This is a genomic window from Bradyrhizobium sp. LB13.1 (assembly GCF_054056815.1).
Genome location: NZ_JBSRYQ010000001.1, coordinates 7,111,013 through 7,221,330 on the forward strand (window position 1 = coordinate 7,111,013; position 110,318 = coordinate 7,221,330).

The 110,318-nt window shown below is 64.5% G+C and carries 112 protein-coding genes, 11 pseudogenes and 1 riboswitch (2 of these 124 running past the window's edge); of the genes and pseudogenes, 62 read left to right on the forward strand and 61 right to left on the reverse strand.

Annotated elements, in window-relative coordinates; all coding sequences use genetic code 11:
* The 11 genes and pseudogenes from ACVWYI_RS34420 to ACVWYI_RS34470 form a co-directional block, all read right to left on the reverse strand.
* A protein-coding gene (locus ACVWYI_RS34420) for a thiolase family protein (protein ID WP_247353081.1) crosses the window boundary here: on the reverse strand, positions 1-944 show its 5' portion. 229 nt of this gene lie to the left of the window's left edge; only the first 944 of its 1,173 coding nucleotides appear in the window; it begins with the start codon at positions 942-944; its stop codon lies beyond the left edge, outside the window.
* A gap of 159 nt (positions 945-1,103) precedes the next feature.
* Positions 1,104-2,695 (reverse strand): annotated as a pseudogene (serA, locus tag ACVWYI_RS34425) (phosphoglycerate dehydrogenase).
* 119 nt (positions 2,696-2,814) lie between these two features.
* On the reverse strand, positions 2,815-3,987 hold the full coding sequence (locus ACVWYI_RS34430) for a phosphoserine transaminase (RefSeq protein ID WP_247353078.1): 1,173 nt from the start codon (positions 3,985-3,987) through the stop codon (positions 2,815-2,817).
* Between the two features lie 79 nt (positions 3,988-4,066).
* Positions 4,067-4,273 (reverse strand): hypothetical protein, encoded by a 207-nt coding sequence (locus ACVWYI_RS34435; RefSeq protein WP_247353076.1) that lies wholly within the window; start codon positions 4,271-4,273, stop codon positions 4,067-4,069.
* Positions 4,274-4,431: 158 nt separating this feature from the next.
* Entirely contained in the window at positions 4,432-4,896 is a 465-nt protein-coding gene (locus ACVWYI_RS34440; RefSeq protein WP_456664299.1) for a GNAT family N-acetyltransferase, read from the reverse strand.
* Between the two features lie 25 nt (positions 4,897-4,921).
* Positions 4,922-5,512: a glutathione S-transferase family protein gene (locus ACVWYI_RS34445; protein ID WP_456664300.1), complete on the reverse strand. Its 591-nt coding sequence runs from the start codon at positions 5,510-5,512 to the stop codon at positions 4,922-4,924.
* Positions 5,513-5,580: 68 nt separating this feature from the next.
* Positions 5,581-6,459: an outer membrane protein gene (locus tag ACVWYI_RS34450; RefSeq protein WP_354052580.1), complete on the reverse strand. Its 879-nt coding sequence runs from the start codon at positions 6,457-6,459 to the stop codon at positions 5,581-5,583.
* Positions 6,460-6,627: 168 nt separating this feature from the next.
* Complete coding sequence (locus tag ACVWYI_RS34455) at positions 6,628-7,455, reverse strand: outer membrane protein (protein ID WP_247353070.1); 828 nt, start codon at positions 7,453-7,455, stop codon at positions 6,628-6,630.
* A gap of 226 nt (positions 7,456-7,681) precedes the next feature.
* Positions 7,682-8,932: an MFS transporter gene (locus ACVWYI_RS34460; protein WP_456664301.1), complete on the reverse strand. Its 1,251-nt coding sequence runs from the start codon at positions 8,930-8,932 to the stop codon at positions 7,682-7,684.
* A 96-nt stretch (positions 8,933-9,028) separates the two neighbouring features.
* Entirely contained in the window at positions 9,029-10,372 is a 1,344-nt protein-coding gene (gene glmM / locus ACVWYI_RS34465) for a phosphoglucosamine mutase (protein WP_456664302.1), read from the reverse strand.
* A 221-nt stretch (positions 10,373-10,593) separates the two neighbouring features.
* Positions 10,594-10,761 carry a hypothetical protein gene (locus ACVWYI_RS34470; protein WP_247353068.1) on the reverse strand — a complete coding sequence of 56 codons (168 nt, stop codon included), beginning with the start codon at positions 10,759-10,761 and terminating at the stop codon, positions 10,594-10,596.
* A gap of 132 nt (positions 10,762-10,893) precedes the next feature.
* On the opposite strand from ACVWYI_RS34470, the gene ACVWYI_RS34475 reads away from it, so the two are divergent.
* On the forward strand, positions 10,894-12,030 hold the full coding sequence (locus ACVWYI_RS34475; RefSeq protein WP_354052584.1) for an alpha-hydroxy acid oxidase: 1,137 nt from the start codon (positions 10,894-10,896) through the stop codon (positions 12,028-12,030).
* Positions 12,031-12,177: 147 nt separating this feature from the next.
* Here ACVWYI_RS34475 and ACVWYI_RS34480 read toward each other — a convergent pair whose 3' ends face one another.
* From ACVWYI_RS34480 to ACVWYI_RS34515, 8 genes are all read right to left on the reverse strand, one after another.
* Entirely contained in the window at positions 12,178-12,804 is a 627-nt protein-coding gene (locus tag ACVWYI_RS34480) for a hypothetical protein (RefSeq protein ID WP_456648290.1), read from the reverse strand.
* A gap of 73 nt (positions 12,805-12,877) precedes the next feature.
* On the reverse strand, positions 12,878-13,504 hold the full coding sequence (locus ACVWYI_RS34485) for a hypothetical protein (RefSeq protein WP_456664303.1): 627 nt from the start codon (positions 13,502-13,504) through the stop codon (positions 12,878-12,880).
* 65 nt (positions 13,505-13,569) lie between these two features.
* Complete coding sequence (locus tag ACVWYI_RS34490; protein WP_456664304.1) at positions 13,570-14,409, reverse strand: shikimate dehydrogenase; 840 nt, start codon at positions 14,407-14,409, stop codon at positions 13,570-13,572.
* Between the two features lie 86 nt (positions 14,410-14,495).
* Entirely contained in the window at positions 14,496-16,250 is a 1,755-nt protein-coding gene (locus ACVWYI_RS34495; protein ID WP_456664305.1) for a SulP family inorganic anion transporter, read from the reverse strand.
* Between the two features lie 90 nt (positions 16,251-16,340).
* Positions 16,341-16,613 carry a helix-turn-helix domain-containing protein gene (locus ACVWYI_RS34500; RefSeq protein WP_247353060.1) on the reverse strand — a complete coding sequence of 91 codons (273 nt, stop codon included), beginning with the start codon at positions 16,611-16,613 and terminating at the stop codon, positions 16,341-16,343.
* A 172-nt stretch (positions 16,614-16,785) separates the two neighbouring features.
* Positions 16,786-18,834, reverse strand: coding sequence for an elongation factor G (locus ACVWYI_RS34505; RefSeq protein ID WP_456664306.1), 2,049 nt, complete (start codon positions 18,832-18,834; stop codon positions 16,786-16,788).
* A gap of 138 nt (positions 18,835-18,972) precedes the next feature.
* Positions 18,973-19,452, reverse strand: coding sequence for a DUF992 domain-containing protein (locus ACVWYI_RS34510; protein ID WP_456664307.1), 480 nt, complete (start codon positions 19,450-19,452; stop codon positions 18,973-18,975).
* A 165-nt stretch (positions 19,453-19,617) separates the two neighbouring features.
* On the reverse strand, positions 19,618-20,820 hold the full coding sequence (locus ACVWYI_RS34515) for a pyridoxal phosphate-dependent aminotransferase (protein WP_456664308.1): 1,203 nt from the start codon (positions 20,818-20,820) through the stop codon (positions 19,618-19,620).
* 585 nt (positions 20,821-21,405) lie between these two features.
* On the opposite strand from ACVWYI_RS34515, the gene ACVWYI_RS34520 reads away from it, so the two are divergent.
* From ACVWYI_RS34520 to ACVWYI_RS34545, 6 genes are all read left to right on the forward strand, one after another.
* Complete coding sequence (locus ACVWYI_RS34520) at positions 21,406-22,056, forward strand: glutathione S-transferase family protein (protein ID WP_456664309.1); 651 nt, start codon at positions 21,406-21,408, stop codon at positions 22,054-22,056.
* Positions 22,057-22,211: 155 nt separating this feature from the next.
* Entirely contained in the window at positions 22,212-22,388 is a 177-nt protein-coding gene (locus ACVWYI_RS34525; RefSeq protein ID WP_456664310.1) for a hypothetical protein, read from the forward strand.
* Positions 22,389-22,461: 73 nt separating this feature from the next.
* Positions 22,462-22,620: a hypothetical protein gene (locus ACVWYI_RS34530; protein ID WP_247353050.1), complete on the forward strand. Its 159-nt coding sequence runs from the start codon at positions 22,462-22,464 to the stop codon at positions 22,618-22,620.
* A 129-nt stretch (positions 22,621-22,749) separates the two neighbouring features.
* On the forward strand, positions 22,750-23,562 hold the full coding sequence (locus ACVWYI_RS34535) for a PAS-domain containing protein (protein ID WP_456664311.1): 813 nt from the start codon (positions 22,750-22,752) through the stop codon (positions 23,560-23,562).
* 66 nt (positions 23,563-23,628) lie between these two features.
* A complete protein-coding gene (locus ACVWYI_RS34540) occupies positions 23,629-24,084 on the forward strand; it encodes an N-acetyltransferase family protein (RefSeq protein ID WP_456664312.1) in 456 nt (151 codons plus the stop codon).
* 273 nt (positions 24,085-24,357) lie between these two features.
* On the forward strand, positions 24,358-25,299 hold the full coding sequence (locus ACVWYI_RS34545; RefSeq protein ID WP_456664313.1) for an aldo/keto reductase: 942 nt from the start codon (positions 24,358-24,360) through the stop codon (positions 25,297-25,299).
* A gap of 16 nt (positions 25,300-25,315) precedes the next feature.
* On the opposite strand, the gene ACVWYI_RS34550 is transcribed toward ACVWYI_RS34545, so the two are convergent.
* The 3 genes and pseudogenes from ACVWYI_RS34550 to ACVWYI_RS34560 all read right to left on the reverse strand — a co-directional run bounded on the left by ACVWYI_RS34550 (position 25,316) and on the right by ACVWYI_RS34560 (position 28,502).
* Positions 25,316-25,639: an antibiotic biosynthesis monooxygenase family protein gene (locus tag ACVWYI_RS34550; RefSeq protein WP_247353042.1), complete on the reverse strand. Its 324-nt coding sequence runs from the start codon at positions 25,637-25,639 to the stop codon at positions 25,316-25,318.
* Between the two features lie 79 nt (positions 25,640-25,718).
* Entirely contained in the window at positions 25,719-26,942 is a 1,224-nt protein-coding gene (locus ACVWYI_RS34555) for a DUF1501 domain-containing protein (protein WP_247353040.1), read from the reverse strand.
* A pseudogene (locus ACVWYI_RS34560) lies at positions 26,939-28,502 on the reverse strand (DUF1800 domain-containing protein). The gene ACVWYI_RS34555 and the pseudogene ACVWYI_RS34560 overlap by 4 nt, the downstream one beginning before the upstream one ends.
* 114 nt (positions 28,503-28,616) lie before the next feature.
* On the opposite strand from ACVWYI_RS34560, the gene ACVWYI_RS34565 reads away from it, so the two are divergent.
* On the forward strand, positions 28,617-28,829 hold the full coding sequence (locus tag ACVWYI_RS34565) for a cysteine-rich CWC family protein (protein WP_247353037.1): 213 nt from the start codon (positions 28,617-28,619) through the stop codon (positions 28,827-28,829).
* Between the two features lie 15 nt (positions 28,830-28,844).
* Here the strand turns inward: ACVWYI_RS34565 and ACVWYI_RS34570 are convergent, their stop codons facing one another.
* From ACVWYI_RS34570 to ACVWYI_RS34580, 3 genes are all read right to left on the reverse strand, one after another.
* Positions 28,845-29,543, reverse strand: a complete 699-nt coding sequence (locus ACVWYI_RS34570; RefSeq protein ID WP_456664314.1) for a glutathione S-transferase family protein — start codon at positions 29,541-29,543, stop codon at positions 28,845-28,847.
* A gap of 178 nt (positions 29,544-29,721) precedes the next feature.
* Positions 29,722-29,952, reverse strand: a complete 231-nt coding sequence (locus ACVWYI_RS34575) for a hypothetical protein (RefSeq protein WP_247353035.1) — start codon at positions 29,950-29,952, stop codon at positions 29,722-29,724.
* Positions 29,949-30,728, reverse strand: a complete 780-nt coding sequence (locus tag ACVWYI_RS34580) for a TSUP family transporter (RefSeq protein ID WP_247353034.1) — start codon at positions 30,726-30,728, stop codon at positions 29,949-29,951. Before ACVWYI_RS34580 ends, ACVWYI_RS34575 begins: the two co-directional genes overlap by 4 nt.
* A 126-nt stretch (positions 30,729-30,854) precedes the next feature.
* On the opposite strand from ACVWYI_RS34580, the gene ACVWYI_RS34585 reads away from it, so the two are divergent.
* The 4 genes and pseudogenes from ACVWYI_RS34585 to uvrB all read left to right on the forward strand — a co-directional run bounded on the left by ACVWYI_RS34585 (position 30,855) and on the right by uvrB (position 35,486).
* Complete coding sequence (locus ACVWYI_RS34585) at positions 30,855-31,772, forward strand: LysR substrate-binding domain-containing protein (protein ID WP_354052657.1); 918 nt, start codon at positions 30,855-30,857, stop codon at positions 31,770-31,772.
* A gap of 113 nt (positions 31,773-31,885) precedes the next feature.
* The gene (locus ACVWYI_RS34590) at positions 31,886-32,113 is read left to right on the forward strand and encodes a hypothetical protein (protein ID WP_247320737.1); all 228 of its coding nucleotides are present in this window, start codon (positions 31,886-31,888) and stop codon (positions 32,111-32,113) included.
* Between the two features lie 57 nt (positions 32,114-32,170).
* Positions 32,171-32,398, forward strand: coding sequence for a hypothetical protein (locus tag ACVWYI_RS34595; protein ID WP_247353033.1), 228 nt, complete (start codon positions 32,171-32,173; stop codon positions 32,396-32,398).
* A gap of 94 nt (positions 32,399-32,492) precedes the next feature.
* Positions 32,493-35,486, forward strand: a pseudogene (uvrB, locus tag ACVWYI_RS34600) (excinuclease ABC subunit UvrB).
* 129 nt (positions 35,487-35,615) lie between these two features.
* Here the strand turns inward: uvrB and ACVWYI_RS34605 are convergent.
* Positions 35,616-35,921: a hypothetical protein gene (locus tag ACVWYI_RS34605; RefSeq protein WP_456664315.1), complete on the reverse strand. Its 306-nt coding sequence runs from the start codon at positions 35,919-35,921 to the stop codon at positions 35,616-35,618.
* Between the two features lie 7 nt (positions 35,922-35,928).
* The gene (locus tag ACVWYI_RS34610) at positions 35,929-36,174 is read right to left on the reverse strand and encodes a hypothetical protein (RefSeq protein WP_456664316.1); all 246 of its coding nucleotides are present in this window, start codon (positions 36,172-36,174) and stop codon (positions 35,929-35,931) included.
* On the opposite strand from ACVWYI_RS34610, the gene ACVWYI_RS34615 reads away from it, so the two are divergent.
* Positions 36,155-36,331 (forward strand): hypothetical protein, encoded by a 177-nt coding sequence (locus ACVWYI_RS34615; RefSeq protein WP_456664317.1) that lies wholly within the window; start codon positions 36,155-36,157, stop codon positions 36,329-36,331. The genes ACVWYI_RS34610 and ACVWYI_RS34615 overlap by 20 nt on opposite strands.
* A 154-nt stretch (positions 36,332-36,485) precedes the next feature.
* Here the strand turns inward: ACVWYI_RS34615 and ACVWYI_RS34620 are convergent, their stop codons facing one another.
* Positions 36,486-36,728 (reverse strand): hypothetical protein, encoded by a 243-nt coding sequence (locus tag ACVWYI_RS34620; protein WP_456664318.1) that lies wholly within the window; start codon positions 36,726-36,728, stop codon positions 36,486-36,488.
* Positions 36,729-37,014: 286 nt separating this feature from the next.
* Between ACVWYI_RS34620 and ACVWYI_RS34625 the strand changes: the two are divergent.
* From ACVWYI_RS34625 to ACVWYI_RS34645, 5 genes and pseudogenes are all read left to right on the forward strand, one after another.
* Positions 37,015-37,476, forward strand: a pseudogene (locus ACVWYI_RS34625) (nuclear transport factor 2 family protein).
* Positions 37,477-37,682: 206 nt separating this feature from the next.
* Complete coding sequence (locus ACVWYI_RS34630; RefSeq protein ID WP_354107035.1) at positions 37,683-38,123, forward strand: nuclear transport factor 2 family protein; 441 nt, start codon at positions 37,683-37,685, stop codon at positions 38,121-38,123.
* A 214-nt stretch (positions 38,124-38,337) separates the two neighbouring features.
* Entirely contained in the window at positions 38,338-39,243 is a 906-nt protein-coding gene (locus ACVWYI_RS34635) for a hypothetical protein (RefSeq protein ID WP_456664319.1), read from the forward strand.
* A gap of 193 nt (positions 39,244-39,436) precedes the next feature.
* Entirely contained in the window at positions 39,437-39,859 is a 423-nt protein-coding gene (locus ACVWYI_RS34640) for a hypothetical protein (protein WP_007596788.1), read from the forward strand.
* 151 nt (positions 39,860-40,010) lie between these two features.
* Positions 40,011-40,148 carry a hypothetical protein gene (locus ACVWYI_RS34645; protein WP_187437467.1) on the forward strand — a complete coding sequence of 46 codons (138 nt, stop codon included), beginning with the start codon at positions 40,011-40,013 and terminating at the stop codon, positions 40,146-40,148.
* Positions 40,149-40,188: 40 nt separating this feature from the next.
* Here the strand turns inward: ACVWYI_RS34645 and ACVWYI_RS34650 are convergent, their stop codons facing one another.
* The 3 genes from ACVWYI_RS34650 to ACVWYI_RS34660 form a co-directional block, all read right to left on the reverse strand.
* Complete coding sequence (locus tag ACVWYI_RS34650) at positions 40,189-40,335, reverse strand: hypothetical protein (protein ID WP_015688514.1); 147 nt, start codon at positions 40,333-40,335, stop codon at positions 40,189-40,191.
* A 199-nt stretch (positions 40,336-40,534) separates the two neighbouring features.
* Positions 40,535-41,017 carry a MaoC family dehydratase gene (locus ACVWYI_RS34655; protein WP_456664320.1) on the reverse strand — a complete coding sequence of 161 codons (483 nt, stop codon included), beginning with the start codon at positions 41,015-41,017 and terminating at the stop codon, positions 40,535-40,537.
* Positions 41,017-41,469, reverse strand: coding sequence for a MaoC family dehydratase (locus tag ACVWYI_RS34660; RefSeq protein WP_456664321.1), 453 nt, complete (start codon positions 41,467-41,469; stop codon positions 41,017-41,019). The genes ACVWYI_RS34655 and ACVWYI_RS34660 overlap by 1 nt, the downstream gene beginning before the upstream one ends.
* 157 nt (positions 41,470-41,626) lie before the next feature.
* Between ACVWYI_RS34660 and ACVWYI_RS34665 the strand changes: the two genes are divergently transcribed.
* Positions 41,627-41,923: a DUF4282 domain-containing protein gene (locus ACVWYI_RS34665; RefSeq protein ID WP_211381495.1), complete on the forward strand. Its 297-nt coding sequence runs from the start codon at positions 41,627-41,629 to the stop codon at positions 41,921-41,923.
* A 148-nt stretch (positions 41,924-42,071) separates the two neighbouring features.
* Here the strand turns inward: ACVWYI_RS34665 and ychF are convergent, their stop codons facing one another.
* The 4 genes from ychF to ACVWYI_RS34685 all read right to left on the reverse strand — a co-directional run bounded on the left by ychF (position 42,072) and on the right by ACVWYI_RS34685 (position 45,023).
* Positions 42,072-43,169, reverse strand: coding sequence for a redox-regulated ATPase YchF (gene ychF / locus ACVWYI_RS34670; protein ID WP_456664322.1), 1,098 nt, complete (start codon positions 43,167-43,169; stop codon positions 42,072-42,074).
* A gap of 5 nt (positions 43,170-43,174) precedes the next feature.
* Positions 43,175-43,780, reverse strand: coding sequence for an aminoacyl-tRNA hydrolase (gene pth / locus ACVWYI_RS34675; RefSeq protein WP_247353017.1), 606 nt, complete (start codon positions 43,778-43,780; stop codon positions 43,175-43,177).
* A 58-nt stretch (positions 43,781-43,838) separates the two neighbouring features.
* Positions 43,839-44,558, reverse strand: a complete 720-nt coding sequence (locus ACVWYI_RS34680) for a 50S ribosomal protein L25/general stress protein Ctc (RefSeq protein WP_247353015.1) — start codon at positions 44,556-44,558, stop codon at positions 43,839-43,841.
* Positions 44,559-44,771: 213 nt separating this feature from the next.
* Positions 44,772-45,023: an accessory factor UbiK family protein gene (locus ACVWYI_RS34685; RefSeq protein ID WP_247353013.1), complete on the reverse strand. Its 252-nt coding sequence runs from the start codon at positions 45,021-45,023 to the stop codon at positions 44,772-44,774.
* A gap of 168 nt (positions 45,024-45,191) precedes the next feature.
* On the opposite strand from ACVWYI_RS34685, the pseudogene ACVWYI_RS34690 reads away from it, so the two are divergent.
* The 4 genes and pseudogenes from ACVWYI_RS34690 to pgeF all read left to right on the forward strand — a co-directional run bounded on the left by ACVWYI_RS34690 (position 45,192) and on the right by pgeF (position 48,881).
* Positions 45,192-45,924: pseudogene (locus tag ACVWYI_RS34690) on the forward strand (dienelactone hydrolase family protein).
* 210 nt (positions 45,925-46,134) lie between these two features.
* A complete protein-coding gene (lgt, locus tag ACVWYI_RS34695; RefSeq protein ID WP_456664323.1) occupies positions 46,135-46,977 on the forward strand; it encodes a prolipoprotein diacylglyceryl transferase in 843 nt (280 codons plus the stop codon).
* A gap of 21 nt (positions 46,978-46,998) precedes the next feature.
* Positions 46,999-48,117, forward strand: a complete 1,119-nt coding sequence (locus ACVWYI_RS34700; protein ID WP_456664324.1) for a class I SAM-dependent methyltransferase — start codon at positions 46,999-47,001, stop codon at positions 48,115-48,117.
* Positions 48,114-48,881: a peptidoglycan editing factor PgeF gene (gene pgeF, locus ACVWYI_RS34705; RefSeq protein WP_247353005.1), complete on the forward strand. Its 768-nt coding sequence runs from the start codon at positions 48,114-48,116 to the stop codon at positions 48,879-48,881. Before ACVWYI_RS34700 ends, pgeF begins: the two co-directional genes overlap by 4 nt.
* Positions 48,882-48,884: 3 nt before the next feature.
* Here pgeF and ACVWYI_RS34710 read toward each other — a convergent pair whose 3' ends face one another.
* Positions 48,885-49,151, reverse strand: a complete 267-nt coding sequence (locus ACVWYI_RS34710) for a hypothetical protein (protein ID WP_456664325.1) — start codon at positions 49,149-49,151, stop codon at positions 48,885-48,887.
* 43 nt (positions 49,152-49,194) lie between these two features.
* On the opposite strand from ACVWYI_RS34710, the gene ACVWYI_RS34715 reads away from it, so the two are divergent.
* From ACVWYI_RS34715 to ACVWYI_RS34735, 5 genes are all read left to right on the forward strand, one after another.
* Entirely contained in the window at positions 49,195-49,320 is a 126-nt protein-coding gene (locus ACVWYI_RS34715) for a hypothetical protein (RefSeq protein ID WP_456664326.1), read from the forward strand.
* 230 nt (positions 49,321-49,550) lie between these two features.
* Entirely contained in the window at positions 49,551-50,174 is a 624-nt protein-coding gene (locus ACVWYI_RS34720; RefSeq protein ID WP_247353001.1) for a hypothetical protein, read from the forward strand.
* 192 nt (positions 50,175-50,366) lie between these two features.
* On the forward strand, positions 50,367-51,320 hold the full coding sequence (locus tag ACVWYI_RS34725; protein WP_247352999.1) for a ribose-phosphate pyrophosphokinase: 954 nt from the start codon (positions 50,367-50,369) through the stop codon (positions 51,318-51,320).
* A 191-nt stretch (positions 51,321-51,511) separates the two neighbouring features.
* Entirely contained in the window at positions 51,512-52,540 is a 1,029-nt protein-coding gene (locus ACVWYI_RS34730) for a putative zinc-binding metallopeptidase (RefSeq protein WP_247352997.1), read from the forward strand.
* A complete protein-coding gene (locus tag ACVWYI_RS34735) occupies positions 52,537-53,571 on the forward strand; it encodes a D-alanine--D-alanine ligase family protein (RefSeq protein WP_247352995.1) in 1,035 nt (344 codons plus the stop codon). Before ACVWYI_RS34730 ends, ACVWYI_RS34735 begins: the two co-directional genes overlap by 4 nt.
* An 85-nt stretch (positions 53,572-53,656) precedes the next feature.
* Here the strand turns inward: ACVWYI_RS34735 and ACVWYI_RS34740 are convergent, their stop codons facing one another.
* A complete protein-coding gene (locus tag ACVWYI_RS34740; RefSeq protein ID WP_247352994.1) occupies positions 53,657-54,220 on the reverse strand; it encodes a 6,7-dimethyl-8-ribityllumazine synthase in 564 nt (187 codons plus the stop codon).
* Between the two features lie 76 nt (positions 54,221-54,296).
* Positions 54,297-54,456: riboswitch (FMN riboswitch) on the reverse strand.
* 430 nt (positions 54,457-54,886) lie between these two features.
* Between ACVWYI_RS34740 and ACVWYI_RS34745 the strand changes: the two genes are divergently transcribed.
* Both ACVWYI_RS34745 and proC read left to right on the forward strand, forming a co-directional pair.
* Positions 54,887-55,387 carry a type III secretion system chaperone family protein gene (locus ACVWYI_RS34745; protein ID WP_247352991.1) on the forward strand — a complete coding sequence of 167 codons (501 nt, stop codon included), beginning with the start codon at positions 54,887-54,889 and terminating at the stop codon, positions 55,385-55,387.
* A gap of 196 nt (positions 55,388-55,583) precedes the next feature.
* The gene (gene proC / locus ACVWYI_RS34750) at positions 55,584-56,408 is read left to right on the forward strand and encodes a pyrroline-5-carboxylate reductase (protein WP_247352990.1); all 825 of its coding nucleotides are present in this window, start codon (positions 55,584-55,586) and stop codon (positions 56,406-56,408) included.
* Positions 56,409-56,541: 133 nt separating this feature from the next.
* Here proC and ACVWYI_RS34755 read toward each other — a convergent pair whose 3' ends face one another.
* The 5 genes from ACVWYI_RS34755 to ACVWYI_RS34775 form a co-directional block, all read right to left on the reverse strand.
* Entirely contained in the window at positions 56,542-56,937 is a 396-nt protein-coding gene (locus tag ACVWYI_RS34755; RefSeq protein WP_247352989.1) for a thioesterase family protein, read from the reverse strand.
* An 86-nt stretch (positions 56,938-57,023) separates the two neighbouring features.
* The gene (locus tag ACVWYI_RS34760) at positions 57,024-57,272 is read right to left on the reverse strand and encodes a tautomerase family protein (RefSeq protein WP_256467622.1); all 249 of its coding nucleotides are present in this window, start codon (positions 57,270-57,272) and stop codon (positions 57,024-57,026) included.
* Between the two features lie 55 nt (positions 57,273-57,327).
* On the reverse strand, positions 57,328-58,848 hold the full coding sequence (hisS, locus tag ACVWYI_RS34765) for a histidine--tRNA ligase (RefSeq protein ID WP_247352987.1): 1,521 nt from the start codon (positions 58,846-58,848) through the stop codon (positions 57,328-57,330).
* A gap of 48 nt (positions 58,849-58,896) precedes the next feature.
* Positions 58,897-59,421: a YegJ family protein gene (locus ACVWYI_RS34770; RefSeq protein ID WP_247352986.1), complete on the reverse strand. Its 525-nt coding sequence runs from the start codon at positions 59,419-59,421 to the stop codon at positions 58,897-58,899.
* Between the two features lie 214 nt (positions 59,422-59,635).
* Positions 59,636-60,718, reverse strand: a complete 1,083-nt coding sequence (locus tag ACVWYI_RS34775) for a branched-chain amino acid aminotransferase (RefSeq protein WP_247352985.1) — start codon at positions 60,716-60,718, stop codon at positions 59,636-59,638.
* A gap of 339 nt (positions 60,719-61,057) precedes the next feature.
* Between ACVWYI_RS34775 and ACVWYI_RS34780 the strand changes: the two genes are divergently transcribed.
* From ACVWYI_RS34780 to ACVWYI_RS34790, 3 genes are read left to right on the forward strand one after another with little or no spacing between them, the layout of a single operon-like run.
* Complete coding sequence (locus ACVWYI_RS34780) at positions 61,058-61,600, forward strand: MarR family winged helix-turn-helix transcriptional regulator (protein WP_247352983.1); 543 nt, start codon at positions 61,058-61,060, stop codon at positions 61,598-61,600.
* Entirely contained in the window at positions 61,597-62,328 is a 732-nt protein-coding gene (locus tag ACVWYI_RS34785) for a response regulator (protein ID WP_247352981.1), read from the forward strand. The genes ACVWYI_RS34780 and ACVWYI_RS34785 overlap by 4 nt, the downstream gene beginning before the upstream one ends.
* A gap of 24 nt (positions 62,329-62,352) precedes the next feature.
* Positions 62,353-63,741, forward strand: a complete 1,389-nt coding sequence (locus ACVWYI_RS34790) for an ATP-binding protein (RefSeq protein ID WP_247352979.1) — start codon at positions 62,353-62,355, stop codon at positions 63,739-63,741.
* 20 nt (positions 63,742-63,761) lie between these two features.
* Here the strand turns inward: ACVWYI_RS34790 and ACVWYI_RS34795 are convergent.
* Positions 63,762-64,294: pseudogene (locus tag ACVWYI_RS34795) on the reverse strand (DUF3617 domain-containing protein).
* A gap of 45 nt (positions 64,295-64,339) precedes the next feature.
* Entirely contained in the window at positions 64,340-64,633 is a 294-nt protein-coding gene (locus tag ACVWYI_RS34800; RefSeq protein WP_247352976.1) for a hypothetical protein, read from the reverse strand.
* 182 nt (positions 64,634-64,815) lie between these two features.
* On the opposite strand from ACVWYI_RS34800, the gene ACVWYI_RS34805 reads away from it, so the two are divergent.
* The 4 genes from ACVWYI_RS34805 to ACVWYI_RS34820 all read left to right on the forward strand — a co-directional run bounded on the left by ACVWYI_RS34805 (position 64,816) and on the right by ACVWYI_RS34820 (position 67,491).
* Positions 64,816-65,280 (forward strand): hypothetical protein, encoded by a 465-nt coding sequence (locus ACVWYI_RS34805; RefSeq protein WP_247352974.1) that lies wholly within the window; start codon positions 64,816-64,818, stop codon positions 65,278-65,280.
* Positions 65,281-65,418: 138 nt separating this feature from the next.
* Positions 65,419-66,111, forward strand: a complete 693-nt coding sequence (locus ACVWYI_RS34810) for a ribonuclease T2 (protein ID WP_247352972.1) — start codon at positions 65,419-65,421, stop codon at positions 66,109-66,111.
* Between the two features lie 56 nt (positions 66,112-66,167).
* A complete protein-coding gene (locus tag ACVWYI_RS34815) occupies positions 66,168-67,025 on the forward strand; it encodes a 23S rRNA (adenine(2030)-N(6))-methyltransferase RlmJ (protein ID WP_456664614.1) in 858 nt (285 codons plus the stop codon).
* A gap of 250 nt (positions 67,026-67,275) precedes the next feature.
* Complete coding sequence (locus tag ACVWYI_RS34820; protein ID WP_092029496.1) at positions 67,276-67,491, forward strand: cold-shock protein; 216 nt, start codon at positions 67,276-67,278, stop codon at positions 67,489-67,491.
* 87 nt (positions 67,492-67,578) lie between these two features.
* Here the strand turns inward: ACVWYI_RS34820 and ACVWYI_RS34825 are convergent, their stop codons facing one another.
* Complete coding sequence (locus ACVWYI_RS34825) at positions 67,579-68,202, reverse strand: outer membrane protein (protein WP_247352969.1); 624 nt, start codon at positions 68,200-68,202, stop codon at positions 67,579-67,581.
* A 251-nt stretch (positions 68,203-68,453) separates the two neighbouring features.
* On the opposite strand from ACVWYI_RS34825, the gene uvrC reads away from it, so the two are divergent.
* The 9 genes and pseudogenes from uvrC (at position 68,454) to ACVWYI_RS34870 (ending at position 77,273) form a co-directional block, all read left to right on the forward strand.
* Positions 68,454-70,535: an excinuclease ABC subunit UvrC gene (gene uvrC / locus ACVWYI_RS34830; RefSeq protein WP_247352967.1), complete on the forward strand. Its 2,082-nt coding sequence runs from the start codon at positions 68,454-68,456 to the stop codon at positions 70,533-70,535.
* A 96-nt stretch (positions 70,536-70,631) separates the two neighbouring features.
* Positions 70,632-71,250 (forward strand): annotated as a pseudogene (gene pgsA, locus ACVWYI_RS34835) (CDP-diacylglycerol--glycerol-3-phosphate 3-phosphatidyltransferase).
* Positions 71,247-71,498: a molybdopterin converting factor subunit 1 gene (moaD, locus tag ACVWYI_RS34840; protein ID WP_247352964.1), complete on the forward strand. Its 252-nt coding sequence runs from the start codon at positions 71,247-71,249 to the stop codon at positions 71,496-71,498. Before pgsA ends, moaD begins: the two are co-directional and overlap by 4 nt.
* Positions 71,499-71,501: 3 nt before the next feature.
* Positions 71,502-71,999 (forward strand): molybdenum cofactor biosynthesis protein MoaE, encoded by a 498-nt coding sequence (locus ACVWYI_RS34845; RefSeq protein WP_247352962.1) that lies wholly within the window; start codon positions 71,502-71,504, stop codon positions 71,997-71,999.
* Entirely contained in the window at positions 71,999-72,958 is a 960-nt protein-coding gene (gene prmB / locus ACVWYI_RS34850; RefSeq protein ID WP_247352960.1) for a 50S ribosomal protein L3 N(5)-glutamine methyltransferase, read from the forward strand. The genes ACVWYI_RS34845 and prmB overlap by 1 nt, the downstream gene beginning before the upstream one ends.
* Positions 72,959-73,047: 89 nt before the next feature.
* Positions 73,048-73,647, forward strand: a complete 600-nt coding sequence (locus ACVWYI_RS34855) for a phage holin family protein (RefSeq protein ID WP_247352959.1) — start codon at positions 73,048-73,050, stop codon at positions 73,645-73,647.
* A complete protein-coding gene (locus ACVWYI_RS34860; protein ID WP_456664327.1) occupies positions 73,648-74,778 on the forward strand; it encodes a YihY/virulence factor BrkB family protein in 1,131 nt (376 codons plus the stop codon).
* Between the two features lie 143 nt (positions 74,779-74,921).
* Entirely contained in the window at positions 74,922-76,403 is a 1,482-nt protein-coding gene (locus ACVWYI_RS34865; protein WP_247352957.1) for an EAL domain-containing protein, read from the forward strand.
* A 15-nt stretch (positions 76,404-76,418) separates the two neighbouring features.
* A complete protein-coding gene (locus ACVWYI_RS34870) occupies positions 76,419-77,273 on the forward strand; it encodes a TIGR01459 family HAD-type hydrolase (RefSeq protein ID WP_247352956.1) in 855 nt (284 codons plus the stop codon).
* A 117-nt stretch (positions 77,274-77,390) separates the two neighbouring features.
* Here the strand turns inward: ACVWYI_RS34870 and ACVWYI_RS34875 are convergent, their stop codons facing one another.
* Positions 77,391-77,786, reverse strand: a complete 396-nt coding sequence (locus ACVWYI_RS34875; RefSeq protein ID WP_007596883.1) for a response regulator — start codon at positions 77,784-77,786, stop codon at positions 77,391-77,393.
* Positions 77,787-78,012: 226 nt separating this feature from the next.
* Between ACVWYI_RS34875 and ACVWYI_RS34880 the strand changes: the two genes are divergently transcribed.
* The 7 genes and pseudogenes from ACVWYI_RS34880 (at position 78,013) to arfB (ending at position 87,026) form a co-directional block, all read left to right on the forward strand.
* Positions 78,013-78,984 carry a bifunctional riboflavin kinase/FAD synthetase gene (locus ACVWYI_RS34880; protein ID WP_456664328.1) on the forward strand — a complete coding sequence of 324 codons (972 nt, stop codon included), beginning with the start codon at positions 78,013-78,015 and terminating at the stop codon, positions 78,982-78,984.
* A gap of 204 nt (positions 78,985-79,188) precedes the next feature.
* On the forward strand, positions 79,189-82,203 hold the full coding sequence (gene ileS / locus ACVWYI_RS34885) for an isoleucine--tRNA ligase (protein ID WP_456664329.1): 3,015 nt from the start codon (positions 79,189-79,191) through the stop codon (positions 82,201-82,203).
* 11 nt (positions 82,204-82,214) lie between these two features.
* Positions 82,215-82,709, forward strand: coding sequence for a signal peptidase II (gene lspA / locus ACVWYI_RS34890; protein WP_354052407.1), 495 nt, complete (start codon positions 82,215-82,217; stop codon positions 82,707-82,709).
* A gap of 97 nt (positions 82,710-82,806) precedes the next feature.
* Positions 82,807-83,535: a hypothetical protein gene (locus tag ACVWYI_RS34895; protein ID WP_247353091.1), complete on the forward strand. Its 729-nt coding sequence runs from the start codon at positions 82,807-82,809 to the stop codon at positions 83,533-83,535.
* A gap of 205 nt (positions 83,536-83,740) precedes the next feature.
* Positions 83,741-85,133: pseudogene (locus tag ACVWYI_RS34900) on the forward strand (M16 family metallopeptidase).
* The gene (locus ACVWYI_RS34905; RefSeq protein ID WP_354052409.1) at positions 85,130-86,494 is read left to right on the forward strand and encodes a M16 family metallopeptidase; all 1,365 of its coding nucleotides are present in this window, start codon (positions 85,130-85,132) and stop codon (positions 86,492-86,494) included. Before ACVWYI_RS34900 ends, ACVWYI_RS34905 begins: the two are co-directional and overlap by 4 nt.
* A gap of 115 nt (positions 86,495-86,609) precedes the next feature.
* Positions 86,610-87,026, forward strand: coding sequence for an alternative ribosome rescue aminoacyl-tRNA hydrolase ArfB (gene arfB / locus ACVWYI_RS34910; protein WP_247352946.1), 417 nt, complete (start codon positions 86,610-86,612; stop codon positions 87,024-87,026).
* 59 nt (positions 87,027-87,085) lie between these two features.
* Here the strand turns inward: arfB and ACVWYI_RS34915 are convergent, their stop codons facing one another.
* Positions 87,086-87,499 (reverse strand): hypothetical protein, encoded by a 414-nt coding sequence (locus tag ACVWYI_RS34915; protein ID WP_247352944.1) that lies wholly within the window; start codon positions 87,497-87,499, stop codon positions 87,086-87,088.
* A 200-nt stretch (positions 87,500-87,699) separates the two neighbouring features.
* Between ACVWYI_RS34915 and ACVWYI_RS34920 the strand changes: the two genes are divergently transcribed.
* The 4 genes from ACVWYI_RS34920 to ACVWYI_RS34935 are packed head-to-tail and all read left to right on the forward strand — an operon-like array spanning position 87,700 to position 90,673.
* Entirely contained in the window at positions 87,700-88,086 is a 387-nt protein-coding gene (locus ACVWYI_RS34920) for a c-type cytochrome (RefSeq protein ID WP_456664330.1), read from the forward strand.
* Entirely contained in the window at positions 88,087-88,482 is a 396-nt protein-coding gene (locus ACVWYI_RS34925; protein WP_247352940.1) for a VOC family protein, read from the forward strand.
* Positions 88,483-88,527: 45 nt separating this feature from the next.
* Entirely contained in the window at positions 88,528-89,076 is a 549-nt protein-coding gene (locus ACVWYI_RS34930) for a gluconate 2-dehydrogenase subunit 3 family protein (RefSeq protein WP_354052414.1), read from the forward strand.
* A 28-nt stretch (positions 89,077-89,104) separates the two neighbouring features.
* Positions 89,105-90,673, forward strand: coding sequence for a GMC family oxidoreductase (locus ACVWYI_RS34935; RefSeq protein ID WP_456664331.1), 1,569 nt, complete (start codon positions 89,105-89,107; stop codon positions 90,671-90,673).
* Between the two features lie 119 nt (positions 90,674-90,792).
* Here the strand turns inward: ACVWYI_RS34935 and ACVWYI_RS34940 are convergent, their stop codons facing one another.
* Entirely contained in the window at positions 90,793-91,110 is a 318-nt protein-coding gene (locus tag ACVWYI_RS34940; RefSeq protein ID WP_247343537.1) for a ribbon-helix-helix domain-containing protein, read from the reverse strand.
* Positions 91,111-91,362: 252 nt separating this feature from the next.
* Here ACVWYI_RS34940 and mutL point away from each other — a divergent pair.
* Positions 91,363-93,171: pseudogene (gene mutL / locus ACVWYI_RS34945) on the forward strand (DNA mismatch repair endonuclease MutL); the annotation flags it as partial.
* Between the two features lie 14 nt (positions 93,172-93,185).
* On the opposite strand, the gene rsmD reads toward mutL, so the two are convergent.
* Both rsmD and ACVWYI_RS34955 read right to left on the reverse strand, forming a co-directional pair.
* A complete protein-coding gene (gene rsmD / locus ACVWYI_RS34950) occupies positions 93,186-93,740 on the reverse strand; it encodes a 16S rRNA (guanine(966)-N(2))-methyltransferase RsmD (protein ID WP_247343540.1) in 555 nt (184 codons plus the stop codon).
* 2 nt (positions 93,741-93,742) lie between these two features.
* Complete coding sequence (locus tag ACVWYI_RS34955) at positions 93,743-95,863, reverse strand: pseudouridine synthase (RefSeq protein ID WP_456664332.1); 2,121 nt, start codon at positions 95,861-95,863, stop codon at positions 93,743-93,745.
* A gap of 119 nt (positions 95,864-95,982) precedes the next feature.
* Here ACVWYI_RS34955 and ACVWYI_RS34960 point away from each other — a divergent pair, with 119 nt between their 5' ends.
* Positions 95,983-96,441: a nucleoside deaminase gene (locus tag ACVWYI_RS34960; RefSeq protein ID WP_247343546.1), complete on the forward strand. Its 459-nt coding sequence runs from the start codon at positions 95,983-95,985 to the stop codon at positions 96,439-96,441.
* Here ACVWYI_RS34960 and ACVWYI_RS34965 read toward each other — a convergent pair.
* Entirely contained in the window at positions 96,438-97,343 is a 906-nt protein-coding gene (locus ACVWYI_RS34965) for an alpha/beta fold hydrolase (RefSeq protein WP_456664333.1), read from the reverse strand. The two genes, ACVWYI_RS34960 and ACVWYI_RS34965, sit on opposite strands and share 4 nt — an antisense overlap.
* A 186-nt stretch (positions 97,344-97,529) precedes the next feature.
* The gene (purD, locus tag ACVWYI_RS34970; protein WP_456664334.1) at positions 97,530-98,813 is read right to left on the reverse strand and encodes a phosphoribosylamine--glycine ligase; all 1,284 of its coding nucleotides are present in this window, start codon (positions 98,811-98,813) and stop codon (positions 97,530-97,532) included.
* Between the two features lie 292 nt (positions 98,814-99,105).
* Between purD and ACVWYI_RS34975 the strand changes: the two genes are divergently transcribed.
* The gene (locus tag ACVWYI_RS34975; protein WP_456664335.1) at positions 99,106-99,963 is read left to right on the forward strand and encodes a DUF3800 domain-containing protein; all 858 of its coding nucleotides are present in this window, start codon (positions 99,106-99,108) and stop codon (positions 99,961-99,963) included.
* Between the two features lie 659 nt (positions 99,964-100,622).
* Here ACVWYI_RS34975 and ACVWYI_RS34980 read toward each other — a convergent pair.
* From ACVWYI_RS34980 to ACVWYI_RS34990, 3 genes and pseudogenes are all read right to left on the reverse strand, one after another.
* Positions 100,623-100,922 (reverse strand): winged helix-turn-helix domain-containing protein, encoded by a 300-nt coding sequence (locus ACVWYI_RS34980; RefSeq protein WP_247343560.1) that lies wholly within the window; start codon positions 100,920-100,922, stop codon positions 100,623-100,625.
* A complete protein-coding gene (locus tag ACVWYI_RS34985; RefSeq protein ID WP_247343563.1) occupies positions 100,922-101,476 on the reverse strand; it encodes a hypothetical protein in 555 nt (184 codons plus the stop codon). Before ACVWYI_RS34985 ends, ACVWYI_RS34980 begins: the two co-directional genes overlap by 1 nt.
* A gap of 284 nt (positions 101,477-101,760) precedes the next feature.
* Positions 101,761-102,772 (reverse strand): annotated as a pseudogene (locus ACVWYI_RS34990) (alpha/beta hydrolase).
* Positions 102,773-102,908: 136 nt separating this feature from the next.
* Between ACVWYI_RS34990 and xseA the strand changes: the two are divergent.
* Positions 102,909-104,532 (forward strand): annotated as a pseudogene (gene xseA / locus ACVWYI_RS34995) (exodeoxyribonuclease VII large subunit).
* Between the two features lie 248 nt (positions 104,533-104,780).
* Here xseA and ACVWYI_RS35000 read toward each other — a convergent pair.
* Entirely contained in the window at positions 104,781-104,930 is a 150-nt protein-coding gene (locus ACVWYI_RS35000; protein ID WP_247343573.1) for a hypothetical protein, read from the reverse strand.
* Between the two features lie 166 nt (positions 104,931-105,096).
* A complete protein-coding gene (locus ACVWYI_RS35005) occupies positions 105,097-105,921 on the reverse strand; it encodes a dienelactone hydrolase family protein (protein ID WP_247343576.1) in 825 nt (274 codons plus the stop codon).
* A gap of 177 nt (positions 105,922-106,098) precedes the next feature.
* Here ACVWYI_RS35005 and ACVWYI_RS35010 point away from each other — a divergent pair, with 177 nt between their 5' ends.
* Positions 106,099-106,326, forward strand: coding sequence for a DUF2093 domain-containing protein (locus ACVWYI_RS35010; protein WP_247343579.1), 228 nt, complete (start codon positions 106,099-106,101; stop codon positions 106,324-106,326).
* 16 nt (positions 106,327-106,342) lie between these two features.
* Here the strand turns inward: ACVWYI_RS35010 and ACVWYI_RS35015 are convergent, their stop codons facing one another.
* The 4 genes from ACVWYI_RS35015 to ACVWYI_RS35030 all read right to left on the reverse strand — a co-directional run.
* Positions 106,343-106,648, reverse strand: coding sequence for a hypothetical protein (locus ACVWYI_RS35015; RefSeq protein ID WP_247343581.1), 306 nt, complete (start codon positions 106,646-106,648; stop codon positions 106,343-106,345).
* Positions 106,649-107,748: 1,100 nt separating this feature from the next.
* Complete coding sequence (locus tag ACVWYI_RS35020) at positions 107,749-108,084, reverse strand: GYD domain-containing protein (protein WP_247343583.1); 336 nt, start codon at positions 108,082-108,084, stop codon at positions 107,749-107,751.
* Positions 108,085-108,506: 422 nt separating this feature from the next.
* Positions 108,507-109,523: a tetraacyldisaccharide 4'-kinase gene (lpxK, locus tag ACVWYI_RS35025; protein ID WP_247343585.1), complete on the reverse strand. Its 1,017-nt coding sequence runs from the start codon at positions 109,521-109,523 to the stop codon at positions 108,507-108,509.
* Positions 109,516-110,318: the 3' portion of a 3-deoxy-D-manno-octulosonic acid transferase gene (locus tag ACVWYI_RS35030; protein ID WP_247343587.1), read on the reverse strand. Its footprint extends 544 nt past the window's final position; 803 of the gene's 1,347 nt are visible here — the last part of the coding sequence; its start codon lies beyond the right edge, outside the window; the stop codon is at positions 109,516-109,518. The genes lpxK and ACVWYI_RS35030 overlap by 8 nt, the downstream gene beginning before the upstream one ends.

Below are 110,318 nucleotides of genomic sequence, written 5' to 3' on the forward strand. Positions count from 1 at the left end.
GCCTCGTTGAGCTCCCACAGATCAATGTCGTCGATCTTCAGGCCGGTGCGCTTGAGCAGTTTCGGAATCGCGAACACCGGGCCGATGCCCATCTCGTCGGGCTCGCAGCCGGCGGTCGCCCAGGCGACGAAGCGGCCGAGCGGCTTCAGGCCGCGCTTCTCCGCGTCCTTGGCTTCCATCAGCACCACGGCGGCGGCGCCGTCCGAGAGCTGGCTGGCATTGCCGGCGGTGACGGACTTGCCGGGGCCCTTCACCGGCTCGAGCTTGGCGAGACCTTCCAGCGTGGTCTCGGGGCGATTGCACTCGTCGCGATCGACGACGTAGTCGACGATGCTCTCCGCCTTGGTCTGCTTGTCGACGACCTTCATCCTGGTCTTCATCGGGACGATCTCGTCCTTGTATTTTCCCGCCTGCTGGGACGCCGCCATGCGGCGCTGCGATTCCAGCGAGAACTCGTCCTGGTATTCGCGGCTGAGCTTGTAGCGCTCGGCGACGATGTCGGCGGTGTCGATCATCGCCATGAAGATGTCAGGCGCGACCTTGAGCAATTCCGGATCGATCGTCTCCTTCGGCGTCCCGCCGCCCGGCATCGAGATGCTCTCGACGCCGCCGGCGACGATGCAATCGGCGCCGTCGGAGCGGATCGAGTTGGCGGCCATCGCGATGGTCTGCAGCCCCGACGAGCAGAAGCGGTTCACCGAGACGCCGGCGGTGGTCGTCGGCAGGCCGGCGAGCAGCGCGGCCTGGCGGCCGATGTTCGGCGCGCCATGGGCGCAATTGCCGAGATAGCAATCCTCGACATAGTCCTTCTCGACACCGGCGCGGTTCACCGCGTGCTGGATGGCGTGGGCCGCCAGCGACATCGGCGGCGTGATGTTGAACCCGCCGCGGCCGGATTTTGCGAGGCCCGTGCGCGCATAGGAAACGATGACGGCTTCACGCATTGTCTTCTCCCTTTTCGAACGATGGTACGGAGCGTCCTGGGCGCCATTGGTACACAAAGTTTGCAGGCGGCGGGGAAATTACTGGGGCCTACCAGCCAAACAAAACGCCGCCCTCGCGAGAGGGCGGCGTTGTTCCGCTGGTCGGAATATGTGGGCGTATCAGAACGTCAGCGCCTTGACCTGCTTGACCTGCGGCAGGGCCTGCACCTTTGCGAGCAGATCGGTGCCGGCACCGCGCCGTCGACTTCGACCAGCGCGATGGCATCGCCGCCCTGCTCGACACGGCCGAGATGGAAGGTCGCGATGTTGATCTTGGCGTCGCCGAGAAGCCCTGCGAACTTGCCGATGAAGCCCGGCTTGTCCTCGTTGGTGACGTAGATCATCGACTTGCCGAACTCGGCGTCGACGCGGATGCCCTTGATGTCGACGAGGCGCGGCTTGCCGTCGTGATAGACGGTGCCGGAGACCGAGCGCTCCTGGCGTTCGGTCGCGACCGTCACGGTGATCAGGCTCTCATAGTCGCTCTGCGCGGCGCGCACGATCTCGTCGACCACCATGCCGCGCTCCTTGGCGACGACGGGCGCGGACACGACGTTGACCTCGCCCAGCATCGGCCGCAGCAGGCCCGACAATACCGCAGAGGTGATCGCCTTGATCTTCATCTCGGCGACGTGGCCTTCATAGGTGATCTCGACCTTGAGGATGCCGGTCTCGGTGAGCTGGCCGGCAAACGAGCCGAGCTTCTCGGCGAGCGTGATGAACGGCTTCAGCTTCGGCGCCTCTTCCGCGGTGATCGAGGGGAAGTTGACGGCATTCGAGATCGCGCCGGTCAGCAGGTAATCCGACATCTGCTCGGCGACCTGGAGCGCGACGTTCTCCTGCGCTTCGGTGGTGGACGCGCCGAGATGCGGCGTGCAGATCACGTTGGGGTGACCGAACAGCACGTTCGCAGTGGCGGGCTCCTCGACGAAGACGTCGAAGGCGGCGCCCGCGATATGCTTGGAATTCAAGGCGTCGACCACGGCCTGCTCGTCGACGAGGCCGCCGCGGGCGCAGTTGATCAGGCGCACGCCCTTCTTCATCCTGGCGATCGCGGCAGCATCGATGATGTTCTTGGTCTTCTCGGTCAGCGGCGTATGCAGCGTGATGAAATCGGCGCGCTTCAGGAGATCGTCGAGATCGACCTTCTCGACCCCGATGTCCCTGGCGCGCTCCGGCGACAGGAACGGATCGAACGCGATCACCTTCATGCGCAGGCCGAGCGCGCGGTCGGCGACGATCGAGCCGATGTTGCCGCAGCCGACGACGCCGAGCACCTTGCCGGTGATCTCGACACCCATGAAGCGATTCTTTTCCCACTTGCCGGCCTGGGTCGAAGCGTCCGCCTGCGGAATCTCGCGCGCCAGCGCCAGCATCAGGGTGATGGCGTGCTCGGCGGTCGTGATCGAATTGCCGAACGGCGTGTTCATCACGATGATGCCCTTGGCCGTGGCGGCGGGAATCTCGACGTTGTCGACGCCGATCCCGGCGCGGCCGATTACCTTGAGGTTGGTGGCCTTCTCGAGGATCTTGGCGGTCGCTTTCGTCGCGGAGCGGATCGCAAGGCCGTCGTAATTGCCGATGATCTCGGCGAGCTTGTCCTTGTCCTTGCCGAGATTGGGCTGGAAATCGACCTCAACGCCGCGGTCTTTGAAAATCTGCACGGCTGCGGGAGAGAGCGCATCGGAAATGAGAACTTTGGGTTTAGTCATGGGGATAATCCTCTACCTTCCCTGAAACCAGGGCGGCCGTCGACCGGAATAAGTTGATGTCTCGGAGCGGTTTCTTCTCCCTCTCCCCGTTCGTTCGGGGAGAGGCTAAGAAAGAAAGCTCACGCCGCCTTGGCGAGCGCGGCCTTGGTCTCGGCAAAAGCCCAGTCGATCCACTGCGTCAGCAGCGCGACATCACTGGCCTCGACGGTCGCACCACACCAGATGCGCAGGCCGGCGGGCGCATCGCGGTAGTACGCGAAGTCGTAGCCCGCGCCTTCCTTCTCGACCAGCGCCACCAGCTTCTTGGAGAAGTCAGCCTGCGCGTCCTCGGAGAGCGAGGTGATCGCGTGATCGGTGAACTTCAGGCACACCGAAGTGTTGGAGCGGATCGCGGCGTCCTTGGCGAGGAAGTCGATCCACGGCGTCTTCGCCTTCCAGTCGGCGAGCACCTTGGTGTTGGCGTCGGCGCGCGCGATCAGCGCCTTCAGGCCGCCGATCGACTTGCCCCAGTTCAGCGCGTCGAGATAATCCTCGACGCAGAGCATCGACGGCGTGTTGATGGTCTCGCCGACGAAGATGCCCTCGTTGATCTTGCCGCCCTTGGTCATGCGGAAGATTTTCGGCAGCGGCCAGGCCGGCTTGTAGGTTTCGAGCCGTTCCACCGCGCGGGGCGACAGGATCAGCATGCCGTGCGCGGCCTCGCCGCCGAGCGCCTTCTGCCAGGAGAAGGTGACGACGTCGAGCTTGGCCCAGTCGAGGGCTTGCGCGAACGCGGCCGAGGTGGCGTCGCAGATGGTCAGGCCTTCGCGGGTCGCGCTGATCCAGTCAGCGTTCGGCACGCGCACGCCTGATGTGGTGCCGTTCCAAGTGAAGACGACGTCGGACTTCGGATCGACCTTGGAGAGGTCGGGGAGTTCACCGTAGCCAGCGTTGAGCTTGGTGACGTCCTTGAGCTTCAATTCCTTGACGATGTCGCTGACCCAGCCTTCGCCGAAGGATTCCCAGGCGAGCGTGGTGACGGGCCGCGCACCCAGCATCGACCACAGCGCCATCTCGACCGCGCCGGTATCGGAGGCCGGCACGATGCCGATGCGATAATCGGCGGGCACTTCAAGCACTTCGCGCGTCAAGTCGATCGCGAGCTTGAGTTTGGTCTTGCCGACCTTCGCGCGATGCGAACGGCCGAGCGCTGCGTCCTTGAGATTTTGGGCATTCCATCCGGGGCGCTTGGCGCAGGGGCCGGAGGAAAAATGCGGCACGTTCGGCCGCGAAGCGGGCTTCGCTACAGTCATAGTCTACCCTTCCAGATAGTAAGCCTCCCGTTGGGGGGAGGTGTCCCGCCGCGGCTGATACGGGAAACGGGAAGAGTCGTCAAGGAAGTTCCGGGACCTCACGCGCGAGTGATGGCGCCTCCGGTGCGATATCCGGGGATTCGACCACTGCAAGCGCGTTCAGCAAGCCCGTGGCATCGCTGATCAATTGCGCGGCACGGCGGCGGCTGCCGACTTTCAAAATGCATTTGTCATTGGCCTGCACGACGTAATCGTTGCCGACCTTGATTATCGAATAGCTTTTCATCGAAATCCCCGAACCGACCGAGCCCGGTTGCAGACGCTGCCGTAGCACCGTTCGCTCCCGGTTCCACGTGAACCACGAACGGGTAGTTTATCAGCTCTTAACATGACCGAACACGCGATCCGATTTCGCTGATCGTGCAACGCTCGCGGCGCGTTGCATCAAAAGCGAACAGTCATGCCGACGTGGCTCGATGTAAATCCGAGCCGCTTGTAGAAGCGCTGCGCATCTGTTCGCGTCCGATGAGTTAGCAATTCGACCAGATTGCAGCCGCGCGCTTTCGCTTCGGTCACCGCCCATTGCACCAATTGCTCGCCGATGCCGCGGCTGCGGCAATCGGAAGCGACGCGGACATCTTCGAGCAGACCGCGCATACCGCCCTGCGAGCTGATGCCGGGCAGGATCGCGAGTTGCAGGCAGCCGACCACCCTGCCCTCGCTCTCGGCAACCACGAGCTGGAGATTTTCATCGCGCTCGACCCGCGCGAATGCCTCGTAATAGACCGCAGGCAACGGATCTTCCACGCGCTCGCGTGCGCTCCCGAGACGATCGTCGGCGAGCATCGCGACGATCGCAGCAACATCCTCGCGGCGCGCCGGACGAATGGAGACGGATTCTGCGTTCATTGCGATACTCCTGCCTCAGCGCGCCTTAACGCACCTTGGGAAGCCTGAGAAAGGTCTCGGTTTCGGCGATCCAGCGGCGGACGGCGGCAAAGCGGCCGAGATCGAAGCCGCCTTCATGCGCAACGCGGGTATAGGCGAGCAGCGACACGTCGGCGAGCGAAACCGCGTCCCCAGCAAGGAAACGGCTGCCGGCGAGATGCTGCTCCATGCGGTCGAGCGCCGCATAGCCGCGCTTGACCTTTTCAGGATCGAGCTCGGAGGCGCCCTTGCCGAGATAGATGAGCCGGAAGCGGCACACCGCGATATAGGGCTCGTGGCTGTATTGTTCCCAGAACAGCCACTCGTCCATCTTGGCGGCCGTGAAGGCATCGCGCGGAACGAGCGCGCTGTCGCGTGCGAGATAGCGGATGATGGCATTGGATTGCGCCAGCGTGCGACCGTCGTCGAAGGCGACGGCTGGCACCTGGCCGGCGCCGTTCATCTCGAGGAATTGCGGCGTGCGCGTCTCGCCCTTGCGCGTATCTATTTCGATCCATCGGTAAGGCAACGCGAGCTTGTCGCAGACCCACTTCACCTTCAGACAATTGCCGGAATTGGTATCGCCGTAGATCCGCATCTCTGCCCCCGTGCGTTCAGCGACAGAGCATCAGGAGGAAACAAGGCTGTCAACAGGAAGCGGACGGCTCAGAACTGGTAACCAGCGCCGACGCGGAAGTTGTTCAGGCCGACCGTGATGTCCTTCACGTTCGAAAAGCCGACATGCTCCCATTCGCCGCGAAGCAGGATGTTGCCGCAGATCGCGTACTCGACACCGATACCGGCCGTCCATCCGTACATGAAGCTGTTGGTGCGCAGCTCAGTCTTGGACAGTGTGTCCGAACCGGCGGGCAGATGTCTATGAACCGTTGTGGCTATGCCGCCGTTGACTACGACGTCGTCGAAGTCATCGTACTTCTGCCAGGATACTGTCGCAAATCTCGAAACTTCGGCGCGTCCGATTGCCAAGCCGGCAAAGGCATACGGCATGAAGTCGCCCCCGTCCCAGCCGACGCGGCCGCGGAAGGTTGCGTAATCCTTGAGCTTCAGCGCAGCACCACCACCGAGCGTGGTGGCGTAGGTATAAGTATGGCCAGTCGGAGCCGTTTCGCCAGGGAGCAATCGCGCCATGGAATCGCTCGCCGAGCTCGACAGATTGTTCATGTAGCTGTAATTGGCCTCGACGCCGAACACCGCATCGTAGAGCTGCCAATTGCGGCCGACATAGGCGCCAAACCCGGTCGACTGCACGTGGTTACTCGGCAGCAGCGCCCAGCCGCCGACCGGCGCCTGGAGGATGCTGTTGCGAAGCATGAAGTCGGTCATCGTCTTTGGGGCGTGACTGAAATCGACGTCGGTCGTGGCAAAGCCGAACTGGCCGCCGACATAGAAACCGTCCCAGTTGTGGGACGTCTTCGACAGCCCGTCCGTGAAGCTGCCGCGCAGGATGGGCAGGTCAGAGAGATCGGCCGCGTGCGCGGCAGAGACCGTCCCCAATATCGCCGCCGCCAACAAAAGCCTACGCATCGAACGCTCCATCGAACTCGAACTTTCGCTCGTGATCATGGCCCGTTAACCTTAACCAATGGTTGCGCCGGGGACTTTCGTCGCGGTGAAGCCATGAAAAATGCGCAAAGCAAAACGGCGCGGGATGATCCCGCGCCGTTAAGAAGTCTAAAGCGATCAGGCTGACGATCAGCCCTTGGTGACGAGCGGCGGCATATAGGCCGGCGGGCTGTTGAGATCCCAGCGCACGCCGAGCTTGATATCGTGCGAGGTGAGCTCCTTGATCTTGATCGTGGACGGACCGGAGGCGCTGTTGTCGAACAAGCGGTAGTTGCCGGGCGCCGCGTCTCCGAGGTTCATGTAGCTGTAGGCCAGTTCGACCGTGAACCCGGGATTGACCCTGTAGGCGAGACCGGCGTGAGCCGCCCAGGCCAAATTCCACTTCCCGTTGTCGGCGAAGTAGGCGACGCTGTTGTTCAGCAACGGGCTGTATGACACGCCGTCGTCACGGAAGCCGCTGATCTTGTTGTAGGAGCCGCCGACACCGGCGCCGATGAACGGCGTGATGCACCACCAAGTGCCGAGATCGACATAGGCATTCGCCATGACGACCCACTCGGACTTGCTGCCGCTGTAATTGTTGGAGCCAACGAAGCCGGGCGCAATGACGTTGTCCGCACCGTGCAGATTGGCCTTGCCGCGGTACTGACCGATCAAGTCGGCGCGGAACCAGTTGTTGAAGCGATAGCCGACGCCGAGATCGAACAGCGGCGAGGAGTCGAAACCGAGCCCCGTCGTCGTGGTCGGGAACGCTGCTGCAGTCGCACTGTCGATGCGCTTGGCGCTCTGGTTGGTCATGCCGACGTCGCCGCGCAGATACCAGCCGCCGAAGTCCGAGGGCGGCGGCGGGGGCGCGTACATCGGAGGGGGCGCTGCGATCGGCATGTCGGCGGCGAACGCCATCGAGGACATCAGGGTTGCCGCACCCGCGGCAAGGAGAGACTTAACGCTACGCATTGGCTTCGTCCTTTTGGCCGGTGAGGCAAATACGGCGCCTCACGTTCTGGAAACTCACGGCCCGGACGATGCCAGCAAATGTTTAAGCGCCACTTAACCCTAATTTTTAAGGTTGATTTTTTCTCAACTCACACGCCGATGCGGCAAGAGCGCTGCAAAAATGCGGCGGCTGAACGTCGCAATTGCTAACGTTGTATGAAGCCGCGTTGCGGCAAGACAGGATGCGTTAACGGACGTGCCGCGGCAGCTTGGGCAGGAACACCGCGAGCAGGCCGATCGCCGGCAGATAGGCACAGACCTGGTAGACGAACTCGATCGAGGTGTGGTCGGCGAGCTTGCCGAGCACGGCCGCGCCCAGGCCCCCGATGCCGAAGGCGACGCCGAAGAACACGCCGGAGATCATGCCGAAGCGATGCGGTACCAGCTCCTGCGCGAACACGATGATCGACGACGTCGTCGAAGAGATGATCAGGCCGATGATCACCGAGAGCACCGCGCTCGCATAGAGCCCCGCATAGGGCAGCGCCAGCGTGAACGGCAGCGCGCCCAGGATCGAGATCCAGATCACGATCTTGCGGCCGTAGCGATCGCCCAGGGGACCGCCGAGAAAAGCGCCGACCGCGTTCGCTGCGAGGAAAACGAAGAGATACATCTGCGCCGCCTGGGTCGACACGCCAAAGCGGTCGATCAGATAGAAGATGTAATAGCTCGACAGGCTCGAGACGTAGAGCTGTTTCGAGAACAGCAGCGCGACCAGCACGAGGAGCGCAACGGTGACGCGACGCGAGCTCGGCGCGTCGGGATGGGTCTCGATCGCGACCGTCTTCTTCGCCTTGATCTGCGGTTCGTACCAGCGGCCGATGCGCCAGAGGATGAGGATCGCGAGGAAAGCGATCGAGGAAAACCAGGCGATGCTGCCCTGCCCGAACGGCACGACGATGAGCGCGGCCAATACCGGTCCCATCGAGGTGCCAAAACTGCCGCCGAGCTGGAACACCGATTGCGCAAAGCCGTAGCGGCCGCCGGAGGCGAGCCGCGCGATGCGCGCGGATTCGGGATGAAACACTGCCGAGCCGAGACCGACCAGCGCGGCGGCGACGAGGATGACGAGATATTGGTGGGCGGCGCTGAGCAGCAAGAGACCGAAGAAGGTCGAGGCCATGCCGATCGACAGCGAATAGGGCTGCGCCTTTTTGTCGGTGTAGTGGCCGACCACTGGCTGGAGCAGCGAGGCCGTGAACTGGAACGCCAGCGTGATCATGCCGATCTGCGCGAAGTCGAGCGCGTAGGTGTCCTTCAGGATAGGATACACCGAAGCGATCAGCGACTGCATGGTGTCGTTGAGGAAGTGCGAGAAGCTGATGCCGGCAAGCACGACATAGGCCGGCCCTGCGGCCGACTTCGCCGCCGGCGTCACGTCGCTGATGACGACGGGCTCGGTCAGCGTTTCCTCGGAGACGATGACAGGCTTGTTCAATGGAATATCCCGGCAGGCGCGGCGAACCGCCGCACGGCCTAACTACGATGACCGGGGCGGCCAAGCCACCGCCAATCGTCGATGGCTGGGATGCGCCTAGGCCGCCGCCTGTCCGAGCGCCGAGACGATGGTGTCGACGACGTCCTCGACCAGGACGCGGTCTTCGCCCTCGGCCATGACGCGGATCACCGGCTCGGTGCCGGAAGAGCGGATCAGCAGGCGGCCATGGCCGTTGAGCCGTTGCTCGCCGTCGGAGATCGCCGATTTGACGCTGGTGTCGTCGAGCGGCTTGCCGCCCTTGTGGCGGACGTTCTTGAGGATCTGCGGCAGCGGATCGAAGCGGTGGCAGACTTCCGACACCGGGCGGCGCAGCTTCTGCACCACGGCAAGCACCTGCAATGCGGCAACGAAGCCGTCGCCGGTGGTGGCATAGTCGGACAGGATGATGTGGCCGGACTGCTCGCCACCGAGATTGTAGCCGCCGTTCAGCATCTGCTCGAGCACGTAGCGGTCGCCGACCGGCGTGCGCACGAGATCGAGCCCCTGCCCCTTGAGGAAACGCTCAAGCCCCAGGTTCGACATCACGGTGGCGACGATGCCCGGCCGCGACAGCCGTCCGTCTTCCTTCCAGCTCTGCGCGATCACCGCGAGCAACTGGTCGCCGTCGACGATATGGCCGCGCTCGTCGACCAGGATGACGCGGTCGGCGTCGCCGTCGAGCGCGATGCCGATGTCGGCGCGCATTTCGCGGACCTTCTTCGACAAGGCTTCCGGCGAGGTGGAGCCGCATTCCTTGTTGATGTTGAAGCCATCGGGCTCGACGCCGATCGGAATCACGTCGGCGCCCAGCTCCCACAGCGCTTCCGGCACCACCTTGTAGGCGGCGCCATTGGCGCAATCGACCACGACGCGCAGGCCGTCGAGCGACAGATCGCGCGGCAGCGTGCGCTTGGCGAATTCGATATAGCGGTCATGCACGCCGTCGATGCGGCGGGCGCGGCCGAGACTGGCGCTCTGTGCGAGACGCTTGCCGATGGGCTCGTCGAGCAGCTGCTCGATCTGCTTCTCGACGTCGTCGGAGAGCTTGAAGCCCTGCGGGCCGAACAGCTTGATGCCGTTGTCCTCGAACAGATTGTGCGAGGCCGAGATCATCACGCCGAGATCGGCGCGCATCGACTTGGTCAGCATCGCCACCGCCGGCGTCGGCATCGGGCCGACCAGCAGCACGTCCATACCGACCGAGGTGAAGCCCGCGACCATCGCGTATTCGATCATGTAGCCGGACAGCCGGGTGTCCTTGCCGATCACGACCCGGTGGCGGTGGTCACCGCGCTGAAACGCAAGGCCTGCGGCCTGGCCGACCTTGAGCGCGAGCTCCGGCGTGATCAGTCCGTTGGCGCGGCCCCGGATCCCGTCCGTCCCGAAATATTTGCGGCTCATATCGTCCCCCACGCAACAACCAGGGGTCCCCACTACAACCTTCGGGTGCCCCAACGGGCCCCGCATCCCTGATTTGCTGAGCTCTTATAGAGCCATCACGGCTAACTTGGCTTCAAAAAATATGATCAATCATTACGGAACCCGGCGCGCCACGGCGCCGATAACGTCTTGTTAACACTATATTCCCGGCGAAAAATGCCGAAACAGCGCGGAACCCGCCCCTAGCTGGAGCGCTTCACATGGCCGTCGCCGCGGCTCGGCGCCGGCTGGGTGACGTTGACGGGATCGGAGCCCGGAAAGGTCTCTTCCAGACCTTCTTCCAGCGCTTCCTCGAGATCATGCTTCTCCTTGATCTCTTCCGGAGTCGGTCCGGCGTGCGGTCTCGTCATGGCGACCTCCTCTCCACAAAGGATGCAAACGATTTGGCTGAGCATCCAACCATGCTAGATGACCCCTCGATCTTCCGATGCAAGACTTCCGATGCAAGACTCCTGATGCAAAGACGGGCCGGGGAAAAATTCATGAAGCATATCACCTGTATCGACGATCTTCGCACACTGCATCAGCGCCGCGTGCCGAAGGCGTTCTTCGATTATTGCGACCGCGGCTCCTACGCCGAGGAAACGCTGCGCGCCAACCGCGATGACATGCAGGCGATCAAGTTCCGCCAGCGCATCCTGGTCGACGTCTCCAAACGCGACACCGCGACCACGATCCTCGGCGAGCCCTCGACCATGCCGCTGATGCTCGCGCCTGTGGGCCTGCTCGGCATGCAACATGGCGATGGTGAGATTCATGCCTGCCGCGCCGCGCAAGCCGCCGGTATCCCGTTCACGCAGTCGACGATGTCGATCTGCTCGATCGAGGACATCGCGGCCAATGTCGAGAAGCCGTTCTGGTTCCAGCTCTACGTGATGAAGGACCGCGGCTTCATCAAGGAGCTGATCCAGCGCGCGATGGCCGCCAAGTGCAGCGCCCTCGTGCTCACCGTTGACCTCCAGGTCATCGGCCAGCGTCATGCCGATATCAAGAACGGCATGACGATCCCCCCCGAGTGGACGCTGTCGAAATTTTTGGATTTCGCGACCAAGCCGGCGTGGGTCTCCGGCGTGCTGCAGGGCAAGCGCCGCACCTTCGGCAACATCGCCGGCCACGTGAAGAACACCGAGGACCTCAATCGCCTCGCGGAGTGGACCGCCTCGCAGTTCGACACCTCGCTGAACTGGAAGGACATCGAGTGGGTCCGCAGCATCTGGCCGGGCAAGCTCGTCATCAAGGGCATTCTGGACGTCGAGGACGCCGAGGAGGCCGCCAAGACCGGCGCGCAGGCGCTCGTCGTGTCGAACCATGGCGGCCGTCAGCTCGACGGCGCGCCGTCATCGATCGAGGTGCTGCCCGAGATCGCCGACGCGGTCGGTGACAGGATGGAGATCATGTTCGACGGCGGCATCCGCTCCGGCCAGGACGTGATGCGCGCGCTCGCGCTCGGCGCAAAGTCCTGCATGATCGGCCGCGCCTACGCCTATGGCCTGGGTGCCGGGGGTCAGGCCGGCGTCGCCAAGGCGATCGACATCATCCAGAAGGAGCTGCTCACCACCATGGGCCTGTGCGGCGTCAACAGGATCGACGAGATCGACGATCATATCATTGCGATGTGAGGCGGCGCAGGGTGGGCAAAGCGAAAGCGTGCCCACCATTTTTGCCGCGATCGTTGAAAGATGGTGGGCACAGCGCTTGCGCGCCTTTGCCCACCCTTGTATTAGCGCGCCGGACTAGGATGGCTACGGCTCGGCCAGTTTCACGCCTCACATCGGCGGCGTCACGCCGTCCCTGCCGACATTCACCCGGTTGGCTTCCAGCGAACCATCGTCCTTCTTCGCCGCACCAAAAATGATCAGCTTGGCGCCGGGCTTGAGCTCGGATTTGTCGCTCGCGACGAAGGTGACGATCGGCGTGTCCGGCGGAACCACGACTTTCTTCTCACCGTCCTTGTACTTGACCGTGATGTTCTGGCCGTCTGTGCCCTTCACCGTCTGTGAGACCGTGGCGTTGGTCATGGTCGAATTGGCGCGGGCGTCCCAGGGACGAAAACCTTCGGCCGCGCCGCGCTGGTTTTCGGGGAAGATGTGCACGGCGATCGCCTTCTGGGTGCCGTCGGGCTCGGGCAGGCCGGTGACGCCGATATAGGAGCCGTCCTTGATCTCCGACAGCGAGGTCTTCACCACCGCGAAGACGGCGACGTTGTCCGTCATGCGCACTTTCACGTCAGTACCTTCGCGGGTCTTGATATCGAGCATGTTGCCGTCGACGCTCTCGATGGTGCCGCGGATGCGGACCGTCGGCGCCTGCTGCGCCGAGACGGATGACGTAACGATGCAAGCGGCGAATGCGGCCACGACGAGGCGTGGCATCCAGTTGTTCACTTTCGGCATGATATCCCTCCAGGGAGTTGCGGCGATCAATACGGCAACCCCGCGTGACCACCGCTATTTCCGGCTGCAATAATCACATCGGCGGTGTCAGACCATCGCGTCCGACGCTGACGCGGTTGGTCTCGAATGAGCCGTCCGGCAGCTGCTTCATGAAGGCGATCACCTTGGCGCCGGCCTTCAGATCGGATTTGTCGCCGGGCACAAAGGTCACCACCGGCGTGCTGTCGGCGACGAACACCTTCTTCTCGCCGTCCTTGTATTTGACCAGCAGCGTATGGCCGTCATTGCCGACCACGCTCTCCGACACGGTCGCATTGGTCATGCTGGAGTTGGGCTTGAGGTCATAGGGCCGCGAGCCCTCGCCGGTGCCGCGCATGCTCTCGGGAAACACGTGGACCTCGACCGCGTTCGCACCGCCGTCCGGTCCAGGCACAGTGGTGGCGCCGACAAAGGAGCCGGTCTTGATGTCGGCGAGTGAAATTTTGGTAACGCCTGACACGTTTACGCCAGAGGCGATGTGGAGCTTGACTTCCTCACCGCTGCGCGACTTGACCTGCATTGTGTCGCCATTGACGCTTTCGATCGTGCCGCGCACGCGCGTCGGCACCGGCGCCCTTTGCGCAAGTGCCGAGAGGGTCGAGACGGCCACCATCGCGACGGCGATGAGCGGACGTGTGAAAGTTGCACGTTGAACAGACATGATGGTCTCCGATTGTCCCTATGGTCCCTACGGACATAGAACGCCGGAGATTACGCGCTATTCTCTCAAGTTTTTGTGAGATCGGCCTCGACCAGGGCGCGCAGTTCGGCCGTGACCTGCGGCCGCTGGCCGAACCACAGCTCGAAGCCGCGAACCGCCTGATGCAGCAGCATGCCGAGCCCATCGGCGGTCTTCAGCCCGCGCGCCTTTGCGGCCGCCAGCAGCGGCGTCATCAGCGGAACATAGACGAGATCGGCGACCACGGCGCCATCCGGCAGGCGGGCGACTTCAACGTCGAGTGAAGGCTGACCGTGCATGCCGAGCGAGGTCGTGTTCACGAGAAGTTTTGCGCGCGGCAGGATGTCGTTCACGCTGTCCCATGTAACAGGATGCAGGTTCGGTCCGAACTGTCTTGCAAGCGTCTCGGCCCGCGCGATGGTGCGGTTGGCGAGATGGATGCGCTTGAAGCCGCGTTCGAGCAGCCCGAACACGATCGCACGCGAGGAGCCGCCGGCGCCCAGCACCAGCGCCTCGCCGGCTGCGTCCCATCCGGGCGCGCTGGCGTCGAGATTGCCGATGAAACCCTCGACGTCGGTGTTGGTCGAGCGCAGCTCGCCGTCAGCAAACCACAGCGTGTTGGCCGCTCCGACCGCCTGCGCGCGGGCATCGGGCTTCGAGAGCTCAAGCACGCCCTCCTTGTGCGGGATGGTGACATTGGCGCCCGCGAAGCCGCGCAGCGACAGCCGCAGCACGAAGTCGCGCAAATTATCGGGTGGAACCGCCTCGATGAGATAGCCGCCCTCGATCCCGAGCGTACGCAGCCAATAGTGATGGATCAGCGGCGAGCGCGAATGCGCGGCCGGCCATCCGATCAGACAGGCTGCGGGAGCCTTGGTCACGGTCATCCTTCCCTGGGGAGCGTCGGAGGCGATCCATTTCGCGTCCCGCGGGCCCTGTCAAGCGCGCGGACGCCTCGTGGATGGGCGCGGCGCTAGGTCGTGCCCGCGTCATCGCCCGCGAGCTGGGCCGCGCGGCCCTTGATGTCGGCGACGGCACGCGCGATGGTCTCGCGATAACGCGCGCGCGGCGGCGTGACGCCATGGGTGAGCAGCGCGCGGCGAACCGCAGGCGATGCCCCGGTGATGAACAGCCGGATGCCCTGGCGGTGGGCCTTGGCGGCAACGCGTCCCAGCACGTTGGCCGCCGTCGAATCCAGGAACGGCACCGCGGCGAAATCGACCACGAATCCCTTGCGCTTGTCGGCAATGCCGTCGAGCACGCTGCCGATCGCCGAGGCGGCGCCGAAGAAGAACGCGCCGGTGATGCGATAGACCAGCACGTCGCGATCGACCGCGAGCGCGGGGTCGTAAGGCACGCGCTCGCCATTACCGTCATCGGGACGATCGGCGGCCACCAGCGGCGAACGTTCCTCGATGCCCGTCATTTCCGCCATGCGATGGATGAACAGCACCGCGCCAAGCGCGAAGCCGACCAAAATGCCTTCGGTCAGATCGCGGAAGATGGTGAGCAGGAAGGTTGCGAGCAGCACGACGGCATCGCCCCACGACGAGCGCAGGAGCGTCGCGAATTCGTGCTTCTCTGCCATGGTCCAGGCCACCACGACGAGCACGGCGGCGAGCGCGGCCAGCGGGATGTAGCTCGCGAGCGGCGCCGCGATCAGCATGAACAGCAGCAGGAAGACCGAATGCAGCATGCCCGCGAGCGGCCCCCGCGCGCCGGCGCGGATGTTGGTCGCGGTGCGCGCGATCAGACCCGTGACGCAGATGCCGCCGAACAGCGCCGCGCCGACATTGGCGGCGCCTTGCGCCACCAGCTCGCAATTGGAGCGGTGACGGCGTCCGGTCATGCCGTCGGCCACCACCGCCGACAGCAGCGATTCGATGGCGGCGAGCAGCGCGAAGGCGATCGCATCCGGCAGCACGGCGGTCGCCTTCGCGAGCGAGAACGCAGGCAAGGCCGGCGAGGGCAGTTCGCGCGGAATGCCGCCGAAGCGCGATCCGACGGTCTCGACCGGCAGCGACAGCACGGCACATGCGGCCGCCGCGAGCACGACCGCGATCAGGATGCCCGGCCAGGACGGCCGCCAGCGTCGCAGGCCGGCGATGATGGCAATGCTGACGATCGCGACCGCGACCGCGGACGGATTGACGGTGTGCAGGCCCCCGGCGAGCGCGACGAGTTTTGGGACGAATTCGCTCGGCTCCTTCGCGACCAGCGTGATCCCGCCGAGATCGCGCAGCTGGCTCGCTAAGATGATAACGGCGATGCCGGCCGTGAAGCCGACCGTCACCGGATACGGAATGAACTTGATATAGGTGCCGATCCGCAGGAAGCCCGCGGCGATCAGGAACAGGCCCGCCATCAGCGTGGCGAGGACCACGCCGTCAACCCCGTGACGGTCGGCAGTCGCTGCAACCAGCACAATGAAGGCGCCGGCCGGGCCGCCGATCTGGAACCGGCTGCCGCCGAGCAGTGACGCAATGAAGCCGCCGACAACAGCGGTGTAGAGTCCGCGATCCGGCGTCACGCCCGAGGCGATCGCGATCGCCATCGACAGCGGCAGCGCGACGATTGCGACCGTGAGGCCCGCGAACACATCGGCGCGGAAATCCGACAAGCCATAGCCCTCGCGCCACACGGTGACGAGCTTCGGCAGATAGAGTTCGGTAAAGGTCGGCCGACGAAGCTGGTGCAGCTTGCCTGCGTGTTCGCCTGTGATGCTCATGCCCACACCGCTCCGATGCATCGTGCGGCCGCGTATCGGGGCGCGACGGTGCGTTAGTTAAGTCTGCTCCCGAACATGATCATTGCGGGATCACGCTCCAACCCGACGCGGCGGCCCCGGCTGTTTCAGCCGAACGCCACGTCCGCCGCCTTCGCTGCGCGCCTGTTCGCCGATCAGCTCGACGCCGGCCCGATCAAAGGCTTCGACCACCTTCATCAAGGTCTCGACCACGCCGCGAACGTTGCCGGTGCTCGCCTCCATCCGCTGAATGGTCGGCAGCGAAACGCCTGCGAGCTCCGCCAAGGCCCTCTGGTCAATGCCGAGCAGCGCGCGCGCTGCCCGCATCTGGAACGACGTGATCACCTCGGCCTCACGTATGAGAGATTATAAGTGATGTCTGGAGCATGCACAATGATGTAAAATACATCAATTCGGGCCGAGCGCAAGAGGGCGCTCGCCACGGGCTGTGCGTCGCCCTCTCCCCGTAAGAATGGGAAGAGGGAGAGAGCGTACGTCTGTTACTGCGAAAGGCGGCTCACGCCGCGTGCTGATGCGCGGCGATGATCTGGTCGGCGGCGCGGCCGGTCACTTCGGCCATGTGGTCGAACTGGCGGGTGAAGCTGCCGGCGCCTGCCGTGGCCGAGCGCAGCTCGACGATCAACTCGCCGATCTCGGCTTCCGGCATCATGGCGCGGACGCAGTCCCATCCGCTCCAGCCGTCGCGGGTGTCGAAGCCGAGGATCTGGCCGCGCCGCGCCGACAGGATCGCGTTGATCTTGGCGGTGGCGTCGGTCGGACAGACGATCTCGACCACGTGGATCGGCTCCAGCAGCACCGACTGGCATAGCGGTAGGCCTTCGTTCAGCCCGACCCGCGCCGCCGTGCGGAAGGCGAGGTCGGAGGAATCGACGCTGTGATAGGAGCCGTCGGTCAGCGTTACCTGCAAATCGGTGACGGGGAAACCGAGCGGGCCGCGTGTGAGCCCGTCGACGACGCCCTCCTCCACCGCGCCGATGTAGTTGCGCGGCACCGCGCCGCCGACGACTTTCTCGGTGAACTTGAAGCCGTCGCCGCGCGGCAGCGGCTTGATGTCGAGCACGACATCGCCGAACTGGCCGTGGCCGCCGGACTGCTTCTTGTGGCGGCCGCGCTGGACGATCGGCTTGCGGATGGTCTCCTGATAGCCGATCGCGGGGGGATGCGAGGCAACTTTGACGCCAAAGCGGTCGCGCAGCCGCTCGCTCGCGACGCGCAGGTGCATCTCGCCCTGTCCCCACAGCACGGTGTCGTGGGTCTGGGCGTTCATCACGAAGACGAGCGAGGGATCCTCCTCGTGCAGCCGCGTCAGCGCCTGGCCGAGCTTGACGTCGTCCTTGCGGTCGGTGGCCGCAACCGAGATCGCGAGCACCGGCGGCGTCGGCTCGCTGGCTGCGAGCGCAGCCGGCTGGGTCTTGCCGTTCGAGACCGTGTCGCCGGTGCTTACGGGATCGAGCTTGGCGAGCGCCACCGTGTCGCCGGCTTCCGCCGCGCCACGCTTGGTGTCGTAGGCGCCGGTGACGGCGAGGATCCCGGAGATGCGGCTGGCCCCGCCGGAGGAGGATTGCAGCGTGGCACCGTCGTCGAGATGGCCGGCGAGCAGCCGCGTCAGCGACAGCTTGCCGCCGTGCTGCGAATGCAGCGTCTTGAACACGAAGCCGAGCGCATCCCTGGTCTCGGGAACGCCGAGACGTTTTACGGTCTCCGCGACACCGGGCGCCTCATGGCGCAGCGCTTTCATCAGGCGCAGCACGCCGTTTTCGCGTGCGGCGGCGCCTATCAGCACCGGACATATCTGCCCCTCGCGCAATTCGCGGGCGAGATCGTCGAACACCGCATCGCGCGGCGGCTGGATGTCCTCGAGCAGCTGCTCCATCAGCGCATCGTCATGATCTGCGAGCTTCTCCAGCATCGAGAAGCGGGCTTCCTTTTCGCGATCGAGATCGCCGCCTTCGAGCGCGACCACTTCGGAGGCCTTGTGCTCGCGGTAGACGAACGCGCGTTCCAGCGCGAGATCGACGAAGCCCTCGATCAGCTCGTTCTTCCAGATCGGGATCTGGCGCAGCACCAGCGGCACGCGCGAGGCGGGCTGGAGTATCTCGAGCGTTTCGCGGATGCGCTTGTTGGCGCGGTCGATCTTGTTGAGGAACAGGAAACGCGGGATCTTCAGCTCCTCCAGCTCGCGCAGGATGATCTGAAGCTGCGGCAGCTTCTTCTCGTCGGCTTCGCAGACCACGATTGCGGCGTCGATCGCAGGCAGCGCGGCGCGCATGTCGTGGGCGAACTCGACGGAACCGGGACAATCGAGGAAGGTGTAGCTGTCGCCCATAAAACTCGTGGTGGCGGCAGTGAGCCCGACGGTCATCTTATGATGACGGGCTTCGGCACTGGCGTCGCCGACGGAGGTTCCGGCATCGACGCTGCCGGCGCGCGGGATCGCGCCCGTTCGCGCCAGTATTGCTTCGAGGAGTGTGGTTTTACCGCTTTGGAAAGGGCCCACCAGCGCGATGCACCGTGGACCTCGGGGACTTCTGACGTCTTGTCCCATTCGCCGCCTCCTTGATGTGGAGCTCGGCCCATGATTGGGTCGGCAAGCGCAGATGCTCTGCCCGTCCCCGAGATTTGGCAAGCATCAAAAATCGCTGCGGTGCGTCGTCAGTGAGATCAGGTTATTGACGGCCAGCTCTTAACGGCCGGGGCGAAGTTCCAGGCTCTCAAGCCCGGCCGCGACGTTGAGGCCGACCTGGCCCTGCACGCTGAGCGGCTGGAGCGCGATCGAATTGTTGGAGCCGCCGACCAGCACGTTGCCGCCGAGACCGACGCCGACCGAGGCACTGCCCTGCGCGCCCGCATAGGTGCCCGAGAGGTCGCCCGGTCCGAGCCGGTCGACCGGCGCGAACACGCCCCAGGCCAGTGCGGTCTCCTGGGTGATGCCGATATCGAGGCCGACTTTGCGAATGGTCGCGACGTAGCGATCCTCCGGCAAACCCTCGGCGCGCAGCACGCAGCCGAGATTGGTCACCGATCCCACGATGAAGCCGACGCTGGCGCCGCCGCGGCATTCGAGCACGCCGACCCGCACCATCCGCTGCTGCGCGTCGGCGACCACGACCGAGGCAACGAGGCTGGCGGCGGCGATCCCGGCGAGAAGGAGTGAACGGTGCATGAATTATCTCCGGCGATGAATGTGATGCGAGCAGAGAGGCACGCCTACCCGTGACGCGCGATGGTCTATGGCACAACATTCCCTGCGGTGCCAGATTGCGTGCACGAATAAAAAGGCCCGCGCGAAGCGGGCCTTTTCATTCCAGTTCGTTTCGTCGTGACAGGCTTAGCGCAGATTGCCGCAGAAGCGCTGGATGCGATTGCAGGCGTCTTCGAGGTCCGAGGTCTTGGTCGCGTAGGAGATGCGGAACGCAGGTCCAAGGCCGAACGCCGAACCCTGCACGACGGCAACGCCTTCGGTCTCGAGCAGCTCGGTCACGAACGTCTCGTCATTGTCGATCACCTTGCCCGACGGCGCGGTCTTGCCGATCGTGCCGGCGCAGGACGGATAGACGTAGAAGGCGCCTTCGGGACGCGGGCACTCGATGCCCTTGGCCTGGTTGAGCATGGAGACGACGAGGTCGCGGCGCTCCTTGAACACCTTGTTGTTGGCGGGGATGAAGTCCTGCGGACCGTTCAGCGCCTCAACCGCGGCCCATTGCGCGATCGACGACGGGTTCGACGTCGACTGCGACTGGATCGTCGACATCGCCTTGACGAGCTGCGCCGGACCACCGGCATAGCCGATGCGCCAGCCGGTCATGCAATAGGCCTTCGACACGCCGTTCACGGTCAGCGTGCGGTCGTAGAGTTTCGGCTCGACCTGCGCGACCGTGGTGAACTGGAAGTCGTCATAGACGAGGTGCTCGTACATGTCGTCGGTCATCACCCAGACATGCGGATGCTTGACCAGCACGTCGGTGAGCGCCTTCAGCTCAGTCCTGGTGTAGGCAGCTCCCGTCGGATTCGACGGCGAGCACAGGATCACCCATTTGGTCTTTGGCGTGATCGCGCGCTCGAGCGCATCGGCTTGGAGCTTGAAGCCGGCCGCGGCGGTGCAGACCACCGGCACCGGCTCGCCGCCGGCGAGCGCCACCATCTCGGGATAGCTGACCCAGTACGGCGCGGGGATGATCACCTCGTCGCCCGGATTGATGGTCGCCATCAGCGCGTTGTAGAGCACCTGCTTGCCGCCGGTGCCGACGATGATCTGGTTTGCCTTGTAGACGACGCCGTTCTCGCGCTGAAACTTGGCGATGATGGCTTCCTTCAACTCGGGAATGCCGTCGACCGCAGTGTACTTGGTCTTGCCGGCTTCGATGGCGCGGATCGCCGCCAGCTTGATGTTGGCGGGCGTGTCGAAGTCGGGCTCGCCGGCGCCGAGGCCGATGACGTTGCGGCCCGCCGCTTTCAGCGCACGTGCTTTATCCGTGACCGCGATGGTGGCGGACGGCTTCACACGGTCGAGCGCAGCGGCAAGGAAGGGCATCGTCATCTCCTGACAAGCGTCGTGAACCCTTTGGCCTCACGACTCCGATTGTGGGAATGAACCACCCTAAAACGAGCGCCGTTGCACCGCAAGAAACTTCGGTCCGATCTCGCAAAAGTTTACGGGTCTGGAGCGTTTCAAGACTGGATTCTTCGCAATTTTCCCCAATTTTGCCGGGCAAATCCCACATATCCGGCAAGGCTTGTATCCGGCAAGGCTTGTCCTCGGAGCAATTTTGCGTGTCGGCGACAGGAAGCCAGAACACCATCATGCCTGGGCTTCCACGTTTTGTGCGGAACGACGGGACGTCCCCCCGCGGTGACGATGCGGAAGCTTTAAAAGCCCCAACCCTGATTGCTCTGCTCACGCACGATCGCGCGCAACGATGCGCACACGAATTGACGCAAGCGTGAACTGATTTGCATGGTCGCACGGAAATGATCTTCCGCCGCGTTGCAATGCGGTAGGGTTTTCGAGTTTTTCTATTGGCTGGCCCTTGCAGCGGATTCGCATCGGCATCATTGTTTAGCCGCGTTGCAGGGCAACAAGCGCCGCGCCTTCCCGTCTTCCGGAATCATCCTCAGAATGTACAAGCTCTATTCGATGCAACGCTCGGGCAACAGCTACAAGGTCCGCCTTGCGCTGGCGCTGCTGAACTTGCCTTACGAAGCGGTCGAGGTGGACATTCTGCGCGGCGAGAGCCGCACCCCGGACTTCCTGGCCAAGAACCCCTCCGGTCAGGTGCCGCTGCTCGAGGTCGGCGACGATCGCTATCTCGCCGAGTCCAACGCCATCCTCTGGTATGTCGCCGTCGGCACGCCGCTCGCGCCGGAGAACCGCATCGATCGTGCCGAGGCGCTGCAGTGGATGTTCTTTGAGCAGCACGCGTTGGAGCCAAACATCGGCGCGGCCTATTTCTGGCTGTCGCTGGTGAGGGGCGGCCGCGACCTGCAGACCCATTCGCTGGAGGACTGGATGGAGCGCGGCTATGGCGCCCTCCAGGTGATGGAAAACCACCTCAAGACCAATGCCTATTTCGCCGCCCGCCAGCTCACGGTCGCCGACATCGCGCTGTACGGTTATACCCACCTTGCCGACCGCTGCGACTTCGACCTCTCGACCTTCCCGGCGATCCGGGACTGGCTGGAGCGCGTGGAAGCGGCCCCCGGCTTCGTCGCAATGGACTGGCGGCCGGCCGACATCGAGGACCCCGCCAGCATCGCCGCGGGCGCCTGACGGAGCGATCGCGCTCTGGCGAATAGCGGGCACAAGGGTCTTCCTTGCCGCAATCTCGCCATTTTCGGCGTGCTGGCCGCCGCAATATTGCCGGTTGCCACGGTGAAATTGGTTCGATGTCGTGAGTGATTCGCTCGCGCGTAAGGATTTAGACCATGATTCGGGCGTCCGGCGCGGCGGGCTTTCAAGGCCAACCCGCTAACGTTTCGTCTTCCCGGCTGACCAACGCGGTCGCGGCCTCGCTCGCCGTCGCCGCGCTCTCGCTGTGCCTGATCGTCACCCTGACAGTGCTGTCGACCAAGGCGACCATGGCGACGGGCCTGCCGGTCTGATTCCCGTTTCATCCTGGACCCGCCTTCAAGGCGCCGCGTGCCCCGCGCCGACCGGCATCGCGACAGGACATCGATGAAATCACCTGTGGTAGTCGTTGCGATCACCCTGACTGCGGCCATCCTCGTCGCGGCATCGCTGCTGATATTGGTCGGCACGCGCAAGGGCCCGGGGACATCGACCCTGAATGCGCCCGCGCTGCAACAACGCGTCAAGCACGCGCACTTGGTCTAAAATCATCCGAAAGCTTTGCGCTTGGACGCAAGTCCGCATTAAGCGCGCCGCGCGAAACCGCATCGCATTGGCGCAACGATCAGTCAGTGTTGCCGCCTTACCTCGTTCAGGGAGGAGCGAGACAGCCCCATGCGGTTCGGATGGCGTGTGATCTTCGGTCCGGCGCTGACGGCAGCGACTGTGCTGCTGACGATGCTTTTCGATCGTTTTGTCCCCACTCCCTCGCCTGCGCCGCTGCTGGTCTGCATCGTGGCGCTTGCCGGCGCGCTCTCGGGTCTCGCGCCCGCCGTCGCCAGCGCAGCCGTCGCCGTCATCGGCGCGGCGCTGCTGTTGCTCAGCCAGCACGGCATTTCCGGCCTTACCACGGCGGATCTGGTTCAGCTCGGCCTCCTGGCAATGACGGCCGCGGGCACCGCAGGCATCACCGGCCTGATGCGCGGGCGGCTGCTCGGCATTTTTGCCGCCGAGCGTCAGAGCCACGCCACCGCCGCGCGGCTGTCGGCCGCGCTCGACCAGGCCGATATCGGCATCGTGCTGCTCGATGCCGAGACGCGCGCCGAGTTCATCAACCGCGCGTTCCGCGATTATTTTGCGGTGCCGGACGACATCGCCGACGGCAAGCCGCCATTCATCGCGCTGATGTATCACGGCCGCGACACCGGCGCGTTCGAATTGCCCGAGGACGAGCTCGGCACCTTCATCGCACAGCGCATGGAGATGGTACGGATCGGCGATGCCACGCCGATCAACATCGCCTTGCGCAATGGCGAGGTGTTGCGCTTCGTCTGCGCCGCGCTGCCCGATGGCGGGCGCATGTTGAGCTACACGCCCGTGACCGACCTCGTGCGCCACACCGATGCGCCGTCCCGCGCCGACTACTACCGCTCGCTGCGCGATCCCGCGGGCCGCAAGCTGATCCGCTATCTGCGCGTCGCGGAGTAGTGCGCGATTGATCAGCACGTCCATCATCACGTATGAAGGACGCCTCATCGATCGCGGGAATTTCATATGTCGCTCACCATTCGCTCCGTCACGAGGCAGGACTACGAACAATGGCTGCCGTTGTGGGACGGCTACAACGCCTTCTACGGCCGCTCGGGCCCGACTGCGCTCGCCCCCGAGATCACGCGCGTGACGTGGCAGCGCTTTTTCGATGCCTATGAGCCGGTGCACGGATTGGTCGCCGAGAGCGACGGCCGCCTGCTCGGGATGACGAATTATCTCTTTCACCGCAGCACCACCGCGATCGAGGCGTCCTGCTATTTGCAGGACCTGTTCACGACTGAGGCTGCTCGCGGCAAAGGTGTCGGCTCGGCGCTGATCCACGGCGTCTACGAGCGCGCGAAACTCGCGGGAGCCCCGCGCGTGTACTGGCAGACGCACGAGACCAACCTCACGGCGCAGCGCCTGTACGACAAGGTCGCCGAGCGCTCCGGCTTCATCGTCTATCGCAAGATCTTCTGATCCTCGCGATCGCGAGCCCTGTGGATAACTTTGCCTGTCACCCGCGCGTAACATGGCGGGACTAGGCTGCACCTGCGTCTGATCAGGCCCCCCGTCACCGGTCAAGCGCTCCAAGCGGTCCCCGTCAGTCGCCGCGTCTGACAGGGGCCGCATTTTTTTCGGCAGTTCCTTTTCGGCAGTCCCTTGTCGGTATGGCAGCAACGCGGCTGGCGGCTTGCTGCTGCGGCGCACGGCGGTCACAATGCGCCGCTGCTCATCTGACAGGGATCTCCCATGGAAATTCGCAATCTCGGCGCCTCCGGCCTGCGCGTGTCTGCGGTTGGGCTCGGCTGCAACAATTTCGGACAGCGCACCGACCTGGAGACCTCGCGCAAGGTGATCCATCGCGCGCTCGATCTCGGCATCACGCTGTTCGACACCGCGGACGTCTATTCGAACATGGGTGGTTCGGAAAATGTACTCGGCGCCGTGCTGGGCGATCGCCGCAAGGACATCGTGCTGGCGACGAAATATTCCAAGCCGATGGCGGAAGACGGAGCCAAGCAGGGCGCCTCGCGCCGCTACATCATGGACGCCGTGCACGCGAGCCTGAAGCGGCTGAAGACCGATTACATCGATCTCTACCAGCAGCACGATTTTGACCCACTGACGCCGATCGAGGAGAGCTTGCGCGCCCTCGACGATCTCGTCCGTCAAGGCAAGGTTCGCTACATCGGCAATTCGAACTTTCCGGCCTGGCGGGTCGCTGAGGCGGAGTACGTCGCACGCGCGATGAATGTCAGCCGCTTCATCTCCTGCCAGGACGAATACTCCCTCGTCGTGCGCGACATCGAGAAGGATCTGCTGCCGGCCGCGCAGGAATACAAGCTCGGTCTGTTGCCGTTCTTCCCGCTCGCAAGCGGACTTCTGACCGGCAAATACAGAAAGGGGGAGACCGCGCCTGATGACTCCCGCTTCGGCAAGGTGCCGCGGCTGCGCGACCGCTACGTCACACCGCGTAACGAGGACATCGTCGAGAAGCTCACGGCCTTCGCGAAGGTACGCGGCCACAGCATGCTCGAGCTCGCCTTCTCCTGGCTCGCTGCACGCCCGCAAGTGTCGAGCGTGATCGCCGGCGCGACCCGCGTCGAGCAGGTCGAGGAGAACGTGAGGGCGATCGCGTGGAAGCTCGGTGCGGATGATCTTGCCGAGATCGACAAGATCACGCTGGGCTGAACTCTGCGGCGGCGTGCTACTTCGCGCCGCGTCCCACAGTCTGCATCACCTCAAAGCCTTCGAACTGGGGATGGCCGAGATACAGCGGCTTGTTGTCGCCGGCGCGCTGATGCGCGGCACGAAACGCCTCCGACTGGGTCCAGGCCTCGAACGCGGCGTGGTTGGCCCAGATCGTATGCGAGGCGTACAGGGTGTGGTCCTCGAGCTCGGGACCGCGCAGCAGATGAAACTCGACGAAGCCCGGCACCTTGTCCAGATGGGTATCGCGCGAAAGCCAGACCTGCTCGAAAGCGGTTTCGGAGCCTTTGGTGACGCGGAAGCGGTTCATGGCGATGTACATGGGTGATGGTCTCCTGATGTTCGGCTGATCATGTCGCCATTCCGGGACGCGCCGCAAGGCGCGAACCCGGAATGACAGTTTAGGCAACCAGCCCTTTCATCGGTCGTGCGCCTGCGCTGTCCGGGAACACCGTCTCGGCCAGCACGCGATCCGACAGGCCGAACTGTCCCTGCAGCACGCCCTTGATCACGGAGCGCAGATCGGTAGTGGGCTTGAGGTCGCGGCCCTCGTAAAGGTTGGCGAGCTTGAGGCCGGGCCAGTCGGAGATGACGCGGCCGCCCTTCACCGCGCCGCCGGCGAGCAGCGCGATCGTTCCCGTGCCGTGGTCGGTCCCGTCGGTGCCGTTGATGCGCGCGGTGCGGCCGAATTCGGTCGCGACCACGACGACGGTGTCGCGCCAGCGTTCGCCGAGGCCGCTTTCGAATTCGGCGAGCGCGCCGTCGAGCCCGCCGAGCAGGACCGCGAGGCGCCCCACTGGCCCGCCCTCATTGGCGTGCGTGTCCCAGCCGTCGAAGGCGAGCGCGGCAATGCGCGGACCGTCGTCGGCCGCCATCAGTTTTGCGGCGCCGCGCGCGACCTGCCGCATCTGCACGACCGCGTTGCCGGGCTTCCGCTTCATGTCGTCGCCGCTCGCAGCCTTCTCGAGTTGAAGGCCCTGCGACAAGGCCGATGCCAGCCCCGGATCGCGGTGACGGTAGAGATTGACCAGACGCATCGCGGTGTCGTCGTCGGCTTGCGGCAGCGCCACCGGGGTCCAGCCGACCGTCGGCGCATTGCCGCGCAGCACCAGCGGCGTGGTCGGGCCGACCGCAAGTCCGCTCGACACACGCTCGCCGCGCGGCAGCGCTTCCAGCGCGCGGTTGAGCCAGCCGGATTGCAGGCGCCCCGGGCCGGCGTAGCCGCTTTCGAGCACGTCCTGGCCGTCGAAATGCGAACGGTCGCGATAAGGCGTCGCCACCGCGTGGATCACCGTGGCGTGCATGTCGCGATACATCCGCGCGAACTCAGGCATCGCCGGATGCAGCGCAAAGAAAGTATCGAGCATGATCGCGGGATGCGTACCGTCAGCGGTAAGCGCGATCGATCCGTGCAGGCCGGCATAGTCGGGGTCGCCAACCGGCGCGACGGTCGAGAGACCGTCAAGCGCGCCGCGCAGGATCACCACGATCAGCCGGGGGTCGCGGCCATCGGCCGCGCGCGCGAATTTCGGCAAGTACGCCCACGCCGCGAAGGAGGCGCCGCCGAGCAGGAGGTTACGGCGCGAGGTGATGAGCCGGTTCTCGACGCAGTCTATCATCGTCATCTCCTCTGCATCTCCGGCGACATCAACAGCAGCGCCAATGCTTGCTGCCGCGACTCCGCGCGCTCGATGGTGCGCCGCGTTTCGATGGAAGCAGCATCTGCCGCCGCGAATTCCAGCAGGTCGATCGGGTCGATATTGTTGCCGAGCCGCGCACCCATTTGCGCGGCGATGTCGAGCCGAAGCTTGATGCCTTCGGGCGCAGCCCAGGTGGCGCTGGTATCGGCAAAAACCATTCGGCCCAGCCGGCGACCACAGCGGCTGTCCCAGCAGATTGAGATTGTTGAGATAGCTACCGGGATCCTCCGGCACGCGCGCGAGCAACCGGCCGCTGGCGATCACGAAATCGTATGGGCTGCGCATCTTGGTCAGCGGCGCCTTCCACGCGTCGTCGGAATCGACCAACGCCGTCGACATCGCCTTGAGATCGCCGTCAGTCTTGATGAAAACATCGCGCAATCGCGCCACCAACGCAGGCGGCGGATCGTCGGCGACGAAATGGCGCACGAATTTGCTGGCGATGAAATTCGCTGTCGAGGGATGGCGCGCAATGTCGGCAAGCGCGGCCTCGCCTTGCGCAAGGCCCGTCGGCTCATAGCTCTTGCCGAGCAACATTTGCGGCCCGGGCTGGTGCGCATTGGTGTTGAACACGAACGAGCCGGGCACTCCTAACTGCCCCTGCCGGCCGGCAAAGGTCCAGCCGGTGATGATGCGCGCGAGCGAGGTGACGTCTTGCTGGGTGTAGCCGCCGCCGACGCCGAGCGTATGCAGCTCCATGATCTCGCGCGCGAGATTCTCGTTCAGCCCACGCTTGCGGTTCTGGCCCGCGCGCGAGTCCGGCCCGAGCGATTGCTGGTTGTCGAGGAAGAACAGCATCGCCGGATGCTGCTCGACGGACTTGAGCATGTCGGCGAAGCGCCCGAGCACGTTCGGCCTGATCGCCTCGCGCTCGAACGCGCCGGCCCAAATCCGCGCCAGCTCACCCTTGCTCGCGGAGATGCAGAAATGGTTGGACCAGAACACCACCAGCCGCTCGGTGAAGCCGCACTCGACCAGCGTCGCGCGCTGCAACCGCGCCAGCGCCTCGGCGCGAAAGGTCTTTTGGATGACGTTGAGCGGCTGCGGAGCGGGCTTTGCGACAGGCGGTGTCGCCGCGTTAGGCTGCATGGCGTCTGGCTTCGCCATATTGTCGGCCGGCTTGTTGTCGGTCGGCTTGGCCTTGGCCATCTGGCCGGCAATCTCGGTCGCGACTGCATTCAGCGAGAGATTGCGACGCAATCCAGGCTTCTGATCGGCCGGCGCCTCAGTCGGCGCGCCGGCTTTGGCGGCGGCCTCGCGCGCCTGCTTGACCTGGTCCTGATAGGCGAACACGGCCTGTCCGAGCTGCGGCGTGGATTGCAGCCCTGGCGCCTCCAGCAGTACGCCATTGGGGCGGCTCAGTTCCGCCTTGACGAACCCGCGCGGATCCGAGGCCGCGTTGATGAGATCGCCGGACGCGCCGCCGCGGGCGCCGAAGCCGAAACGGTTGAGCGCAACCAGGGCGGCTTGCGAATCGCGGGCCATCGATGTGTCCTTCGCGCGTTGCTAACCGCTTTCCGAGTCCGGGCGCGAGGCCTAATATACCGGAGCCGGAGATGAACCCGGCATGAAAATGACGGCCCAGCTTTTGCGCAAATCATGACAAATCCGCAAGAAATTCCAGTGCAGGAACCGCGTCGCCTCGCCTGCTCCCGCTGCGGCACCGAGTTCGGTTGCGACCTCTCCGGCACCTGCTGGTGCGCGGAGGAAACGGCGCGGTTGCCGATGCCGGTCAAGAGCGAGGATTGTCTGTGCCGGGCGTGCCTGCGCAAGGCTGCGGCGGCGCGAAGCCCGGATGGTGCGCAAGCGTAATCCGGCCTACGAAGCTTAGACTGGATGCCCCGGCGATTTCCGCGCCATGCCGTCGAATGCGTCGAGCAGCTTTTCGCGCCAGGCGTAAACCGGGTCATCCGCCTCGATCAGCTTGAACGGGCTCGTCACGCGCGCCCACTGAAAACCGCCGAACACGATGTAGTCGGCATAGTTCGGCGCGGCGCCGGCGATGAAGGGCTGCTTCTTCAGGGTCTGACGCATCACCTCGAGCGATCTGCGGAACGCGACCACGCCGGCATCGCGGCCCGACATCACCTCTTCCAGACTCTTGCCGCCGAAACGCGCCTCGCGCGACTGGCGGAAATAGGCAGCGTCGACCTCGGCCAGATTCTTCGGGATGTCGGCGACGATCAGCGGAAAGATGCCGCCGACGATGGCGATGTCGCCCCAGGCATTGAGCATGCGCGCCATGGCACGGCCGCCCTCGCCACCGAACAGCGACGGGCTATCCGGAAACTGGTCTTCGAGGTAGTTCGCGATCGCCCAGGAATCGACCACCGGCTCGTCATGATGCAGCAGCACCGGAACCTTCTCCGAGCCGTGCGGCGCAATCGCGCTCTTCTCCGTGAAGCGCCAGGGCAGCGATTCCGCCGCCAACCCCTTGTGTGCCAGCGCCATCCGCGTGCGCCAGCAGAAAGGGCTGAACGGTCGCGAGGCGTCCGCGCCGACGAGTTCGTAGAGTTTGAGTGACATGGAAAGGGCCCTTAGCTGCCAGCCCCTCATCCTGAGGAGCGCGAACGCGCGTCTCGAAGGATGAAGGCCGATCTCGGCCTCGCCCTTCGAGACGCGCGCAAGGTGCGCGCTCCTCAGGGTGAGGGTCTCCTATTCTGGATTGCTTCGCTTGCGCTCGCAATGACGGATGTGGCGAGAGCTAACGCCCGTTCGTGCGCAGCAACCTCTCGCCACCTTCCGTCACCGCGATGATCAGTCCTATTCCTGGTCGCGTTTCGCGCGCGACGTAGCCGCGGTCGGCGGCGTCTTCCCATATTGTGAGGCGCGGGCACGAGGTCTTCCAGGTCGCAATGACCTCGGCATAGGCGCGCGGCTCGCGCGCGACCCATTCGACGAAGTCCAGCACCAGCGGATCGGCGGTCTCGCTCATTGCAAACCTCCCTTGTCGAAGGCCGCCAGCACCGGCGTACGAAGCAGGAGCCAGCCGCCATAGGCGATGTAGTAGCAGGCGATGGTGGTGATCAGCTTGTACGACCAGGCCACGAATTGCTGGTCGGTCATGGCTTCGAGGAGGCGGCGTGCCAGCGTGGTGCCGAGCATCGATGCCAAGATCGCGACCCCGGCGAGCACCGGATCGAGCGTCGCGGCCTGGTCGATGACGCCACCGAAATAAATCAGCTTGGTGAAATGGCTGACGAGCTGGCACATCGCTTTGGTCGCCACTTTCTCGCGCCGGCCGAAATCGCCGCCGAGGAAGAAGGTGTCGAGCAGCGGCCCCGATACGCCGGTCATCAGCATCAAGCCCATGCAGATCGTGCCGTAGGCGGTGCCTTGCCAGAGACGGTCGGGATCCGGCTTGACGTTTGCGGGCAGCAGCCGCGCCATGAACGGGGTGGTGCCGAGCAGCAGCAGCGCGACCGGCTTGTCCGGCACATAGCGGGCGATCGACCACGCCGCGAGCGCGACAGCCGCGCCGACCATATAGTTCGCGACCGGCCGCCAGCGGATATGCGCGCGCCAGAGAAACGCGCGCCAGCCATTGGACGCCATCTGCGTGATCGCATGCAGCACCATCGCGGTGGGCAGCGGCATCAAGGCCAGCAGCACACCGATCAAGATCAACCCGCCCGCCATGCCGAACAGGCCCGACAGGAACGCGGTGCCGACCATCAGCAATCCAAGGGCAGCGATCATGATGAGCGTCACGAGAGAATCTCCTGTTGGCCATCTCCCCGCACGCGAGGAGAAGCGAAGGAGAACGTGCCCCGCTTGCCTCCGGCGCGCAAACTGAGTTATCTTGGCCTGGCATCAGCTTTCCTGAGGGTCGGTCATTTGCGGCGCTTGCTGTTTCTCAACGGCATCAAGGCATTCGAAGCCGCGGCGCGGGCCGGCAGCTTTGCCGCGGCCGGCCTCGAGCTGAGCGTATCGGCCGCCGCGGTCAGCCGCATGGTGCACATCCTGGAAGAACGGCTCGGCGTCGCGCTGTTCGAGCGCAAGGCCAACAAGCTGCTCCTCACGCAGGCAGGCCGCGCCTATCAGAGCGGGCTGACGCCGATCTTCGATGCGCTCGCAAGCCTCACCGCCCAGGTGACGGCACCCTCGGGCGTCCGCGTGCTCACCATCGGCGTCGGCCATACCTTTGCGATGCGCTGGCTGATCCCGCGCCTGTCGGAGTTTCGCAACGAAGAGCCCGACATCGAGGTGCGCTTCACCACCGGCGGCGCGTCGGTGCCGTTCGGCGAGGACTGGAGCTGCGGCATCAAGCTCGGCACCGGCGACTGGCCGGGGCTGGTGGCCGAGCCGCTGTTTGCCGGCGACCTCACGCCGGTCTGCGTGCCCCGGCTCGCTTCCAGCCTGAAGCGGCCGGCGGACCTCAAAGGCCCCAGCCTGATCCGCGTCGAGCATTCGCCCGAGGATTGGCCGATCTGGCTGAAGGCCTCAGGCCTTACAAGGATCAACGCGCGCGGTCCGGAGTTCCAGTTCTACGGCCAGGCACTCCAGGCCGCTGCCGACGGGCTCGGCATCGCCATGGGCATCCGGCCCTACATCGACGACGATCTCGCCGCCGGCCGGCTGGTCGCACCATTCGACCTCTCGGTGCCCAAGGGCATGCGCTGGTACTTGCTCTACCGCAGCTTCCAGACCGAGCAGCGCGACTTTGCCGCCTTCCGCCGCTGGATCATGCGCGCGGCGTCGGAACCTGCCGCGCGTCCCGTCCGGCGGACCGGCCGCAGCTCGGCGCGGAACTAGGCTGGCGGCCAAAAAAGCCCGCCGCTTGTGAACGGCTTCACATCCCGGAATCCGCAAACGTGGTCCCCTGACCCTTCAACAAGACGCTCAAGCGGGACATTTTGGGGACTACAATGACGACCATCTACGACGGCTTTGACATCGAATCCTTCGAAGCTGGCAAGGGGCTGTGGCACGCCCGGATCAGGCGCGCCGATTTCAGCCCGGTTGCCATCGACGGGGTGCTGTTTCCGGCCATGGAGGTCGGCTTCGCCTGGCCCGATCCCGACGCCGCGATTGCCGATGCCAAGCATCACATCGATCGCTTCCGCCGACGGGCCGACGACAGCGACGACGAATAAGCGAGCGGGACTGCAAGCGAACCCAGGAACGGCGCAGGGTAAAAGGGGGACCGGTTCATGTCAGTCATCGAATTCGAAGACACGCCGCGGCCGAGGATTTACGCCCGCAATGTGTTGTCCAGCTGCCCGGAATGCGACGGCGATCTCACGGTGCTCCGCGTGATCAGCGGCCGCGCCGGATGCGAGTATTGGACCATGCGCTGCACCGATTGCGGCGGCATCCATCTCGACATCCTCGAACCGCGCCGGGCAGCCGGGGACGAGGGGCCGGTGCCGGCGGCGTAATCTTTCCGGCCTGCTGCCAACCTGCTGTCAGCATGCTGACCCAGGACGGGCATTCGCTCTTTATTGCGAGGCGGACTCGTCCCATATTCGGTGCATGGCGAAGAAACCTGCATCCTCCGATAAATCCGGCAAATCCCCCAAGGCCAAGGCCCCCAACTCGAAGGCGCCAAATTCCAAGGCGTCACGTCCTGACGTGCAGCCGATCGGGCCGGCGCTGGCCGAGCTGCTCAATCCCGCGATCAATCGCGGCGATGCCGGGCTTGGGTCGGGTTACCGGGCTCCAGCCGCCGCCGGACAATTCGCGCGACCGCCGCTCCGGCGGCGAGGCCGCCGCGCATCGGGCACGGGCGTCTACCCCGAGAGAGTTTCCGCAGGATACGGCCAGGACCAATTCCAGGCCGATGCCGCTGCGGCCGAATCCGCAGCCGCCGGGGGCGCGCGACGCGGGCTTCGACGAGGCACCGCAAGCCAATTACGGAACCGCGGCCACGATCCCGACGCTCGATCCGGAACTGGCCCGTCAGCTTGGTCTTCCGACTGAGGAGGACGATGCCGAAGCGCTGGCGCGTCCGCCGCGCAGCAAGATGGAGGCGCTCGGCGTCAAGGCAACGGCGGATGCGCTGGACGCGCTGATCCGCGATGGCCGGCCGGAGTTCCGCAAGGACGACGGGTCGACGCAGGTGTGGACGCCGCATCGGCCACCCCGCCCGGAAAAGTCCGAAGGCGGCGTGCGCTTCGAGCTCAAGTCCCACTATGAGCCGCGCGGCGACCAGCCGACCGCGATCGCCGAGCTGGTCGAAGGCATCCAGCGCCACGACCGCACCCAGGTGCTGCTCGGCGTCACCGGCTCGGGCAAGACCTACACCATGGCGCAGGTGATCGAGAAGACGCAACGGCCCGCCATCATCCTGGCGCCGAACAAGACGCTCGCCGCCCAGCTCTATGGTGAGTTCAAGAGCTTCTTCCCCGACAACGCGGTCGAGTATTTCGTCAGCTATTACGACTACTACCAGCCCGAGGCCTATGTGCCGCGGACCGACACCTATATCGAGAAAGATTCGTCGATCAACGAGCAGATCGACCGCATGCGCCACTCCGCGACACGCGCGCTGCTCGAACGCGACGACGTCATCATCGTCGCGTCGGTGTCCTGCATCTACGGTATCGGCTCGGTCGAGACCTACACCGCGATGACGTTTGCGCTGAAGAAGGGCGAGCGCATCGACCAGCGCCAGCTCATCGCCGACCTCGTCGCCCTCCAATACAAGCGCACCCAGGCCGATTTTACCCGCGGCACCTTTCGCGTGCGCGGCGATGTAATCGACATTTTTCCGGCGCACTATGAGGACCGTGCCTGGCGCGTGAACCTGTTTGGCGACACCGTCGAGAACATCGAGGAATTCGACCCGCTCACCGGCCACAAGCAGGACGAGCTCGAATTCATCAAAATCTACGCCAATTCGCATTATGTGACGCCGCGCCCGACGCTGGTGCAGGCGATCAAGTCGATCAAATCCGAATTGAAGATGCGGCTCGACCAGCTTCATGACCAGGGCCGCCTGCTGGAAGCACAGCGGCTGGAGCAGCGCACCACCTTCGACATCGAGATGATGGAGGCGACCGGAAGCTGCGCCGGCATCGAGAACTATTCGCGCTATCTCACCGGGCGCCTGCCCGGCGAGCCGCCGCCGACGCTGTTCGAATACGTCCCCGACAACGCACTGGTGTTCGCCGACGAGAGCCACGTCACCGTGCCGCAGATCGGCGGCATGTTCCGCGGTGACTTCCGCCGCAAGGCGACGCTCGCCGAATATGGCTTCCGCCTGCCGTCGTGCATGGACAACCGCCCGCTGCGCTTCGAGGAGTGGGACATGATGCGGCCGCAGACGGTCGCGGTGTCGGCGACACCGAGCGGCTGGGAGTTGAACGAGAGCGGCGGCGTGTTCGTCGAGCAGGTGATCCGCCCGACCGGACTTATTGATCCTCCGGTTAATATTCGCCCCGCCCGCACCCAGGTCGACGACCTCGTCGGCGAGGTCCGCGCCACCGCGCTGGCCGGCTATCGCTCGCTGATCACGGTTCTCACAAAACGCATGGCGGAGGATCTCACCGAATATCTGCACGAGCAGGGCATTCGCGTGCGATACATGCACAGCGATATCGACACCATCGAACGCATCGAGATCATCCGCGATTTGCGCCTTGGCGCGTTCGACGCGCTGGTCGGCATAAATTTGCTGCGCGAAGGCCTCGACATTCCCGAATGCGCGCTGTGGTCGCGATTTTGGATGCCGACAAGGAAGGCTTTTTGCGCAGCGAAACGTCGCTGGTTCAAACCATCGGCCGCGCCGCGCGCAACGTCGACGGCAAGGTGATCCTCTACGCCGACCAGATGACGGGGTCGATGGAACGCGCGATCGCGGAAACCAACCGGCGCCGCGAAAAACAGGTCGAGTACAACACCGCCCACGGCATCACGCCGGAGAGCGTGAAGAAGTCGATCGGCGACATCATGAACAGCGTCTACGAGCGCGACCACGTGCTGGTCGAGGTCGGCGGTCACGACATGACCGACGACATCATTTCGATCGGCCACAATTTCGAAGCCGTGCTCGGCGATCTGGAAACAAGGATGCGCGAGGCCGCCGCCGATCTTAACTTCGAGGAAGCCGCCCGCCTCCGCGACGAAGTCAAGCGCCTGCGCGCCACCGAGCTCGCCGTGGTCGACGACCCCACCGTCAAGCAGCGCACGGTGCAGGGCAAGGCCGGTGCTTATGCGGGAGCGAAGAAATATGGCGACGCCGCCAATTTGCCGGTCAGCGCCATGAAGAAGAAGACCGTGAGCTCCGCGCTGAAAGCGAGCGGCGGAGGCGGCGGCTCGAAAGTGCACAAGCCGCATCTCGACGAGATGCACGGCCCGGAGTCCCTGCCCTATCGCGCGGACCGCGCGCCGCCGTCAAAGCCGTTCGGCGGCGAGAGCCGCATCATCCAGCCGACGGACTCAAAGCAGTCGGGGCCGGAGTTCGGGCCATCGCCGCGCTCGAGCGGAGGGGCGCCGGGGCATAGAGGTGGGTGGAAGAAGAGGTAGGGAGCGTAGAGCAGCCGGCGCCGCACGTGGTTATAGATTTGAGGCTCGCCGGCGCCCTAGGATGAGGACAACGCCCCCTCACCCCGCGATCGTCGCCAGCAGCGACAGCAGCAGCACTGACGCCATGAGTTACAGCGACGTCGCACGCCAGTGGGCGATTTTTTCGGAGAATGACAGACTGGCGTCGAAGAACTGCGCTTCATAGCCGTTCTTGAAGTGCCTCGGGAATACCGAGCCGACCGAGACGGCGAAGATGCTGTAGAAGACCGACGCCAACGCAATGGTGAGCACGTGGCTGCTGCCGCGGTAGTCTCCTAGCAGCTTCACCATCAGTGAAGCGGCGGCGAAGATCGGGAAGCCCTGTAGGATTGTGGTGAGCGCAAAGCCTTCGAGCCAGTTGAGCGAGCCGGATTTCGACGCGGTGATGAAGGGCATGATGCGATCACCCCACGCTCGCCGTCACCACCGCCATCACCGACAGCAGCAGCACGATGGTCATGAGCTGGAGCGAGGCGACCGGCTGGGTGCGCCATGCCGTGATCTTGTCGGCGAGCGACAGATGGGCCTCGAAGAACTTTGGCTCGTAGACGGTCTTGAACAAGGCCGGGAAGCTCGGCCCCAGGGTCACTGCGAGCAGCGCATGGGCGAGCGAGGCGATGGCGACGAAGATGGCGACGCCGGGATCCACCGACGAGGTCGTGATTGCCGACCAGCTTGAGCAGGAAGGCAGCGGCGGCGAAGGTCGGGAAGCTCTGCAGCGTCGCGGTCAGCGCGAGGCCTTCGAGCGCGTTGTGCAGGCTGGACTTTCTGACGGTGGCGAGGGCGGCCATGGCACGTCTCCCTGATGACATGGGGAGGACGTTAGCTGCGCTGTGTGAGGCGTGATGTGAGACGGGTCACGCTGGTTCGGCGGGCGGTGCTTTCCGCCTCGCCCCGCAAGCAGGGCGAGGGAGTGGACCGCCGATGCGGCGGCGGGGTCGCCGTCTCTAAATGACGGGATTACAGCTTCCCCTGCCCGTTCACGTGGCTCTGCTGTTGCCGCTGCCTGTCCTGCTCTTGCTGCTCTTTCGCGTGGTGGCGACCGTAGAGGCAACCGGCGGCAGCGCCGAGGACGCCGTGATGGCCGGCATAATGGCCGGCGACGCCACCGACGACGGCGCCCTTGATGCAGCCCTTGGCGTTGGCGGCGGAGGTCGCTCCCAGCATGAGGAGCGTGGCGGCGATGGCGGCGAGGCATTTCATGGATCGATGTCTCCGGATGCGGTGTCGGCCTTTCAACGAGCGCGGGCGCGTCGCGGTTCCACAAGCGTGAGGCCTCATGGCATTGTGCGTTCGTACAAGGCTTCGCGCGCCATGCAGCCGAACGCGGTATGAATTTGTGCAGACGCGCGGTCGCTCAACCCCCAATTGCAGCCATGAACCTGGCATTGCGCTTGCGCGTCATATCATCTGCAACATCCCTGTGGTGTTTCGGATTGCCGGTGTCCGAGGCCGCGCGTTAGCTTTGCGCGCAAACTCCACACGGCCAATGAGGGACGAGCGGAATGAGAAGCTCAATCGGCAGCGCGTGCTGCATCTGCTCGATGCCATCGCCGGCAGCGACATCTAGGCTGCGCTGTCGTGCTGCACCGACGACGTCGACTTCCTCACCCACGCGCCGATCGACGTGCTGCCGCACATGAGTCCCTGCCACGGCAAGAAGGAGCTTGGCGAATTCTGGCGCACCGTGCAGGAGCGATACGCCGAGATCCGCTACGAGGTGCCGCAGATCGTCGCCGAGGGTGACGCGGTCGCGGCCTATCTGCGCGTGTTCTTCAGGAAACGCAGCAACGACCGCATCATTCAGGTCGACATGGCCGTGTTCTACACTTTCCGCAACGGCCAGGTGGTGCAGATCCGCGAGATCATCGATTCCTACGACCTGGTGCAGCAGGTGCTGGAACGTGAGATCGGCCCGCTGATCGTGGGCGAGCCGGTAGACGGGGCGTAGTCCTCTCTCCGACCGGTAAACTACGGGGTTCTATTGTAAATCCCACAAACCGGGATCAATTGTGCATTGCGAAAACGTGAATTGCGTTTTGGCCCAGATTGCGTATTTTGTTCGTATACAAATGAGCAGGGCGACCCCGCGGCATCTTTCCTGTGCGCATGGGGTTGTTTTTCGTTTTTCGCAAGCCAGCTTCAGGACTGCCCAAAATGACAGAGCACAGTCTCTGGCGTTTCTCGCGTGCGTTGCATCGCGCGATCAACGACCGGCATTTCGAGGATATCGAGGCCCTGATCGACGAGGACGTCGAGTGGGCGCTGTACGGCCCGATCGACATGTTTCCGTTCCTCGGCGCGCGCCAGGGCAAGGACGCCGTGCTCGAGGTCATCCGCCAGCTCGCCGACAATTTCCAGGTCCGCCGCTTCGACCGCGAGAGCATCATGCTCGGCGTCGATTCCGCGGCGTCGATGCTGCGCTATTCGCTAACCGCGCTGGATTCCAGCAAGCCGATCAGCTTGCGGGTCGCGCAGTTCGCGCAATTCAGGGCGGGCAAGCTCACCAGCATGCGCGTGCTGATCGACACGTTTGATTTGGTCGAGCAGGCACTCGGCCGCGCCATTCATCTGCCGAAGATGACCAGCGTCGGCTGAAAGGGACACCAACGGGCCCCGCTGTTCGGGACCGATGGCTGATGCTCCCCGCGACGCGTCCTGGCCTCCAGCCCCGCCGGATGCAATCGTGGAGAAGCTCGTCATCGGGCGCGCGCCTTTCGCGCGGCCCGTTGGTTCGCGGTTGATGGAACCGCCACAATTTCGCAATGATGGTTCCGCATTCTGAGCGCGAACTGGGCTGACGGGCAGGACTATGGAATTCGCGACGGGTTTCGGCTGGACCAGGCTGCCGGTGCTGGCGGCCGCGTTCATTTTGGGATCGGTGCTGACGGTTTCGGCGCAGATCATTCCGCCCACGGCCGCAGTGCCCGACGAGGACGCCGAGGCGGCGGAGGCCCCCGACGTCAACGACCCCGACGTGCTCCGCGGTATCGACATCGACAAGCTCGACTGGGGCCAGCTCGCGATCGACGCCGGCACGCTCAACGACATCATTGCCGCCAAGAAGCGCGCGCAGGCCGCCGCCAAGGACGGGCTGAACTGGGCGACGAATGCCAACGCCAACGGCTCCTCGGCGGTGACGGTGAAGCAGTCGGTGTCCTCGTTCTGGGACGCCCGTATCGGCGCCGACATGACGGTGACGAACGAGCCGCGGACGATGTCCGAGCTCCTGGCACAGAAGGCCACCAATGGCGGCAGCGTCCCTCAGTCATCCGGGAGCGCCTGGGCGGCCGCGACCGCGCCGGGCGCGGGCGCGATCTGGGACAAGACCGCGGTGGAGGCCCGCGTCGACCCCGGCGCCGAACAGAGCAAGCTCGGGGCGTCGCTGACCAAGTCGGTGCCGCTGTCGAACGACACGTCGCTGACGCTCCAGAACGGCTACAGCGTCAACCAGCAGGGCACCACGGCGCTCCCCGGCGTCGGCGGCCACATCACGCGGAATTACGAGACCGACCAGTCGGCCAAGGTCACCATCATCGACACCGGCACCAGCATCACCGCGGGCCAGTCGCTGTCGACCACCGACGACAAATGGCTGCGCAAGGTCGGCGCCGAGCAAAAGCTGTTCGACAACGTCACCGTCTCCGGCTCGGTCGGCGAGACCTCGCAAGGGGCGATCAACAAGAGCCTGACGGCGGGTTTCAAGAAGAGCTGGTAGCTGAGCGCCCGGATCCCTCCCCGCGAGCGGCGTTCAGACTCTCGTAACCATACGCCACGGCAAAACCCCCGAATGGACCACCCTTGCCGCACCTCGGCCAAGTTGCCGCCAAAATCCGACGCCCTAGTCCACTGACCGACGTCGTCGTGCGGGGGACACTCGCGCTGCGCTCAACGCGAACAGGGGAATAACGATGAACGCCATGCGTCCGGAAAAGACCGAAACCACCGAGACCGAGACCATCGACACCAACCTCGCCGCAGTGACGGAAGTCGAAGCCGGCATCCGTGACTTCGTCCGCAACGACATCGCCTATCTGCGCCGTCCGGCAGCAACCGCCACGGACGCGCCGCCGCTCGATCCGAGCGCGGAGGCCACCGTCACCAACGTCAATTCGCTGATCCAGCGCGTCGCCGGCACCTCGCTCGCCGAGATCGAGAATTTGATCTCCGAGCTCGAGAGCCTGCGCGACCTGCTCCACGCCGAAGGCCAGCGCGTCCAGCGCGAGATCTCCGGCTACGCTCAGCTCAGCCAGGCCGCGATGAAGTCGACCCGCATGATCGCCGACAACGTCTCGCAGTGGAAGCGCGCCGCCGACGGCCTGCGCAACAGCTGATCGCTGGCATCACGCATCACCAGCCGCCGCGTTCCGAAAGGGACGTGGCGGTTTTGATTCGTGGGGTCTCGTTCCCCGATTTGAACTTTCCACCCCTCCCTGGCGACCAATGCCGAGCGCCCGCACCCTGCGGCCGGGCCGGGGGAATTTCATGGAAAGCATTCGGCCCGACAACACGGACCCGATACCGCTGCGGCCGGCGCCGAACCAGTTCGGCACGATCATGCTGCGTTTTGTCGGATTGCTGGCGGTTGCGATCGCCATATTGGCGTTCGTCTATAGCCGCTGAAGGCGGAGGCCGCGTTGCGGCCCGCGGAGTTAACGAACTCTTAACGGCTCGCGTCGACGCTCGAGGCTTCCAGGGTGTAGCCACCATCGGCGTAGCCCTTCACCACCATGCCGGCGACCAACATCACGGCCAGCGTCGCGGTAGCAAAGATGAATCCGACCAGCTTGAGTGCGCCGCGGTCTGCCATGGTCCTCTGTCCCCTGTACTCTGCCCAGATCGATCAAATAGACAGCGACAGGTTCATAATTGGTTAGCAACTCGATGGTTCCGCCAACTGCTTCGCGGGAGAACCATGTTGCGCAGGCTTATGGCAGCCACCCGGAATCGCGTCCATAGCGCGGGAGCAACACTCGCGCGTTGTTTTCGCCGTTCATCCTGGAACGAATCTAACCGCCCTGCACGCGCATCGGCACGAAGGCGCTCGCGGTGATGGCGTAGACTTCCTCGCCGCGCTGGTTGGTGCCGGTGGTGCGGGCGGTCAAGATGCCCCAGCCGGGACGCGAGGCCGAGCTACGCTTGTCGATGACGACGTTGGCGTAGGCAACGGTGTCACCGGCGAGCACCGGCCGGATCCAGCGCAGATCGCGAAAGCCCGGCGACGGACCCCACACCGCGATCTCCTCGCCGCGCGAAGCGGCCTCACGCGCCAAACGCTGGCCGTCCGCGACAAGCAGGCTCATGCAGGCCGAGCCGACATGCCAACCCGAGGCCGCGAGCCCGCCGAACAGCGAGTTCTTGCCCTCCTTCTCGTCGAGGTGAAAACGCTGCGGATCGAACTTCGCGGCGAACGCCTTGATGGAGTCCGCCGTGAAATTGTAGGCGCCGATCTCGCGACGATGGCCGATCTCGATGTCCTCGAAGAACCGCATCAAACCGCCCCTTCGCGCCGCTTGATCAGGATCGGCGAGGTCATCTCACACAGCGCCTGCCCCGCCGCGTTACGCGCGGTGCATTTGAATTTGACGATGCCGAGCTCGGGGCGGCTCTTCGAGGTACGCGCTTCCAGTACGTCGACGTCGAGCATGAGGTCGTCGCCGGGTCTCAGCGGCGACAGCCAACGCACCTCGTCCACGCCGGGCGAACCCAGCGAGGCGGCGCGGGTGATAAAGCCGTCGGCCATCATTCGCATCATCAGCGAACAGAGGTGCCAGCCCGAGCCGGACAAGCCGCGCAGCATGCTCTTGCTCGCCGCGTCCTCATCGAGGTGCATCGGCTGCGGATCGAACTCGGCGGCGAAAGCCAGGATCTCGTCACGGGTGACATGGCGCGGGCCGAATGTTCCGAACCGGCCGGGCGGAAAATCTTCGAAGGTCAGGGTCATCTTGGGAAAGCTTTGAGGGAATGACAGATTGTGGCCGCACTTTGCGGCAATCTCAACCCGCCGGCCCGCATGGCTCGTGCTACATTCGACGAGTCGGCCCAGACCCGCCTTTTGGTCAATTGACGCGGCGTGGGCGCGATTCGCCCGGGGGAAAGAGATGTTTTCATTCAGCGACCTGTTTCAGTGGGACCGCTTTATCACGCCGACGATCATCAAGACCTTTTACTGGCTGGTGATCGCGCTGATCTGCCTGTTCGGCCTCTCCGGCATCTTCTCCGGCCTCGCGATGATGGCGATCAGCCCGTTCGGCGGTTTCCTGATGCTGCTGTCGTCGATCGCGAGCGTGGTCGTCGGCATCGTGTTCTCGCGCATCGTCGCGGAGCTGATCCTGATCATCTTCCGCATCAACGAGCATCTCGGCGCGATCCGGGACCAGGGCGGCGGATTGCGGTAGGGCTTCCGTGTCCCGGACGCGGCGCGGCATGAAATGACGCGACGCAGAGCCGGGACTCATGCATCCCCAATCAAGACTCCTGGGTCCCGGCTCTGCAGCGCATCGCTGAAGAAGCGCTGCGCTGCGTCCGGGGCACGAACCCAGAATCTTACGTATTAAACCTGAAATGCATCACGTCGCCGTCCGCGACGACGTATTCCTTGCCTTCGAGGCGCAGCTTGCCGGCATCTCGGGCACCGGCTTCGCCGTTGAGCGCGACATAGTCCTCATACGCAATGGTCTCGGCGCGGATAAAACCCTTCTCGAAGTCGGTGTGGATCACACCGGCCGCACCCGGCGCCTTGGTGCTGCGATAGATGGTCCAGGCGCGCGCTTCCTTCGGGCCCACCGTGAAATAGGTGATGAGGTCGAGCAGCGTATAGCCGGCGCGGATCAGGCGATCGAGGCCGGCCTCTTCGAGACCCAGCGTCTCCAGGAAGTCGGCGCGTTCGTCACGTGAAATGGTGGCGACCTCGGATTCGATTTTTGCCGAGATGACGACGGCAATGGCGCCTTCCTTGGCAGCCTGCTCCTGCACGGCCTTCGAGAACGAATTGCCGGTCGCGGCCGAGCCTTCCTCGACATTGCAAACGTAGAGCACAGGCTTGGACGACAGCAGGCCGAGCATCCCGAAAGCGCGCTCCTCCTCCGCCTTGCGCTCGACGAGGCGCGCGGGCTTGCCCTCGCGCAGCAGCACCAGCGTGCGATTGACGAGGTCGAGCTGCTCCTTGGCGTCCTTGTCGTTGCCCTTGGCCTTCTTGGAGAGGTTGTCGACGCGCTTCTCGAGGCTGTCGAGATCGGCGAGCATCAGCTCGGTCTCGATGGTCTCGATGTCGGCGAGCGGGGCGATCTTGCCTTCGACATGGGTGATGTCGGAATCTTCAAAGCAGCGCACGACATGCGCGACGGCGTCGACCTCGCGGATGGTGGCCAGAAATTGATTGCCGAGGCCTTCACCCTTGGACGCACCGCGCACAAGGCCGGCGATGTCGACGAAGGTCAACCGGGTCGGGATGATCTGCGCCGATTTGGCTATCGCCGACAGCTTGTCGAGCCGCGGATCCGGCACCGCGACCTCGCCGACATTCGGCTCGATCGTGCAGAACGGATAGTTCGCCGCCTGCGCCGCGGCCGTCTCGGTCAGCGCATTGAACAAGGTCGATTTGCCGACATTAGGCAATCCGACGATCCCGCATTTAAATCCCACGAGCGTTATTCCTTGCCGTTGTCGTCCTTGGTCAAAAATCCCTTCGCCTGCATGGCGAGATGCACCCTGTTGGCGAAGGTCGCGTCCGTGCCTTTGGCAACCAGTGCCGCGTGCTCGGCCACCGCGTCGCAGAGCGTCGCCACCCAGTCGTTGTCGGCCTTGGCGAAGTCCGACAGCACGTGGCCGTGCACCAGTTCCTTGACGCCGGGATGACCGATGCCGAGCCGCACCCGGCGGTACTCGTTGCCGATATGCGCCGAGATCGAGCGCAGGCCGTTGTGGCCGGCGATGCCGCCGCCGACCTTCACCCGCACCTTGCCCGGCGGCAGTTCGAGCTCGTCATGGAATACGGTGACGTCGCCCGGTGCGATCTTGAAGAAGCTTGCCGCTTCCTGAACGCTGCGGCCGGAATCGTTCATGTAAGTCGCCGGCTTGAGCAGGATCACGCGCTCAGTACCGAGCGTGCCTTCCGAGGTCTCGCCTTGAAACCTGCGGCGCCATGGCGCGAAACCGTGACGCCGCGCGATCTCGTCGACGGCCATGAAGCCGACATTGTGCCGGTTACGTGCGAATTTCGGGCCGGGATTGCCGAGCCCAACAAAGAGTCGCATGACGCGGCGCGCCCCTCGCTCGGCGCGCGATCAGAGACCGCGCGCCGGCTTTGAGAGATTACTTCTTCTTGTCGCCGCCGGCGGGAGCCTTGGCAGCGGGAGCTTTGGCAGCCGCTGCCGGAGCAGCACCCGCAGCAGGAGCGGCAGCACCGGCCGCCGGAGCAGCAGCACCCGCAGCCGGAGCAGCAGCCGCAGCCTTCTGCTCTTCGGCGTAGCCGGACGGCGGCACGATGGTCACAAGGGTCGCGTCCTCCGAGGTCAGCGCCTTCACACCGGCCGGCAGCTTGATATCGGAGAGATGCAGCGAGTGGCCGATTTCGAGCGAACCGACATCAACCTCGATGAACTGCGGGATGTTCTCCACACCGCACTCGAGCTCGATCGCATGCGCAACGATGTTCACGGCGCCGCCGCGCTTCACGCCGGGCGAACCTTCAGCCTTCACCACGTGCAAGGGAACGCTGATGCGGATGGTGGCGCCTTCGCCGAGCCGCATGAAGTCGACGTGGATCGGGAAGTCCTTGACCGGATCGAGGTGGTAGTCGCGCGGAATCACGCGGTGCTTGTTGCCTTCGAGGTCGATGTCGACCAGCGTGGTCAGGAACCGGCCGGCAAGGATGCGCGTGCGCAGTTCGCGATCTTCGATCGAGATCGTCAGCGGGGGCTGGTTGTTGCCATAGATCACTCCGGGCACTCTCCCGGCGCGACGCTCAGCCCGGGCGGCCCCCTTGCCGCTCTTCGGACGTGCGGTCGCCTTCAATTCCTTGACGGTCGCCATAACGTTAAGTCCTTGTTTTTGCAAAAGTTAATGGGCCGCAAGGCGGCCCATGGCATACGCCGCAGCAAGCCTCCAGGGGTGCGGGGGCCGCGGACGTGGCGGGCTTTTACCCGGAAGATGCGGAAATGACAAGGAGAATGGGCCGCCGGTGAGGACCGGATAGAGCGGCGAAACCCGAGAACTTCATGCCGCGGTTCGTTCCCGGTTGGCACCTTAGCCGCCGAGCTTGGCTTCCAGCGCCACGATGCGGGCCTTCAGGGCCTCGTTCTCTTCGCGGGCGAGCCGGGCCATGTCCTTGACCGCCTCGAACTCCTCGCGCTTGACCAGGTCCATGTCGCGCAGGAATTTTTCGGCCTGGGTGCGCAACACGGTGTCGACCTCGCGCTTGACGCCCTGGGCGGCACCGGCGGCATCGTTCATCAGCCGGCCGATCTCGTCGAAAAACCGGTTGTTGGTCTGGGTCATGTCGGTCTCCTGGCGGCCTTCGATAAACTCTGCGCGAACGCGCCGGGAGACAATGGCAATCCGTTTGGCCCGGTTCAAGGGCCGATCGGCGGTATCCTTGTCATGCCCCGGTTTCCTTGCAATCGTATTCAACGTCCCTGCATAAGAAGAATCACAAAGGCGCTCGAGATGATCGACCAGCAGATCGCGATCCCCACCAAGGACGGTCACACCGCAACCTTCATCAGCCATCCCGAACGCGGCGGGCCGTTTCCGGTCATCCTGTTCTACATGGACGCGCCGGCGATCCGCGAAGAGCTGCGCGACATGGCGCGCCGGCTCGCGACATCGGGCTATTACGTGATGCTGCCGAACCTCTATTACCGCTCCGGCGTGATGGAGCTCGGCGCGCTGCCGGCCGATCCGAACGCGCCGGAGCGCAAGCGCATGTTCGCGCTGATGGGATCGCTCACGATCCCCATGATCATGGACGACACGCGCGCGCTGTTGACCTATGCCGAGGGCCAGGCGGCCGCTAACACCAAGCTGATCGGCACCGTCGGCTACTGCATGAGCGGCCGCTACGCCGTCAACGCCGCCACGCATTTCCCCGATCGCGTCAAGGCCGCCGCCTCGGTCTACGGCACGCAGCTCGCAACCGACCAGGGACGACAGCCCGCATCTCGCGGCAGCCAAGACCAAAGCCGAGCTGTACTTCGCCTGCGCCGAGACCGACATCTACGCGCCTGCAGAGATCATCGAGAAGGTGAAGCAGGGCATGAGCGGCGCCAAAGCCGAGGTCGAGATCTATCCGGGCACCCATCACGGCTTCGCCTTCCCCAAGCGTCCGGTCTATGACCGCGACGCCGCCGAGCGGCATTGGGAGCGTCTGCTGGCGCTCTATCGCCGCAATCTCGTGTAGAACGGGATGGATCGATCTATCCGCGAGCTCGGTGCACCTCTCCCGCTTGCGGGGGAGGTCGGCGCGAAGCGCCGGGTGGGGGTTCTCTCCACACGGAGATTATCTCGAACGCGGAAACACCCTCACCCCAACCCTCTCCCGCAAGCGGGAGAGGGGGCGCAGCTCCAACGGGGCCGCTGCTTGCCCTTCACTCTGTAGAAGCAAGGCGCGATGCCCTTTCTGCTCATCGACTTTCCATCGTTCAGTCCGATCGCGGTCGAGATCGGACCGTTCGCGATCCGCTGGTACGCGCTTGGCTATATCTGCGGGATCACCTTCGGTTGGCTCTATGCACGTGCACTGATCAAGAACGACAGGCTATGGGCCGGCACCTCGCCGATCAGTCTGCCGCAGATCGACGATTTCATCTTGTGGGTGACGCTCGGCATCATTCTCGGTGGCCGCACCGGTTATGTCCTGTTTTACAACCTGCCCTTCTTCGTCGAACATCCGGCTGCCATCTTCAAATTGTGGGAAGGCGGCATGGCCTTCCATGGCGGCTTCCTCGGATGCGTCGTGGCGGTGATGTGGTTCGCCTGGAAGAACGGCATCTCGATCCTGTCGCTCGGCGACATCACCTGCGGCGTTGCGCCGGTCGGGATTTTCCTGGTGCGGTTGACGAACTTCATCAATGGCGAGCTGTGGGGCCGCCCCGCCGACCCGAGCCTGCCCTGGGCCATGATCTTTCCGACCGGGGGTGACGTGCCGCGCCATCCGAGCCAACTTTACGAAGCGGGCATGGAGGGCCTCCTGCTCTTCATCGTCCTCGCCGTGATGATCCGCCACGGCGCCTTGAAGCGGCCGGGGCTCATTCTCGGCAGCTTCATCCTGATCTACGGCCTGACCCGGATCATCGGCGAGCATTTCCGCGAACCGGACGTCCAGCTCGGTTACCTCTGGGGCGGATTAACCATGGGCATGCTGTTGTCGATCCCGATGCTTATTGTCGGCGGCATACTTATTGTATTGGCTATCAGGCGCGGTGCGCCCGAGCCCGCAGGGGCTATTCGTTAATTCGTTTTGAGAAGATAGGCCGTGACCGACCAGCCGTTACTCAACGAGATCAAGGCGCTGATCAAATCCTCAGGCCCCATGCCGGTCTGGCGGTACATGGAACTGTGCCTGATGCACCCGCGCTATGGCTATTATGTTTCGCGCGATCCCCTGGGACGAGAAGGCGACTTCACCACCGCGCCCGAGGTCAGCCAGATGTTCGGCGAGCTTTTGGGCCTGTGGACCGCCTCGGTGTGGAAGCAGATGGGCTCGCCGCAATTCCTGCGGCTGATCGAGCTCGGCCCCGGCCGCGGCACCATGATGGCGGATGCGCTGCGTGCGCTCCGCGTGCTGCCGCCGCTCTACCAGGCGCTTCACATCCACATGGTCGAGGTTAATCCCGTCCTGCGCGACCGGCAGAGTGCGACGCTGGCGGGCGTACGCAACATCGCCTGGCACGACAGCATCGACGACGTGCCTGAGGGACCGAGCATCATCCTCGCCAACGAATATTTCGACGTGCTGCCGATCCACCAGATGGTCCGCCACGAGAACGGCTGGCACGAGCGCGTGATCGAGGTCGACGCCAACGGAAAACTTCAGTTCGGCGCGGCGGCCGAGCCGACGCCGCGCTTCGAGGTGCTGCTGCCGCCTCTGGTGCGCGCCGCGCCCGTCGGGGCCGTGTTCGAATGGCGGCCCGATGCGGAGATCATGAAGCTCGCCAGCCGCGTGCGCGACCAGGACGGCGCGGCGCTGATCATCGACTACGGCCATCTGCGCAGCGATGCCGGCGACACCTTCCAGGCGATCGCGCGCCACACCTTTACCGATCCCCTGAAGGCACCGGGCCAGGCCGACGTCACCGCCCATGTCGACTTCCAGGCGCTGGCGCGCGCGGCCGAGGATGTCGGCGCCCACGTGCACGGCCCGGTGACGCAGGGCGATTTCCTCAAGCGCGTCGGCATCGAGACCCGTGCAGCCGCGCTGATGCAGAAGGCGACGCCTGATGTCGCCACCGACATTTCGATCGCGCTCAAGCGCCTGACCGATACCGGGCGTAGCGGCATGGGCTCGATGTTCAAGGTGCTCGGCATCTCCGAGCCGCGTCTGACCGGCCTTGCGGGCTTGAGCGATCTCGAACAGGCCGGGGGCGCGTCATGACGCTAGGCTCGTCGCTGCTGTCGGCGGTGCCCGGCCTGCGCCACGCGTTCTTCACCCGCGAGGGCGGCGTTTCAGGCGGCATCTATTCCGCGCTGAACGGCGGGCTCGGCTCCAACGACGATCAGGCCCTTGTCGCAGAAAACCGCCGCCGCATGGCCGAGCATGTCGGCGTCGCGCCGGAACGCTTTCTCAGCCTGCACCAGATCCATTCGCCCGACGTGCGCGTCGCCGACACCCCGTGGCCCAGCGGGCCGCGGCCGAAGGGCGATGCGCTGGTGACGAAGGTGCCGGGCATCGCGCTCGGCGTCTCCACCGCCGATTGCGGACCGGTGCTGTTCGTCGATCCCAACGCGCGCGTGATCGGCGGCGCACATGCCGGCTGGAAGGGCGCCCTCACCGGCGTGCTGGAGGCGACGATCTCGGCGATGGAAAAGCTCGGCGCCTCGCGCAGCGGCATCATCGCCGCGATCGGCCCGTTAATCCGCCAGGACAGCTACGAGGTCGGTAACGAGTTCGTGGCCCGCTTCATCGAGGCGGATGCGGACAACGCCATGTTCTTCATCCCGTCGGTGCGCGAAGGCCACGCGATGTTCGACCTGGCCGGCTTTATCCGGAAACGTCTGGAAGCCGCGGGCATCCTGATGATCGACGATCTCGGCCTCGATACCTACGCCGACGAGCGCTTCTTCAGCTATCGCCGCTCGGTGCATCGCAAGGAGCCGGATTACGGCCGCCACGTTCACGCGATCGCGCTCGAAGGGTAGGCGTCAGTCGCTGCACTTTTCAAACAACGGCGCTTGCTGCTGGGTGCGATCCCATTTCGTCGGCAGTTCGTCATATGTCTTGGCGGGCGGGGGCGGCGGCGGCGGCCGGACGTAAAAGCCTTCTTCGACGTCGAACTTCTTCTTGTCCTCGCGATGCGCGGAAAATGTTCGATACTTGTCGCCAACCTTCAACAGAACAATCTCCCAAGGCTCGCCAGGCTGACGCCACCACACCGCCGCGACGCTCGCCGGAGGATCCTGAACGGACACGAACTTGATCTTGTCGTCCGCGATGCGGGTCGCCGCGTAGATCGTGCTGATGAATGTCCGCACCTGGCCGGGCGAAAACGTCCCTATCACGTTCCTGATGGTCGGCGATCCCGAGGGCGGCACAATGTATGTCATCCGCGCGCCGCAGCCGTTGCTCGTGCAAGCCTGATTTGGATCGCGCTTGCAATCGACCGACCACGTCCCGACCAATCCGAAGGACTGAATGACCTCCGCAGCGCTCTCCTCTGCGGCCACCGGGCCTGCGGCAAGGCACGCGATGATCAAGCCAAAAGCCGGGTCTCTCATCGACCGCTCCCCATGCACGCTGGCCTGATCGGTTAAGCCCTGTGTCCTGCCTGCCCTAGACGTTAAGCGATTTTAACGATATCGCAAGGCGCGATGAGGGAAGCGTCAACCCGCCTGCTCCAAACCGGGACAATCATGCGCGCCGCGATCGCCGCCGCATCGATTGCGATTGCTTGCGCGCTTGGCGGCTGCGCCGGCGGCGGTGGTGCTGCGAACTCCTATGCGATGGCGCCGAGCGCCGGCTCCGGGGCGACGGTCGCGTTCGAATCGATCGACGGGCCGCCGCCGCAAGTGTTCGACCGAATGGTCGGCGTGCTCGACAGCGAATCCAAGCTGCGCAGCCTGTCCGTGGTCTCCCGCGAGGGGACGGCCGCCTACCGCGTGCGCAGCTACCTCTCCGCCCAGATTGTGCGCGGCAAAACCGTGATCGCCTGGGTCTGGGACGTCTACGACGCCAACCAGCAGCGGGCGCTGCGCCTTTCCGGCGAGGAACCCACGTCCGCCAAGGGCGGCCGCGATCCGTGGGGCGCCGCTGACGACCTCGTGTTGCGGAAGATCGCCCAGGCCGGATTCAGCGGACTTTCCAACATGATCAATGGCACACCGGATGCGCCGGGCTCGGCTCCCGGCTTGCGCGGGCCGGCCGTGGCGAGTGTGATCCCGGAGGCTCCGGCGGCCGAGATGCCGGCCTCGGCGCTCGGCTATGCCGAGCGATAACCCCGCTAAACCACGGCCCCAACTTCGGGCCAAACCGTTGACCGGACTCAGGATTTCGCAGGGAAAACGTAGCATCCCGGGTTGCCATTGCAGCCCTCCGCCTGATATTTCCTCGCCCGTCGTAACCGTGCTTCCAGTGGGTATTCTCTGATGTTGAACATCCTGTCCAACAAAGCGCGGGAGGAAGCGTCCATGTCGGCCAAGAACGGCTCCATTAAGCTCGTCGCCGGCAACTCCAATCCGGCTCTCGCCCAGGCCATCGCGCAAGGTCTCGACCTGCCGCTGACCAAGGCGGTGGTACGGCGCTTCGCCGACATGGAGATCTTCGTTGAGATCCAGGAGAACGTCCGCGGCTCGGATGCCTTCATCATCCAGTCGACCTCGTTCCCGGCCAACGACCATCTGATGGAATTGCTGATCATCACCGACGCGCTGCGGCGCTCCTCGGCGCGCCGCATCACCGCGGTGCTGCCCTATTTCGGCTACGCCCGGCAGGATCGCAAATCAGGTTCGCGCACGCCGATCTCGGCAAAACTCGTCGCCAATCTGATCACGCAGGCCGGCGTCGACCGCGTCATGACGCTCGACCTGCATGCCGGCCAGATCCAGGGCTTCTTCGACATCCCGACCGACAATCTCTACGCGGCGCCGCTGATGGTGCGGGACATCAAGGACAAGTTCGACCTCTCCAAGACGATGGTGATCTCGCCCGACGTCGGCGGCGTGGCACGCGCCCGCGGCCTCGCCAAACGCATCAACACCCCGCTCGCGATCGTCGACAAGCGCCGCGAACGTGCCGGCGAATCCGAGGTCATGAACGTGATCGGCGATGTCGCCGGCTACACCTGCATCCTGATCGACGACATCGTGGACTCCGGCGGCACGCTGGTGAACGCAGCCGACGCGCTGATCGCCAAGGGCGCCAAGGACGTCTACGCCTACATCACCCACGGTGTGCTCTCCGGCGGTGCAGCCGCCCGTATTACAAACTCCAAGCTGAAGGAGCTCGTGATCACCGACTCGATCCTGCCGACGGATGCGGTGAGCAAGGCGCCGAACATCCGCACGCTGCCGATCGCCAGCCTGATCTCCGACGCGATCGCGCGCACGGCGGCGGAAGAATCGGTGTCGAGCCTGTTCGACTGATTAGCTTCGCGATGTCGCAGGGTGAGCAAAGGCTCGAGGCGCCGTGCCCACCTTTTTTTGTGGCCATGAGCACGGTGGGCACGCTTCGCTTTGCCCACCCTAGGGCCTCATGCGCCGCTCCACAGGTTGTTGCCGGCCCCGCCCCATGACATCATCCGGATACCGAGTCATCTCTGCCCTCTGGATGCCTGATGCCACGCCGGAAATTCGCTTGGGAAAAGCTGTCGGATGACGAGTTGCTCAAGCAACGGCTCTCCAGCCTGAGGGTTACGGTCGAAGGCACCTGGCTCGATGATTGTGTCGGCACGCTCCACGAGGAGCTCGAGGAGCGCGGCATCCGGCTGCGGCCGCATACCTGGATCTCGAGCGAATGGTTCAGCCCGGGAGGCGTCCCCGGCATCGCCATCCCCTTCTATCTGGCCCATCCCCGCCTGATGAAGCTCGAGAAGAAGATGATGTTCGACGTCGAGGGCGGAACCTGGCGCGAATGCATGGCCATCCTCCGTCACGAAGCGGGCCACGCCATACAGCACGGCTATCAGCTGCAACGCCGCCGGCGCTGGCAGCAATTGTTCGGCCCGTCGTCGAAACACTATCCGCGCTATTACCGGCCCAATCCGGCGAGCAGGCGTTACGTCCAGCATCTGCGGCTGTGGTATGCGCAGAGCCATCCGGACGAGGATTTCGCCGAGACCTTTGCGGTGTGGCTGCGGCCGCGCTCGAACTGGCGGACGCGATATGCCGGTTGGCCGGCGCTGAAGAAGCTCGAATATGTCGACGAGCTGATGAACGAGATTGCGGAAAAGCGACCACTGATCACGACGCGCGAGCGTGTCGACCCACTGCGTGGTCTCGGCCAGACACTGGAGGAGCACTACAAGAAGAAGCAGGCGTTCTACGCCTTCACACCAGCGAAGACCTACGATCGCGACCTCTCCAGGCTCTTCTCCGCCGATCCGCGGCACCACCGGGCAAAGCCGGCTTCGGTGCTGATCAGGCGGCACCGCGCCCAGATCAGGCAACTGGTCGCGCGATGGACCGGCGAGAATCAGTTGACGCTCGATGCCGTGCTTGACGAGATGATCTCCCGTTGCCGCGAGCTCGATCTGCGCGCCGTCGGCCCTGAACAGAAGCTCGTTCTCGACTTCACCGTCCTCGTGACCGCCAAGACCATGCACGCGATGTTTGGACCGTCTCGGCGAAAATGGATCGCGCTATGAGACGTCGCCGTATTCTCGTGCTGATGCATCCGGACTTCCTGCCCCCGGACTCCTCCGACGGATACTCCGCACAGGAGATCAATGCGTGGAAAACGGAATACGACGTGGTGAGCACCTTGCGCGCGGCCGGCCACGAGGTGCGGCCACTCGGCGCGCAGGAGGAAATCAAGCCGGTGCGCGTAGCGATCGAGGAGTTCAAGCCGCACGTGGTTTTCACGCTGCTGGAGGAATTCCACAACAACGTCGCCTTCGACCAGCACATCGCGAGCTATCTCGAGCTGATGAAGGTCCCTTATACCGGATGCAATCCGCGCGGCCTGATCCTGGCGCGCGGCAAGGATTTGTCCAAGACGCTGGTGCATCACCGCCGGATCGCCGCGCCGGCCTTTGCCGTCTTCCCGATGCGCCGCAAGGTGAAACGCCCGACCCGTCTTGCGCTGCCGCTGATCGTCAAGAGCCTGAACATGGATGGTTCGTTCGGCATCTCGCAGGCCTCGATCGTCGATACCGACGAGAAGCTCGCAGAGCGGGTTGCCTTCATCCACGAGCGGGTCGAATCCGCCGCCATCGCCGAGCAGTTCATCGAAGGGCGAGAGCTTTACGTCGGCGTGCTCGGCAACAATCGCTTACGCGTTCTGCCGGTCTGGGAATTGAAATTCGGCAGCATGGGCGGCCGCTCGTCACGGCATATCGCCACGGAGAAGGCCAAGCACGACACCGACTATCAGGAGAAGGTCGGCATCGTCGACGGGCCTGCGAAGGATCTGGCGCCGGAAGTGACCGCCCGCATCCAGCGGGCCGCGAAACGCATCTACCGGGCGCTTGGCCTCGACGGCTACGCGCGCATCGATTTTCGTCTCGCCGCCGACGGCACGCCATATTTCATCGAAGCCAATCCCAATCCCGAGATCGCCAAGAGCCAGGAGTTCGCCACGGCGGCTCAACATGCCGGGCTGAAATATCCGGCTCTCCTGCAACGCATCCTGATGCTCGGAATAAGCCGCGCCAAGGCGGGGGTGTCGCTGGGGTGATGACGAACACGGCGGCAATCGCCCCTCATCCTTCGCGACGCGCTTCGCGCTCCTCGGGATGAGGGGTGCTGGTCATTGCGCTGCGCTACACAATTCCCGCCGCGACCTGGCCACGCAGACGCTCCAGACCGAGCAATGTCTCCGCACAGGCGGCCGCGACCTCGACGCCCTTGATCGCAAAATGCCTGCGGAAGAAATCGTAGTGCACCTCGGTCTCGTGGAATTGCTGCGGCGTCAGCACCGCGGAGAACACGGGCACCTCGGTACGCAGTTGCACATCCATCAGCGCCTTGATCACGGTGTCGGCGACGAACTCATGGCGGTAGATGCCGCCGTCGACGACGAGGCCGGCCGCGACGATCGCGGTGTAGCGCCGTGTCTTGGCGAGGATCTGCGCATGCAGCGGGATCTCGAACGAGCCCGGCACCTCGAACACGTCGACATGATTGAGGTGACGCACTTCTGCCTCCCTCACGAAGGCGATGCGGGCCTCCTCGACCACGTCGCGGTGCCAGCAGGCCTGCACGAAGGCCACCCGCTGCGGCTTTGCGAAGCGCGGGTGCTCCGTCGCGGGATCCTGTGGAACCGGCGGCGGCGTTTGGGTTGGTTGGGGCGTTTCGGTTTGGGGGTCTTGCAACATCTGATTCATGGCTTTCCTCAGTTAAGGACCAGAATCAGGGCACACGGAACGACAAACAGCCGCATCCTGCGATGCGTCTGCCACCGACCGTTCTCTTTCATCCGGACTTTAACCGTCGGCTTCGGAGTTGCACCGAATCTGCTGACCCTTCCCTGCGGCAAGAGACCTTGAGGAAGGCGCTCGCGGGCTTAGGCCTTTCGGCCCTTACCGCCGGTGGGGACTTTCACCCCGCCCTGAGAACATCGGCCGTCCGGAATGAACGGCCTGAGGGAAATATGACGCCGGCGAGCTGCCACAGCAAGTACGTTCCGCATGGGGAAATCGCATGGTCCCATGCCGCTTTGGCGACCCGGCCCTCGCAGGGCGGAATTAACGATCGGGCATTCCACGCGAATCCGATTCCGGTTTGTTCTCCTCCATCCCGGTTGGGACATCCCACGTTAATAATTGTGGCCGAGATGAGCTGTGGACGAACGAGTCATGGCTTGTGGACGGACTCGGCAGCCGGTTGCGCAGATTCCGCAAATCACATCAGTTGATCCGCGACAAGCCCGCGCTGATCCCGGGATCGCTACAGCGACTCCGAGGGGAACGCCTTAACGACGTTAAGGAAGCGCGCGCCGGACCAAGCGCGTGCGTATCAGAGACAACAAAAAGGCAAGAGGTCGAGACGGCATGTCCCTGCTCGAAGGCACTATCGATTCGAAAAGCCATCCGCTCGCGGTGGTCGAGGATATCGCTGCCAGCAACAACTGGCCGTTTGAACGCTCCGGCGAAGACGAACTCACGATTGTCTCCAAGGGACAATGGACCGACTACCAGATCTCCTTCACCTGGATGGGCGAGATCGAGGCGCTGCATCTGGCCTGCGCGTTCGACATGAAGATTCCGGTTGCGCGGCGACCGGAGGTGCAGCGGCTCGTCGCCGCGGTCAACGAGCAGTTGTGGGTCGGGCACTTCGACCTGTGGAGCAACACCGGCATGATCATGCACCGCCAGGCCCTGGTGCTGCCGGGCGGGCTCACCGCCTCCACCGCGCAATGCGAAGCCATGCTCGCCGGCGCCATCCACGCCTGCGAGCGCTATTTTCCGGCGTTCCAGTTCGTGGTGTGGGCGGGCAAGACCACGACGGAAGCCATGGACGCGGCAATGTTCGACACGGTGGGCGAGGCGTAAGTCTCGCCTTCCTCCCCAACGTCGTCCCGGACAAGCGAAGCGCAGATCCGGGACCCATACCGCGTGATTTCTCAGTACCGCGCGATGCTTGTTGCCAACACCTCCATCCACTAAAACCATTCGTGGTAATGGGTCCCGGCCCCTCGTGCGCAATTGCGCACTAGGCCGGGACGACACTGAGTTTGTGGCAACAGCGATGGCGAACAGCACTCTCAAAAACATCACCGGCACCATCCTGCTCGCCGGCGCCGGCAAGATGGGCGGCGCGATGCTGACCGGATGGCTGGCGGGCGGGCTCGATCCGCGCCGCGTCGCTGTGGTTGATCCGCACATCTCGCCCGAGATCACCGCGCTTGCCGCCAAGGGCGTTGCGCTCAATCCCGATGTGACGACGGTAGGCACGGTCGAGACAATGGTCGTCGCGGTGAAGCCGCAGATGTTCCGCGAGGCCGGCGCGAAGCTGAAATCATTTGTCTCTGAAAAAACCTCGGTGGTCTCGATCATGGCGGGAACCACGATCGCCTCGCTTGAAGAGGTCTGCGGTGGCGCCGTGGTGCGCGCGATGCCGAACACGCCGGCCGCGATCGGCCGCGGCATCACCGTCGCGGTCGCGGCGAACAACGTCAGCACCGGCCAGCGCGCGGTGGCCGATGCGCTGCTGCGCGCCACCGGCTCGGTCGAATGGGTCGACGATGAGAGCCTGATGGACGCGGTCACCGCCGTCTCCGGCTCGGGCCCGGCCTATGTGTTTCTGCTCGCCGAAGAGCTCGCGCGCGCCGGTGTCGAGGCGGGATTGCCCGAGGCGCTGGCGACAAAGCTCGCGCGCGAAACCGTCGCCGGCTCCGGTGAACTTCTCCACCAGTCGGAGCTTCCCTCCAGCACGCTGCGCCAGAACGTCACCTCGCCCGGCGGCACCACCGCCGCAGCCCTCGGCGTGCTGATGGGCGAGCCCGGCCTGCGCGATCTGATGATCCGCGCGATCGCGGCGGCGACGAAGCGGTCAAAGGACCTGGCGAAGTAAGGAAGCTATCCCCTCATGGTGAGGAGGCGCGAAGCGCCGTCTCGAACCATGCAGGCCCGGCTCTCGCCCGCGAGCCATCCTTCGAGACGACCGCTGCGCGGTCTCCTCAGGATGAGGACAGAGCAAGCGGCTCCTACGTCGTTCCCAACCGCTTGTTGAACATCTCGACATTGACGAGCCCGCGCGCGTGGCGGCCCTCGCCAAGCTTTCGCGTGCCCTCGAAAGCCTCGACCTCGAAGCGGATGACGCGGCGCTCGACCGCGACGACCTTCGCGGTAGTCCGCACCGTCGCGCCGACCAGAGCTGCTGCGAGATGCCGGATGTCGACCTCGGTGCCGACGGTGACCCAGCCCGGCTGAAGCGCCGGGCGGATCGCATCGCCCGACGTCATCTCCATTTCCAGGATCATCATCGGCGTCGCGTAGACCATGGGCATGCCGGGCACGAAATGCCCGACCGTACGCTCTACTGGCACCACCAGCATGCGCTCGGCGTTCATGCCGATTGTGATGAAGTCGCGTGCGTCCATGTTGCTTGCTCGGCGTCGTCCCGGCCCCCCGTGCGCAATTGCGCACTAGGCCGGGACGACAGTTGTGATTGGCGCTAGAGCAGTGGCTATTTCTTCGCCGCCGCCGCGCGCTCCACGAAGGTCTTGCCGCCCTTCATCTTGTGGCGGAGCGGGGCTTCGTTGATCTGGATGACGACGGCATCGGCATCGACGCCGAGATTCTTCACCAGTGCCTGGGTGATGTCGCGCATCATGCCGGCCTTTTGTTCGTCGCTGCGGCCTTCGGCCATGCTGACAGTGATCTCAGGCATTTTTCTCTCCCTTGGGGCCGAACACCGGCCGTTGACGGGCGCCATCAAACAGGAGGCGGATGCCCGGGACAAGCCCGGGCATGGCGGCGTCAGCGAATGGCTAGCCCCAGCTCACGTCATGGCGCGCCAGCACCTCGCGCACTTTTGCGACGAGATCGGCCTCGCTGCACGAGAACTGCGCCGGGCGGCTCTCCCGCCATTCCTGGTTGGAAGCGATCGCAGCCGCCGCCTTCGCGCCCTCGATCAGATCCTTGATCTGCAGCTCGCCGCGCGCCTTCTCATCCGAGCCCTGGATGATCACGCAAGGGCTGTTGCGGCGGTCGGCATATTTGAGCTGATTGCCCATGTTCTTGGGATTGCCGAGATAGAGCTCGGCGCGGATGCCGGCGGTGCGCAGGCTCGCGACCATCTTCTGATAGTCTGCGACACGGTCGCGATCGAACACGGTGACGACGACGGGGCCAAACTCGGGTTTTGTGTCGAGCTTGCCGAGCAGCGTCAGCGCGGCCTGAAGCCGCGACACACCGATCGAGAATCCGGTCGCCGGCACCGGCTCACCGCGGAAGCGCGAGACCAGGCCGTCATAGCGCCCGCCGCCGCCGACCGAGCCGAACCGCACCGGACGGCCCTTCTCGTCCTTGGTGTCCAGAAGCAGTTCGACCTCGTAGACGGGGCCGGTGTAATATTCGAGGCCGCGCACGACGGAGGGGTCGATACGGATGCGATCAGCGCCGTAGCCCGATGCCGTAACCAATTTGGCAATCTCTTCCAGCTCGCTCACGCCCGCCTGGCCAACTTCGCTCTTGGCGAGGTAAGTTTCTGCCGCGGCGATGGCCTCTTTCCAATCATCGCGCGGTTTGGTGATGGCGAGAACAACGTCGGCCTCAGACGCGCTCAGATTGCCGCCCTTCGTGAAGTCGCCCTTGCCTTCTTCGCCGCCATCCCATCTGCCGGGACCGAGCAATTTGCGCACTTCCTCGGCGGGAAATTTGTCGAGCTTGTCGATTGCGCGCAGCACGGTCAGCCTGCGTGCCGCGTTCTCTTCGCCGCCGAGCCCGATTGCTTCCAGAACGCCGTCGAGCACTTTTCGGTTGTTGACCTTCACGACGTACTGGCCGCGCTGAACACCAAGCGCCTCCATCGTGTCCGCCGCCATCATGCAGATCTCGGCATCCGCCGCCGGCGTCGCCGAGCCCACCGTGTCCGCATCGAACTGCATGAACTGGCGGAAGCGGCCGGGGCCGGGCTTCTCGTTGCGGAAGACGTAGCCGACGCGATAGCTGCGATACGGCAGGACCAGACCGTCGGTGCCGTATCGCTCGCCGACATAGCGCGCAAGCGGCGCGGTCAGATCATAGCGCAGGCTGATCCACTGCTCGTCGTCGTCCTGGAACGAGAACACGCCTTCGTTCGGACGATCCTGGTCGGGCAGGAATTTGCCGAGCGCGTCGGTGTATTCCATCGCCGGCGTTTCCACGGGCTCGAACCCGTAGAGCTCGTAGACGGCGCGGATTTTTTCGACCATCTCGCGCGTCGCCCGGATCGCGGCAGGGTCGCGATCCTCGAGCCCGCGCGGCAGCCGCGCCTTCAGTTTCTGGGTTTTTTTGGGTTTTTCGGCCATGCGCGGCATTTACCAGCCGACGCGGGGTGCGGCAACTGCCGGCTTGCCCTACGGCTTCTCCATCCGCGCCCTGAGGGCATCGGCGTCCGCCTTCGGCAGCGACTTCAGCGTTGGCTTGATGGTTTCGCCGCCGACGATCTTGCCGTTGCGCATGAACATCCAGTCCGAGATGTCGGCTTCAGTGAATTCGACCTTGTCGCCTGCCCGCTTGCCGGGCAGATCGCGTGGCTCGTTGGCGAAGAGACCGGAATAAGTCCCGTTCGGTAGCTTCGTCACCTCGGCCATCCAGATGTGCTCACCGCCTTTGCGGGTCGAAAAGTGCACCTTCAGGGCATGCCCGGTTTCCGACGGTTTTGGCGCCTCGTAGGAGGCCCAGAAAGTCGGCAGCGTGCCGCGGGCGCGCGCGATCGCGGTGTTCATCTCCGGATCGGTGGTGCGCACGTCGACGATGGGTGAACGGTCTTCCGCGGCGACATGCGGCTTGGGGCCGATCGTCAGGACGCCGAAGACGGTGACGCCAGTGATTGCGGCGAGAACGGCCCATTTCAGGGGTTGGGAAAGCGTGGAAGCCATGATCGCGATGTCCAGATGCCATGATGTCTCGGACTTTGTCGCGCGGTCGTGCAAGCGAGTTCATGGCATGTCGGCTGGCGTTCCCCGGATGCTACGCAACGCGCCGCCTCTTGGCGGCGTGGTGCGCTGCTGATCCGGGGTCCATCCGCGGCGGGATGGGTCCCGGCTCTGCGCAGCAGCGTTTCACGCTGCAGCGCGTCCGGGACACGAGACCTCAAAACACCTTACGGATCCAGTTGTGCGGATCGTTGGTGCGGCCGTACTGGATGTCGATGAGCTGCTTGCGCAGGCCCATGGCGATGGGGCCGGCGGCGCCGCCGCCGATCTCGAAATCGCCGCTCACCGAACGCACCTTGCCGATCGGCGAGATCACGGCCGCCGTGCCGCAGGCAAACGCTTCCTTGAGCTTGCCGCTTGCCGCATCCTTGCGCCACTGGTCGAGCGAGTACGGCTCCTCGCGCACGGTCTTGCCGGCGTCTTTGGCCAGCGCGATGATGGAGTCGCGGGTGATGCCGGGCAGGATGGTGCCGAGCGGCGGTGTCGAGAGCGAGCCGTCCTCGAACACGAAGAACACGTTCATGCCGCCGAGCTCCTCGACGTAGCGGCGCTCGACCGCGTCCAGGAAGACGACCTGATCGCAGCCGTGCTGGATGGCTTCGGCCTGCGCCCGCAGGCTTGCAGCGTAATTGCCGCCGCATTTGACGGCGCCGGTACCACCGACCGCGGCGCGCGTGTAGTTCTCTGAAACCCAAATCGACACCGGCGCGGGGCCACCTTTGAAGTAGGAGCCGACCGGCGAGGCGATCACCGCGAAAATGTATTCGGAGGAGGGCTTGACCCCAAGGAAGGTCTCGCTTGCGATCATGAAGGGACGCAGGTAAAGGCTGCCCTCGCCGCCCGGCATCCAGGCGCGGTCGATGCGCACGACCTGCTCGACAGCCTCGATGAAGATGTCTTCGGGGAGCTGCGCCATTGCCATGCGATCGGCCGAGTCCTTGAAGCGCCGCGCATTGGCGTCGGGACGGAACAGGTTCACGCCGCCGTCGTCGCGCTTGTAGGCTTTGAGGCCTTCAAAAATTTCCTGAGCGTAGTGCAGGACGGCGCCGGCCGGATCGATCTGGAAATTGGCGCGGGCCTCGACGCGCGCCTCGTACCAGCCGCCCTTGGCCTGGTTGTAACGAACCACCGCCATGTGGTCGGTGAAGACCCTCCCGAAACCTGGGTCCACCAGCTTGGCGACGCGGTCCTTCTCGGGGATCGGATTGGATGCGGGCTGGATGTCGAATTTCATGCTCATGTCCTTAGGCCTCCCGCTGCCGGTGGCGGCGCTGTTCTGGCGCCCGCCTGCCCTTTTCCGGGCTCGGCTGGCTTGACTAGGTTACTGGCCGGACCAACGCCAGCCTTGTTACGGCCGGTTTCCGTGGCCAGCATGTCGCCGAGGACATGCTTTTGCGGAAGGCAGAAGTCCAGTATGTTTTGTCGAACACCGCTCGACAATCGCACGGTAGATCTGATCCGGCTGTCGCCGCCTGCTCGGCGCTCACCAACCGCTCCTGGAAATGCCGCCCGCAGTGAAACGATTTAAAATTTCGTGCGAGCCGACCGTTTTGTAACATTGGACCCAAGATACGTCAATATGCCTGACATAAATTTCGCGACTCCCCCTCAAGACGCTGCCGAGCCACGGCCGGCGGCAGGCGACGGAGGCAATTTGCGCTGGGATATCATTGAGCTGCTGTTCTTCGCCTATCGCGATTTCGTCGGCGATCCCGACCAGGAGCTGGAGGCGTTCGGCTTCGGCCGGGCTCACCACCGCGTCATGCACTTCGTCTATCGCTATCCCGGTCTCAAGGTCGCCGATCTCCTCGACGTCCTGCGCATCACCAAGCAATCGCTCGGCCGGGTGCTCAAGCAGCTCCTGGACGAGGGCTATATCGTGCAGAAGACCGGCGACAATGATCGCCGCCAACGCCTGCTCTTTGCGACACCGAAGGGCGAGGCGCTGGTGCAGAAGCTCGCCGGCCTCCAGACCACGCGGATCACCAGGGCGCTCGCCGAGATGGCGCCGCAGGATGCCGAGACCGTCAAGCGCTTCCTGCGCGCGATGATCGATCGCGAGGATCCGGACAAGGTGCTCGAGACAATCTTCGCTTCCGTCAACCACGACGCCAAGGAGTGACCGTGCCGCTCGCTGCCACGCTCGCCCGCCCGCCGGCACGCCCGGCCGACGATGCCCCGCATCTCCTGCTGGTCGACGACGACCGCCGCATCCGCGATCTGCTCTCGCGCTTTCTCGCCGGCGAAGGCTATCGCGTTTCGACCGCCGGCAGCGCCAGCGACGCGCGCGCGAAGCTCATGGGCCTGCACTTCGACCTCTTGATCCTGGACGTCATGATGCCCGGCGAGACCGGCTTCGATCTCGCCCGTTTCATCCGGACCTCCTCCTCGGTGCCGATCGTGATGCTGACGGCGCGGCATGAAGCCGAAGCCCGCATCGAGGGCCTGCAGATCGGCGCCGACGACTACGTCGCAAAGCCGTTCGAGCCGCGCGAGCTCGCGTTGCGCATCAACAACATCCTCAAGCGCGCCGCGCCGCCGCCGCAGGCCGCAGCGGTCGAGAAGATCGCGTTCGGTCCCTACGTCTACCATCTCGACCGCGGCGAGTTGCGCCAGGGCGAAGACGTCATCCACCTCACCGACCGGGAGCGCGAGATGCTGCGGATCCTGTCGGAGACGCCCGGCGAGACCGTGCCGCGCAGCGCGCTGACCGGCAATGGCAGCGTCAACGAGCGTGCCGTCGACGTGCAGATCAACCGCCTGCGGCGCAAGATCGAGACCGATCCCGCCAATCCGCTGTTCCTCCAGGCGGTGCGCGGTATCGGCTACCGGCTGGTCGCCTCGCCTTGAGTTTTGTGAAGTGAAGCGCCCCCTATGAGCACGATCGATACCGGCCTGACGCTTTTGAAGAGCGCCGCCGGCCGCGTCTCCGCCGTCAATGGCTGGATGGGCAACGCATTCAAGGGCTGGATGCCGACCGGCCTCTATGCCCGCGCGCTGCTGATCATGATCGTGCCGATGGTGATCCTGCAGTCGGTCGTCGCCTTCGTGTTCATGGAGCGGCACTGGAACACGGTGACGCGGCGCCTATCGGCGGCGGTGGTGCAGGACATCGCCGCGCTGATCGACGTCTACAAGGGCTATCCGCAAGACAAGGACCGCGACCAGATCCGCCGCATCGCGCAGCAGCGCCTCGGCCTCGTCGTCGATTTCCTCCCGGCCGGCGACATGCCGCCGCCCGGACCAAAGCCGTTCTTCTCGCTGCTCGACCAGACGCTGTCGGTGCAGCTCGGCCGCCAGATCGGGCGCTCGTTCTGGATCGACACCGTCGGCCGCTCCAACCTCGTCGAGATCCGGATCCAGCTCGACGATGCCGTGATGCGCGTGTTCGCGCAGCGCAGCGCCGCTTATGCCTCGAACTCGGAGATTTTCCTGTTCTGGATGGTGGGAACGTCCTCGATCCTGCTGATCGTCGCGGTGCTGTTCCTGCGCAACCAGATCAAGCCGATCCTGCGTCTTGCGGACGCCGCCGAAAGCTTCGGCAAGGGCCGCGAGGCGCCGAACTTCAGGCCGCGCGGCGCGCGCGAGGTGCGGCGCGCGTCGGTCGCCTTCCTCGAAATGAAATCGCGCATCGAGCGCACGATGGAGCAGCGCACCGCGATGCTCGCCGGCGTCAGTCACGATCTGCGCACGATCCTGACGCGGTTCAAGCTCGAACTGGCGCTGATCGGCGACAGCCCCGAAATGGAGGGCATGCGTAAGGACGTCGACGAGATGTCGATGATGCTGGAAGATTACCTCGCGTTTGCCCGTGGCGATTCCGGCGAGCAGTCGCAGCCGACCGACATGGCGCAGGCGCTCGAGGAGTTGCGCAGCGACGCCGAACGCCACGGCCACACCGCGACCGTCGCGTTCAACGGGCTGCCCGTGGTCACGGTGAAGCCGGCCTCGTTCAAGCGCTGCCTCGCCAACCTCGTCACCAACGCCGCCCGCTACGGCAAAAGCATCGCCATCACCGGTCAGCGCGATCACCGTTATTTGACCGTGACGGTCGACGACGACGGGCCGGGCATTCCCGCCCATCTGCGCGAAGAGGTGTTCAAGCCATTCCTGCGGCTGGACAACGCCCGCAACCAGGACGAAGGCGGCACCGGCCTAGGCCTCGCGATCGCACGCGACATCGCCCGCTCGCATGGCGGTGACATCACGCTCGGCGATAGCCCGATGGGCGGATTAAGGGCGAGCGTGCGGATACCGGTGTAACGGATGTAACCGCAATAGCCCTATTTCGGCAGCAGCGCCTTCAGCTTGTCGATGTCGCGCACGTTCATCTTGAAGCCGCCGGGCATCACGATGTCGCCGGGCTTCTGCTCGGGCTTGCAGGCTCCGAGCCACTTGGCTTCGAGCGTCATCGTGGAATCGCGCCCCGCGGCGCCGGCGGCGCCACCTTGTGCGTGCGACGAGGTCTTCACCGTGTAGGCCGAATTGAAATCGCCCGTGATCTCGGCATGCGAGGTCGTGCTGATGCCCGCGACACTGCACTCGGAATCGCTGACATAGCCGGTCGCGGTCTTCTTGATGTCCTGCTTGGCGCAGATCTGCTTGGCCATCGGGGAGACGTTGTTGTTCATCTCCTTGTCGACGGTCTCGTCGGTGCAGTGCTGCATGGTCATTTCGGGCACGGGCGTACCGCGGTCCTGAGCATCTTCAATTCCCAGAGACCGGCTTTGCGCATCGGCAGATCGTCGGCGCTGGCTACGCCGGCCGACAAGACGAGGCAAAGGGCCGAGCCGAGCAAAGCGAGTTTGCGCGTCATGTGAGAAGCTCCCGGCTAAGAGATTGCGGGCGTTACGAAAACGCCTCAGTAGAGCGTGCGGATCGGCTTGTCGGCAGCGCCATAGGGCACCCAGCGGCATGAGAACGAGATGTAGCCGCCCTCATAGGCCTGCACCCCCAGGAATTTCGCGACCTTTCCGTAGCGCGCGCAGTGATCGACCGCGACCTGCCGCGCATCGACCTGGGTTGCCATCGAATAGGCGATGATGCCGCCGGTGTCGTTGCCCTTAAACGGAGGCACCGGAAGGATATCGGCGCGCGCCGACTGGCTCGCCATCATACCCAAGGCAAGTAGGCCCGCGGCCGCAATGATTCGCATTCCCGTCACTCCGATTGGTTGGTGGCAGTTTACGGTGCCCGGGGCGGCGGTGGAAAGAACGGAAGGCCGGTTGCTGCGACCTTGTGGTCAACTCGTCGGCAAGTGTTGCCGCGCTGCACTTGACCCCGCGCGGCCTTCACGGCACCGTCCGTCCCTCGCAGATCATGTTGTCTGGATTGCCCATGCGCGCCTCGACCTCCCTGAAATCGCTCCGCTTTGCCGCCGTGCTCGGCCTCCTGTTCGGGGCGCTGTCGCTCGGTGAGGCCAGGGCCGCCAATCCGCTGGAGCTGAATTTCTGGCTGAGCGGGCCGCGCTATGACGGCAACGTCTCCGAATGCGACAGGGCGCTGCCGACGATCGCTTCCCAGTTCTTGGAGAAGGAAAGCTCGTTCTGGAATTCCTCGTTGAAGATCACCGGCTTCGCCGCGGTTCGCGAGACCGCGTTCCGGCCCTGGGCACCCGATAACATTCCGCGCCGCTTTTGCAGCGGCGAGGCCATGCTCACGGACGGCAAGATGCGCAAGGTGCACTTCTCGATCATCGAGGATGGCGGCTTCGCCAGCTTCGGCCAGGGCGTCGAATGGTGCGTGGTCGGGCTCGACCGCAACTGGGCCTACAACCCGTCCTGCCGCGCCGCCAAGCCTTAAGCAGCCTAAGCCTTAAGCAGCCCAGCCTCAGTCCAAGAAGCTCTGATTCGGTTGGCTGAAATGGCCGCCTGAATTTTGTTCTTGAAATGTTCCTATCGCCTGCTAGGCTTGCTGCACAGTCTAGTTGAGGGGGTCGCCATGTTTCATTCCAGATTGCATTCGTTCTCCCGCCTGATGATCTCGCTGACGCTTGCGGCCGGGCTGGCTGCGCTGGCCGGCGGCGCGAAGGCCGAGGACAAGCGGCAGAACGCGCCCGGCGAATTCGATTTTTATGTGCTGTCGCTGTCGTGGTCGCCCTCCTTCTGCGAGGAGGCGGCAGAGCGCGGCGGCCGCTCGCAGATCCAGTGCAGCGGACGGCCCTACTCTTTCGTGGTGCATGGTCTGTGGCCGCAATATGAGAACGGTTTTCCGGAATATTGCCAGCGGCCGTCGCCGCGGCTGAATCGCAGCATCGTCTCCTCGATGCTCGATCTGATGCCGGCGCCGGGGCTGATTTTCAACGAGTGGGACAAGCACGGCACCTGCTCGGGGCTCGCCGACCGCAGCTATTTCGAAACGATCCGAAAGGCGCGCGCCGCGATCAAGATTCCGGCCGAATATCTCGATCTATCGCAGGCCAAGACCGTGGCGCCGGCTGAGGTGGAGGAGGCCTTCATCAAGGCCAATCCGGGCCTCGGCAACGCCGCCGTCTCGATCACGTGCAACCGGACGCGGCTGTCCGAAGTCCGCATCTGCCTCAGCAAGGACCTGCAATTCCGCGCCTGCGAGGAGATCGACCGCCGCGCCTGCCGCCGCGACCAGGTGACGATGCCGCCGATCAGGGGTGGGTAGCCCCGGCGTCGTGCCTCTTTGCTCAAGCCGTCACGTGGCGTAGTGCTCTTGCATGAATTACCCGCCACGCCTTTCACGCCGGAAGCTTCGCTGACGTCATCAAGCACATCGTGCTGGCGCGCATCGTCACCTATCTCCAGGACAAGCCGGGCGCCTTCCGCGTCATCGACACCCATGCGGGCGCCGGCCTCTACGATCTCGAAAGCGACGAGGCCCGCCGCGGCGGCGAGTGGCTGACGGGCATCGCCCGGCTGATGCAGGCGCGTTTCTCGAACGACACCATCGCGCTGACCAAGCCCTATCTCGATATTGTCCGCGCCTACAATCCGAAGGGCGAGCTCAAGGCTTATCCGGGCTCGCCGCTGATTGCGCGCGCCCTGATGCGGCCGCAGGACCGCCTCGTCGCCTGCGAACTCGAGCCGAAGGCGCGGAAAGCGCTGATCGGCGTGCTGCGCCACGACGAGCAGGCCCGCGTGGTCGATCTCGACGGCTGGATGGCGCTGCCGGCTTTCGTGCCGCCGAAGGAACGGCGCGGGCTCGTGCTGATCGACCCCCCGTTCGAGGCAAAGGACGAGTTCGACAAGCTGGGCGAGGCCTTCTCGGCGGCTTTCGCGAAATGGCCGACTGGTATCTATGTAATCTGGTATCCCGCCAAGAGCCGGCGCGCCACCGACGCACTGGTGCAATCAGTGGCGCGCCTCGCAGCCGCAGCAAAGCCGCCGGGAAATTGCCTGCGCCTCGAATTCAGTGTGTCGCCGCAAGCCGACGGCGCAACTCTCACCTCCACCGGGCTCTTGATCGTCAATCCGCCTTACACGCTGCAGGGCGAGCTCAAGACGATCCTGCCCGAGCTGGAAATGCCGCTCGGCCAGGGTGGCGCTGCCAGATTCCGATTAGAGGTGCCGAGGCCCTAACACTCCGGCATTCTTGGGAAAAATATGCAAGAGCCGTAGTCAATCTGCAAAGAACCGTATTATGCTGTTTCCGTGACTGGCTTTACGTTCCGCTTCCGCGAATGGTTGCGGCGGAGTGAAGGCCTAAGAAAGATCCAGTCGGACCGAATGGTCTGCCCAAGGATGGCCAGCTCCCGGGCTTCGTAAGGCCCGGTCATGTCGTGACGTGCGTCTGCGTCGCGACGGAGGAGCAATGAGGGGGAGTTTCCCGATGGCCATGACGGGAACGGTCAAGTTTTTCAACGGCGAGCGCGGCTACGGATTCATCAAACCGGACGACGGCGGCCGCGACGTCTTCGTGCACATTACTGCCGTGGAGCGGGCCGGATTAAAGGACCTTGCCGAAGGACAGCGTATTACTTTCGAAGTCGAACCGGACAAGAAGGGGAAGGGGCCGAAGGCGGTCGATTTAGTCATCCTTTCCTAGCGAGTCCCACGCGAAAACACCGGCCCCAAAAAAATCCCGGCCGCGAGCGGCCGGGAGGCTGTAGTCCGGTATTTTCTTCTTTGGGTATCAGAAGTGATAGTTCACGCCTGCGCGCACAACGCTGGCGCTATAGCCGTTTGACACGCCTGTAATCGCGAACTGACTCGTCGACAGATCAATGTAGAGATATTCGAGCTTGGCGCTCCAGTTCGGCGCGAACCCAACTTCCGCGCCGGCACCGATGGTCCAGCCGGCGCTGGTGTGCGACTCCGTCCAGCCGAACGTCTGCGCGCGCAGCTCGCCGAAGGCGAGGCCCGCGGTGCCGTAGACCAGCACGTTGCTGAAGGCATAGCCGGCGCGGCCGCGCAGGGTGCCGAACCACGGATTGGAGAACTTCCACGGCGCGAAGGTGTCGTCGGCACCCGTGGCCTGGATGTCGCCCTCGACGCCGAACACCCACGGGCCGTTCTGGAAATTGTAGCCGGCCTGAACACCGCCGACGAAGCCGGAGGGCTTTGCGGGATTGTTGTTCACCGAGCCCCATTCGTAGCCGAGATTGCCGCCGAGATACGGGCCCGCCCAGCTATAGCCGTTGAGCGGCTGATTGACCGTGTAGGGCGCACGCTGCCCGTAATTGAGATCGGCCGCCTTTGCCGAAGCCGTCCAGCCGGCTGCAACCAACGCAGCTGCGCCCACAACGAGCCTCTTCATCACACACTCCAACGCAACTGCCGTCACCGGGTGCGATGCCTGCGCCGCCGCGCGAGGCAAAACCGCATGGTTACGGAACCAAGACCTTTTCGTGTAAGATTTATCGAGAGTTTTAAGTTAAAGGCCTGTTAAGTCGGGTTACCGCGCTGTTAACAGGCTTAAGCAAGCGTTACCGGGAACTGCGCCGCCATTCTGTGCGTGCCGCACGGCCGGAACTTCAAATCAGCACCCCAAGCGCCTAAATTCGCTCCATGGTTCACGATTCCACCGACGATCCGGACGACATGCACGCGCGTAAACCCGTGCACGGCAACGTGCCGGACGTCCCGCCCCAGGAAACGGAAACGGCGCCCCCGGACCTCGATCCCGCGACCGCAAGCGGTGACGACGAGGACGATGCACGGCTGCCGGATATCCCGGAAGAGAGCGGCACGGTCGGCGAAGAGCCGCTGGCGACCGGCCATGAGGCGATCGAGCGCGCGGTTCGCCTCGCCCCCACCTCGCCCGGCGTCTACCGCATGCTTAGTGCGAATGCCGACGTGCTCTATGTCGGCAAGGCCAAGAACGTCAAAAAGCGCCTGTCGAATTATGCGCGTCAGAGTGCGCCGCTGCCGGCGCGCATCCTGCGCATGATCGCCGCCACCGTTACCGTGGAAATCATCTCGACCAACACCGAGACCGAAGCGCTGCTGCTGGAAGCCAACCTCATCAAGCAGCTTCGGCCGCGCTTCAACGTGCAGCTGCGCGACGACAAGTCGTTTCCCTATATTCTGATCACCGGCGACCATTGGGCGCCGCAGATCCTGAAGCACCGCGGCGCGCAGACCCGTCCCGGTCGCTATTTCGGCCCGTTCGCCTCCGCCGGCGCCGTCAACCGCACCATCACCGCGCTTCAGCGCGCGTTCCTGGTCCGCTCCTGCACGGATTCCTTCTTCGAGAGCCGCAGCAGGCCCTGCCTGCTCTACCAGATCCGCCGCTGCGCCGGCCCCTGCACCCGCGAGATCGACTTCCCCGGCTACACGACGCTGGTGCGCGAGGCGACCGACTTCCTCTCGGGCAAGAGCCAGGCGGTGAAGCAGGAGCTCGCTGGCGAGATGGAGAAGGCTTCCGGCGAGCTCGAATTCGAGAGCGCCGCGCTCTACCGCGACCGCCTCGCCGCGCTCTCTGCGATCCAGTCGCAGCAGGGCATCAATCCGCGCACGGTGGAAGAAGCCGACGTGTTCGCCATCCACCAGGAGGGCGGCTTCTCCTGCGTCGAGGTGTTCTTCTTCCGCACCGGGCAGAACTGGGGCAACCGCGCCTATTTTCCGCGCGCGGAGAAGACGTATACGCCGGAGGAAGTGCTCGGCTCCTTCCTCGCCCAATTCTACGACGACAAGCCGCCGCCGAGGAATATCCTGCTCTCGCACGAGATCGAGGAGAGCGAGCTGCTCGCCAGCGCACTGGCGATCAAGGCCGGCCGCAAGGTCGAGGTTTCCACGCCGAAGCGCGGCGAGAAGAAGGAGCTCGTCGCCCACGCGCTCACCAACGCGCGCGAGGCGCTGGGCCGCAAGCTCGCGGACACCGCGACGCAGAGCCGCCTGCTCGACGCCATGGCCACGACGCTGAGCCTGCCGCATTCGCCGAAGCGGATCGAGGTCTACGACAACAGCCACATCCAGGGCACCAACGCGGTCGGCGCCATGATCGTCGCCGGCCCGGACGGTTTTGTGAAAAACCAGTACCGCAAGTTCAACATCAAGTCGGAAGGGCTCACGCCCGGCGACGATTACGGGATGATGCGCGAGGTGCTCGAACGCCGCTTCAAGCGCCTGATCAATCCACCCGAGGACAGTGCGGCCAGGGAAAACGACAAGGCCAAGGACGATGATTTCCCCCAATGGCCCGATCTCGTGATCATCGACGGCGGCCGCGGCCAGCTCAACGCCGTCCGGGAGATCTTTACGAATCTCGGCCTGACCCAGGTGGCGCTGATGTCGGTGGCCAAGGGGCCGGACCGGGATGCCGGCCGCGAGACCCTGTTCATGCCGGAGCGCGAGGCGATCAAGCTGGAGCCACGCGACCCCGTGCTCTATTTCATCCAGCGGCTGCGGGACGAGGCGCATCGCTTCGTCATCGGTTCGCACCGCAAGCTGCGCAAGAAGGACATCCGCGAGGCCGGTTTGCAGGAGATTGCGGGCATCGGTCCGTCACGCAAACGTGCCTTGCTGCATCATTTCGGAACCCTGAAGGAGATCGAACGGGCCTCGATCGCCGATCTCGGCAAGGTTCCGGGGGTGAGCGCCGAAAGCGCCCGCAAGATTTTCGACTATTTCCACCCCCAGCCGGGGTGATCTAAAGGGGCCGCGGTCATATGGTCGTCGCATCTCGCACCCCATTTGGGGAGCGGACCGGTTGACCTTCAGGCTGCAGCGGTATTGGTAGGACGGATGAACATCGCCACGACACGAGGGACGACCAGCCGCGCGATTGTCCCTCCCGAACCTTCTGACCTACGGCCGGATCGCTGCGATCCCGGTCGTGGTCGGGTGCATTTACGCGCAGTCGATCGTGGACGGCCCTCTGTGGCTGCGCTGGGTTGCGGTCGCCATTTTCATCGCGGCCGCGGTCACGGACTATCTCGACGGCTATTACGCGCGGATATGGAATCAGCAATCGGCATTCGGCCGAATGCTCGATCCGATCGCCGACAAGCTGCTGGTCGCCTCGTGCCTCCTCATGCTGGCCGCCGACGGCATCATCCACGGCTGGTCGCTGTGGGCCGCCATCGTGATCCTGTGCCGCGAGATCCTGGTCTCGGGCCTGCGCGAGTACCTCGCCGCGCTGCGCGTCAGCGTGCCTGTGACCAAGCTTGCGAAGTGGAAGACAACCGTTCAGCTCATCGCCATCGGCTTCCTACTGGCTGGTCCGGCCGGCGATGAGGTGATACCCATGGTCTCGATGGTCGGACTGGTCCTGCTCTGGGCCTCGGCAATCCTCACCATGTACACCGGCTACGACTATTTCCGCGCCGGCATCCATCACCTCATCAAGGAGGATGAGGGATGAAGGTGAAGTACTTCGCCTGGGTGCGCGAGCGCGTCGGCAAGGCCGAGGAGACGATCGAACCGCCTGCGACCGTACGCACCGTGGAAGAGCTGATCGCCTGGCTATCCGGCCAAAGCGAAGCCTACGCCTACGCGTTCGAGAAGCCGAAGGTGATCCGCACCGCGATCGACCATACCCACGTCAAGCCGGACGCCGCGATCGCGGGCGCCCGTGAGATCGCGTTCTTCCCGCCGATGACCGGCGGCTAGGCCATGACCTCTCCCGTCACCGCCTCTCCCGTCACCGCGTGCCCCGTCACCATCCGTATCCAGCAGGACGATTTCGACATCGCGCGCGAGATTGCGGTCCTGACCGGGAGCCGCACCGACATCGGCGCGGTCGTGAGCTTCTCCGGCATCTGCCGCGGCGACGAGGACAGTGCAAAGATCGCCGCGCTCACGCTCGAGCATTATCCTGGTATGGCGGAGGAAGAGATCAGGCGTCACGCCGACGAGGCCACCGCGCGCTGGCCGCTCGACGGGGTCACTGTGATCCATCGCGTCGGCCGGTTCATGCCCGGCCAGAACATCGTGCTGGTGCTGACCGCCTCGCAGCACCGCCAGGCGGCGTTCCAGGCAGCCGAGTTCCTGATGGATTATCTCAAGACCAACGCGCCGTTCTGGAAGAAGGAAGAGAGCGCCACCGGCACCGGCTGGGTCGAGGCCCAGGCCCGCGACGACGAAGCCGCCGCACGCTGGACCCGACCCTGATGGCAACAACATCCAAAAAGACCATGCGCGGTCGCGCCGCGCCAAAGCTCGCGAAAGTGGGCCGCGGCGAGCTTGTCGCGCTGATCGATTTCGTCCGCTATGCGGTGAGCCGCTTCAACGAGGCCAAGCTCGCCTTTGCGCATGGCACGACCGATCCGGTCGCGGAAGCGGCCTTCCTGGTCTGTGAAGCCCTGCATCTGCATCCCGAACAGTTCGAGATTTTTGCCAACGCGCGCGTCACGGCCGCCGAGGGCAAGATCATCATCGATCTCATCCATCAGCGCGTCACCACGCGCAAACCGGCCGCCTATCTCGTCAACAAGATCTACATGCGCGGCCTGCCCTTCTATGTCGACGAGCGCGTCATCGTTCCCCGCTCCTTCATCGGCGAGCTGCTGGATTCGCATTTCGGCGGCGACGGCGAAGCCGGCTCGCTGATCGACGATCGCGCCGCCGTCGAGCACGTGCTCGATCTCTGCACAGGGTCGGGATGCCTCGCTATTCTCGCCGCGCATCATTTCCCGAACGCCACGATAGACGCCGTCGATATCTCGAAGGGCGCGGTCGAAGTCGCCCGCCGAAATGTCGGCGAATACGGGCTCGATGACCGGATCAGCCTGCATCGCGGCGACCTGTTCGCCCCGCTCGGCGACACCAGATACGACCTGATCATCACCAACCCGCCTTATGTCGACGCCGAAGGCATGGCGGCGCTGCCGCCGGAGTGCCGGGCCGAGCCGAAGCTCGCCTTCGACGGCGGTGCCGACGGTCTCGACGTGGTGCGCAGGATCCTGCGCGAGGCGCCCGAACACCTGACGCCGGATGGCGGGCTGATCTGCGAGATCGGCCGCGGCCGCGAGCTGGTCGACGAGGCCTTCCCGGAGCTGCCGCTGCTCTGGCTCGACACCGAGGATTCCGAGGGCGAGGTGTTCTGGATCGCGGCAGCCGATCTCGGCTGATCCGTCACGACCGGCAGACCTCGTCGGAACAAGTCAAATACCGCCACGTTCATCCCCGGACGAATGTCTCGCTCTCGGAGGATATCCGCATGCTCGCGCCATCGGGCGAATTGCTGCGCGCCGGCGTCGCGCTCAAGCTCAACCATCTCAAGCGCGCCGCCCGGTCCTATGCCCGTGACCGGAGCAATCAAGCCACAGGGCGCATGACGTCGTACGCGGTTGCGGCCGGACTGCTCGCGGTTGCCGGCTTGTTCGTCGTTGCAGCCTTCTTCGTCGGCCTGATCGCGCTGTACCGCTGGGTTGCAATCCATTACGGACAATTCTGGGGGTTCGGCGCCGTCGGCGGCGTGCTGTTGGTGCTGGCCGGCGCCTGCGCCGGCGTGGCCATGGCTCAGATGAAGCGCAAGACCAAGCCGATCGTGCCGCTCGCCAGCCGCCTGCGCGCGGCTATCGCCACCCCGCGCATCCCGCGCGGAACGGTAAAGCAGGCGGTGAAAGAGGTCGCGACGACAATTCCCCTGGTGCCGCTCGCGCCGGGCGAACGCGGCCACGAACGAGGACATGGCGGCAGCACATGGCCGGTTCGATCCAACCGGCCCGTGCAACTCGGGCTGATGCTCGCGGCTGTCGGGCTGGTAGGGCTCACGGCAGCGCGTCGGCGGCGTCACGGCCACGGAGCGGACAGCTAGATGCGTGTGCGGCGCACCGAGCAACTCGACAGCTGGCTGCTGGTGGCAGCCACGACCGTGTTTGTGCTCACCGCAGAACGGTATTTCCAGGATTCCGGCCTGATCCGGCCGAGACCTCCGCAAGACCATCGCAACAGCGAGGCGAATTCGCCGGAAACGAGCCCGACAGGCGCAGCCACGCAGCCCGGCCATGGCCGCCGCTCGAAAAGCCCGTTCGCGATCCCCTGGGCTGGCTGGAAAGACATCTTCTGGCGCACCTATCAGCGCGTCGGCGACGATCGCCTGCTCGCGACCGCCGGCGGCGTCGTTTTCTTCGGGCTGCTCGCGATCTTTCCGGCCGTCACAGCTCTGGTTTCATTCTATGGCCTGTTCGCCGATCCCTCGACGATCAGTTCCAACCTGCATTCGCTCGCGATGATGCTGCCCGAGGGTGCGTTCCAGATCGTCGAGGACCAGGTGGCGCGCGTCGTGTCGAACGGCGGTGCGACGCTTGGTGTCACTTTCCTGTTTGGCCTCGTGCTCGCGATCTGGAGCGCCAATGCTGGCGTCAAAGCCATCTTCGACGCCCTCAACGTCGCTTATGAAGAGCGCGAAAAGCGCAGCTTCATCCGGCTTAACGCGGTCTCGCTGGCCTTCACGGTCGGTGGCATCGTTGCCCTGCTGCTGATGGTGGGCGCCGTCGTCGCCTTCCCGCTCGCGCTCAATCATCTCGGCATGGCGCCCGAAAGCAAGCTGATCGTGGCGCTGGCGCGATGGCCGGTGCTGTTCGTCATTCTCCTTGCGGCGCTCGCCGTCCTCTACCGTTTCGCGCCCAGCCGCGATGCGCCGCGCTGGCAATGGCTGAGCCTCGGCGCGGTGACGGCCGCGATCCTCTGGATCGCCGGCTCGGCGCTGCTGTCCTGGTATCTCTCGGAATTCGCCAACTACAATGCGACCTACGGCTCGCTCGGCGCTGCGATCGGCTTGATGACGTGGATGTGGATGTCGGCCATCGTCATCATGTTCGGGGCCGAGCTGAACTCGGAGGTCGAACGGCAGACCCTGCACGACACGACCACCGGGCCGCCCAAGCCGCTTGGCACCCGTCAGGCCGTCTCGGCCGACACGGTCGGCGCTGCGGCGCCGTCCTGACTCTGCAGGAGGGCCGCTATCCCCTCGAATCAACAATGATGCTAACGTCATGCTCGCTTGGGGGAGCATAGGGCGTGACGGGTTCGAAACGCCACCCGTGTTTTCCCGGTCAGGCAGTCAGCTCTTGAGGCGTAACGCGCGGCATGATTCGTATTTCGACGATCTTCATCGCCATCTGCATGGTTCTGGTCGCGGCCTCGCTCGGCCTTGTGCTGTACGCGGTCGCCGGCATCAGCGGAACCGAATCCGCGATCGTGGCGCTGACGGCGCTGACCTTCCTGATCCTCTACAATGCAGTGTCGATGCGGCTGCGCGACCGCAGCGACGTCGGCGGCCAGATCGCCGACCTTTCGCGCGGCACCGCCGACCTCGCCCGCCAGGTGGCCGAGTACGGCCGCCGGCTTGCCACGATCGAAGGACGCATCGCCTCCTCCAATTCGACCAACTCCGACCGCATCCAATCGGTGGTTGGCGAGATCAACGAGCTCGGCGGATTGGTCAGGCAGCTCGCCACCACCGTGTCGGCTCATGAGGATCTGATGGCCGGCAACGCGCCGCCTCCGGCTCCCGCTCCGGTCGCGAGGCTGGAGCCGGAGGGGCCGCTCGACCTGATGGCTCCGTTCGACGAGGAGCGGCCGGCTGCCCCTCCCCCAGTTTCCGCGCCGCCGCCACGACCGGCACCACCGGCGATCCAGACCCAGACCGCCAATCCGGTTCAGACGGCGAACGGCCGCAACCAGACCCAATTGCTGGCGACGCTGCGCAACGCGATCGACGAGAACCGCATCGACATCTTCCTCCAGCCGATGGTGACGCTGCCGCAGCGCAAGGTCCGCTTCTACGAAGCCGTGACGCGCCTGCGCGACGAGCGTGACCAGCTGATCGCGGCCGAGGAGTTCATCAGCCTCGCGGAGGCCTCCGGCCTGATCGGGCGCATCGACAACATGGTGATGCTGCGCTGTGTGCAGGTGCTGCGGCGGCTGATGGTCCGCAACAAGGATGTCGGCGTGTTCTGCAACGTCGCGGCTTCCACGCTCGGCAATTCCACGACCTTCGCGCAATACCTCGACTTCCTCGAAGCCAATCGGGCGCTGGCGCCCTCGCTGGTGCTGGAATTCAAGCAATCGACCTTCCGCAATCTCGGCCCGGCCGAGACTGAGAACCTCGCTGCGCTCGCCCAGCGTGGCTTCCGTTTCTCGATCGACCATGTCACGGATTTGCGCATCGAGCCGCGCGAGCTCGCTGACCGCGGCGTACGCTTCATCAAGGTGCCGGCGTCCCTGCTGCTCGACCCCAAACAGGCGTCGGCCTCGGACATCCACCCCTCGGACCTCTCGGATCTGCTCGGCCGCTTCGGCATCGACCTAATCGCCGAGCGGATCGAGGGCGAGCGCGCCGTGATCGACCTGCTCGACTACGACGTGCGGTTCGGCCAGGGGTTTTTGTTCGCGCCGCCCCGACCATTGCGGCCGGAGGGGGCATCTGCTACCGCCGGGGCCCCGTCGAACCAGGCACAGGACACTCAGGAATCGAATGGCTCCGGCACACCCAGCTCAGGCGCGACATCAGCTGCGCCTCCGCCACAGCGCGTCACCGGCAACGCGGCGCTTGCGCGCCGCATCTGATCGGCCGCACGCATCATGACGACGCTGCATTTCGCCAAGAGCCTGCGCGAACTCGTGGGTGGCGTGGACGTCGTGCTCAGCGACATCTGGGGCGTGGTCCATAACGGCCTCGAATCCTTCCCCGAAGCCTGCGAGGCGCTGCACACCTATCGCAGCCACGGCGGCACGGTGATCCTGATCACCAACGCGCCGCGGCCGGCCGACTCCGTGCAGCGGCAATTGCGCAAGCTCGGCGTCGCCGACGAGACCTATGACGCGATCGTCTCATCGGGCGACCTGACGCGGCTCTATGTCGCCGACCATCCCGGCCGCAAGATGTTCTGGCTCGGGCCTGAGCGCGATAACTCGATCTATCGCGGCCTCGACGCGGTGCTCGCACCGCTGGAAGAGGCCGACTACATCGTCTGCACCGGCCTCTATGACGACGAGACCGAGACGGCCGAAGACTATCGCGGCATGATGCTGAAGGCGCGCGAGCGCAAGCTGACGCTGATCTGCGCCAACCCCGACATCGTGGTGGAGAAGGGCGACCGGTTGATCTATTGCGCCGGCGCGATCGCGGAGCTCTATCGCGAGCTCGGCGGCGAAGTGCTCTTCTACGGCAAGCCGCACCGGCCGATCTACGAGCGCGCGATGGCGCTGGCCGGCGAACGCCAGGGTCACCAGATCGACCGCAAGAAGGTACTCGCGATCGGGGATTCCGTGCGCACCGACCTTACCGGCGCGCGCGAATTCGGCATCGATTGCCTGTTCGTGACCCGCGGCATCCATGCCGAGGAGTTCGAGGGTCTCGACCAGCTCGACCCGGCTTCGGTGCTGGAATTGTTCGGCCATCCGCCGAAGGCGCTGATGCGCGAACTGAAGTGGTAACGAGCTGATCGTCATTCCGGGGTGATGTGAGCATCGAACCCCGAATGACAAATCCAGCACAGAAAGCCCGGGACGATGCCCGGGCCTTCCGAATTCGATGATGGCTTCGATTGCGCCTTACGCGCTCGCCATGTCCGGGAAGACCGCCTCGATCTTGGTCTTCAGCGTCGCCGCGTTGAACGGCTTGACGATGTAGTTGTTCACGCCGGCCTTCTTGGCCGCGATCACGTTCTCGGTCTTCGATTCGGCCGTGATCATGATGAAGGGCGTGGTGGCGAGATTCGGATCCGCTCGCACTTCGCGCAGCAGATCGTAACCAGTCATTGGCTCCATGTTCCAGTCGGAAATCACGAGCCCGTACTTCTTGCCGCGCATCTTGTTCAGCGCTGCCGAACCGTCGCTGGCATCATCAATATTCTCGAAGCCAAGCTGCTTCAGGAGGTTCCTGATGATACGGATCATGGTGCTGTAGTCATCAACCACCAGAACCGACATCGACAAATCAACCGCCATCTCGACTCCCCCAACGCAAACCCAGGAATATTACGATCGGACCTGCCAGACCGGAGCCGGCGGTTCCACGCTCAAGGACTAACACCGAGGCGTTAAACAGCGCGTTAACCGGGGAGGCCGCCGTTGAACGGAAATCGCATTCGATGCGGCCGCCCCTCCCGCTTGACTTCATCCGGCCCGTCGCGCCACGGTCCCGGCCGGTCCCGCCGGCTCGAGAATTCCCCTGATGGCTCCGCATTTTACCGTTATCCGCGACACCACGCCGGACTCCGCTATTGCGAGGGGCGCCGTGGTCGCCATGGGCAATTTCGACGGCGTTCATCTCGGCCATCGCGCCGTGATCGCTGCGGCCCTGGAAATGGGCCGGACGCATGGCCGCCCTGCGCTGGCATTGACCTTTGAGCCGCATCCGCGCCGGTTTTTCAGCCCCAACACCCCGCAATTCCGCCTCACGGATGAGCGGGCCAAGTTGCGGCTTCTGGCCGGCACCGGACTTGCCGGCGCCGTTGTCATGACCTTCGACAAGTCCCGCGCCGGGACCAGCGCGCAAGACTTCATTCACCATGACCTGATCGGGCGCCTGGGCATCGGCGGAATCGCCGTCGGCTACGATTTTCATTTCGGCAAGGGTCGCGTCGGCTCGCCGAGCCTCCTCGTCAACGAGGCGCCCCGGCTCGGTATCGAGGTCGACGTGCAGCCGCATGTCGATATCGACGAGCGGCCGGTCTCCTCCAGCGCGATCCGGATCGCACTCGCCGAAGGTCAGCTCGACGAGGCCACCACCATGCTGGGCGCACCCTGGTTCATCACCGGCGAAGTCATCCACGGCGAGAAGCGTGGCCGCGATCTCGGCTATCCCACCGCCAACATCAGGCTCGACGCGAATTGCAGCCTGAAGCACGGGATCTATGCGGTGCGGGTCGGTCGCGGCGCCGAGCGGCTGGATGGGGTGGCAAGCTTCGGCCGCCGCCCGACGTTTGATAATGGCGCCCCGCTGCTGGAAATCTTCCTGTTCGACTTCAAGGGCGACCTTTACGGGCAGGCGCTGGATTGCGCTTTCGTCGGCTTCATCCGTGAGGAGCTGAAATTCGACGACCTGGACGCCTTGATCCGCCAGATGGACGACGATTCCGCCCGTGCCCGCGCCATCCTGGCAGCCGCCCCTGACGCATTTCCGAGGCTTGGAGCGATTGACTGAGGTCCCAAAGCCGGCCTGCCGGGCCTTTGCGCTTCCCCGGCCCGGCTGCTATGGAGGGCCCCATGTTTGCGCGGCGCATCATCGGGATTAGCGGCCCGGCTTCCGCCTGAGCCTTCGGCTCGGCGCAAGACCGGGATGTTGTCGTTTCACCCCGCGATTCCGCATCGCCATCCGTTCCCGCGCACTTCCGAGCCAGTCAGCCCCATGTCCGATAAGCCGCAAAAGTCCGACACCCAAAAGTCCGACGCCAAAGACTATTCCAAGACCCTGTTCCTGCCGCAGACCGAATTCCCGATGCGCGCCGGCCTGCCGCAGCGCGAGCCGGAGATCCTCAAGCGCTGGTACGAGATGGGCCTCTACGAGAAGCTGCGCGAGAGCGCCAAGGGCCGCGACAAGTTCGTGCTGCATGACGGCCCGCCCTATGCCAATGGCAACATCCATATCGGCACGTCGCTGAACAAGATCCTGAAGGATCTCGTCACCAAGAGCCAGCAGATGCTCGGCTTCGATTCCAACTACGTGCCGGGCTGGGACTGCCACGGTCTGCCGATCGAGTGGAAAGTCGAGGAGGAGCATTATCGCAAGAAGGGCAAGCAGAAGCCCGACTTCCGCGACAGTGCCGCGATGATCGATTTCCGCAAAGAGTGCCGCGCTTACGCGACGCACTGGCTCGGCGTGCAGCGCGAGGAATTCAAGCGCCTCGGCGTGATCGGCGACTGGGACCATCCCTACGCCACCATGAGCTATCCGGCCGAGGCCCAGATCGCGCGCGAGTTGATGAAGTTTGCCGCCAACGGCACGCTCTATCGCGGCTCCAAGCCGGTGATGTGGAGCGTGGTCGAGAAGACCGCGCTCGCCGAAGCCGAGGTCGAGTACGAGGACTACACGTCCGATACGGTGTGGGTAAAATTCCCGGTCACCTCGCCCGCGCATGGTGCGCTCGCCTCCGCCAGCGTCGTGATCTGGACCACGACCCCGTGGACGCTGCCGGGCAATCGCGCCATCTCGTTCTCGCCGAAGATCGCCTATGGCCTCTTTGAGGTCACGGACGCCCCTGGCGACAACTGGGCCAAGACGGGCGATCTCCTGATCCTTGCGGACGCGCTCGCCGAAGAAGTGTTCAAGCAGGCGCGCGTGACCGCCTACAAGAAGGTCCGCGACATCCCCGGCGATACCATCGACGCGATCGAATGCGCCCACCCGCTGAAGGGTCTTGCCGACAGCTACGAATTCATCGTGCCGCTTTTGCCAGGCGATCACGTCACCGACGACACCGGCACCGGCTTCGTGCATACGGCTCCCGGCCATGGTCGCGAGGACTTCGACGCCTGGACGGCGCAGGCACGCGATCTCGATGCGCGCGGCATCAACACCGCAATCCCCTACACCGTCGACGAGAACGGCGCCTATACCGATCATGCCCCGGGCTTTACCGGCAAGCGCGTCATCAACGACAAGGGCGAGAAGGGCGAGGCCAACGAGGCCGTCATCAAGGCGCTCGTCGAAAGAGGCATGCTGCTGGCACGCGGCCGGCTGAAGCACCAATATCCGCATTCCTGGCGCTCCAAGAAGCCGGTAATCTTCCGCAACACGCCGCAATGGTTCATCGCGATGGACAAGGATATCGCGGCAGGCGGCAAGACCAAGTCCGGCGACACGTTGCGCGCCCGCGCGCTGCACGCGATCTCGGTGACGCAATGGGTGCCGCCATCCGGCGAGAACCGCATCAACGGCATGATCGAGTCGCGGCCCGACTGGGTGATCTCGCGCCAGCGCGCCTGGGGCGTGCCGATCGCCGTGTTCGTGCGCGAGAAGGGCGACGGCTCGGCCGAGATCCTTCAGGACGAGGCCGTCAATACGCGCATCGGCGAAGCCTTCGAGAAGGAAGGCGCAGACGCCTGGTACGCGAAAGGCGCGCGCGAGCGCTTCCTTGGGCCGCACGCGAACGAGGACTGGCAGAAGGTCGACGACATTCTCGACGTCTGGTTCGATTCCGGCTCGACTCACGCCTTCGTGCTCGAAGACCCCGTGCACTTCCCCGGCCTCGCCGGCATCAAGCGCAAGGTCGACGGCGGCAAAGATACCGTGATGTATCTTGAGGGCTCGGACCAGCATCGCGGCTGGTTCCACTCCTCGCTGCTGGAGAGCTGCGGCACGCGCGGTCGCGCGCCTTACGATATCGTGCTGACCCACGGCTTTACCCAGGACGAGCACGGCCGCAAGATGGCGAAGTCGCTCGGCAACACCATCGCGCCGCAGACCGTCATCAAAGAATCCGGCGCCGACATTCTGCGGCTCTGGGTCGCCGCCTGCGACTACACCGACGACCAGCGCATCGGCCCCGAGATCCTGAAGAACACGGTCGAGACCTATCGCAAGCTGCGCAACACCGTGCGCTGGATGCTCGGCACGCTGCATCATTACAAGCCGGCCGACGCGGTCGCGGCCGCCGAGATGCCGGAGCTCGAACGGCTGATGCTGCACGAACTCGCGGTCCGTGCTGCCGTCGTCCGCAAGGCCTATCAGGAGTTCGACTACAAGACCGTGGTCGCGACCCTGTCCGCCTTCCTGAACAGCGAGCTCTCGGCGTTCTATTTCGACATCCGCAAGGACACGCTCTATTGCGATCCGCCGTCCTCGCCGACGCGCAAGGCGGCGCTGACCACGATCGACCTGCTGTGTCACGCGATCCTGAAATGGCTGGCGCCGGTGTTGAGCTTCACCGCGGAGGAAGCCTGGCGGATGTACAGGCCCGATGCCGAACCCTCGGTGCACCTGACACAGTTTCCCCACGACCTCGAAAGCTTGCGCAACGACAAGCTCGCCGCGAAATGGGAGATCATCCGCAACGTCCGCCGCGTCGTCACCGGCGCGCTGGAGCTCGAGCGCGCCGCCAAGAACATCGGCTCGTCGCTGGAGGCCTCGCCGGTGATCTATGTCGCCGACCGTGACATGCTGGCGACGCTGTTCGACACCGACCTCGCCGAAATCTGCATCACCTCGAACTACGAGGTGCGCGAGGGCGAGGCGCCAGCGTCTGCGTTCCGGCTCGATGCCGTGCCCGGCGTCGCCGTCGTGGTGGAGAAAGCGGTCGGCACCAAATGCGCCCGTTCCTGGAAGATTTCGCCGACGGTGGGTGAAGATCCCGAATACCCCGACGTCACCCCGCGCGATGCTAGGGCGCTGCGCGAATGGAAGGCGCTGGGGGTGGGGGTCTGATCCCCGCGGCCATGACCCCGCTCCGCGCCGGCATCCTCACGGCCTTGCTCACGCTCGTGGCCGACCAGGCCTCAAAGCTCTGGCTGCTCAACGTGTTCGACCTCGCCCGTCGCGGCGCGGTGAGCGTGACGCCGTTCTTCGACCTGGTGCTGGCCTGGAACATCGGCATCAGCTTCGGCTGGCTCCAGAACGACGGTCAGGCGGCGCAGCTGGCGCTGATGGCTGTCAAAGTCATTGCGGTGGTCGCGCTGGGGGTCTGGATGGCCCGCTCGCACACCCTGCTGGCAACCATCGCACTCGGCCTGATCATCGGCGGTGCCATCGGCAATGGCATCGACCGCTTCGCCTATGGCGCGGTGGTCGATTTCGCCCTGTTCCACATCGAGATCGGCGGAAATACCTATAATTGGTACGTGTTCAACCTCGCCGACGTGGCCATCGTTGTCGGCGTGGCGGCGCTATTGTATGATTCCTTCCTGGGGGTACCCGCCGCAAAAGCGCCCTGATCCCGGCCGATACGGACCGGCAGGCGGAACCTTGCTTTTGCGGGGGGTTATGCCGCGCGAGAGCGGCAAACTGGCACATTTTGGAACAGGTACAGTGATGCGCAGCTCGAAGACCAGCGGTTCGATGGTTCGAGACCCCAAGCAGGGGTTCTGGCGGGCACTGAAATTGTCCGCTGTTGCCCTCGGCATCGGTCTCGCCATGTCGGCAGGCGCGGCCCGCGCCGGTGACGGCGATGATGCCGATGACGACGACATGACCTTCGAAGAGAAGCTCATCGACAATCTGATGTCCGGCATCGGCGCCAAGAGCATGGAAAAGCCCGGCATTGAATACCGCGAGCGCTCGCCGCTGGTGGTGCCGCCCAAGCTCGACCTGCCGCCGCCCGCGACCCAGACCCAGAATGCGCCGAACTGGCCCAAGGATCCCGAGGAGAAGCGCCGCAAGGAAGCGATCGCCGCGCGGAAGAAGGCCACCAAGGCGACGGAGAACTGGCAGGCCGCCCAGCCGCTGACCCCCGCAGAGATGAAGGCCGGCCAGACGGCCGCTCCCGAGCGCACGAGCAACGATCCCATTCAGCCGGGCGCCAACAGCAACCCGTCGCTCAGCCCCGCCGAACTCGGTTTTACCGGCGGGTTGTGGAATATGATGAAGGGCGGCAAGAGCGCCGAGAACAAGCAGTTCACCACCGAGCCGCCGCGCTCGTCGCTGGTCGAGCCGCCGCCGGGATACCAGACGCCGTCACCGAACTACGCCTATGGCGCCGGCGAGGACAAATCGCGGCGGACCTATTTCGACATCATGACGGGCAAGGACAAGGTACAATAGCGCCCCTCACCCGCCGCGACGTCCTGACAGGCGCGAACCCGGCACCGGCGGCTGATGCACGCCGGACGCGGTCTATAAATTGCTAATCAGTAACTTGCCTACGAGTTGCGTTCTCTGCTTCGTGACGCGAAGCCTCAGCCGCACGGTGTAGCATGCCGTGCCTCCGAGCCGGGCATCCGGGCTCGGCCTTTCACCAGGGATCATGATGTCAGCAAACCGATCGGTTGCCTGCCTCCTTGCCGCGCTGCTTTCGACCAGTGTCCTCTCAGCCAGCGCCGCGTTCGCCCAGACCACGGTGACATCGGCTCCGCCCGCCAGCTTCACGCTCGGTAACGGGATGCAGGTCGTGGTGATTCCGGACCACCGCACGCCCGTCGTCACGGAGATGATCTGGTACAAGGTCGGCTCCGCAGACGAGACGCCGGGCAAGTCCGGGCTCGCGCACTTCCTCGAGCACCTGATGTTCAAGGGCACCTCGAAGCATCCGGTCGGCGAATTCTCCCAGACCGTGCTCCGCGTCGGCGGCAACGAGAACGCCTCGACCTCGGTCGACTACACCAACTACTACCAGCGCGTGCCGCGCGAGCAGTTGCCGACCATGATGGAGTTCGAGGCCGACCGCATGACCGGCCTGATTCCTCAAGGACGAGAACGTGCTGCCTGAGCGCGACGTCGTGCTCGAAGAGTACAACATGCGCGTCGCCAACAGCCCCGACGCGCGCCTCAACGAGCAGATCATGGCCGCGCTCTATCTCAACCATCCCTATGGCCGTCCGGTGATCGGCTGGCACCAGGAGATCGAGAAGCTCAATCGCGAAGACGCACTTGCCTTCTACCGTCGTTTCTACGCGCCGAACAACGCGATCCTGGTGATCGCCGGCGACGTCGACGCCGCCGACATCCGTCCGTTGGTCGAGCGCAATTTCGGTTCCATCCCGGCGCAGCCCGCGATCCCGGCGCAACGCATCCGCCCGCAGGAGCCGGAGCCCGCGGCACCGCGCACCGTCACGCTGTCCGACCCGCGCGTCGAGCAGCCGGGCTTGCGGCGCTATTACCTGGTGCCCTCGGCGACCACGGCTGCAGCCGGCGAAAGCGCGGCCCTCGACGTGCTGGCGCAGCTGATGGGCAGCGGCAGCAACTCCTATCTCTACCGCGCGCTGGTGGTCGACAAGCCGCTCGCGGTCTCCGCCAGCGCCAGCTATTCGAGCATCTCGCTCGACCCGACCCAGTTCGCGATCTCGGCTTCGCCGAAATCCGGCGTCAGCTTCGCCGAAGTCGAGCAGGTGGTCGACGGCGTCATTGCCGACATCGCCCAGAACCCGGTTCGCGCCGAGGATCTGGAGCGCGTGAAGACCCAGCTCATCGCGGAGGCGATCTACGCCCAGGACAACCAGGCTGTTCTGGCGCGCTGGTATGGCGGCGCGCTGACCACGGGCCTGTCGATTGAGGACATCCGGAGCTGGCCCGACCGCATCCGCGCCGTCACCGCCGAGCAGGTCCGCACCGTCGCGCAGAAATGGCTCGAGAAGAAGCGCTCGGTGACGGGCTATCTGATCAAGGACACCGCGACCACCAAGCGCGAGGAGAAGCGTTCGTGACCTATCCCTTCCTTCGACGCGTCGCATTCTCCCTCGTCACCGGCGCGGCACTCGCGCTCGCTGCGGTGTCGCCGTCGCAGGCGGCTGCAAAGATCCAGCATTTGACCTCGCCGGGCGGCATCGAAGCCTGGTTCGTGCAGGATGCGACCGTGCCGCTGATCGCCATGGAATATTCCTTCGCCGGCGGCTCGACCCAGGATCCCAAGGACAAGTCGGGCCTCGCCAATCTGGTCGGCGATCTCCTCGACGAAGGCTCCGGCGATCTCGACTCCAAGACCTTCCATGAGCGGCTCGACCGCCGCGCCATCGAGCTCTCCTTCAGCGCCACGCGCGACACATTCCGCGGCAGCCTGCGCATGCTGCGCGACAACAAGGACGAGGCCTTCGACCTGCTGCGGAGCGCGCTGACCTCGCCGCATTTCGAAACCGCCGATGTCGAACGCATCCGCTCGCAGGTGGTCTCGGGCCTGCGCCGCGAGACCACCAACCCGACCTCGCTGGCGAGCCGCAAATTCCTGGAGGTCGCCTTCGGCGAGCATCCTTACGGCCGGCAGTCCAACGGCAATCTCGACAGTGTCCCGACAATCACGATCGCCGACATGAAGGATTATGTCGGCCGCGTACTCGCCAAGGACACGCTGAAGATCGCGGTGGTTGGCGACGTCGATCCAGCCACGCTCGGCAAGCTGCTCGACCACACGTTTGGCAGCCTGCCCGCCAAGGCCAATCTCGTGCCGATCCCCGACGTCGAAGCCGCCAGGCCGCCGCAACGCGCCTTCGTGACGCTCGACGTTCCCCAGACCGTGATCACCTTCGGCGGCCCCGGGGTGAAGCGCAGCGATCCGAACTTCATGGCGGCCTACGTCGTCAACCACATTCTCGGCGGCGGCGGGCTGTCCTCGCGGCTTTATCGCGAGGTGCGCGAGAAGCGCGGGCTGGCCTATTCGGTGTTCGAATCGCTGCTCTGGATGGAGCATTCGGCGGTCTTCATCGGCAATACCGGTACCCGTGCCGACCGTGCCGGCGACACCATCGACGCCATCGAGAAGGAAGTGCGCCGGATCGCCGAGGAGGGCCCGACGCAGAAGGAACTCGACGAGGCCAAATCCTATCTCAAGGGCTCACAGATGCTGGCGCTCGACACCTCCTCGAAGCTCGCGCAGGCGCTGCTGCAATATCAGCAGGACAAGCTGCCGATCGACTATATCGAGAAGCGCAACGGCGTCGTCGATGCGGTGACCCTGGACGACGCCAAGGCAGCCGCCAAGCGCCTCTGGGGCCAGGGGCTTCTGACCGTCGTCGTCGGCCGCGCTTCGCAGGCCGCGGCGCAACCGGCCGCAGCGGCCCCGAAGTCGAACTGACTTCCGCGACGTCGCTTGGAATGGCCGGGTTCGCCCGGCCATTTGCGTTTCGGATGAGCGCCATTGCCGAACGTAGACGTCCGCGATATGTCCGGACATCACGAATGGTGCCACCATGCTGCGGATATCCCGCGATCTCGTCATCGACGAGGACGACATCGAGATCGGCTTTGTCCGCGCCTCCGGCCCGGGCGGGCAGAACGTCAACAAGGTCGCGACCTCGGCGCAATTGCGCTTCGATACCCGGAAGCTGACGCTGCCGGAGGATGCCGCGTTGCGCCTCGCACGGCTCGCAGGGCAGCGCATGACCAAGGACGGCGTCATCGTGATCCAGGCCCAACGCTTCCGCACCCAGGAGCGCAACCGCCAGGACGCCATCGACCGCCTTACGGAGATGCTCGGCGAAGCCATGGTCCGGCCGAAGCCGCGGCGCGCGACAAAGCCGACCTTTGGCTCCAAGCAGCGCCGGCTCGAGGGCAAGAAGCGCCGCAGCGACATCAAGTCGAAGCGCGGCGGACACTTCGACGACTAGCTAGCGCAGAAAACTCCGGCCGCAGGGCGACCGGAGTTCTGCCGTCAGACCCGGCCGGGTTAGTAACGCTTGGATGGGGCAGCACCGCCCGTCGTGGGATCGTCGGCGGTCCCCTTATGCGCAGCGCTGCCGGTGGTACCGGCCGTGCCTCTGGTGCCTTTGGTCGACTTCATGCCGGTCTTCTCGCCCGCTGCGCCCGGCTGAGCACTCATCTCCTCATCGCCACTGCCCATCGTGCCGCCTTGCATGGGTTTGCTTTGCACGGTGCCGCCTGTCTTGGCGGATGGCGCGCCTTGCGCGAGAACGGGCGTCGCAATGAGAGCCGACAGAGCGCATGCGATCATCGAGGTCTTCACCAACTTCATCCATTTCTCCTGGATTTTTTTGCAATGAATGGCTCGGCCGTTCCCGACACCGCTTGCCAGCACCGGTCCATTGCATCGCGTAAAGAAATCAAGCGGCGCATTGGTCATGCAATCCGCATCATGTGGTAATCGTTTAGGGATTTGACGGCGGTTTCGCGGAATTGTGCTCCGCATATTAGGCAGTGCGGAACACACGCGGCCGTGAGCATCTCCGCTCGCGGCGAAACAGCCCGCTACTACCACCGCATGTTTGGCCGCGCCTAGAGTTTGCGCACGCTGAATTGACGTGGACGGGCGGGCTTTTGACGATGCGCGCGATCGTGCTGGGATTGTGCACCGCGATGGTGCTGGTGATGCGGGTGGCCGAGGCGCAAATGCCTTTGCCGACCGCAAAGCCGCCGGATGGCGCAACACTGTTCAAGCAGCACTGCGCGGTGTGCCACACCTTGAGCTTGTCAGAACCGATGCGGCAGGGCCCACCACTGGTGAAGATCGTGGGCCGCCCCGCCGGCAAGGCCGAAGGCTTTAAATACTCAGAGGCGCTGTCGAAAGCCGACTTCGCCTGGGACGAGACCAGGCTCGACGCTTGGCTGACCGATCCGCAAGCCGTCGTTCCCGGCGTGACCATGGTCTACCGGCAGGCGAAGCCAGAGACGCGCGCTGCCGTTATCGCTTATCTGAAGGAGCAGAACTGAATGGCGAAGCCCGTTCATTCCATGATCCGCGTGCTCGACGAGGCGCGCTCGCTCGACTTCTACAGACGCGCCTTCGGCCTGGAGATCGCCGACCATCTGAAATTTTCGGATTTTGCCCTGATCTATCTGCGTCACCCCTCCTCACCCTTCGAAGTGGAGCTGACGGTGAACTCTGATCGAGAGGAGCCGTACCAGCTCGGCGACGGCTATGGACATCTCGCCGTGGTGGTCGAGGATCTCGATGCCGAACATTCCCGCTTCGAGCGTGAAAAGCTCGCACCGGGTCCGCTGCGCGACTTCAAGCACGACGGCAAAACGCTGGCGCGCTTCTTCTTCGTCAGTGACCCTGACGGCTACAAGATCGAGGTGATCCAGCGCGGCGGACGGTTCAACTGATCAAACTACAAAAATTAAAATCACAAAAATCGAAGGAGGAATGCCATGAGAGAAGTCGATCGTCGAAGCAAGCACAGCCGCCGCATCTTTCTCAAGGGCGCCGCGGCCGCCGTTCCGGTCGCGGCAGTCGCGACCAGCGTCGCCGTCAGCATCGATGGCGCCTGGGCCGATGACGCAAGCGCGCTTTCGCCTGCGACGATGAAGACACTGCTGAAGGTCGCGCGCGATATCTATCCACACGACGCCCTCGGCGACAGCTACTACATCACCGCGATCAAGCCGTGGGACGGCAAGGCGGCGAAAGACGCGTCCGTCAAGGTGCTGATCAGCGACGGCATCACCAGGCTCGATCAGAACGCGCGTGATCGCCACAAGGCGCCCTATGCCGAAGTGCCCTGGGAAGCCGACCGCGTGGTGCTCTTGAAGGAGATCGAGCAGAGCGACTTCTTCCAGAAGGTGCGCGGCGACCTCATCGTCTCTCTCTACAACCAGAAGGAGGTCTGGCCGCGGTTCGGCTACGAGGGTTCCTCCGCCGAGCACGGCGGTTACATCAACCGCGGCTTCGCCGATATCGACTGGCTGCCGAAGGCTTAAGGCCACCCAACGGTTCAGGAGAACGCAAATGGCAAAATTCGATCTGAACGACTCCAGCGTTGTGGTGATCGTCGGCTCCGGTGCCGGCGGCGGCACGCTGGGCAACGAGCTCGCACAGAAGGGCATCAAGGTCGTCATTCTCGAAGCAGGTCCCCGCATCGAAAATCAGGACTTCGTCAATGACGAGTGGGAGAGCTTCTCGCAGCTCGCCTGGACCGATGCGCGCACCACATCGGGAACATGGCGCGTCGCAAAAGACTTCTCGGGTCTTCCTGCCTGGATCGTCAAGGCGGTCGGCGGCTCGACAACCCATTGGGCGGGCGCGTCGCTGCGCTTCGACGAGCACGAGTTCAAGGTGAAGAGCACCTACGGCAACCTTCCCGGCGCCAACCTGCTGGACTGGCCGGTCACGCTCGCGGAGATGGAGCCGTGGTACGCCAAGGCCGAGAACAAGATGGGCGTGACCCGCACCAACGGCATTCCCGGACTTCCCGGCAACAATAACTTCAGGGTGATGGAGGCCGGCGCGAAGAAGCTCGGATACAAAACCGTGCACACCGGCAACATGGCCATCAACAGCCAGCCACGAGATGGCCGCGGCGCCTGCCAGCAGATCGGCTTCTGCTTCCAGGGCTGCAAATCCGGCGCGAAATGGTCGACGCTCTACACTGAGATACCCAAGGGCGAGGCGACCGGCAATCTCGAGGTCCGCCCCGCCAGCATGGCGGTCAAGATCGAGCACGACGCAAGCGGCAAAGTCACCGGCGTGGTGTACGCCGACGAGACGGGCGCGATGCAGCGCCAGAAGGCCCGCATCGTTGCGGTGGCCGGCAATTCGATCGAAAGCCCGCGGCTGCTGTTGAACAGCGCATCCACGATGTTTCCGGACGGCCTTGGCAACTCGAGTGGTCAGGTCGGCCGCAACTACATGCGCCACATGACCGGCAGCGTCTACGCCGTGTTCGAGAAATCGGTGCACATGTATCGCGGCACCACCATGGCCGGCATCATCCGCGACGAGGCCGCCAACAATCCGAAGCGCGGCTTCGTCGGCGGCTACGAGATGGAGACGCTGTCGATCGGCCTGCCCTTCATGGCGGCGTTCCTCAACCCCGGCGCCTGGGGACGTCCGTTCACCGCAGCGCTCGACGGCTATCCCCGAATGGCCGGCATGTGGCTGGTCGGCGAGGACATGGCACAGGAGACCAACCGCATCACGCTCGATCCAACCGTGAAGGACAAGTTCGGACAGCCGGTCGCAAGCGTACACTTCGACGATCATCCCAACGATCTCGCGATGCGCGCGCATGCGTACAAGCAGGGGGCGGCGGTCTATGACGCCGTCGGCGCCACCGTGAGCTATCCGACGCCGCCCTATCCGAGCACGCACAATCTCGGCACCAACCGGATGAGCGAGAAGCCGCGCGACGGCGTGGTCAACAAGTTCGGGCAGAGCCACGATGTCAAGAATCTGTTCGTCTCCGACGGCAGCCAGTTCACCAGCGGCGCTGCCTGCAATCCGACGCTGACCATCGTCTCGCTCGCGATCCGGCAGGCGGATTACATTGCCGGCGCGATGCAGAAGAAGGAGATCTGATCGCTCCCTCCCCGTCATTGCGAGCGAAGCGAAGCAATCCAGAATCCCACCGCGGTGGCGGTCTGGATTGCTTCGTCGCAAGGGCTCCTCGCAATGACGGCGGAGGGATCTTATAGTCGCTATTCGGCTGCATCGAGGATGGGCGTCACCGTGGCCTTGAATTCCTGCACCGACGCTATGCTTCGGGAGCGATAGATCAGGCAGGAGCAGCGCAGCAACGAGGCGAAATTATTGACCTCGCCGTGGTGGTCGAGCACCTCGGTGTAGAGCGTCGTCAGGAACTTGCCGACGCTCATGTTCTCCTTGGCCGCGATCTCGTCCAGCGTGTCCCAGAATGCCATTTCCAGACGGATCGAGGTGCAATGCCCACCGATCCGTAACGAACGGGTCTGGGATTCGTAGTCGCGTTGGGGCTGGTGCGCGAAGAGATGGCACATGGCGTCCTCCCGTCCTGTTGCCGTTTTTTCACGATGCTACACCGCAGCCCGGTACCCCACAATCGGGACCAGCACCCGGAGATCGATCCATCCCGGTTGCGCGATTTTCTCGAACGTCCAATCTCTTCAATGCGATAGACAGCCCTTTTCCCCAGCCCGCCACGTTCCTGTTGCCCAACACATGCTTTTGACGCAACACGGCCTAGAATAGCGCCGTCAGCGAATCCAGATCGCAAGCCCAAGATCGAGTTCATGCCCGTCCGCCAATTGCCAGAACAGGTCGTCAACCGCATCGCCGCCGGCGAGGTGGTCGAACGCCCCGCGAGCGTGGTCAAGGAACTGGTCGAAAACGCCATCGATGCCGGCGCGAGCCGGATCGACGTCTTCACCGATGGCGGCGGGCGCCGGCGGATCGGCATTACCGACGACGGCGGCGGCATGACCGCCAAGGACCTGTCGCTGGCGGTCGAGCGTCACGCCACCTCCAAGCTCGACGACGAGGACCTGCTGCAGATCCGCACGCTTGGATTCCGCGGCGAGGCGCTGCCCTCGATCGGCTCGGTCGCGCGGCTCTCCATCACCACGCGGCATGCCGGCGAGCCGCACGCCTGGGCGCTCAATGTCGAGGGCGGCGAGAAATCCGGGATCATGCCGGCGGCGTTGGCGCATGGCACGCGGGTCGAGGTCAACGACCTCTTCTACGCGACGCCGGCGCGGCTGAAGTTTTTGAAGACCGACCGCACCGAGGCGGAAGCGATCCGGGAGGTGGTGCGGCGGCTCGCGATGGCGCGGCCCGAAATCGCCTTCACGCTGGCGGGCGAAGAGCGCGCGCCGGTGACCTGGGCCGCGGCGCTACCCGGCGTCGCCGGTCGCCTGACCCGTCTCGGCGACATCCTGGGGGCGGAGTTCCGCAGCCATGCCATCGAGGTCCATGCCGAGCGCGAGGGCGTCGTGGTCGCCGGCTATGCCGCGGCGCCCGCGCTGACCAAAGCCAACGCGCTCGGGCAATATCTTTTCGTCAACGGCCGCCCGGTGCGCGACAAGCTGATCCTCGGCGCGGTGCGGGGGGCCTATGCCGATTATCTGCCGCGCGACCGCCATCCGGTGCTGGCACTGTTCGTCACGCTCGATCCGCGCGAGGTCGACGCCAACGTCCATCCGGCCAAGACCGAGGTGCGGTTTCGCAACGCCGGCCTCTTGCGCGCGCTGATCGTGCACGGATTGAAGGAAGGGCTCGCGCGGGAGGGCCGTCGTACGGCCGCCAACGGCGGCGAAAGCGCACTGTCTTCGTTCCGCCCCGCATTCACGCCGCGCCCGGCAAGCTGGGACTGGCGGCAGTCGCCATCCGCCCCGGTCGCGCCGATGCCGTCATTCGAAGGCTCCGCCGCACCCGCCTTCGCCGAGCGCGCGCAGGCTGCGTTCGATGTCGGCGCGCCGAGCGCAGACGTGCGGATCGAGAGCCAGCCCGTCGGCGACCTGGTCGACCGTCCGCTCGGCGCGGCACGCACCCAGATCCACGAGACCTATATCGTCTCGCAGACCCGCGACGGGTTGATCATCGTCGACCAGCACGCCGCGCATGAACGCATCGTCTACGAGCGGCTGAAGGCTTCGCTCGCCGCCAACGGCGTGCAGCGGCAGATCCTGCTGATCCCCGAGATCGTCGAGATGGACGAGGCCACGGTAGAGCGCCTGCTCGAGCGCAGCGAAGAGCTGACGTCGTTTGGCCTTGCGATCGAATCCTTCGGCCCCGGCGCGGTCGCGGTGCGCGAGACGCCGTCACTGCTCGGCAAGACCAACGCGGGCGGGCTGTTGCGCGATCTTTCCGAGCACATGGCCGAGTGGGACGAGGCGCTGCCGCTCGAGCGCCGCCTGATGCACGTCGCCGCAACCATGGCCTGCCACGGCTCGGTGCGCGCCGGCCGCAGGCTGCGGCCGGAGGAGATGAACGCCCTGCTCCGCGAGATGGAGGACACCCCGAACTCCGGCCAGTGCAACCACGGCCGCCCGACCTATGTCGAGCTGAAGCTGTCGGATGTGGAGAAGCTGTTCGGGCGGCGGTGTGACTTCGTAGGCTACGGCGCCTTCAGAAACACGAACTCCGTGTCGTCATACGCCCGCCGCTCCAATTCCTCGTAACCCTCAGGCGTCGCGAACTGCGCAGCCTTCGCCTCTTCCACCACGAGCAGCGCGCCTGGCGTGAGCCAGCCGCCATCACGCAGGCTCTCGAGCGCCTTCTCCGCAAGACCGTTGCCGTAGGGCGGATCGAGGAACACCAGCGAGAACGGCTCGACCGGATGTGCAGGCCCGAGATCGGTCGCATCGCGGCGATAGACCTTGGTGACGCCGCCGAGGCCCAGCGACTCGACATTGTTGCGGAGCAGGGCGCGCGCTTCCGCGCCGTTGTCGACGAACAGCGTGAACTTCGCGCCGCGTGACGTCGCTTCGATGCCGAGCGCGCCGGTGCCGGCGAAGAGATCGAGCACGCGCGCGTCCGAGATCGGATCGCCATAGGCGTGCACGAGGATGTTGAACACGGACTCGCGCAAGCGGTCCGCCGTGGGGCGGATGTCGCGCGAGGACGGTGAGGCCAAATTGCGCCCCTTCAATCGACCGCCGACGACGCGCAACGCTAGTCCTCCTTCGGCGCCAGATCGCGCTTGCCGTGATAGCCGCGCTTGGGACGGCGCGGCGGGCCGTAGCCACTGGCCTCGGACTCATTGCGCTCGCGCGCCTCCTCGCTGCCGGTGCGTTGCACCAGCACGCGGCGGCCCTTGCGGTCGTTGATCACGCCGCGCTTGGCGGCAGGCTTCTTCTCGCGCGGCGCGTCGTCTCCCTCAGGCGCGGCAGATTTCTGCGGCACGTCGAACTGGGCACCCGACTTGTCGATGATCTTGTCGCCGAGCTGGTCGCGCAGCACGCGCGACTTGATCTCCTCGACCTGGCCTTCGGGGACCTCGCCGAGCTGGAACGGTCCGTAGGACACCCGGATCAGCCGGTTCACCTCGAGCCCGAGATGGGCGCAGACATTGCGCACTTCGCGGTTCTTGCCCTCGCGGATCGCGAAAACCAGCCAGACATTGGCGCCCTGGTCACGCTCCAGCGTGGCGTCGATCGGACCGTATTTGACGCCCTCAACCTCAATGCCGTTCTTCAGCTCATCGAGCTGCGCCTGCGTGACGTCGCCATGGGCGCGGACGCGATAGCGGCGCAGCCAGCCGGTGTCCGGCAGCTCGAGCGTGCGCGCGAGCCCACCATCATTGGTGAGCAGCAGCAGGCCCTCGGTGTTGAAGTCGAGCCGGCCGATCGAAATCAGCCGCGGCAGGCCTTCGGGCAAATTGTCGAACACGGTCGGACGCCCCTCGGGGTCGTCATGCGTCGTCATCAGCCCGCGCGGCTTGTGATAGAGGAACAGCCGCGTGCGCTCGCGCTCCGGCATCGGCTTGCCGTCGATGGTGACGACATCGTTCGAGGTGATGTCGAGCGCCGGCGAATTGATGACACGGCCGTTGACGGCGACGCGGCCCTGCGTGACCATCTCCTCGGCATCGCGGCGCGAGGCGAGGCCCGCACGCGACAGCACCTTGGCGATACGCTCGCCGGCCTTCTTGGGCTTCGGTGCTTCGTCCCGGCGCGGGCGGCCTTCGAAGTCCCGATCACGGCCGCGATAGGCGCCGCGACCGCCGAAGGCCGGACGTTTCTCGAAGATCCTGCTGTCGTCCTCGTTTTCGCGGCGCGGACGATCACTGTCGCTGCGCGGATGCTCGTGCCAGTCGGAGCGCTCGCGCGGACGATCGAATTTCGGGCGATCGCCGCCGCGCCCCCCACGCTCGCCGTCGCTGTCACGGCGGGGCCGGTCGAATTTTGGACGGTCATCGCGCGGGCGATCGAATTTGGGCCGCTCACGGAACGGACGATCACCCGATGGACGATCGTCGCGCGAACGCGAGAAGCGCGGACGGTCGTCGCCGCCGCCTTGCCGATCGTCGCGCTTCTGCCAGGGCTTGTCCTGACCACGGTCGCTGCCGCCAAAATCCTTGCGCGGGCCCTTGCTGAAGTCCTTGCGCGGCGGCCGGTCCCCGCGGGGAGCCGCATCGCGCTTCTGCCAAGGCTTTGAATCGCTGCGCTCGCCACGGTCCGGTGCGCCGCGCGAAAACTTCCGCTCGCCGTCGAACTTGCGCTCCGGACGATCGCCGCGCGGCGCGTAAGGTCGCTTGTCGCCAAATTTCGTGTCACCGGTCCGGCCGGCCGGACGGGAATCGTCGCGATCCCTGCGCGGCGGACGGTCATCACGCCCATAGGACGGGCGATCACCGCGCGGCTTGAACGGCCGCTTCTCGCCATCGCGCGAGGGGCGATCAGAAAATGGGCGGTCGCCACGGGGCTTGAACGAGCGCTTCTCGCCGTCGCGCGACGGACGATCGGAAAACGGACGGTCTTCACGCGGCTTGAAGGGACGGTCGCCACGCGGCTTGAAGCTGCGCTCGCCCCGATCCTCGCCGCGCGGCCAGTCTTCGCGCTTGAACCTCGGGCGGTCGCTGAAATCGCGGCGCGGCGCGTCACCGTCTTCGCGGCGGCGGACCGGTCGGCTGTCACTGTCGCCGCGGGGCGGGCGGCTGTCGCCCTTGCCCTCAAATCCCCGCTTGGCGAACTTCTTCTCGGGGCCCCGAGCCTTGCCGGAACGGCCGCCCTTGGCCGGGCCACGGTCGCGCCGGCCGCGGGAATCATTGTCTTTGTCGCTGTCGCGAGGCATGAATAATCTCACTCAGGGGGTGGCCAGAAAGCATTGTGCGCGCTCGTTTCGAGCCGCATGCTCAGGCAAATTCGGTAAGCACTTCTGCTGAAGGCGCAGCTACTAGCAGGTTTCTCGGGATGATACGAGGCTTGAAAGCCCCCTCTTTCATGGATTTGGCGCTCAGAACGGCCGAAAACGCCGGAAAGTCGGGCGAAGTTCCGATCGGATGCGTCGTGGTCCGCAACTTCGAGGTCATCGCCACCGCGGCGAACCGGACCCTGACCGACTACGACCCTACGGCTCATGCCGAGATCATTGCGCTCCGCGAAGCCGCCAAAAAGATCGGCAGCGAGCGCCTGGTCGACTGCGACCTCTACGTGACGCTGGAGCCCTGCACCATGTGTGCGGGCGCGATCTCCTTTGCAAGGGTGAGGCGGCTCTATTACGGCGCCGCCGATCCCAAGGGCGGCGCGGTCGAGTCCGGCGTGAGGTTCTTCACCTCGCCGACCTGCCATCACGTCCCGGATGTCTATTCCGGGGTCGGCGAAAGCGAGTCGGCGCGGCTGCTCAAGGACTTCTTCCGGGAACGGCGCTAAGGCGCCGCAAAGAACTCGCGCAGCGCCTTGGCGGTGACGTCGGGGTTCTCCTCGGTGAGAAAGTGTCCCGAATCCACCGGCATGCCCACGACGTTCGTCGCCCATTGCTTCCAGATGTCGAGCGGGGTGGCCGCGGCCTGGGCGATGCCGGCGTTGCCCCACAGCGCCAGCATCGGAATGGTGATCTTGTTGCCGGCGTCGAAATCCGCCTTGTCGAGATCGTAATCGAAATAGGCGCCGGCGCGATAATCCTCGCACATCGCATGCACGCGGGCGGGATCGCGGAACGGGGCGATGTAGTGTTCGAGCGCGCGCTCGTCGATGGCGTCGAGCGTCTTCGACCTGGTCTGGCTCGCCATCTTGAAGCGCAGAAAGAACTCGCCATTGCTCGAAATCAGCGTTTCCGGCAACGGTGCGGGCTGCGCCAGAAAAGTCCAGTGGTAGACCTTCAGCGCATAGGCGCGGTTCATCCGCTCCCAGTAATTATAGGTCGGCAGGATATCGAGCACGGCGAGGCGCGACAGCCGGCCGGGATGATCGAGCGCAAGGCGATAGGAGACGCGGCCGCCGCGATCATGGCCGGCGAGCGCGAAGTGCACGTGGCCAAGGCTCTCCATCGCCTCGACCATGGCCTTGGCCATCGCGCGCTTGCTGTAGGGCATGTGCAGCGCATCGCTCTCGGGCATGTCGGACCAGCCATAGCCGGGCAGATCGGCGATGATCAGCGTGAACTGGTCGCTAAGCTGCGGCGCGACGCGGTGCCACATCACGTTGGTCTCGGAGAAGCCGTGCAGCAGCAACAGCGGCGGTCCCTTGCCGCCGATGCGGGCGAAGATGCGGCCGAAGGAGGTGTTGATCCATTCGGAGGCAAAGCCGGGGTAGAGGTCGGCGAGATCGGACATCTTGTGCATCCTTATCTGGTCAGCGCTGGATCTGCTCGGTCTTGAAGTGCCCAAGACTTGGGGGCCCCAAAACAAAAATCTCGAAAACAACCCCATGCACAGTAGCTAAGTTCAACACCTGCCTGCACAATTTTGGAGTGCCGACGGGCGCGGCCGGAAATTGCGCGCGCGTGCGAAAAACCGCTGTCAGCCCTTGGCCTTCTCTGCTTCCACCGCCTGCCAGCCGATGTCACGGCGGCAGAAGCCTTCCGGCCAGTTGATGCGGTCGACCGCCTGATAGGCGCGGGCTTGCGCTTCCGTCACGGTCTTGCCGAGCGCGCAGACATTGAGCACGCGGCCGCCATTGGCGAGGATGGCGCCGTCCTTCTCGACCGTCCCGGCGTGGAAGATCTCGGCGGTCTCGACCTTCGCGGCGTCATCGAGCCCCTCGATGCGCGTGCCTTTCTGATAGTCGCCGGGATATCCCTTCGCCGCCATCACCACCGTGAGCGCGGAATCCGGATGCCAGCGCAGATCGAAATGCTTCAGCTGCCCGTCGCATGACGCCAGGAACGCCGGCACGATGTCCGACATCATCCGCAGCATCAGCACCTGGCACTCGGGATCGCCGAAGCGGACGTTGAACTCGAACAGCTTTGGGCCCTGCGTCGTCAGCATGATCCCGGCGTAGAGGATGCCGCGGAACGGCGTGCCGCGCTGCTTCATGCCGGCGACCGTCGGCAGGATGATCTTGGCCATGATCGCGTCATGGATCGCCGGCGTCACCAGCGGCGTCGGCGAATAGGCGCCCATGCCGCCGGTGTTCGGGCCGAGATCATGGTCGAACACGCGCTTGTGGTCCTGCGCGGACGCCAGCGGAATGGCGGTCTCGCCGTCGCACAGCGCGAAGAAGCTGATCTCGCGGCCCGGCAGAAATTCCTCGATCACGACCTCAGCGCCGGCATCGCCAAACGCGCCCTCGAACATCATGGCGATGGCGTCCTCGGCCTCGCGCACGGTCTTGGCGACGACGACGCCCTTGCCGGCGGCAAGGCCGTCGGCCTTGACCACGATCGGCGCGCCCTGGCTCTGGACGTAAGCACGCGCATCGGCCGCGTTGGTGAAGCGCTGGTAGGCGCCGGTCGGAATGCCGAATTCGGTACAGAGCGCCTTGGTAAAGCCCTTCGAGCTTTCGAGCTGGGCGGGGATCTTGTTCGGGCCGAATGCCTTGATGCCAGCGGCGGTGAGGTCATCGACGATCCCGGCCGCCAGCGGCGTCTCCGGGCCGACCACCACGAGCTCGACCGCATTCTTTTTGCAGAAGTCGATCACGGCGGCATGGTCGGCGACGTCGAGCGCCACGCATTCCGCCTCGCGCGCAATCCCGGCATTGCCCGGCGCGCACCAGAATTTGGTCACCAGGGGAGAGGCTGCGATCTTCCACGCCAGGGCATGTTCGCGGCCGCCGGAACCGAGCAAGAGAATGTGCATCGAGGGCTCGAAAAGGAGAGGTCTGCTGGACGCGAGGTCGCACGAATCACGGCGGGTCTCAAGGGGTGTTGCCCCGAACTCCCCGTCATTCCGGGGCGCGCGTGCTCCTGCTGTCCATCTCCCCTTGTGGGATAAGGCTGCTCATATACTTTCTGATACTTCAATGACTTACATCGTTGGGCGTCCCTATGGTGTCCCTAAGGGCTTTCCACGGCTCACCTATTTATAACAGCGCTCCACCGGGTCCACACGGATTGATCTAGCATTTCCGAGCACGCCATAGTTGCGCGCTATGGCGACTCAAATCCCAGAGCCTTACTACGTCGCTTACATTGACGAGGCGGGCGACGCCGGACTGAAGAAAGTACGCCCGATTGACGATGTGGGCGCGACGGAATGGCTTTGCCTTGGCGCGGTGCTAATCAAAGTTAAGTACGAGCCCGAAGTGAACAACTGGGTTCGAGCGATCTTGTCAAAGGCTGGGAGCAACCGCGCCGACCTTCACTACAGGCACTTGTCCGCCTCTCAGAAACGGATTGCTTTGGGCGAGATCGCTCAGCTCCCTTTGCGTGGCTTTGTTCTTGCGTCGAACAAGAAGAACATGCGGGGTCACCGAAATGAGCGAGCCGAGCGCGCTGGAGCCCAGCAATGGTTCTACAACTATTGTCTGCGCCTACTTTTGGAACGGGTAACTGACTTCTGCTACCACCATGCAGCCAAAGAGCAGGCAAAGGATCGTTTCGTGAAGATCCTGTACAGCGAACGCAGTATTCATTCTTATGCTCAAACAGCAGCCTATCATGAGCTTCTGAAGATGCAGGCAAGAGCCGGGGCTCTCGTCCTTACGAAGCGACGAATTATGTGGGAAGTTTTGGATTGGCGGCTTGCCCAACCAGTATCGCACTCAGCAAGTCCGGGCGCGCAGCTTGCGGATGTTGTAACGAGCGCTTTCTATCAAGCTGTGGATACGCTTCCGCCAACGAAGTGGAATAACGAATTTGCAAGACTGCTGGAGCCGATCATGGCAACGGAGAGCGGGTCATCCATGGGCTATGGCGTGGCTCTTCAGCCAACGCCCACGTGGAAAGCGAAGCTGGACACCAAGCAAAGGCAGATCTTCGAATTCTACGGCTATAGGTTCTGGCCATGACGCGTGAAGCACTTCCGTGAGCAGCGCGCCAGACGATCCGAACCGATGTCGCCATTGGGTCAGCGTCGGCACGTTGTGCCAAGATTATTCGGCGCTCAAGAAAGATCCCGAGCGATTGTAAGACCTTAAGCAGGAGGCAATGTCATCAGCGCTCTTGCAAAAAAACCGCTGATGTAGGCGACCGAAAACTACTATGCCGATAAGTATCTGAGTGCGCTGTCAAAACCCCGCGCGATAGCGCGACAACATGACGGGAAGAGACTTTGGTAGACCATCGCTGCGGAAAGTGGATGATCGTTCAAGTGGTTGGTCTGATCAGCGGTTTTTTCTCTTCCGTCCGCGGCCGTCCAGACTAGTAGCGGGCTTGCGGCTTGCGCATTGGGAATGCGCTGGTCCGCAACCTAGACCCAATGCTTGGCGACTTCCCCCACTGGAGTAAAACGGCGTCATGGTGAGCGCTGGTATCGAGAGGGTTTTTCTCGCGCGAAGCGCCGGATGAGGGGTTTCCATCCCCACGCACAAATATTTGCGGAGACAGACCCCTCACCCGAGTGTGCCCGTGTCTACCAGCGGAGATGCCCTCTCCCACAAGGGGCGAGGGCACAGCAATCTGCACCGCGATCTGCAGCAAACGTCGCTCCACGCCGGAATGACGGGGCCTAAACCTGCTTCCCCGCAATGATCTCCTGCAGAGTCGCCACATGCCGCGCAAACGCGCCGCGTCCGGCCGCGGTCGCGGTCACCGTCGTCTGCGGCTTCTTGCCGACGAACGCCTTGTCCACCGAAACGTAGCCCGCCTTGGCCAGCGTCTCGATATGGGCACCGAGATTGCCGTCGGTCGCGCCGGTGAGCTTCTTCAGCCGGGAAAACTCCAATCCTGCGGCGGCTGGCAGCGCGTTCAGGGCCGCCATGATCTTCAGCCGCAGCGGCTGGTGAATGATTTCGTCGAGCTCGGCCATCAGATCCGCCGCATCCAGAGCCCGCCGAGGATCAGGCCACCGCCGTTGACGAACGCCATCCAGAGCGGGAACGCCTCGCCGATCCAGAAGAATCCGATCAGCGTCAGCGCGGCAATTCCAAGACCGATCGCAATGAAGGCATAGCCGAACCAGAGTCCCGCCATCATGTAGAACAGCATGAAGTAAAGCGGCCAGAACGTACCCAGCTGGCGCGGACCGAAATGACCGATCACGCTGGTGCAGAGATAACCGAAGGCAAAGAACAGCACGAACAGCAGAAGCAGTCTGATCTCGAAGCCGCGACCATGGGAGTGCCGCGGCGGATTGACTAGGCGGAGTGCAACCAGACCGACGACGCCGACAACATCCACGGCAACCCAGGCGTAGATCGCATAGATCGGCCAAAGCCAGGTCACGAGATTGCCCGCGAACACCAATATGCCCCACCAGACGACTGCGAGGCCCGCCAGCTCGTAGAGCTGCGATTGCTTCACGCGCTGGACGATGTCGTCGATATCGGCCAGCGCTGCGGACGCCTCCTTGCTGTCGATCATGTCGTCCCTTTCTGTCCCTGGGCTATCTCGTATGACGCTCGGTGACACCTGAGCGCGCGCCTCGTCCTTCGAGACGACCGCTACGCGGTCTCCTCAGGATGAGGCTTCGAGACGACCGCTTCCAGCGGTCTCCTCAGGATGAGGCTCAGCTGCACCAGGACCCGTCAAAGCGGCTGCCGCAAACTCCGCCCTCATCCTGAGGGCCCGACGCAGGCGGGCGTCTCGAAGGATGGCCACGGGGAAACCGCTCCCATCTACGATTGCCTTGCCGTCAACGGGGCGCATCACGACTGCCCCGCCCCGCGCGTTGCCAAATCCTCGGCGATGACCGAAATCGCCTTCGGGTTGGTGACGATTCCCATGTGGTTGATGCCGTCGATGATCTTGACGTCGACCGACGGTTTGATGGCCTGCACGGTCTCCGCGTATTTGTCCGAGATCATCATCTCGTCCTCGGCGCCGCCAAAGACCGTGATCGGATGGGTCGTCGCCGGGAGATCGATGCGATAGCCGCGCGTCGCGAAATTGCGCGTCAGGCGGTCGGAATAGGTGAAGACGAGATACCTTGCCGAACTCGCCGGCACGGCGAGAGCGAGCACCGGAAGCTGCGAACAGCAGTCGATGCCGAGCTTGCGGAGCGCGGCGAGCCCCAAGAAACGCGGCAGGTCGAAATTGGCCCAGCCGCCGGAATGCGGCTTGTTGGTCGGTGCGTCGTAGCCGAGATAGGGTGCGAGCAGCACCGTGCGCACGAACATGTCCTGCATGATCGGCGTCGCGGCGACGCGCAGCGAGAAGCCGGCACCGGCGGAATGGCCGATCAGGGTGAGCGGGAGATCCGGCGCGGTCTTGCGGATTTGAGCGACGAAGTCGACGAGGTCGTCTTCGAGCTGGCCGACATAGCCGATGTCGCCGCGCGAGCCGGAGCCGCCATGGCCGCGAATGTCGAGCGCCCAGGTCTCCACCCCGCGCGAGGCGATCGCATGGGTCAGGGCATGATTGATGGTGCCGCTGGAGCCGGAGGAGCCGTGGATGAAGATCGCGCCACGGCCCGTCGCGGCGCCGCTGGCAACGTAGTGGCGGAAACCGATCCAGGTGCCGTCGCGGGCCTGAAAACGCTCCAGGGCCGGCAGCGTGGACCAATCGATGCCCTTGGCGGAGTCCGAGACCGATCGCATCTCCGGCGGCCGCTCCAGCGGGCGTTGCGATCATCGCGGTCAGGATCAGCGCGACACCGCCGACCGCACAGACGGCCCATTTCAGTCCGTTCAAAACGCCGCGTAGCAGTCGGATTGCCATGATCTACTCCCTCAAACTGATTAAATATAGAGAACTCTATAATACAGAGTACTCTCTCAATCAATCCCCAGATTGGCGCGACGCGGCGAAAATCCTTAACGTCGGGTCCGATCCCAAAACGCCGAATCGTTTGCCGATGCCGCCTGCAGAGCCTCTGCTCAACACCCCCGAATTCACCGTTTCCGAGCTCTCGCAGTCCCTGAAACGGACGGTCGAGGACACCTATGGCCATGTCCGGGTCCGCGGCGAGATCTCCGGCTTCCGCGGAGCTCATTCCTCCGGCCATTGCTATTTCGCGCTCAAGGACGAGAGCGCCAAGATCGAGGCGGTGATCTGGAAGGGCGTGCACGGGCGGATGCGCTTCAAGCCCCAGGAGGGGCTCGAGGTCATCGCCACCGGGCAAGCTGACCACCTATCCGGGCTCTTCGAAATACCAGATCGTGATCGAGGCGCTGGAGCCGGCCGGCATCGGCGCCCTGATGGCGCTGATGGAGGAGCGCAAGAGGAAGCTCGCCGCCGAAGGCCTGTTCGACGAAGCGCGAAAACAGCTGCTGCCCTGGCTGCCGGAGGTGATCGGAGTCGTGACCTCGCCGACCGGCGCCGTCATCCGCGACATCCTGCACCGGCTGGAGGACCGCTTTCCCCGCCACGTGCTGGTGTGGCCAGTCAAGGTGCAGGGCGAAGGCTCGGCCGAGCAGGTCGCGGCCGCGATCCGCGGCTTCAACGCGCTGCCGGAGGGCGGCAAGATTCCGCGGCCCGACGTGCTGATCGTCGCGCGCGGCGGCGGCTCGCTGGAGGATTTGTGGTCGTTCAACGAGGAGATCGTGGTCCGCGCCGCGGCCGAGAGCATGATCCCTCTGATCTCGGCGGTTGGCCACGAGACCGACATCACGCTGATCGATTTCGTCGCCGACAAGCGCGCGCCGACGCCGACGGCGGCGGCCGAGATGGCGGTGCCGGTGCGCAGCGATCTCTTTGTCGAGGTCGCCGATCTCGGGCGACGCACCCGCGCCTATTGGCAGCGCGCCCATGAGAGCCGCCGCAGCGAACTGCGTGCCGCCGCGCGCGCCCTGCCGGCGGCCGGCGACCTGTTGGCGATCCCGCGGCAGCGGCTGGATTCGGCAGGTGCGTCCCTGCCCCGCTGCCTCAAGGCCAACACGCACGCGCATTTCCGCAGGTTCACCGCGGCCGGCGCCAAGCTGACATTGCGGGTGCTGCATGGCCAGATCGCGCAGGCCGATCATCGCCTCACGGTGTGCGGCGAGCGGCTTGGTCTCTCCACCCGCTCGCTGCTGCGGCGGCGGCGCGACCGCTTTGCCGGGCTGGAGGTGCGCTTGCGCGCCTCAAAGATCTCCAACGCGCAGGCGCAACGCAACGCGATTGCGCGTCAGCGCGAGCGCACGCATCGACTTGCCGAGCGCGCGGGCCGCGCGCTGGTCACGTTGTTGCAGCGGCTGGATGCCCGCGTCGAGAACAGCGGCAAGCTGCTCTCCGCTTTGTCCTATCGCGGCGTGCTCGCGCGCGGCTTTGCGCTGGTGCGCGATGAAGCCGGCCATCCCCTGCACTCGGCCGACAGCGTCGGGCCGAATGCGCGGATGGAGATCGAGTTTGCGGATGGCCGTGTGGCAGCGACGGCGGATGCGGATCGGCCTGCTCCCGCAGCGAAGCGTGCGCCAACGCAGTCGAAGCCCGCCGCGCAGGACACCAAACCCGCACCGAAGCGCATGGGCAAGCCGGTGGATCAGGGTAATTTGTTCTAGCAGCGCGGCGCTGCTCCGCCCTCAGTGTCATTCCCCGCGCAGGCGGGGAATCCAGTACGCCGCAGCCTCTCGATGAGCCACTGACGTCTCGGAGTACTGGATCGCCCGGTCAAGCCGGGCGATGACAGCGAGTGTGCGTGCAAATGCAGCCCCATCCCCGTCATTGCGAGCGGAGCGAAGCAATCCAGAATCCCTCACCGGAAAGACTCTGGATTGCTTCGCTCCGCTCGCAATGACGGAGTGCCTACCTACCGGCAGGACAATCCCGCGTCGATCGTGGTCCAGAAGCCGCAATGTTCCGGCGCGAGTTGCGGCGCGCCGGCATGGGCTTCGAACAGGAAGACCGCGACGGTGAAGACAATCAGTGCGGAGGAGAACAGGACGAAGTGGTTGCGCATGGAAGATGCGTTTAATCGACATCGTGGTCGAATGATGGCGTCGTCAAATGTTGAAACCGCATCCGTGCGCGATCCGTAGAGTTACAGTCGGCCATCAATTGCCGTGCAGGGCGGTGGTCGATGCGGGGCTGTCCGCTGTTGTTCCTTCGGGCGGCCCCGCTTCGCACTACCGCGCCAGCCACTCCGCGACCTCGTTTTGCGACTCCGCGCGCGCTACCGCATCGGTGCCGAGATGACCGTGCTCGGGTGCGGCGGCGTCGGTGCTGCCGGCAGCTGCGTGCAGCGGCGTGTTGGCGCGGTCGAAATCGTGATAGGCGCCGGGATAGACCACGATGCGTGCGAGCGCGCTGCGCCCATGCGCGCCCTCGACCATCTGGCGGCAGGCCGGCGGCGACGACACGTCGTCATTGGCGCCGATCAGCACCAAAGTCGGCACCCGCGTGCTCCACCCCAAACCTGCGGAAATCCTGCAGTCCGGATAGAACGCGATCGCGGCGCGGAAATCGGGACCAGCGTCGCGCGCAGCACCCTGCGGACGCACGGCCCAGAGCAGCGCGCTGGCGCCATTCGCCCAACCCATCAGGCTGACGCGGTCGCGCACCACCCAGCTTTGCTTCATCAGCCAGGCGCGCGAAGCCGCGATGTCGGCAACGCGCTCACGCCGCGCCTTGACGTGCATCTCCTTGACGCGACATTGCGGCCCGAGCTCGCGCGAGCCGTAGCTGTCAGGGAGCAGCACGGCGTTGCCGGACTTGAGCAGACGCTCGGCCCAGTCGCGATAGCGCGACAGCACGGAATCGGAATGGCCGCCGAGCCCGCCGCAGCCGTGGAGCGCGATCACGGCCGGAAACGGCCCCGTGCCCTCAGGCTTGTAGAGCTGCGCATGCAGCACGCCCGACGCCAGCGGAATCTCGACCTGCTGCGGGGCCGGCGACGCTTGCGCGGCCGATATCAGGAACGTCAGGAACAGGGCGGTTAACGGAAGGCGCATCGGACTCTGCCGTTGGATCCTTCGCTCAAGCACTATCACGCGGAAACGGCGCCAAAACATCACAAACCGGTGGGTTTACCGGGGCGGACAAGCCACCCTATTTATGCTACATCCCGTCCGACACATCGTGCCCTCCAGGGTCTTCCACGGAGCGGCCTTCCACGGAGACTTTCGACCGTGCTGAACAAGTTCGGCCCCTCGGGCCATGGCGAAGCGCAGGTGCAGTATCTCGACGGCGACTTCCGTGTGATCTCGCCGGGGACCTTCGTGCGCTGCGCCATCACCGACACGCGCATTCCGCTCGACGAGTTGAAGTACTGGAGCGTGGACCTGCAGGAAGCCTACGCCACGCCCGCCGCCGTGCTCGAGCGACATTACCCCGGCGCGCCGAAGCCGCAATCGTAAGGCCGCGGGCGCGCTTCTAGTGCTGCTCCGTGCCATCCGCGCCCACGCAAGTCTTGATGAAGCTCTTCCTGATCTCGCCGACGACCTTCTGATCGATCGCCTGCTTCAGGCAATCGACCCGCGCCTGCGCCATGCAGAGCTGCATCTGGTCGCGCTTGTCCTGCCCGTTCATATTTTGCGTCGAGCTGAGGCACGTCACGCGCTTGGTCGCGGGAACCGGAACAGTGGTGGTTTGAGCGGCCGGCGGCGCGGTTTGTGCAAAGACGGGCACAATGATCAGACACACAAGGCCGGCGGCGACGGCGGCGGACGACAACTTCATCGAATTCTCCTGAACGTCTGAAAACGATAGGAGCTTGCGATGAATGGCGCCTGAATGGCAGGCTGCTGTCGGATGGGCAAAGCGCAGCTGCCCTGCCGGCGTACCACGACAGGTGCAGCTTATCGCGAGGTATGAGAATGGTCCGCATCGGCGTCGCGACGGTGTTCGCGCGCGCCTGAAGTGCGCGTCTCACAGCAAATGATCTCCGTCGTGCCAATCCGCGTTGCATCGAATAGTGCTTGCACTCCGTGGTTAGTTATTTCGCGTTGTGGTTGGATTCTTTGTTGCGGTCGGCATTCTCAGGTTGTTTGACGAAGTCTTGGTGAAACAGAGCGCTGCTATAGTGAGACCTTAGGTAACTAGCCCTGCTCTTTTATCGCACAGACAATCAAGTCAACCAAACGGCCATTGAGCTTTGGAATTGGCGCAGTCTGTGAACGGGCTCATAACGAAGAGCCATCTGACGGGCTACGATCACCTCGAAAATCGCGCTGGAATATCTGTAAATCGAAAGTCAAACGACGGGGGCTGATCATGCCCACCATACTAGACCTGCTCTATCGTGAATATTGCCGCGCCCGCCTCGCTGAAATGCGGAAACAGCTTCTGATCGCAGCTGAACGCTCTGAAGCTCTCGAAGCGCATCATCATCCGGATCAGGGTGACGATGAGAGGACGGACGCACAACGCAAGACCGGTCGCGGCGCGCCGAATTGAAGCGGCCCCGAGACCGGCGATCTCTCCCGCATAGCAGTGACCAAGCAATTGGCAACAGTTTGGGAGGCAGCAATGAATACAGCCGAGTACTATACCGTCATGGTGGCCTGCGTCTCGTGCCTGACCATTATCGGATTGATGGCCGTTGGGGCGTGGTGAGCATGATTGACAGCTGAACCGCGATCGCAGGCCGTACCGAGGCGCTGGCAAGCACGTTCGGTCGGACCTATGGCGCCGGACGCAGCACGCGCCGTACAGCATGGTCCGCCAATGGACGCTGCAAGACCTTCGCCTCGCATCGGTTTGCAGACATGATTCTTGCTGTGAGGTGAGCGTTGCCGCCGCTTCGTTCGACTGCGGCGGCTTCGCTTTAGATCCGGATGTCAGCTTCCGGGCGGGGTATACGAAGAACGCAGCTTCGCCGCGTTCTGGCGGACCTGCTTGATCTCGTCCTGCGTGAACAGCCGCGTCAGCTTCACGTTCTGCAGGGTACCCGCCGTGACAGTCAGGCCGGAAATGGCCGGAGCCGCACTCGGATCAGGCACATCGAAAATTACCAAAACGCCTGGGCCGTCGGCCGCAACGCTGAACATCGAAATCAGCTTTCCGCCGGCCGCTTCGACGAGTTTTCTTGCCGCCTCCTGGCGATCGGTCGTGGGATTCTCCAAAATGGCATTGAGAGCGCGTGGTGTGTATTGTCCGGTGAGGCAAAAATGCATGGCATGTCCTCCTCTGGGTTTTTGGCAATGACTTTCCCTGCCGTTCCGAACCGGTCGTTACGGCCGCTGCATCTGAAAAGATGAAGGTACTGCCCGCCGTGGGCATAAACGCCGTCGATAATTTCCGGGAGTTCGGCACGTCCCGGTGACGGCTCTCATGCGAGGCTACATCAACTCCCGAACGTGCGGAAGAGAATTCATCAGCCGCGACATGTCGCCCCTGTCAGTTGTCGCATCACGCCGAGTGATCTGTTTTTCCATCACACCGTGGCGTCCACAATCCACCAAGGCGAGAGCGACGTGCAATCTGATCTTTCTCCGAGTTACTTTGCTTCCGCTCGTTCGGGGCGGCATGGATACGGGGCGCGTCTTCGCCTTCGCTCTTTGGGCTGTGGCGGAGTCGCTTTGCCCACCCTACAAAATCATCGTCTGCCGAACCGCCGCTCGCGCGCCTTGTAGAGATGATTGCTGATCAGCTGCCGGAGCGCGGCCGGATCATCGAACTCGAGCTGGACGGCGAAAGGCACGATGCCGTCGGGCACGCTTTCGCGGCCGTGCAGGCGTGCGAGATCCTTTTCCGTCGTCACCAGGATTTGCTGCTCGCGCTGTGCCTCCGCGGCGAGGGCTGCGATCTCATCGTTTGAAAACATGTGATGATCGGCGAAGGCGCGCGTGCGCGCGACCTCGATACCGCCAGCGCGTAACGTGCGGAAGAATCGTTCGGGATCGCCGATGCCGGCGAACGCAAACACCGGCTTGCCCAACAGTCTTGCGACCGACCCGGCATCCGGCTTCAGCCGCGCGCGCAGCTCCGGCTTGTTGCGCTTGGCCAGCTCGGCCGCGACATCGTTGGCGGCGCGGCCACCGCCGATCAGCACCAGCGCATCGGTGCGCGCGAGCTGCGCCTTCAGCGGTGCGCGCAGGGGCCCGGCCGGAAATACCTTGCCGTTGCCGAGGCCGCGTTCGCTGTCGATCACGATCAGCGAGGTGTCCTTCAAAACACGCGGGTTCTGGAAACCGTCGTCCATCAGGATCACGGTGGCGCCTTGCGACTTCGCCAGCACGACGCCGTCAAGGCGATCGCGCGCGACTGCAACAGGGACGTCGCGCGCCATCATCAGCGGCTCGTCGCCGATGTCGGAAGCGGTGTGACGCATCCGGTCGACCATCACCGGGCCCGTCAGGCGTCCGCCATAGCCGCGGCTGAGCACTACCGGCGTCTCGCCGAGCTCGCGCAAGAGCTTCGTCAGCGCCAGCACGGTCGGCGTCTTGCCGGCGCCGCCGACATGGTAGTTGCCGACGCAGATTACGGGGATGCCGGCGTCCACGCCCTCGCGCAGCATCCGCCGTTCGGTGATCGCGCCGTAGAGCACGCCCAGCGGCGATAATACGCGCGACTCGAGGGAACGTGGCCGGTACCAGAAGGCCGGCTCACGCATTGGCGGCTCCCATCTCGATCCGCAACTGCAACAGATAGGGCTCGAGCGCGGTCATGGTGCGGTTGAGCGCGCCGCCGAGATCCTCGACTACGCCGGCGCCCGACCGATGCATCTTGTCGCGCACGGTGGGATCGGCGAGCAACTGCCCGAGTTGCTTGATCAGCAATTCCTGCGTCTCGGCCTGGCGCGCGCCGCCGCTGCGGTCGAGCGCCTCGTAGACATCGGCGAAATTGAAGACGTGCGGACCGTGGACGATGGCCGCGCCGAGCTTGATCGCCTCGATCGGATTCTGGCCGCCATGACGGATCAGCGATCCGCCCATGAACACGATCGGCGAGAGGCGGTAGAACAGACCGAGTTCGCCCATGGTGTCGGCGACATAAACGTCGGTAGTCGCAGTCGGCAGCTCGTCGCGCGAGCGCAGGGCCGGCTTCAGGCCAGACGCCGTGATCAGGCCCGCGATCGAGGAGCCGCGATCCGGATGGCGCGGCACGATCACGGTCAAAAGCTGCGGGAAGAAACCGGCGAGGCTGCGATGGGCCGCCACCAGCATCTCCTCCTCGCCCGGATGGGTCGAGGCGGCGACGATGATCGGACGCCCGCGCGTCATCGCCATCAGCCGTTCGAGCTTGGCGAGATCGGCCGGCGGCGCGGGAACGTCGAGCTTGAGATTGCCCGTGGTGAGCACGTCGCGGCCGCCGAGCGTCGAAAAGCGCTCGGCATCGGTCTTGGACTGCGCCAGACAAATGTCGAACCGCGACAGCAGCGCCGAGATGGTGCCGTGCATGCGGCGCC

Excerpts from the sequence above, each read along its gene's own strand:
- ACVWYI_RS34430 (WP_247353078.1), bottom strand. The coding sequence starts at position 3,987 with ATGACTGTAGCGAAGCCCGCTTCGCGGCCGAACGTGCCGCATTTTTCC.
- ACVWYI_RS34435 (WP_247353076.1), bottom strand. The coding sequence starts at position 4,273 with ATGAAAAGCTATTCGATAATCAAGGTCGGCAACGATTACGTCGTGCAG.
- ACVWYI_RS34440 (WP_456664299.1), bottom strand. The coding sequence starts at position 4,896 with ATGAACGCAGAATCCGTCTCCATTCGTCCGGCGCGCCGCGAGGATGTT.
- ACVWYI_RS34445 (WP_456664300.1), bottom strand. The coding sequence starts at position 5,512 with ATGCGGATCTACGGCGATACCAATTCCGGCAATTGTCTGAAGGTGAAG.
- ACVWYI_RS34450 (WP_354052580.1), bottom strand. The coding sequence starts at position 6,459 with ATGCGTAGGCTTTTGTTGGCGGCGGCGATATTGGGGACGGTCTCTGCC.
- ACVWYI_RS34455 (WP_247353070.1), bottom strand. The coding sequence starts at position 7,455 with ATGCGTAGCGTTAAGTCTCTCCTTGCCGCGGGTGCGGCAACCCTGATG.
- glmM (WP_456664302.1), bottom strand. The coding sequence starts at position 10,372 with ATGAGCCGCAAATATTTCGGGACGGACGGGATCCGGGGCCGCGCCAAC.
- ACVWYI_RS34470 (WP_247353068.1), bottom strand. The coding sequence starts at position 10,761 with ATGACGAGACCGCACGCCGGACCGACTCCGGAAGAGATCAAGGAGAAG.
- ACVWYI_RS34475 (WP_354052584.1), top strand. The coding sequence starts at position 10,894 with ATGAAGCATATCACCTGTATCGACGATCTTCGCACACTGCATCAGCGC.
- ACVWYI_RS34480 (WP_456648290.1), bottom strand. The coding sequence starts at position 12,804 with ATGCCGAAAGTGAACAACTGGATGCCACGCCTCGTCGTGGCCGCATTC.
- ACVWYI_RS34485 (WP_456664303.1), bottom strand. The coding sequence starts at position 13,504 with ATGTCTGTTCAACGTGCAACTTTCACACGTCCGCTCATCGCCGTCGCG.
- ACVWYI_RS34490 (WP_456664304.1), bottom strand. The coding sequence starts at position 14,409 with ATGACCGTGACCAAGGCTCCCGCAGCCTGTCTGATCGGATGGCCGGCC.
- ACVWYI_RS34495 (WP_456664305.1), bottom strand. The coding sequence starts at position 16,250 with ATGAGCATCACAGGCGAACACGCAGGCAAGCTGCACCAGCTTCGTCGG.
- ACVWYI_RS34505 (WP_456664306.1), bottom strand. The coding sequence starts at position 18,834 with ATGGGACAAGACGTCAGAAGTCCCCGAGGTCCACGGTGCATCGCGCTG.
- ACVWYI_RS34510 (WP_456664307.1), bottom strand. The coding sequence starts at position 19,452 with ATGCACCGTTCACTCCTTCTCGCCGGGATCGCCGCCGCCAGCCTCGTT.
- ACVWYI_RS34515 (WP_456664308.1), bottom strand. The coding sequence starts at position 20,820 with ATGCCCTTCCTTGCCGCTGCGCTCGACCGTGTGAAGCCGTCCGCCACC.
- ACVWYI_RS34520 (WP_456664309.1), top strand. The coding sequence starts at position 21,406 with ATGTACAAGCTCTATTCGATGCAACGCTCGGGCAACAGCTACAAGGTC.
- ACVWYI_RS34525 (WP_456664310.1), top strand. The coding sequence starts at position 22,212 with ATGATTCGGGCGTCCGGCGCGGCGGGCTTTCAAGGCCAACCCGCTAAC.
- ACVWYI_RS34530 (WP_247353050.1), top strand. The coding sequence starts at position 22,462 with ATGAAATCACCTGTGGTAGTCGTTGCGATCACCCTGACTGCGGCCATC.
- ACVWYI_RS34535 (WP_456664311.1), top strand. The coding sequence starts at position 22,750 with ATGCGGTTCGGATGGCGTGTGATCTTCGGTCCGGCGCTGACGGCAGCG.
- ACVWYI_RS34540 (WP_456664312.1), top strand. The coding sequence starts at position 23,629 with ATGTCGCTCACCATTCGCTCCGTCACGAGGCAGGACTACGAACAATGG.
- ACVWYI_RS34545 (WP_456664313.1), top strand. The coding sequence starts at position 24,358 with ATGGAAATTCGCAATCTCGGCGCCTCCGGCCTGCGCGTGTCTGCGGTT.
- ACVWYI_RS34550 (WP_247353042.1), bottom strand. The coding sequence starts at position 25,639 with ATGTACATCGCCATGAACCGCTTCCGCGTCACCAAAGGCTCCGAAACC.
- ACVWYI_RS34555 (WP_247353040.1), bottom strand. The coding sequence starts at position 26,942 with ATGACGATGATAGACTGCGTCGAGAACCGGCTCATCACCTCGCGCCGT.
- ACVWYI_RS34565 (WP_247353037.1), top strand. The coding sequence starts at position 28,617 with ATGACAAATCCGCAAGAAATTCCAGTGCAGGAACCGCGTCGCCTCGCC.
- ACVWYI_RS34570 (WP_456664314.1), bottom strand. The coding sequence starts at position 29,543 with ATGTCACTCAAACTCTACGAACTCGTCGGCGCGGACGCCTCGCGACCG.
- ACVWYI_RS34575 (WP_247353035.1), bottom strand. The coding sequence starts at position 29,952 with ATGAGCGAGACCGCCGATCCGCTGGTGCTGGACTTCGTCGAATGGGTC.
- ACVWYI_RS34590 (WP_247320737.1), top strand. The coding sequence starts at position 31,886 with ATGACGACCATCTACGACGGCTTTGACATCGAATCCTTCGAAGCTGGC.
- ACVWYI_RS34595 (WP_247353033.1), top strand. The coding sequence starts at position 32,171 with ATGTCAGTCATCGAATTCGAAGACACGCCGCGGCCGAGGATTTACGCC.
- ACVWYI_RS34605 (WP_456664315.1), bottom strand. The coding sequence starts at position 35,921 with ATGCCCTTCATCACCGCGTCGAAATCCGGCTCGCTCAACTGGCTCGAA.
- ACVWYI_RS34615 (WP_456664317.1), top strand. The coding sequence starts at position 36,155 with ATGGCGACGCCGGGATCCACCGACGAGGTCGTGATTGCCGACCAGCTT.
- ACVWYI_RS34620 (WP_456664318.1), bottom strand. The coding sequence starts at position 36,728 with ATGAAATGCCTCGCCGCCATCGCCGCCACGCTCCTCATGCTGGGAGCG.
- ACVWYI_RS34630 (WP_354107035.1), top strand. The coding sequence starts at position 37,683 with ATGACAGAGCACAGTCTCTGGCGTTTCTCGCGTGCGTTGCATCGCGCG.
- ACVWYI_RS34635 (WP_456664319.1), top strand. The coding sequence starts at position 38,338 with ATGGAATTCGCGACGGGTTTCGGCTGGACCAGGCTGCCGGTGCTGGCG.
- ACVWYI_RS34640 (WP_007596788.1), top strand. The coding sequence starts at position 39,437 with ATGAACGCCATGCGTCCGGAAAAGACCGAAACCACCGAGACCGAGACC.
- ACVWYI_RS34645 (WP_187437467.1), top strand. The coding sequence starts at position 40,011 with ATGGAAAGCATTCGGCCCGACAACACGGACCCGATACCGCTGCGGCCG.
- ACVWYI_RS34650 (WP_015688514.1), bottom strand. The coding sequence starts at position 40,335 with ATGGCAGACCGCGGCGCACTCAAGCTGGTCGGATTCATCTTTGCTACC.
- ACVWYI_RS34655 (WP_456664320.1), bottom strand. The coding sequence starts at position 41,017 with ATGCGGTTCTTCGAGGACATCGAGATCGGCCATCGTCGCGAGATCGGC.
- ACVWYI_RS34660 (WP_456664321.1), bottom strand. The coding sequence starts at position 41,469 with ATGACCCTGACCTTCGAAGATTTTCCGCCCGGCCGGTTCGGAACATTC.
- ACVWYI_RS34665 (WP_211381495.1), top strand. The coding sequence starts at position 41,627 with ATGTTTTCATTCAGCGACCTGTTTCAGTGGGACCGCTTTATCACGCCG.
- pth (WP_247353017.1), bottom strand. The coding sequence starts at position 43,780 with ATGCGACTCTTTGTTGGGCTCGGCAATCCCGGCCCGAAATTCGCACGT.
- ACVWYI_RS34680 (WP_247353015.1), bottom strand. The coding sequence starts at position 44,558 with ATGGCGACCGTCAAGGAATTGAAGGCGACCGCACGTCCGAAGAGCGGC.
- ACVWYI_RS34685 (WP_247353013.1), bottom strand. The coding sequence starts at position 45,023 with ATGACCCAGACCAACAACCGGTTTTTCGACGAGATCGGCCGGCTGATG.
- lgt (WP_456664323.1), top strand. The coding sequence starts at position 46,135 with ATGCCCTTTCTGCTCATCGACTTTCCATCGTTCAGTCCGATCGCGGTC.
- pgeF (WP_247353005.1), top strand. The coding sequence starts at position 48,114 with ATGACGCTAGGCTCGTCGCTGCTGTCGGCGGTGCCCGGCCTGCGCCAC.
- ACVWYI_RS34720 (WP_247353001.1), top strand. The coding sequence starts at position 49,551 with ATGAGGGAAGCGTCAACCCGCCTGCTCCAAACCGGGACAATCATGCGC.
- ACVWYI_RS34725 (WP_247352999.1), top strand. The coding sequence starts at position 50,367 with ATGTCGGCCAAGAACGGCTCCATTAAGCTCGTCGCCGGCAACTCCAAT.
- ACVWYI_RS34730 (WP_247352997.1), top strand. The coding sequence starts at position 51,512 with ATGCCACGCCGGAAATTCGCTTGGGAAAAGCTGTCGGATGACGAGTTG.
- ACVWYI_RS34735 (WP_247352995.1), top strand. The coding sequence starts at position 52,537 with ATGAGACGTCGCCGTATTCTCGTGCTGATGCATCCGGACTTCCTGCCC.
- ACVWYI_RS34740 (WP_247352994.1), bottom strand. The coding sequence starts at position 54,220 with ATGAATCAGATGTTGCAAGACCCCCAAACCGAAACGCCCCAACCAACC.
- ACVWYI_RS34745 (WP_247352991.1), top strand. The coding sequence starts at position 54,887 with ATGTCCCTGCTCGAAGGCACTATCGATTCGAAAAGCCATCCGCTCGCG.
- proC (WP_247352990.1), top strand. The coding sequence starts at position 55,584 with ATGGCGAACAGCACTCTCAAAAACATCACCGGCACCATCCTGCTCGCC.
- ACVWYI_RS34755 (WP_247352989.1), bottom strand. The coding sequence starts at position 56,937 with ATGGACGCACGCGACTTCATCACAATCGGCATGAACGCCGAGCGCATG.
- ACVWYI_RS34760 (WP_256467622.1), bottom strand. The coding sequence starts at position 57,272 with ATGGCGCCCGTCAACGGCCGGTGTTCGGCCCCAAGGGAGAGAAAAATG.
- hisS (WP_247352987.1), bottom strand. The coding sequence starts at position 58,848 with ATGGCCGAAAAACCCAAAAAAACCCAGAAACTGAAGGCGCGGCTGCCG.
- ACVWYI_RS34770 (WP_247352986.1), bottom strand. The coding sequence starts at position 59,421 with ATGGCTTCCACGCTTTCCCAACCCCTGAAATGGGCCGTTCTCGCCGCA.
- ACVWYI_RS34775 (WP_247352985.1), bottom strand. The coding sequence starts at position 60,718 with ATGAGCATGAAATTCGACATCCAGCCCGCATCCAATCCGATCCCCGAG.
- ACVWYI_RS34780 (WP_247352983.1), top strand. The coding sequence starts at position 61,058 with ATGCCTGACATAAATTTCGCGACTCCCCCTCAAGACGCTGCCGAGCCA.
- ACVWYI_RS34790 (WP_247352979.1), top strand. The coding sequence starts at position 62,353 with ATGAGCACGATCGATACCGGCCTGACGCTTTTGAAGAGCGCCGCCGGC.
- ACVWYI_RS34800 (WP_247352976.1), bottom strand. The coding sequence starts at position 64,633 with ATGCGAATCATTGCGGCCGCGGGCCTACTTGCCTTGGGTATGATGGCG.
- ACVWYI_RS34805 (WP_247352974.1), top strand. The coding sequence starts at position 64,816 with ATGCGCGCCTCGACCTCCCTGAAATCGCTCCGCTTTGCCGCCGTGCTC.
- ACVWYI_RS34810 (WP_247352972.1), top strand. The coding sequence starts at position 65,419 with ATGTTTCATTCCAGATTGCATTCGTTCTCCCGCCTGATGATCTCGCTG.
- ACVWYI_RS34820 (WP_092029496.1), top strand. The coding sequence starts at position 67,276 with ATGGCCATGACGGGAACGGTCAAGTTTTTCAACGGCGAGCGCGGCTAC.
- ACVWYI_RS34825 (WP_247352969.1), bottom strand. The coding sequence starts at position 68,202 with ATGAAGAGGCTCGTTGTGGGCGCAGCTGCGTTGGTTGCAGCCGGCTGG.
- uvrC (WP_247352967.1), top strand. The coding sequence starts at position 68,454 with ATGGTTCACGATTCCACCGACGATCCGGACGACATGCACGCGCGTAAA.
- moaD (WP_247352964.1), top strand. The coding sequence starts at position 71,247 with ATGAAGGTGAAGTACTTCGCCTGGGTGCGCGAGCGCGTCGGCAAGGCC.
- ACVWYI_RS34845 (WP_247352962.1), top strand. The coding sequence starts at position 71,502 with ATGACCTCTCCCGTCACCGCCTCTCCCGTCACCGCGTGCCCCGTCACC.
- prmB (WP_247352960.1), top strand. The coding sequence starts at position 71,999 with ATGGCAACAACATCCAAAAAGACCATGCGCGGTCGCGCCGCGCCAAAG.
- ACVWYI_RS34855 (WP_247352959.1), top strand. The coding sequence starts at position 73,048 with ATGCTCGCGCCATCGGGCGAATTGCTGCGCGCCGGCGTCGCGCTCAAG.
- ACVWYI_RS34860 (WP_456664327.1), top strand. The coding sequence starts at position 73,648 with ATGCGTGTGCGGCGCACCGAGCAACTCGACAGCTGGCTGCTGGTGGCA.
- ACVWYI_RS34865 (WP_247352957.1), top strand. The coding sequence starts at position 74,922 with ATGATTCGTATTTCGACGATCTTCATCGCCATCTGCATGGTTCTGGTC.
- ACVWYI_RS34870 (WP_247352956.1), top strand. The coding sequence starts at position 76,419 with ATGACGACGCTGCATTTCGCCAAGAGCCTGCGCGAACTCGTGGGTGGC.
- ACVWYI_RS34875 (WP_007596883.1), bottom strand. The coding sequence starts at position 77,786 with ATGGCGGTTGATTTGTCGATGTCGGTTCTGGTGGTTGATGACTACAGC.
- ACVWYI_RS34880 (WP_456664328.1), top strand. The coding sequence starts at position 78,013 with ATGGCTCCGCATTTTACCGTTATCCGCGACACCACGCCGGACTCCGCT.
- ileS (WP_456664329.1), top strand. The coding sequence starts at position 79,189 with ATGTCCGATAAGCCGCAAAAGTCCGACACCCAAAAGTCCGACGCCAAA.
- lspA (WP_354052407.1), top strand. The coding sequence starts at position 82,215 with ATGACCCCGCTCCGCGCCGGCATCCTCACGGCCTTGCTCACGCTCGTG.
- ACVWYI_RS34895 (WP_247353091.1), top strand. The coding sequence starts at position 82,807 with ATGCGCAGCTCGAAGACCAGCGGTTCGATGGTTCGAGACCCCAAGCAG.
- arfB (WP_247352946.1), top strand. The coding sequence starts at position 86,610 with ATGCTGCGGATATCCCGCGATCTCGTCATCGACGAGGACGACATCGAG.
- ACVWYI_RS34915 (WP_247352944.1), bottom strand. The coding sequence starts at position 87,499 with ATGACCAATGCGCCGCTTGATTTCTTTACGCGATGCAATGGACCGGTG.
- ACVWYI_RS34920 (WP_456664330.1), top strand. The coding sequence starts at position 87,700 with ATGCGCGCGATCGTGCTGGGATTGTGCACCGCGATGGTGCTGGTGATG.
- ACVWYI_RS34925 (WP_247352940.1), top strand. The coding sequence starts at position 88,087 with ATGGCGAAGCCCGTTCATTCCATGATCCGCGTGCTCGACGAGGCGCGC.
- ACVWYI_RS34930 (WP_354052414.1), top strand. The coding sequence starts at position 88,528 with ATGAGAGAAGTCGATCGTCGAAGCAAGCACAGCCGCCGCATCTTTCTC.
- ACVWYI_RS34935 (WP_456664331.1), top strand. The coding sequence starts at position 89,105 with ATGGCAAAATTCGATCTGAACGACTCCAGCGTTGTGGTGATCGTCGGC.
- ACVWYI_RS34940 (WP_247343537.1), bottom strand. The coding sequence starts at position 91,110 with ATGTGCCATCTCTTCGCGCACCAGCCCCAACGCGACTACGAATCCCAG.
- ACVWYI_RS34955 (WP_456664332.1), bottom strand. The coding sequence starts at position 95,863 with ATGCCTCGCGACAGCGACAAAGACAATGATTCCCGCGGCCGGCGCGAC.
- ACVWYI_RS34960 (WP_247343546.1), top strand. The coding sequence starts at position 95,983 with ATGATACGAGGCTTGAAAGCCCCCTCTTTCATGGATTTGGCGCTCAGA.
- ACVWYI_RS34965 (WP_456664333.1), bottom strand. The coding sequence starts at position 97,343 with ATGTCCGATCTCGCCGACCTCTACCCCGGCTTTGCCTCCGAATGGATC.
- purD (WP_456664334.1), bottom strand. The coding sequence starts at position 98,813 with ATGCACATTCTCTTGCTCGGTTCCGGCGGCCGCGAACATGCCCTGGCG.
- ACVWYI_RS34975 (WP_456664335.1), top strand. The coding sequence starts at position 99,106 with ATGGCGACTCAAATCCCAGAGCCTTACTACGTCGCTTACATTGACGAG.
- ACVWYI_RS34980 (WP_247343560.1), bottom strand. The coding sequence starts at position 100,922 with ATGGCCGAGCTCGACGAAATCATTCACCAGCCGCTGCGGCTGAAGATC.
- ACVWYI_RS34985 (WP_247343563.1), bottom strand. The coding sequence starts at position 101,476 with ATGATCGACAGCAAGGAGGCGTCCGCAGCGCTGGCCGATATCGACGAC.
- ACVWYI_RS35000 (WP_247343573.1), bottom strand. The coding sequence starts at position 104,930 with ATGCGCAACCACTTCGTCCTGTTCTCCTCCGCACTGATTGTCTTCACC.
- ACVWYI_RS35005 (WP_247343576.1), bottom strand. The coding sequence starts at position 105,921 with ATGCGCCTTCCGTTAACCGCCCTGTTCCTGACGTTCCTGATATCGGCC.
- ACVWYI_RS35015 (WP_247343581.1), bottom strand. The coding sequence starts at position 106,648 with ATGAAGTTGTCGTCCGCCGCCGTCGCCGCCGGCCTTGTGTGTCTGATC.
- ACVWYI_RS35020 (WP_247343583.1), bottom strand. The coding sequence starts at position 108,084 with ATGCATTTTTGCCTCACCGGACAATACACACCACGCGCTCTCAATGCC.
- lpxK (WP_247343585.1), bottom strand. The coding sequence starts at position 109,523 with ATGCGTGAGCCGGCCTTCTGGTACCGGCCACGTTCCCTCGAGTCGCGC.